Annotated in this window: 70 protein-coding genes and 2 pseudogenes; 43 read left to right on the top strand and 29 right to left on the bottom strand. The window is 67.6% G+C overall.

Features of this window, described 5'->3' with window-relative positions; all coding sequences use genetic code 11:
• Positions 1-133: 133 nt before the first annotated feature.
• The 7 genes from AC07XP_RS16050 to AC07XP_RS16020 all read right to left on the bottom strand — a co-directional run bounded on the left by AC07XP_RS16050 (position 134) and on the right by AC07XP_RS16020 (position 10213).
• Entirely contained in the window at positions 134-1531 is a 1398-nt protein-coding gene (locus AC07XP_RS16050) for an NCS2 family permease (protein WP_062477503.1), read from the bottom strand.
• A gap of 76 nt (positions 1532-1607) precedes the next feature.
• Positions 1608-2603 (bottom strand): LysR family transcriptional regulator, encoded by a 996-nt coding sequence (locus AC07XP_RS16045; RefSeq protein ID WP_495265229.1) that lies wholly within the window; start codon positions 2601-2603, stop codon positions 1608-1610.
• Positions 2604-2697: 94 nt separating this feature from the next.
• The gene (gene xdhB / locus AC07XP_RS16040) at positions 2698-5157 is read right to left on the bottom strand and encodes a xanthine dehydrogenase molybdopterin binding subunit (RefSeq protein ID WP_495265228.1); all 2460 of its coding nucleotides are present in this window, start codon (positions 5155-5157) and stop codon (positions 2698-2700) included.
• A 2-nt stretch (positions 5158-5159) separates the two neighbouring features.
• On the bottom strand, positions 5160-6773 hold the full coding sequence (gene xdhA, locus AC07XP_RS16035) for a xanthine dehydrogenase small subunit (protein WP_495265227.1): 1614 nt from the start codon (positions 6771-6773) through the stop codon (positions 5160-5162).
• A 186-nt stretch (positions 6774-6959) separates the two neighbouring features.
• Entirely contained in the window at positions 6960-7757 is a 798-nt protein-coding gene (locus AC07XP_RS16030) for a TSUP family transporter (protein WP_495265226.1), read from the bottom strand.
• A 141-nt stretch (positions 7758-7898) separates the two neighbouring features.
• On the bottom strand, positions 7899-9152 hold the full coding sequence (locus AC07XP_RS16025) for an NRAMP family divalent metal transporter (protein ID WP_495265225.1): 1254 nt from the start codon (positions 9150-9152) through the stop codon (positions 7899-7901).
• Positions 9153-9298: 146 nt separating this feature from the next.
• Positions 9299-10213, bottom strand: a complete 915-nt coding sequence (locus tag AC07XP_RS16020; protein ID WP_495265224.1) for a LysR family transcriptional regulator — start codon at positions 10211-10213, stop codon at positions 9299-9301.
• Between the two features lie 87 nt (positions 10214-10300).
• Between AC07XP_RS16020 and AC07XP_RS16015 the strand changes: the two genes are divergently transcribed.
• Genes AC07XP_RS16015 through AC07XP_RS16000 form a run of 4 tightly spaced genes read left to right on the top strand, consistent with a single transcriptional unit; the run spans position 10301 to position 15568 of the window.
• Positions 10301-12460, top strand: coding sequence for a thiamine pyrophosphate-dependent enzyme (locus AC07XP_RS16015; RefSeq protein ID WP_495265223.1), 2160 nt, complete (start codon positions 10301-10303; stop codon positions 12458-12460).
• Between the two features lie 14 nt (positions 12461-12474).
• Positions 12475-14097 (top strand): indolepyruvate oxidoreductase subunit beta family protein, encoded by a 1623-nt coding sequence (locus tag AC07XP_RS16010; protein ID WP_495265222.1) that lies wholly within the window; start codon positions 12475-12477, stop codon positions 14095-14097.
• A gap of 14 nt (positions 14098-14111) precedes the next feature.
• Positions 14112-15101, top strand: coding sequence for a Bug family tripartite tricarboxylate transporter substrate binding protein (locus tag AC07XP_RS16005; protein WP_369631867.1), 990 nt, complete (start codon positions 14112-14114; stop codon positions 15099-15101).
• 20 nt (positions 15102-15121) lie between these two features.
• Positions 15122-15568: an acyl-CoA thioesterase gene (locus tag AC07XP_RS16000; protein WP_495265221.1), complete on the top strand. Its 447-nt coding sequence runs from the start codon at positions 15122-15124 to the stop codon at positions 15566-15568.
• Positions 15569-15583: 15 nt separating this feature from the next.
• Here AC07XP_RS16000 and AC07XP_RS15995 read toward each other — a convergent pair whose 3' ends face one another.
• Positions 15584-16060: a low molecular weight protein-tyrosine-phosphatase gene (locus AC07XP_RS15995; RefSeq protein WP_495265220.1), complete on the bottom strand. Its 477-nt coding sequence runs from the start codon at positions 16058-16060 to the stop codon at positions 15584-15586.
• Between the two features lie 201 nt (positions 16061-16261).
• Between AC07XP_RS15995 and AC07XP_RS15990 the strand changes: the two genes are divergently transcribed.
• The 5 genes from AC07XP_RS15990 to AC07XP_RS15970 all read left to right on the top strand — a co-directional run bounded on the left by AC07XP_RS15990 (position 16262) and on the right by AC07XP_RS15970 (position 21602).
• The gene (locus AC07XP_RS15990) at positions 16262-16540 is read left to right on the top strand and encodes a hypothetical protein (protein ID WP_235926727.1); all 279 of its coding nucleotides are present in this window, start codon (positions 16262-16264) and stop codon (positions 16538-16540) included.
• 289 nt (positions 16541-16829) lie between these two features.
• Positions 16830-17045, top strand: coding sequence for a hypothetical protein (locus tag AC07XP_RS15985; RefSeq protein WP_495265219.1), 216 nt, complete (start codon positions 16830-16832; stop codon positions 17043-17045).
• Between the two features lie 218 nt (positions 17046-17263).
• Positions 17264-18007 (top strand): PA4824 family protein, encoded by a 744-nt coding sequence (locus tag AC07XP_RS15980; protein WP_495265218.1) that lies wholly within the window; start codon positions 17264-17266, stop codon positions 18005-18007.
• A 24-nt stretch (positions 18008-18031) separates the two neighbouring features.
• The gene (gene mgtA / locus AC07XP_RS15975) at positions 18032-20797 is read left to right on the top strand and encodes a magnesium-translocating P-type ATPase (protein WP_495265217.1); all 2766 of its coding nucleotides are present in this window, start codon (positions 18032-18034) and stop codon (positions 20795-20797) included.
• An 88-nt stretch (positions 20798-20885) separates the two neighbouring features.
• Positions 20886-21602, top strand: coding sequence for an MgtC/SapB family protein (locus AC07XP_RS15970; protein WP_062480849.1), 717 nt, complete (start codon positions 20886-20888; stop codon positions 21600-21602).
• On the opposite strand, the gene AC07XP_RS15965 is transcribed toward AC07XP_RS15970, so the two are convergent.
• The 4 genes from AC07XP_RS15965 to xdhC form a co-directional block, all read right to left on the bottom strand.
• On the bottom strand, positions 21603-23045 hold the full coding sequence (locus AC07XP_RS15965; RefSeq protein WP_095946746.1) for an NAD-dependent succinate-semialdehyde dehydrogenase: 1443 nt from the start codon (positions 23043-23045) through the stop codon (positions 21603-21605).
• A 175-nt stretch (positions 23046-23220) separates the two neighbouring features.
• A complete protein-coding gene (locus AC07XP_RS15960; RefSeq protein WP_495265216.1) occupies positions 23221-24567 on the bottom strand; it encodes a glycerate kinase type-2 family protein in 1347 nt (448 codons plus the stop codon).
• A 69-nt stretch (positions 24568-24636) separates the two neighbouring features.
• Positions 24637-25848 (bottom strand): urate hydroxylase PuuD, encoded by a 1212-nt coding sequence (locus AC07XP_RS15955; RefSeq protein ID WP_495265215.1) that lies wholly within the window; start codon positions 25846-25848, stop codon positions 24637-24639.
• 216 nt (positions 25849-26064) lie between these two features.
• Positions 26065-26871 (bottom strand): xanthine dehydrogenase accessory protein XdhC, encoded by an 807-nt coding sequence (gene xdhC / locus AC07XP_RS15950; RefSeq protein WP_492685985.1) that lies wholly within the window; start codon positions 26869-26871, stop codon positions 26065-26067.
• A gap of 53 nt (positions 26872-26924) precedes the next feature.
• Here xdhC and AC07XP_RS15945 point away from each other — a divergent pair, with 53 nt between their 5' ends.
• On the top strand, positions 26925-27428 hold the full coding sequence (locus tag AC07XP_RS15945) for a hypothetical protein (RefSeq protein ID WP_062480839.1): 504 nt from the start codon (positions 26925-26927) through the stop codon (positions 27426-27428).
• A gap of 119 nt (positions 27429-27547) precedes the next feature.
• Here the strand turns inward: AC07XP_RS15945 and uraH are convergent, their stop codons facing one another.
• On the bottom strand, positions 27548-27898 hold the full coding sequence (gene uraH / locus AC07XP_RS15940) for a hydroxyisourate hydrolase (protein WP_070061690.1): 351 nt from the start codon (positions 27896-27898) through the stop codon (positions 27548-27550).
• 95 nt (positions 27899-27993) lie between these two features.
• Here uraH and AC07XP_RS15935 point away from each other — a divergent pair, with 95 nt between their 5' ends.
• From AC07XP_RS15935 to AC07XP_RS15885, 11 genes are all read left to right on the top strand, one after another.
• Positions 27994-28668 (top strand): GntR family transcriptional regulator, encoded by a 675-nt coding sequence (locus tag AC07XP_RS15935; protein WP_056574067.1) that lies wholly within the window; start codon positions 27994-27996, stop codon positions 28666-28668.
• Positions 28669-28676: 8 nt separating this feature from the next.
• Entirely contained in the window at positions 28677-29639 is a 963-nt protein-coding gene (puuE, locus tag AC07XP_RS15930) for an allantoinase PuuE (RefSeq protein WP_062480836.1), read from the top strand.
• Positions 29636-31423, top strand: a complete 1788-nt coding sequence (uraD, locus tag AC07XP_RS15925) for a 2-oxo-4-hydroxy-4-carboxy-5-ureidoimidazoline decarboxylase (protein WP_495265214.1) — start codon at positions 29636-29638, stop codon at positions 31421-31423. The genes puuE and uraD overlap by 4 nt, the downstream gene beginning before the upstream one ends.
• Positions 31424-31446: 23 nt before the next feature.
• Positions 31447-32673 (top strand): M20 family metallopeptidase, encoded by a 1227-nt coding sequence (locus tag AC07XP_RS15920; RefSeq protein WP_095744180.1) that lies wholly within the window; start codon positions 31447-31449, stop codon positions 32671-32673.
• A gap of 185 nt (positions 32674-32858) precedes the next feature.
• Positions 32859-34562, top strand: coding sequence for a CehA/McbA family metallohydrolase domain-containing protein (locus AC07XP_RS15915; protein ID WP_495265213.1), 1704 nt, complete (start codon positions 32859-32861; stop codon positions 34560-34562).
• A gap of 187 nt (positions 34563-34749) precedes the next feature.
• Positions 34750-35847 carry a hypothetical protein gene (locus AC07XP_RS15910; RefSeq protein ID WP_495265212.1) on the top strand — a complete coding sequence of 366 codons (1098 nt, stop codon included), beginning with the start codon at positions 34750-34752 and terminating at the stop codon, positions 35845-35847.
• On the top strand, positions 35840-36688 hold the full coding sequence (locus tag AC07XP_RS15905) for a nucleotidyl transferase AbiEii/AbiGii toxin family protein (RefSeq protein WP_495265211.1): 849 nt from the start codon (positions 35840-35842) through the stop codon (positions 36686-36688). The genes AC07XP_RS15910 and AC07XP_RS15905 overlap by 8 nt, the downstream gene beginning before the upstream one ends.
• A gap of 506 nt (positions 36689-37194) precedes the next feature.
• A complete protein-coding gene (locus tag AC07XP_RS15900) occupies positions 37195-38688 on the top strand; it encodes an NCS1 family nucleobase:cation symporter-1 (RefSeq protein WP_354348131.1) in 1494 nt (497 codons plus the stop codon).
• Between the two features lie 27 nt (positions 38689-38715).
• Positions 38716-39453: an aspartate/glutamate racemase family protein gene (locus AC07XP_RS15895; protein ID WP_495265210.1), complete on the top strand. Its 738-nt coding sequence runs from the start codon at positions 38716-38718 to the stop codon at positions 39451-39453.
• Between the two features lie 14 nt (positions 39454-39467).
• Positions 39468-40229, top strand: coding sequence for a GntR family transcriptional regulator (locus AC07XP_RS15890; RefSeq protein ID WP_095744177.1), 762 nt, complete (start codon positions 39468-39470; stop codon positions 40227-40229).
• A gap of 222 nt (positions 40230-40451) precedes the next feature.
• Positions 40452-41942: a nucleobase:cation symporter-2 family protein gene (locus AC07XP_RS15885; RefSeq protein WP_492734328.1), complete on the top strand. Its 1491-nt coding sequence runs from the start codon at positions 40452-40454 to the stop codon at positions 41940-41942.
• A 270-nt stretch (positions 41943-42212) separates the two neighbouring features.
• On the opposite strand, the gene AC07XP_RS15880 is transcribed toward AC07XP_RS15885, so the two are convergent.
• Positions 42213-43070: an aldo/keto reductase gene (locus AC07XP_RS15880; RefSeq protein WP_495265209.1), complete on the bottom strand. Its 858-nt coding sequence runs from the start codon at positions 43068-43070 to the stop codon at positions 42213-42215.
• 273 nt (positions 43071-43343) lie between these two features.
• Between AC07XP_RS15880 and AC07XP_RS15875 the strand changes: the two genes are divergently transcribed.
• The 9 genes and pseudogenes from AC07XP_RS15875 (at position 43344) to AC07XP_RS15835 (ending at position 53635) form a co-directional block, all read left to right on the top strand.
• Entirely contained in the window at positions 43344-44435 is a 1092-nt protein-coding gene (locus AC07XP_RS15875) for a tartrate dehydrogenase (protein WP_070061680.1), read from the top strand.
• A gap of 197 nt (positions 44436-44632) precedes the next feature.
• A complete protein-coding gene (locus AC07XP_RS15870) occupies positions 44633-45583 on the top strand; it encodes an ABC transporter permease (protein ID WP_495265208.1) in 951 nt (316 codons plus the stop codon).
• On the top strand, positions 45580-46464 hold the full coding sequence (locus AC07XP_RS15865; protein ID WP_070061678.1) for an ABC transporter permease: 885 nt from the start codon (positions 45580-45582) through the stop codon (positions 46462-46464). Before AC07XP_RS15870 ends, AC07XP_RS15865 begins: the two co-directional genes overlap by 4 nt.
• A 6-nt stretch (positions 46465-46470) precedes the next feature.
• On the top strand, positions 46471-47463 hold the full coding sequence (locus tag AC07XP_RS15860; RefSeq protein WP_070061677.1) for an ABC transporter ATP-binding protein: 993 nt from the start codon (positions 46471-46473) through the stop codon (positions 47461-47463).
• 8 nt (positions 47464-47471) lie between these two features.
• Positions 47472-48287, top strand: coding sequence for an ATP-binding cassette domain-containing protein (locus AC07XP_RS15855; protein WP_495265207.1), 816 nt, complete (start codon positions 47472-47474; stop codon positions 48285-48287).
• A gap of 52 nt (positions 48288-48339) precedes the next feature.
• Positions 48340-49833: an ABC transporter substrate-binding protein gene (locus AC07XP_RS15850; protein WP_495265206.1), complete on the top strand. Its 1494-nt coding sequence runs from the start codon at positions 48340-48342 to the stop codon at positions 49831-49833.
• Between the two features lie 7 nt (positions 49834-49840).
• A pseudogene (locus tag AC07XP_RS15845) lies at positions 49841-51254 on the top strand (amidase).
• Positions 51255-51285: 31 nt separating this feature from the next.
• The gene (locus AC07XP_RS15840; RefSeq protein ID WP_495265205.1) at positions 51286-52734 is read left to right on the top strand and encodes an aldehyde dehydrogenase family protein; all 1449 of its coding nucleotides are present in this window, start codon (positions 51286-51288) and stop codon (positions 52732-52734) included.
• Between the two features lie 4 nt (positions 52735-52738).
• The gene (locus AC07XP_RS15835; protein WP_495265204.1) at positions 52739-53635 is read left to right on the top strand and encodes an NAD(P)-dependent oxidoreductase; all 897 of its coding nucleotides are present in this window, start codon (positions 52739-52741) and stop codon (positions 53633-53635) included.
• Between the two features lie 183 nt (positions 53636-53818).
• On the opposite strand, the gene pyrF is transcribed toward AC07XP_RS15835, so the two are convergent.
• Genes pyrF through AC07XP_RS15820 form a run of 3 tightly spaced genes read right to left on the bottom strand, consistent with a single transcriptional unit; the run spans position 53819 to position 55477 of the window.
• Positions 53819-54529: an orotidine-5'-phosphate decarboxylase gene (pyrF, locus tag AC07XP_RS15830; protein WP_495265203.1), complete on the bottom strand. Its 711-nt coding sequence runs from the start codon at positions 54527-54529 to the stop codon at positions 53819-53821.
• Positions 54530-54570: 41 nt separating this feature from the next.
• Positions 54571-54897 (bottom strand): EthD family reductase, encoded by a 327-nt coding sequence (locus AC07XP_RS15825; protein ID WP_139702726.1) that lies wholly within the window; start codon positions 54895-54897, stop codon positions 54571-54573.
• A 37-nt stretch (positions 54898-54934) separates the two neighbouring features.
• A complete protein-coding gene (locus tag AC07XP_RS15820) occupies positions 54935-55477 on the bottom strand; it encodes a carboxymuconolactone decarboxylase family protein (protein WP_495265202.1) in 543 nt (180 codons plus the stop codon).
• 58 nt (positions 55478-55535) lie between these two features.
• Here AC07XP_RS15820 and AC07XP_RS15815 point away from each other — a divergent pair, with 58 nt between their 5' ends.
• The 3 genes from AC07XP_RS15815 to AC07XP_RS15805 all read left to right on the top strand — a co-directional run bounded on the left by AC07XP_RS15815 (position 55536) and on the right by AC07XP_RS15805 (position 58720).
• Entirely contained in the window at positions 55536-55859 is a 324-nt protein-coding gene (locus tag AC07XP_RS15815; protein WP_070061672.1) for a winged helix-turn-helix transcriptional regulator, read from the top strand.
• A gap of 140 nt (positions 55860-55999) precedes the next feature.
• A complete protein-coding gene (locus AC07XP_RS15810; protein WP_487850056.1) occupies positions 56000-56446 on the top strand; it encodes a hypothetical protein in 447 nt (148 codons plus the stop codon).
• Between the two features lie 144 nt (positions 56447-56590).
• Complete coding sequence (locus AC07XP_RS15805; protein ID WP_495265201.1) at positions 56591-58720, top strand: tripartite tricarboxylate transporter substrate-binding protein; 2130 nt, start codon at positions 56591-56593, stop codon at positions 58718-58720.
• Positions 58721-58747: 27 nt separating this feature from the next.
• On the opposite strand, the gene AC07XP_RS15800 is transcribed toward AC07XP_RS15805, so the two are convergent.
• The 4 genes from AC07XP_RS15800 to AC07XP_RS15785 all read right to left on the bottom strand — a co-directional run bounded on the left by AC07XP_RS15800 (position 58748) and on the right by AC07XP_RS15785 (position 67705).
• A complete protein-coding gene (locus tag AC07XP_RS15800; RefSeq protein ID WP_062479336.1) occupies positions 58748-59143 on the bottom strand; it encodes a hypothetical protein in 396 nt (131 codons plus the stop codon).
• Positions 59144-59601: 458 nt separating this feature from the next.
• A complete protein-coding gene (locus AC07XP_RS15795) occupies positions 59602-65229 on the bottom strand; it encodes an alkaline phosphatase D family protein (RefSeq protein ID WP_495265200.1) in 5628 nt (1875 codons plus the stop codon).
• A 29-nt stretch (positions 65230-65258) separates the two neighbouring features.
• Positions 65259-67019: a hybrid sensor histidine kinase/response regulator gene (locus AC07XP_RS15790; RefSeq protein WP_495265230.1), complete on the bottom strand. Its 1761-nt coding sequence runs from the start codon at positions 67017-67019 to the stop codon at positions 65259-65261.
• Between the two features lie 2 nt (positions 67020-67021).
• The gene (locus AC07XP_RS15785; protein WP_070061668.1) at positions 67022-67705 is read right to left on the bottom strand and encodes a response regulator; all 684 of its coding nucleotides are present in this window, start codon (positions 67703-67705) and stop codon (positions 67022-67024) included.
• Positions 67706-67913: 208 nt separating this feature from the next.
• On the opposite strand from AC07XP_RS15785, the gene AC07XP_RS15780 reads away from it, so the two are divergent.
• Together AC07XP_RS15780 and AC07XP_RS15775 are read left to right on the top strand one after the other, a co-directional pair.
• Positions 67914-69617: a phospholipase D-like domain-containing protein gene (locus tag AC07XP_RS15780; RefSeq protein ID WP_495265199.1), complete on the top strand. Its 1704-nt coding sequence runs from the start codon at positions 67914-67916 to the stop codon at positions 69615-69617.
• A 168-nt stretch (positions 69618-69785) separates the two neighbouring features.
• Positions 69786-70166, top strand: a complete 381-nt coding sequence (locus tag AC07XP_RS15775; RefSeq protein ID WP_495265198.1) for a cupin domain-containing protein — start codon at positions 69786-69788, stop codon at positions 70164-70166.
• A 129-nt stretch (positions 70167-70295) separates the two neighbouring features.
• On the opposite strand, the gene AC07XP_RS15770 is transcribed toward AC07XP_RS15775, so the two are convergent.
• The gene (locus tag AC07XP_RS15770) at positions 70296-70529 is read right to left on the bottom strand and encodes an ATP-binding protein (protein WP_082818010.1); all 234 of its coding nucleotides are present in this window, start codon (positions 70527-70529) and stop codon (positions 70296-70298) included.
• 112 nt (positions 70530-70641) lie between these two features.
• Here AC07XP_RS15770 and AC07XP_RS15765 point away from each other — a divergent pair, with 112 nt between their 5' ends.
• From AC07XP_RS15765 to AC07XP_RS15750, 4 genes are all read left to right on the top strand, one after another.
• On the top strand, positions 70642-70956 hold the full coding sequence (locus AC07XP_RS15765; RefSeq protein WP_495265197.1) for a hypothetical protein: 315 nt from the start codon (positions 70642-70644) through the stop codon (positions 70954-70956).
• Between the two features lie 92 nt (positions 70957-71048).
• Positions 71049-71768, top strand: a complete 720-nt coding sequence (locus tag AC07XP_RS15760; RefSeq protein ID WP_495265196.1) for a hypothetical protein — start codon at positions 71049-71051, stop codon at positions 71766-71768.
• Between the two features lie 121 nt (positions 71769-71889).
• Positions 71890-72300 carry a DUF6896 domain-containing protein gene (locus AC07XP_RS15755; protein WP_495265195.1) on the top strand — a complete coding sequence of 137 codons (411 nt, stop codon included), beginning with the start codon at positions 71890-71892 and terminating at the stop codon, positions 72298-72300.
• Positions 72301-72501: 201 nt separating this feature from the next.
• Positions 72502-72918 carry a hypothetical protein gene (locus AC07XP_RS15750; protein WP_495265194.1) on the top strand — a complete coding sequence of 139 codons (417 nt, stop codon included), beginning with the start codon at positions 72502-72504 and terminating at the stop codon, positions 72916-72918.
• Between the two features lie 146 nt (positions 72919-73064).
• On the opposite strand, the gene AC07XP_RS15745 is transcribed toward AC07XP_RS15750, so the two are convergent.
• From AC07XP_RS15745 to AC07XP_RS15735, 3 genes are all read right to left on the bottom strand, one after another.
• Entirely contained in the window at positions 73065-73235 is a 171-nt protein-coding gene (locus AC07XP_RS15745; RefSeq protein ID WP_495265193.1) for a hypothetical protein, read from the bottom strand.
• Positions 73236-73554: 319 nt separating this feature from the next.
• Positions 73555-74007 (bottom strand): hypothetical protein, encoded by a 453-nt coding sequence (locus AC07XP_RS15740; RefSeq protein ID WP_495265192.1) that lies wholly within the window; start codon positions 74005-74007, stop codon positions 73555-73557.
• Positions 74004-74897 carry a LysR family transcriptional regulator gene (locus tag AC07XP_RS15735; protein WP_495265191.1) on the bottom strand — a complete coding sequence of 298 codons (894 nt, stop codon included), beginning with the start codon at positions 74895-74897 and terminating at the stop codon, positions 74004-74006. Before AC07XP_RS15735 ends, AC07XP_RS15740 begins: the two co-directional genes overlap by 4 nt.
• A 394-nt stretch (positions 74898-75291) precedes the next feature.
• Here AC07XP_RS15735 and AC07XP_RS15730 point away from each other — a divergent pair, with 394 nt between their 5' ends.
• The 3 genes and pseudogenes from AC07XP_RS15730 to AC07XP_RS15720 all read left to right on the top strand — a co-directional run bounded on the left by AC07XP_RS15730 (position 75292) and on the right by AC07XP_RS15720 (position 77888).
• Positions 75292-77181: a hypothetical protein gene (locus AC07XP_RS15730; protein WP_495265190.1), complete on the top strand. Its 1890-nt coding sequence runs from the start codon at positions 75292-75294 to the stop codon at positions 77179-77181.
• A 21-nt stretch (positions 77182-77202) separates the two neighbouring features.
• A pseudogene (locus tag AC07XP_RS15725) lies at positions 77203-77316 on the top strand (transposase); the annotation flags it as partial.
• Between the two features lie 206 nt (positions 77317-77522).
• On the top strand, positions 77523-77888 hold the full coding sequence (locus AC07XP_RS15720; RefSeq protein WP_495265189.1) for a hypothetical protein: 366 nt from the start codon (positions 77523-77525) through the stop codon (positions 77886-77888).
• Between the two features lie 163 nt (positions 77889-78051).
• Here the strand turns inward: AC07XP_RS15720 and AC07XP_RS15715 are convergent, their stop codons facing one another.
• The 4 genes from AC07XP_RS15715 to AC07XP_RS15700 all read right to left on the bottom strand — a co-directional run bounded on the left by AC07XP_RS15715 (position 78052) and on the right by AC07XP_RS15700 (position 81564).
• Positions 78052-79638, bottom strand: coding sequence for a glycosyltransferase (locus AC07XP_RS15715; protein ID WP_495265188.1), 1587 nt, complete (start codon positions 79636-79638; stop codon positions 78052-78054).
• Between the two features lie 59 nt (positions 79639-79697).
• Positions 79698-79952, bottom strand: a complete 255-nt coding sequence (locus tag AC07XP_RS15710) for a hypothetical protein (protein ID WP_495265187.1) — start codon at positions 79950-79952, stop codon at positions 79698-79700.
• A complete protein-coding gene (locus AC07XP_RS15705; protein ID WP_495265186.1) occupies positions 79936-80214 on the bottom strand; it encodes a hypothetical protein in 279 nt (92 codons plus the stop codon). The genes AC07XP_RS15710 and AC07XP_RS15705 overlap by 17 nt, the downstream gene beginning before the upstream one ends.
• Positions 80215-80676: 462 nt before the next feature.
• On the bottom strand, positions 80677-81564 hold the full coding sequence (locus AC07XP_RS15700; protein WP_062472076.1) for a LysR family transcriptional regulator: 888 nt from the start codon (positions 81562-81564) through the stop codon (positions 80677-80679).
• A 263-nt stretch (positions 81565-81827) separates the two neighbouring features.
• On the opposite strand from AC07XP_RS15700, the gene AC07XP_RS15695 reads away from it, so the two are divergent.
• Positions 81828-84027 (top strand): indolepyruvate ferredoxin oxidoreductase family protein (locus tag AC07XP_RS15695; protein ID WP_495265185.1); only part of this gene is annotated, 2200 nt, incomplete at its 3' end.

The raw sequence follows: 84027 nt of genomic DNA, 5'->3' as shown, positions 1-84027 counted from the left end.
CGCTTGCAAGGCAGAAGCCTTGCTGCGCGCGGGCGCCTTGCATCCAGCCCCTTTGCCGGCCAACGCGGCACCAAAACACAGTGTTTACAGGCCCGGGCGTCCCCGCGACCATCGGCGCCCGACGGCGCGTCCTTCAGTGTCCGCCGATGTAGGCGAACTTGAACAGGAAGATCGCCGCGATCACCCACACCATCGCATGCACTTCCCGTGCCCGGCCGGTGCACAGCTTGAGCACGGCGTAGGTGATGAAGCCGAAGGCCAGGCCGTTGGCGATCGAGTAGGTGAAGGGCATGGCCAGCGCCGTGACGGCGGCCGGGATCACCTCGGTGGTGTCTTCCCAGTCGAGCTCGACCAGGTCGCGCAGCATCAGGCAGCCCACGAACAGCAGTGCCGGTGCGGTGGCGTAGGCCGGCACCGAGCCCGCCAGCGGCGAGATCATCAGGCAGGCCAGGAACAGCACCGCCACCACCACGGCCGTGAGACCGGTGCGGCCACCGGCTTGCACGCCGGCCGCGCTTTCCACATACGCCGTGGTGCTCGAGGTGCCCAGCAGCGAGCCCGCGAAGATCGCGCCGCTGTCGGCCAGCAGCGCCTTGTTCATGCGCTCCATCTTGCCCGGCACCAGCAGGCCGGCGCGCTTGGCCACGCCCATCAGCGTGCCGGTGGCGTCGAACATCTCGACCAGGAAGAACACCAGCACCACGTTCAGGATGCCGCCCTTGAGCGCGCTCAGGATGTCCAGTTGCATGAAGGTGGGCGCGATGGACGGCGGTGCGTCGAACACGCCGTGGAACTTGTTGCCGCCGAAGAAGAACGACAGCACCGTCACCGTGAGGATGCCGATCAGGATCGCGCCGCGCACCTTGAGCCGGTCGAGCGCCACGATCATGAGGAAGCCGATGGTCGCCAGGATCACGGGCGCCGAGTGCAGGTCGCCCAGCGTGACGAAGGTGGCCGGCGAAGCCGCGACCACGCCCGCGCTCTTGAGCGCGATGAGCGCCAGGAACATGCCGATGCCCACGGTAATCGCCGTTCGCAAGGACTGCGGTATGCCCGCGATGAACAGCTCCCGCAACCCGGTGACCGTCACGATCAGGAACAGACAGCCCGAGATGAACACCGCGCCCAGCGCGGTCTGCCACGTGTAGCCCATGCCGAGCACGACCACGTAGGCGAAATAGGCGTTCAGGCCCATGCCCGGCGCCATGGCGATCGGGTAGTTGGCGTACAGGCCCATGATCAGCGTGCCGATGGCCGCGATCAGGCAGGTGGCGACGAAGACCGCGCCCTTGGGCATGCCCGCGTCCCCGAGGATCGAGGGGTTCACGAAGATGATGTAGGCCATCGTCAGGAAGGTGGTCAGCCCTGCGATGACTTCGGTGCGCACGGTGGTGTTGTGCTCGGTCAGCTTGAAAAAGCGTTCCAGCAGACCGGCGTTGGCCGGTGCGGTGGCCGCACGCAACGGCGCCGCCTCGGTGGCCCCGGCGGCCCGGGGAGTGGTGGCCTTGGGCACCTCTTCATACCTGTTCATTTCGCTTGTCTCCAGCTGTTGTATGTGGCGGTTCGTTCATCGTTGCCTCGGTCGCGACGCCGGCGCGACGGAGGGCTCAGGGAGGATCGGAAAGCGGCTCAGCCGGCAGGGCTCGGGCAGTGACGGCAGGCGCGGCATCGAAGCCGGGCCGCAGCGACGCCGCCACGCCCTTGATGCATTCGCGCAGCCAGCGCGCGGAACTCGACGAATGGGTACGTTCGTGCCAGAGCTGGTAGTACATGAGGCGCGGCAGCGCGGCCGGGCACTCGAGAATCTTCACGGGCAGCCGTGCGGCAAAGCGCTCGCAGTACTGGCGCCCGGTGGTGAGCACGAGCAGGCTCGAGGCCACCATGTCCGGGATGAGGCTGAAGTGCGCGCAGCGCGCCGTGATGTTGCGCTGCCGGCCCAGCTCGTCGAGCATCTGGTCGATGATGCCGCGCCCGCCCGGGTGCATGGGCGTGGGCGCGATGTGCTCGGCCGCCAGCCAGGTTTCCAGGTCCCAGCCGCGGCGCACCGCCGGATGGTCCTGGTTGACCAGCGACACCACCTCGTCGCCGAAGAGGCGCGCCATGTGCAGGTCTTCCGGCGGCTTGAGCCAGTTGCCGATCACCAGGTCGACCTGCCCGAGCGCGAGGTGCCCGTGGTAGTCCGAATCGGGCGAGAGCGCATGGATCTCGATCTGGCACAGCGGCGCCTCGCGCTTGACCTGCGCCACCAGCATCGGCAGGAACAGCGGGTCCATGTAGTCGCTGGCCGCGATGCGGAAGGTCGTGGCCGCCGACTGCGGCTCGAAACCCCGCGCATCCGAGAACAGCATCTCGGCCGCTCGCAGGATGCTGGCCGCGGGCTCGATCATGCGCAGCCCCGCGTCGGTGGGCACCATGCCCGAGCCCGAACGCACCAGCAGCGGGTCGCCCGACAGCTCGCGCAGGCGCTTCAGCGCGGCCGAGACGGCCGGCTGGTACATGCCCAGGCGGATGGCGGCGCGCGAGACGCTGCGGTCGGTCAGCACGGTATGAAGCACCCGAATCAGATGAAGGTCGATCTTGTCGAAAAGCGCCTGGTCTCTCATGGCTGTTCACACCTTTCTTGTCTGTGCGAACAGTTATACAGCGCAGCATTTGGAGAACGGAAGGACGCTCGGACCGTGCGAGCACGGCCGGTGCTCATTCGCCAGAGGCTGCCTGCACCGCGGTCAGGGCGCGGAGGATGGATTCGCTCGTGGCCGGCGCCTTCAGCGGCGGATCGACCCGGTGCCCGCCCGCGGCCGACACGGCATCGCGGATCGCGAAGAACACCGAGAACGGCAGCAACAGCGGCGGTTCGCCCACGGCCTTGCTGCGGTGAATCGAGTCTTCGAAGTTCTGGCCCTCGAACAGGCGCACGTTGAACACCGGCGGGCAGTCGTTGGCCGTCGGGATCTTGTAGGTGCTCGGCGCGTGCGTGGTGAGCTTGCCGCTTTGCGGATGCCACACCAGCTCCTCGGTGGTGAGCCAGCCCATGCCCTGGATGAAGGCGCCCTCGACCTGGCCGATGTCCACGGCCGGGTTCAGCGACTTGCCCGCGTCGTGCAGGATGTCGGCGCGCAGCAGCTTCCATTCGCCGGTGAGCGTGTCGACCACCACTTCGCTCACCGCCGCGCCGTAGGCGTAGTAGTAGAACGGGCGGCCCTGCATCTTGTCCTTGTCCCAGCTCAGGCCGGGCGTGGCGTAGAAGCCGTCGGACCACAGCTGCTTGCGGTCGAGATACGCCTCGCCCACCACGGTGCTGAAGGCCAGCGTGCGGCCGTTCACCTCGACCTGGTCGTTGGCAAAGCGCACGTCGGCAGCGTTGCCGCCATGGCGCTCGGCGGCGCAGGCGGCCAGGCGTTCGCGGATCTGGCGGGCGGCGTCCTGCGCGGCCTTGCCGTTCAGGTCGGCACCGGTCGAGGCGGCCGTGGCCGAGGTGTTGGCCACCTTGGTCGTGTCGGTCGCGGTGACGCGCACGCGCTCGAAGCTCACGCCCAGCTCGTGCGCCACCACCTGCGCCACCTTGGTGTTCAGGCCCTGGCCCATCTCAGTGCCGCCATGGTTCACGAGGATCGAGCCGTCGGTGTACACATGCACCAGCGCGCCGGCCTGGTTGAAGTGCTTCACGTTGAACGAGATGCCGAACTTCAGCGGCGCCAGCGCCAGGCCGCGCTTGAGCACCGGGCTCTTGGCGTTGAAGGCGGCGATCTCTTCGCGGCGCAGGCGGTAGTCGCTGGTTTCTTCCAGCTCGGCCACGAGTTCGTGGACGATGTTGTCGGTCACGGTCTGGCGGTAGGGCGTGACGTTGTTCTCGCCCTTGCCGTAGAAGTTGACGCGCCGCACGTCGAGCGGGTCGCGCTTCAGTTCGCGCGCCACCGAGTCCATGATGTTCTCGATGGCGATGGCGCCCTGCGGGCCGCCGAAGCCGCGGAACGCGGTGTTGCTCTGCGTGTTGGTCTTGCCCGAGAAGCCGTGCATGCTCACGTTGGGCAGCCAGTAGGCGTTATCGAAGTGGCACAGCGCGCGCGTCATCACCGGGCCCGACAGGTCGGCCGAATGGCCGGCGCGCGACACCATCGTGATCTCGGCGCCGAGGATGCGGCCCTCGTCGTCGTAGCCCACCTCGTACTCGTACCAGAAGCAGTGGCGACGGCCGGTGATCATGAAGTCGTCGTCGCGGTCCAGCCGCAGCTTCACGGGGCGCTGCAGCTGGCGCGCCGCAATGGCCGCCACGCAGGCGAACAGCGCCGACTGCGATTCCTTGCCACCGAAGCCGCCGCCCATGCGTCGGCATTCCACATGCACTTCGTTCGAGGACAGGTGCAGCGCGTGCGCCACCAGGTGCTGCATCTCGCTCGGGTGCTGCGTCGAGCAGTGGATGTGCAGCGTGCCGCCCTCTTTCGGGATGGCGTAGCTGATCTGGCCTTCGAGGTAGAACTGCTCCTGCCCGCCGACGTCGAGCGTGGCGGTGTGGCGGTGCGGTGCCTTCGCGATGGCGGCGCGCACGGCGGCCTCGTCGCCTTCGTTGGCGGCCCCGCCGCTGCGCACGATGTGCATCGGCGGCACCACGTACTGGCCGCGCGCATGCGCGTCCTGCGGCGTGAGCACGGGCGGCTGCGCCTCGATGGTCAGCGCGTCCTTGGCCTTGGCGGCGGCGCGGCGCGCGGCATCGCGCGTTTCGGCGATCACGGCGAACACGGGCTGGCCGAGGTAGCGGATCTCGCCGCCGTCGTTCACGGGCAGCAGGATCGGGTCGTCGTGAATGATCGAGCCGCAGTCGTTGGTGCCGGGAATGTCGTCGGCGGTGAGCACCGTGACCACGCCGGGCATGGCGCGGATGGCGTCGAGCGACAGCGCCGTCACGCGGCCGTTGGCGACCGGCGACAGGCCCAGCGCGCAGTGCAGCGTGCCGGCGAGTTCGGGAATGTCGTCGATGTAGGTCGCCTCGCCGGCCACGTGCAGGTGCGCCGACTCGTGCGGGCGGCTGATGCCCACGCGCATGCCGCGGCCGTGGGCCAGCGCTTCGGCGCCCACGTCGATGCGGGCGGCGGTGTTCTTCAGGTAGTCGGCAAAGGCCTCGGCGGGCTGCAGCAGGCGGGCGTCGATGGGTTTGTTCATGGTCAGAGTCCTTCCGCCGCAACCTTGGCAACGACATGGGGCATCACGCTCCAGACGCTGGTTTCTTCGATGGACAGCGCGTCCTGCGTGCGGGTTTCGAGCCACAGGCGCTGGATCAGGTTCTGCGCCACCTGCAGGCGGTAGTCGGCCGAGGCCCGCATGTCGGAGAGCGGCTTGAAGTCTTGCGCCAGCGCCAGCTTGGCGGTGGCCACGCTGGCCTGCGTCCAGGGCTTGCCCACGAGCGCGGCTTCGGCGTTGGCGGCGCGCTTGACGGTGGCGGCCATGCCGCCGAAGGCCAGGCGCACGGCCTTCACCGTGTCGCTGCCGGCTTCCAATTCGATGGCGAAGCCCGCGCACAGCGCCGAGATGTCGCAGTCGAAGCGCTTGCTGATCTTGTAGGCGCGCACCTGGCGGCGCATGGCGGCCAGCGGCACGGCCAGGCCCTGCACGAACTCGCCGGGCTGCAGCTCGTTCTTCATGTAGTCGAGGTAGAACGCGGGCAGCGGCATGCGGCGCACGACGTCGCCGCGGCGCAGTTCGATCTCGGCATCCAGCGACATCAGCACCGGCGGCGAGTCGCCGATGGGCGAGCCGTTGGCGACGTTGCCGCCCATGGTGCCCGCGTGGCGGATCGGCGGCGAGGCAAAGCGCAGCCACACGTCGGCCAGGCTGGGTACGCGCTCGACCAGCGCGCCGAAGGCGGCTTCGAGCGAGGCGCCGGCGCCGATGTAGAGCTCGTCGGCGCGCTCTTCGACCGTCTTCATCTCGGCCACGTCGCCGACATAGATGATGTCGCCGAGGTCGCGGAACTGCTTGTTGACCCACAGGCCGACGTCGGTCGAGCCGGCCAGCAGCTGGGCGCGCGGCTTCTGCACGCGCAGCGCGGCGAGCTGTGCGATGGTCTTGGGGGCGTGGAAGTGGTCGATGCGGGCGCCGAGCGGGGCCGCGTAGTCCAGGCCGTCGTTCTTCAGCGCGGTGAGCGCGGCCACCACGGGGGCAGTGTCCAGGCGCACGGCCGGCAGATCGAACATGCGCTGGCCGGCGTCGAGGATCGGGCGGTAGCCGGTGCAGCGGCACAGGTTGCCCGACAGGTCGTCGGCCAGCTGCTGGCGCGTGGGCTGCGTGCCCTCGGCCTGGTGGTGTTCGTAGGTGGCCCACAGCGACATCACGAAGCCCGGCGTGCAGAAGCCGCACTGCGAGCCGTGGCAGTCGACCATGGCCTGCTGCACAGGGTGCAGCGGGTGAACGGCGTGCTTGGCCGGGGCTTCGGCCTTGGGCTTGCACTGCGACGCGCACTGGCCCTTGAGGTCTTCGACCGTGAACAGCGCCTTGCCGTGCAGCGTGGGCAAAAACTGGATGCAGGCGTTGACGGTCTGCAACTGCAGGCCGTCGACTGCGCCGGGCGCGTGGGCGTCGGTGGCCAGCTCGCCGATGACGACGGTGCAGGCGCCGCAGTCGCCTTCGTTGCAGCCTTCCTTGGTGCCGGTGCAGCGCGCGTCCTCGCGCAGCCAGTCGAGCACCGAGCGGGTCGGATGGACCCCGCTGACGTCGACGATCTTTCCGCGATGGAAGAAGCGGATCGGTTGAATCGGATTGCTGCTGCTCTCGGTGCTCATGCTTTTTCAGGCTCGTGGGCGGCCCGTCGTGGGCCAGTCATGGACGTTAGCGGCTTGCGTGGGGTCTTGCATACGGGCACGCCCATAACGCGTATGTGAGGGTCGGTATGCCACGTCCGGGGAAACCCTTGGATTGACGTTGCAATTCCCGGGCCACGCCGGAAACCGAGGGTTTTCAGCCGTTTTTCAGCCGTGTGCGATGGCGGTCCAGGCGGTGGCAAGCAGCGTCACGCCGGCCACGAAAAGCAGCCCGGCGACCAGCCATTGCAAGGTGCGCGGTTGCAGCTTGTTGGGCAGGCGATGGTGCAGCCGCGTCGCGGCGTAGACCACGGGCATGGCGCAGCCGGCCAGCAGCGCCGAGTGCCACGAGAAGTGGCCCGTGGGCACCACGATGACGAGCCGCACGAGCGAGTTGAAGGCGAACATCAGCAGCAGCGCGCGGCGCACGAGTTCGCGGTCCAGCGGCTGGCGGTACATGTGGAAGACGATGGGCGGGCCGGAGGCGGAAAACAGCCCGCCCAGCACGCCCGAGAGCCCGCCGATGAGGGCGAAGCTGGTGCGGCCCGACACGGCCGGCAGCGGCTTGCCCTGCAGCATCAGCAGCACGGCGCAGATCAGAATCGACACGCCCAGCAGGCCCCGCAGCCACGACACGGCGCTGCCGCTGAGCCACACGAGCAGCATGAGCCCGACGATCACGCCGACGGTGCTGCCGTTGAGCGCGGGCTTCATCAGCTGCCAGGGCACGGGGCCGGGGCGCGCGCGGAAGTAGGTCCAGGCGTTGATGAGGCTCAGCACGGTCGCGGCATTGGCCGCGTCGTTCACGCTGGCGATGTCGAACACCGACACGAGGCCCAGCAGGATGAGGCTGAACGCAAAGCCCGTGAGGTTCTGCGCGTAGGTGGCCAAGCCCACGCAGGCCATGAAGATGAGCACCGGGACGGCGCCGGAAAGCACCGCCTGCACCGCGGACGCCGTCAGCACGCGCGACGGCGCGCGAGGCGGTGGAAGAAGGCGTGGGAGGGGAAGGAAGAAACGGACATGCGGGGGGACATCAGGGCAACGGAAACGCCGCGGGGCGGCCACCCGAGAATACCGCGCCCGCCGAGCCCTTGGCGACGGCGCTCAGTGCACCATGTCCCAGCCCATCATCAGCGCGGCGAAGCCCATCAGCGCGGTGCCGCCCCAGCCGAGCCAGCGGATTCGCCGCCCGGAGGTGAACGCCCCCATCACCTTCTCGCGGGTCACCAGGACCATCATGGCCGCCATGATCGGCACCGCCACCACGCCGTTGATGACCGCGCTCCAGTACAGCGCCTTCATGGGGTCGACGGGCGTGAAGTCGAGCCCCGTGCCCACCAGGGTGGCCACGGCGATGATGGCGTAGAACTCCTTGGCCTCGCGCCAGTGCCGCTCGAGCCCCTCTTCCCAGCCGAAGGCCTCGGCCACCGCGTAGGCCGCCGACGAGGCCAGCACCGGCACGGCCAGCAGCCCGGTGGCGACGATGCCGCCGGCGAACAGCCAGAACGCGAAGTCGCCGGCCAGCGGGCGCAGCGCCTCGGCGGCCTGCGCCGCGGAGGTCACGTCGTGCACGCCGCCCGCGTACAGCACGGCGGCCCCGACCACCATCACGAAGAACGCGATGAGGTTGGAGAAGGTCATGCCCATCCAGGTGTCGATGCGCACGCGCCGCAGGTCGTGGCGCACCTGCTTGTCGGTGCCGCGCCGCCCGCCCTTCAGGCGCCGTTCCTCGACTTCCTGCGAGGCCTGCCAGAAGAACAGGTAGGGCGAGATGGTGGTGCCCAGCAGCGCCACGAGCATCATCCAGTAGTCGCCGCGCCACTGCAGCTTCGGCACGACGAGGTCGTGCAGCACCTGCACCCACGGCACCTGCACCACGAACACGGCCGCCACGTAGGCGAACAGGGTGAGCGTGAGCCACTTGAGGATGTGGGCCAGCTTGCGGTACGGCACGAACACCTGCAGCAGCACGGTGACCACGCCGAAGATCAGCGAGTGGAAGTGCGCGCCGCCGCCCACCACCAGCTGCAGGGCCTCGCCCATGGCGGCGATGTCGGCCGCGATGTTGATGGTGTTGGCCACCACCAGCAGCGCCACCAGCGTGACGAGGAAACCGCGCGGCATGTGCTCGCGCAGATTGGCCGCGACGCCCTTGCCGGTGACGCGGCCGATGCGGGCCGACACGAGCTGGATGGCCACCATGAACGGCAGCGACAGGAACACGGTCCACAGCAGGCCGGTGCCGAACTGGGCCCCGGCCTGGGTGTAGGTGGCGATGCCCGACGGGTCGTCGTCGGCCGCGCCGGTGACGACGCCGGGGCCGACGTGACGCAGGAAGGAGGGGATGCGTTTCTTCATGGGGTTCTGCTGGCTTGGGGGCGCTGCGGCTCGGGGCGCATGCACAGGACACCGGGGCACGCTGCCAGTCAACCGACGCTCTGGCAATGAGCCCGTCGATGGTTGCACGCCCAACCTGACCACCACATGAATCGGACGCCGCCGCTTCAGGCCTTTTCCGAGAACAACGCCACGATCACCTGCCGCAACCACCGGTTGCCCGGGTCGGCCTCGAAGCGCTTGCTCCAGTGCAGCGACACGGTGAAGTCGCGCAGCGGAAACGGCGGCTCGACGATGGCGTAGCCGCCCTCGGCCGCGAAGCCGCGCGCGATGTTGCGCGGCATCACCACCGCCAGGTCGGTGGCGCGCACGATGGCCGGCAGCACCATGAAGTGCTCGGTCGTCAGGCGCAGGCGGTCTTCGAGGTTCAGCAGCTGCAGGATGCGCAGCGTGTCGGCGTGGGTGCGCACGGCCACGTAGTCGAGCTCGTGCAGCGCGGCGAGCAGCGTCTGGCCGCTGCGCCGGCGCTTCACGAAGGGGTGGTCGTGGCGCAGCAGCACGATGTAGCGGTCTTTCAGCAGCTGCGTGCGCTGGGTGTCCTCCACGTGCGGCAAAAAGCCGAAGGCGAAGTCGACCCTGCCGCTGTCCAGCGCGGTGGCGATCTCGCCCGGCGCGAGCGGCATGGTCTCCACGCGCACGCCCGGCGCCAGCTCGCGCAGCCGCGCCATCAGCGCGGGCAGGAAGCGGCCCTCGCCGATGTCGCTCATGTGGATGCGAAAGAGCTTGCGCGAGGCGGCGGGGTCGAAGCGCTCGGGCTCGGCCAGCGCCTGCTGCAGCATGGCCAGCGCCGACTGCACGGGCACCGCCAGCCGCTCGGCGCGCGGCGTGGGCGCCACGCCGCCGAGGCTGCGCGTGAACAGCGCGTCGCCCAGGAGCAGGCGCAGCCGCGTGAGGCCGTGGCTGGCCGCCGGCTGCGTGAGGCCCAGCGCCTCGGCGGCGCGGCTCACGTTGCGGGTGCGGTAGACGGCGTCGAACAGCCGCAGCAGGTTGAGGTCGACCGAATCAATATGCACGCCATTCATATTCGATAGCTGGCTCATTGCATTGAAGTATGACGCAGGCCCGCCCACACTCCCGCGTTCTCCCCACGACAAGAAGCACGAGACACGATGGAAGTTTCATTCAGCAAGGAAGTGGAAATGCTGCGCCTGGGCGCGGGCGACACCTTCCACGGCGAGGGCATCCTCGCGATCACCAAGGGCCTGCTGCAGTCGGGCGTGGCCTACGTCGGCGGCTACCAGGGCGCGCCGGTGTCGCACCTGCTGGACGTGATGGTGCAAGGCAAGGCCTACATGGACGAGCTGGGCGTGCACGTCGAGGCCTGCTCCAACGAGGCCTCGGCGGCGGCGATGCTCGGCGCCTCCATCCACTACCCGCTGCGCGGCGCCGTCACCTGGAAGTCGATCGTCGGCACCAACGTGGCGGCCGATGCGCTGTCCAACCTGTCGTCGCCGGGCGTGACGGGCGGCGTGCTGATCGTGGTGGGCGAGGACTACGGCGAAGGCGCCAGCGTGATCCAGGAGCGCACGCACGCCTACGCGCTCAAGTCGAGCATGTGCCTGCTCGATCCGCGGCCCGACCTGGGCGTGATGGTGCGCATGGTCGAGCAGGGCTTCCAGCTGTCGGAGGCCTCGAGCATGCCCTGCCTGATGGAGCTGCGCATCCGCACCTGCCACGTGCGCGGCAGCTTCGACTGCAAGGACAACATCGCGCCCGCCGTGTCCACGCGCGCGCTGATGGACGAGCCCGCGGGCTTCGACTACATGCGCCTGGCGCACCCGCCCGTCACCTTCCGCCACGAAAAACTCAAGGGCGACGAGCGCATGCCGGCCGCGCGCCGCCACATCGTGGCGAACGGCCTCAACGAGCTGATGCCCGGCCGGCGCCACCCCGACCTGGGCATCGTGGTGCAGGGCGGCCTGTACAACGCGCTGATCCGCAGCCTGCAGCAGCAGGGCCTGGCCGATGCCTTCGGCGACACCGACATCCCGATCCTGGTGCTCAACGTGACCTATCCGCTGGTGCCCGAGCAGGTGGCCGACTTCTGCGTGGGCAAGCGTGCGGTGCTGGTGGTGGAAGAAGGCCAGCCCGAGTACATCGAGCAGGACATCGCCACGCTGCTGCGCCGGCGCGACATCCAGACCCCTCTGCACGGCAAGGACCTGCTGCCGCCGGCCGGCGAGTACGGCGTGGAAGTGCTGTCGGGGGGCCTCGCGGCCTTTGCCGAGCGCTACCTGGGCGCGAGCGAAGCCGCCACGTCGGCGCAGGCCTGGCTGGCCGGCAACCGCGAACGCCGCGAGGCGGTGGCGCGCCGGCTCGATGCGCCGCTGCCCAACCGCCCACCGAGCTTCTGCGTGGGCTGCCCCGAGCGGCCGGTGTTCTCGGCGCTCAAGCTCGCGCAGCAGGAGACGGGGCCGGTGCACATCGCGGCCGACATCGGCTGCCACGCCTTCGGCACCTTCGAGCCGTTTTCGATGGGCCACTCGATCCTCGGCTACGGCATGAGCCTGGCCAGCCGCGCCGGCGTGGCGCCGATGATGAACCGGCGCACGCTGTCGATCATGGGCGACGGCGGCTTCTGGCACAACGGCCTGCTCACCGGCGTGCAGAGCGCGCTCTTCAACGACGACGACGCGGTGCTGCTGATCTTCAAGAACGGCTACACCTCGGCCACCGGCACGCAGGACATCATCTCCACGCCCGACGACGAGATCAAGGAACGCGCCGTCGACAAGCAGCAGAGCCTGGTCGACAAGAACCAGACCATCGAGGCCACGCTGAAGGGCCTGGGCGTGCAGTGGATGCGCACCGTGACCACCTACGACGTGGAGCGCATGCGCAAGACGCTCACCGAGGCGCTCACGAGCGACTTCAACGGCCTGAAGGTGGTGATCGCCGAGGGCGAGTGCCAGCTGGAGCGGCAGCGCCGCATCAAGCCGTGGATCGCCGGCCTGCTGAAAAAAGGCAAGCGCGTGGTGCGCGTGAAGTACGGCGTCGACGAGGACGTGTGCAACGGCGACCACGCCTGCATCCGCCTGTCGGGCTGCCCCACGCTCACGCTCAAGGACAACCCCGATCCGCTGAAGGTCGACCCGGTGGCCGTGGTCATCGACGGCTGCGTGGGCTGCGGCCTGTGCGGCGCCAACGCGCACGCGGCCACGCTGTGCCCGAGCTTCTACCGCGCCGAGGTGGTGCAGAACCCGAAATGGCACGAACGCCTGCTGCACGGCCTGCGCAGCGCGATCGTCGGCGCCCTGCGCCCGGCATGAAAGAGAACCGAGACATGGAACAGAACCGTCCCACCACCCTGCTCGTGTGCGCCCTCGGCGGCGAAGGCGGCGGCGTGCTCACCGAATGGCTGGTCGACGCCGCGCGGCACGCGGGCTACGCGGCGCAGAGCACGTCGATCCCCGGCGTGGCGCAGCGCACCGGCGCCACCACCTACTACCTCGAAGTGTTCCCGGTGCCGATGGCGCAGCTGGGCGGCCGGCGCCCGGTGTTCAGCCTGGGCCCGGTGCCGGGCGCGCTCGACGCGATCGTCTCGTCGGAGCTGCTGGAGACCACGCGCCAGATCGGCAACGGCATGAGCGCGCCGCTGCGCACGCTGGTCATCAGCTCGTCGGCGCGCGTGCTCACCACGGCCGAGCGCATGGTTCCCGGCGACGGCCGCGCCGACGCGCAGCGACTGCTCGACGTGGTCAAGGCCTTCAGCCGCGAGCACCACGTGCTCGACATGGGCGCCATGGCGCGCGAGGCCGGCACGGTGGTCAGCGCCGTGATGCTGGGCGCGATCGCGGGCAGCGGCCTCTTCCCGTTCCCGCGCGAGGCCTACGAGCGCGCGGTGCGCGGCGGCGACGAAGCCGCGCCCGACAAGCTCGGCAAGATGGCCGCCGCCAGCCTGCGCGGCTTTGCCGCCGCCTTCGAGGCCGTGCGCGCGCCGCGCGCCCAGGCCGCCTTCGTGCAGGGCGTGCTGGCCGGCGACGACACGCGCGACGCACCCCCGCCGCCGCAGGCCCTGCCCGACGAGGTGGCGCGCCGCTTTCCGCCCGCCGTGCACGACATGCTCACGCTGGGCCATGCGCGGGTGCGCGACTACCAGGACAGCGCCTACGCCGCGCTGTACGCCGATCGTCTCGCGCGGGTGCTCGAGGCCGAGCGCGCCGCCGACCCGTCGGGCGCGCAGGGCTTCGCGGTCACGCGCGAAATGGCGCGCTGGCTGGCGCTGTGGATGGCCTTCGACGACATCGTGCGCGTCGCCGCGCTGAAGGGCCGTGCCAGCCGCGCGCAGCGCGTGCGTCAGGAAGTGCGCGCGGGCGACGACGACCTCGTGAAGGTCTTCGACCACTTCAAGCCCGGCGCGCCCGAGTTCGCAGCGCTGCTGCCGCCGTCGCTCGCGCGCCGCGTGACCGCCTGGGACCGCGCCCGCCAGTCGCGCGGACTTGCGCCGTGGGCCTTGCCGCTGCAGGTGGGCAGCCATTCGGTACTCGGCATGGCCTCGCTGCGGCTGCTGGCCTCGCTCACCTGGCTGCGCCGGCGCGGCAGCCGCTTTGCCGAAGAGCAGGCGCTGATCGAGCGCTGGCTCGCCGCCGTCGAAACCGGCACGCGCGCGCACTGGGCGCTGGGCCGCGAGCTGGCGCTGTGCGGCCGGCTCATCAAGGGCTACGGCAGCACCAACGAACGCGGCAAGCACAACCTGCTGCACGTGATCGACGAGCTCGCGGGCCGCGCCACGCTGCAGCCCGCCGCGCGCGCCGAGGCGATCGCCGCGGCCCGCGAGGCCGCGCTCGCGGACGAAGGCGGCAAGGCGCTCGATGCCGCGCTCACGCGCCACGGCGCCGCGCCGCGCCCGGTGCAGGCGCAACCCATCCGCTGGATGAAGCGGCCCAAGACAACGACCACGATCTGAGGAGACAAAGAACCATGAACCCATCCACCCCCGCTTCATCGCGCCGCCTGCTGCTGGCGCTCGCCCTGGCCAGCACCGCCCTGTGCGCGCCCGCCGTGCATGCCGACACCTGGCCGTCCAAGCCCATCAAGGTGATCGTCAACTTCCCGGCCGGCGGCGCGGCCGACCAGCTCGCGCGCGCTGTCTCGCAGCCGCTGCAGGAGGCGCTGAAGCAGCCCGTGGTGATCGAGAACCGCGGCGGCGCCAACGGCAACGTCGGCGGCGAGGCCGTGGCGCGTGCGGCGGCCGACGGCTACACGCTGCTCATGAGCTCGGGCGGCATGGTGTCGGTGAACCCGCACCTGTATGCGCGCATGAGCTTCGACCCCGCGAAGGACCTGGTGCCCGTGGCCGCGGCCGCGCGCGTGCTGGTGTTCCTGGTCACGCGCCCCTCGCTGCCGCCGACCGACGTGAAGTCGTTCATGGCCTACCTCAAGGCCAACCCCGGCAAGCTCTCGTACGGCTCGCCGGGCAACGGCAGCTCGCCGCACCTGGCGGGCGAGATGTTCAAGAGCCAGGCCGGTCTGTTCGCGCTGCACGTGCCCTACCGCGGCGCCGCGCCCGCGCTGCAAGATTTGCTGGCCGGCCAGATCGACTACGCCTTCGACCCCGGCATTGCCCTGAACCAGGTGCGCGCCGGCAAGCTCAAGCTGCTGGCCGTGGGCAGCCCGCACCGCTCCTCGCAGTTCCCCGACGTGCCCACGCTCGACGAGGCCGGCCTGCGCGGCTTCGACGCCGACACGGTGTTCGGCTTCTACGCACCGGCCGGCACGCCGCCCGAGGTGGTGGCGCAGCTCAACACGCAGGTCAACCGCGCGCTCGCGCTGCCGGCGGTGAAGGAGCGCATCGCGGCCATCGGCGGCGAGCCGGCACCGGGCACGCCGGCCGACTTCCAACGCCGTGCGGCGGCAGACTCGCAGCGCTTCGGCGCACTCATCCGCGAGCGCGGCATCAAGGCCGACTGAGCAGCCGGGACAATCGACGGATGAGCAGCACTCCCTCTCCCACCGACGCTTCCGGCAAGGAAGTCGTCTACACCGCACGCGTCGAGTTCGGCGACTGCGACCCGGCCGGCATCGTCTGGTTTCCCAATTTCTTCCGCTGGATCGACGCGGCCTCGCGCCACTTCTTCGCCGAGTGCGGCGTGCCGCGCTGGGAAGACACCGCCCGGACGCTCGGCGTGATCGGCACGCCGCTGGTCGACACGCACACGCGCTTCGTCAAGGCGGCCAGCTACGGCGACACGCTGCAGATCGCGGTGCGCATCACCGAATGGCGCGACAAGAGCTTCGTGCAGACCTACCGCGTGACGCGCGGTGACGACCTGATCCTCGAATGCGAAGAGGTGCGGATCTTTGCCGCGAAGCGCGAAGGCGGCGGCATCCGCGCGGTGCTGATTCCGCCGACGATCCGCGCGCTCTGCACGGGCTGAACAAGGCCCCCAGGTTCAGGCCGCGTCGCGACGCAGCTGCGCGAGCAGGCCTTCCACGCCGAGGTCGATCAGGTCGAAGGCCTCGATGAAGGCCTGGTGGCCGCCGTACCACGGGTCGGGCACGTCGCCGCCGATGGCATCGGCGAACTCCGAGAGCAGGCGCACCTTGCGCGCCGCATCGCCGGGCGCACGTCGGCGCAATGCGGCGCAGTGCTGCTGCGTCATGCCGATGAGCCAGTCGAAGCGCTCGAAGTCGGCCGCATGCACCTGGCGTGCGCGGTGCGCGGGCATCGCGATGCCGCGCCGCAGTGCCTCGGCCACCGAGCGTGGATCGGGCGGATTGCCGCGCTCCTCGTCGGAGATGGCGGCGCTGTCGACCTCCACCGCGAAGCCCGCGCGCTGCGCCTTGTGGAGCAGCAGTGCGTGCGCGGTCGGCGAACGGCAGATGTTGCCTGTGCAGATGAACAGGATGGCGGGGGTGCTTGGGTTCATGCGCGTCGACTATAGGCACAGAGGGCAGGCATTCGGCATAGGCCACCCTACCCCTGACATCCCCCGGTCGGGGGATGCCACGAGGGAGCGAGGGCGAATCGCACCCCCTCTCTCCAATGGACAGCTCCCATATCTTCGGTATCGCCTGACACAACTCCTTGCGCTTCACTACGGCCCATGGTCAGTGCAAAGGAGGTCACGATGCCCCGACCCAGTCTTCACAGCGCGAGCATCACGCTGAAACTTCCCTTCGACATGAGCGCCGCGCAAGAGGTCGAGGCCCTGCGCGCCGCTGGCATTCCGGTGGACGACCTGGGCAATGCCATCTCGGGCTTCCTGTTCGTGCGCTTCAGCAACGGCTGGCGCAGCGACTCGAACATCTTCCGCTGGTTTCCGGCCCCTATCGAACGCAGCGCGAACGAGGCCCGGCTCCACGCCACGCAGCCCCGACGCAGCCTGTTGCTTCATGCCAAGGGTTGACGCTGCCAATGATGCGGTGCAACAATCCGGAAATCATCATTTCGGAGCCCCGTGCGTGGACAGTGCCAGTTGGATCAGTGACAAGACGCGTGCCTCGGCAGGCGTGACACCCCCGGCCCTCTAGCGCAGGCAGCTCCCGCGCTTGCGGCCGCCGTGTCCGCAGCGCGAACCCCTTGCCCCTCGGGCAAGCGGCTCCCCCTACCGATTCCCGTTGTTCTTCGTCGCTGACTTTGTCAGTCAGCTTGCGTGCGTCCGTGCGCGAGGCCCTTCAGCGTGAAGGAGCCTTGTCATGCGCCAGTTTCAGATTCGTCCGTTGCATCCGCAGGTGCGACCGTCGCACGGTCGTCCGTCGGCGCACGCCGGTGCGCCTGTGCGCGTGAGCCCGGCCCCGCACGTCGACGACGAGCAGGCCCTGGACCGCGCCGCCGCGCTGTGGACCACGCGCCGCATCCGCAGCTTCTTCCTGCTGCTCGACCCGTCCGGCCACGGCACCACGCGCCGCTGAAGCCCGCCCCTGCCACCCCACAGAACAGGAGGCCCTCATGGACCCGGACCCTTGCTTGCGCCGCTGTGCGCCGCCTTCACTGCCCGATCGATCCCCCATTCACCTCGCAGCCTGCCGCGCTGCGGAGGAGCGCCGCCGGCTGACTGCTGAGTAATTAAGCAAGTCGTCACGGGCGTTTCCTTCCTTCGCGGCGCGCCGCACCCGAAGGAGAAACCCCCATGACCCGCGAACGCCTGCGGCGTGTCGTGCGGACGGCCACGGCCGCCCGTTCCAACGCCCGCCCTCTTACCTTCCGCCGCCGCGCGCCAAGCCGCGCCTGGCTCGCCACGCTCTGCGGCCTGGCCGCCACGCAGACCCACGCCGCCGGCGGACACCATTCGGTGGACGACGCCGCCATCCTCGATCCGGGCCAGTGCCAGATCGAGACCTGGGGCGGCCAGCGCCTCGTGCACCTCGGTCCGGCTTGCCGCGTCGGCCCTGTCGAGCTGGGCCTGAACCTCGAACGCGAGCGCGGTGCCGACGGTCGCACGCTGCGCGCCGGCCCGCAGATCAAGTGGGCCTTCGCGCTCACCGACACGCTGAGCACCGGCGTGCTGGCCTCGGCCTCGTGGCAACGCAGCACAGGCGACCGCGCCTCGTTGCGCCTGGCCGACAGCAGCGTGGTGATCCCCGTCACCTGGCAGTTCGACGACGCCTGGCGCGCCCACCTGAACCTGGGCCGCGACTTCCATCGTGCGCAGCCGAGCACCAGCCACTCGGGCGCGGCGCTCGAATGGGCCGCCCTGCCCGCGCTGTCGCTCGTGGCCGAGCGCTTCCGCGAAGGCGGACGCAATGCCTGGCGCGCCGGCCTGCGCTGGGCGGCCACGCCGTCCGTCAACGTCGATCTCAGCCATGCCCGCGACCTGCGCCACGACGGCCGGCGCGGCTGGACGCTGGGTCTCACCTGGGCGTTCGCCCGCTGAGCGCCCTCACACAGGAGAAAAAAAATGAAGAACGTCCTGAAGTCCTTTTTCGAAAGCTTCCTGCGCAGCCGGCACATGCGGCATCACTTCGAGCGCTGGCAGACGCTGCTGAGCGCCAAGCCCAGCAGCCTCGGCTCGGCCGCGATGCCGGCCGAGATCGCCAAGGCGCTGGCCGCCGCCTCGCACACCGACGCGGGCGAGGTGCTGGTGCGCCTGAACAGCTCGTCGCAAGGCCTGACCGAGGCGCACGCACTGGCGCTGCGCAAGCGGCTGGGCAGCAACGAGGTGCGCCACGAACAGCCGCTGCCGTGGTGGAACCACCTGTGGCAGTGCTACCGCAACCCCTTCAACCTGCTGCTGACCGTGCTCGCGCTGGTCTCCTACATCACCGAGGACACGAAGGCCACGGTGGTGATCGGCAGCATGGTGCTGCTGTCGACCGTGCTGCGCTTCCTGCAGGAGTCGCGCTCCAACAAGGCCGCCGACCGGCTCAAGGCGATGGTCAGCAACACCTCGACGGTGCTGCGTCCCGCGCCCGGCGAGAAGGCCGGCCGCGCCGGCGACGACGGCTTCGACCTCGCGCACGCCGGCACGCAACGCATCGAAGTGCCGATGCGCGACCTCGTGCCCGGCGACGTGATCGCGCTGTCGGCCGGCGACATGATCCCGGCCGACGCGCGCCTGCTCTCGGCGAAAGACCTGTTCATCAGCCAGTCGGCGCTCACCGGCGAATCGATGCCGGTGGAGAAGTTCGCAGCCACCGCCGCCGACCACCAGGCCGGCGTGCTGGAGCGCGACAACCTGCTCTTCATGGGCACGAACGTGATCAGCGGCACCGCCACCGCGGTGATCGTGCACACCGGCGAGCGCACCTTCTTCGGCGCGCTGGCCCAGCGCGTGAGCGCGACCGACCGCGGCACCACCGCCTTCCAGGCCGGCATCAACCGCGTGAGCTGGCTGCTGATCCGCTTCATGCTGGTGATGGCGCCGCTGGTGCTGGTGATCAACGGCGTGACCAAGGGCGACTGGTGGGAGGCGGCGCTGTTCGCGCTGTCGATCGCGGTCGGCCTCACGCCCGAAATGCTGCCGATGATCGTGACGGCCACGCTGGCCAAGGGCGCGGTCGTGATGTCGCGCCGCAAGGTGATCGTGAAGCGGCTCGAAGCCATCCACAACTTCGGCGCGATGGACGTGCTGTGCACCGACAAGACCGGCACGCTGACGCAGGACCGCATCGTGCTCGAACGCCACACCAACGCCTGGGGCGAAGACTCCGACCACGTGCTGCAGCAGGCGTATCTCAACAGCTTTCACCAGACGGGGCTGAAGAACCTGCTCGACAAGGCCGTGCTCAGCCACGCCGAGGTGCAGCTGGACACGCAGCTGCAGACCGGCTGGCGCAAGGTCGACGAAGTGCCCTTCGACTTCTCGCGCCGCCGCATGTCGGTGGTGGTGGCGCACGGCGAGGACGAGCACCTGCTGATCTGCAAGGGCGCGCTCGAAGAAATCCTGTCGGTGTGCACTGCGGTCGAACGCGGCGCCGAAGTGCTCGCGCTCGACGCCGACGTGATGGCGCGCATCCACCGCGTGGCCTCGGAGCTCAATGCCCAGGGCCTGCGCGTGGTAGCGGTGGCCAGCCGCACGCTGCACGCTGACGCGCGCAAGCCGGCCTACAGCGTGGCCGACGAAGCGGGGCTCACGCTGCTGGGCTACGTGGCCTTTCTCGATCCGCCGAAGGAATCGACTGCGCCCGCGCTGCTGGCGCTGGCCGCGCACGGCGTGGCGGTGAAGGTGCTGACCGGCGACAACGAACTGGTCACGCGCAAGGTCTGCGGCGACGTCGGCATCGACGCCGGGCGCATGGTGCTGGGCCACGAGGTCGAGCGCATGAACGAGGCCGAGCTGCGGCAGGTGGTGGAAATGCGCCAGGTGTTCGCCAAGCTCACGCCCGCGCACAAGGAACGCATCGTGCAGGCGCTGCATGCCAACGGCCACGTGGTCGGTTTCATGGGCGACGGCATCAACGACGCGCCCGCGCTGCGCGCCGCCGACATCGGCATCTCGGTGGACGGCGCGGTGGACGTGGCCAAGGAATCGGCCGACATCATCCTGCTCGAGAAGAGCCTGATGGTGCTGGAGCAAGGCGTGGTCGAAGGCCGCCGCACCTTCGCCAACATGCTCAAGTACATCAAGATCACGGCCAGCTCGAACTTCGGCAACGTTTTCTCGGTGCTGGTGGCCAGTGCCTTCCTGCCCTTCCTGCCGATGCTGCCGCTGCACCTACTGGTGCAGAACCTGCTGTACGACGTGTCGCAGATCGCGATTCCGTTCGACAACGTGGACGAAGAGTTCCTGAAGACGCCGCAGCGCTGGAACCCGGCCGACCTGGGCCGCTTCATGATGTTCTTCGGGCCGCTGAGCTCGGTGTTCGACATCCTGACCTACACCGTGATGTGGTTCGTGTTCGCAGCCAACTCGGTGGAGCACCAGACGCTGTTCCAGTCGGGCTGGTTCATCGAGGGCCTGCTGTCGCAGACGCTGATCGTGCACCTGATCCGCACCCGCAAGATCCCGTTCCTGCAAAGCCGCGCGGCCTGGCCGCTGCTGGCCATGGGCGCGGCGATCGCGGCCGTGGGCATCTGGCTGCCGATGGGACCGCTGGCGCACTACTTCAAGCTGCAGGCGCTGCCGCTCGCGTACTTCCCGTGGCTGGTGCTGATGCTGGTCGGCTACGCGACGCTGACGCAGGCCGTGAAGGGCTGGTACGCGCGCAAGTACGGCTGGCAGTAAGACAAGAACCACCCGGCGGACGCAGGGTCGCGGCTGTCACACAAGGCCGCTACCCTGCTTCGCACACAGAGGATCAGGAGGATCACTCATGGAAGCCATTCGCCACATCAACCTGCCTTCGCTGCTGGACACGCTGGTCAGCGTGGGCGCGGCCTTTCTGCTGGGCTCGCTGATCGGCTTCGAGCGCCAGGTGCGCCAGCGCACCGCGGGGCTGCGCACCAACACACTGGTGGCCGTGGGCGCCGCCGTGTTCGTCGACATGGCAGCCCGCCTGGGCGGCCCCGACGGCGCGGTGCGCGTGGTCGCCTACGTGGTCTCGGGCATCGGTTTTCTCGGTGCCGGCGCGATCATGAAGGAAGGCGCCAACATCACGGGCCTGAACACGGCCGCCACGCTGTGGGGGTCGGCCGCGGTGGGCGCCTGCGCGGGCGCCGACCTGCTGGGCGAGGCGCTGATCGCCGCGCTCTTCGTGCTCGCGAGCAACACGCTGCTGCGGCCGGTGGTGAACCGCATCAACCGCCGTCCGGTGCACGAGGAATCGAGCGAGGCGACCTACACGGTGCGCGTGATCTGTTCGCGCGCGGCGCGGCCCGAGGTGATGGACCAGCTGCTGGTGCAGCTGGAAGCCGCGAACTACCCGGTGCGCGACATCGACCAGCACGCCTTCGGGCAGGCCGACACGGAGATTGCGGCGACGCTGTACGCCACCGCGGTCGAGCCCGAAGAGCTCGACCAGGTGATCGCGGAGCTGGAAACCCTGGAGGGTGTCCAGCAGGCGTTCTGGAACGCCTCCGCCGAAGACTAGTTAAACGCCGAGGATCGAAACGGCCTTGGTGTTCAGGTACGCCTCGATCGCCTCGGGCCCACCTTCCGAACCGTAGCCCGAATCCTTCACGCCGCCGAACGGCATTTCCGGCGAGGGCGTGGCGGGCTGGTTGATCCACAGCATGCCCAGCTCGAGCTTCTGGCTCAGCAGGTGCGCGCTCTTGATCGACTTGGTGAAGGCGTAGCCGGCCAGGCCGAACGGCAGGCGGTTGGCTTCGGTGATGGCTTCTTCGAGCGTGTCGAAGCCGCGGATGGCGGCGATGGGGCCGAAGGGTTCGTTGTTGAACACGTCGGCGTCCAGCGGCACGTCGGTGATGACGGTGGGCGCGAAGAAGTTGCCGGTGTCGCCGACGCGTTCGCCGCCGGTTGCGACCGTGGCGCCCTTCTTGCGCGCGTCTTCCAGCACATGGGCCATGGCCGTGAGGCGGCGCGCGTTGGCCAGCGGGCCGAGGTTGGTGCCTTCGACCAGGCCGTCGCCGAGCTTGAGGCCTTCGGCGTGCTTGACCAGCAGGCTCGCGAACTCATGGCGCAGGCTGTTGTGCACCAGGAAGCGGGTCGGCGAGATGCAGACCTGGCCCGCGTTGCGGAACTTGGCGGCACCGGCGGCCTTGACGGCCAGCGCCACGTCGGCGTCTTCGGCCACGATCACCGGGGCGTGGCCGCCCAGTTCCATCGTGACGCGCTTCATGTGCGAACCAGCCAGCGCGGCCAGCTGCTTGCCGACCGGGGTCGAGCCGGTGAAGGTGACCTTGCGGATGATCGGGTGCGCGATGAGGTAGCTCGAGATCTCGCCCGGGTTGCCGAACACCAGGCCCACCACGCCGCCCGGAATGCCGGCGTCGACGAAAGCCTTGAGCAGCGCGGCCGGCGAGGCCGGGGTTTCCTCGGGCGCCTTCACCAGGAAGGAGCAGCCGGTGGCGAGTGCGGCGCCGAGCTTGCGCACGATCTGGTTGACGGGGAAGTTCCACGGCGTGAAGGCCGCGACCGGGCCGACCGGCTCCTTGATGACCAGCTGCTGCGCGGCCAGGTTGCGCGAGGGCACGATGCGGCCGTACACGCGGCGGCCTTCGTCGGCGAACCACTCGATGATGTCGGCGGCGGCCATCATTTCGACCTTGGCCTCGCCCAGCGGCTTGCCTTGTTCCTGCGTCAGCAGCTTGGCGATGTCCAGGGCGCGTTCGCGGATCAGGCCGGCGGCGCGGCGCATCACGGCGGCGCGCTCGTTGGCGGGCGTGTCGCGCCAGGCTTCGAAGCCGCGCTGGGCGGCGGCCAGGGCGCGGTCGAGGTCGACGATGCTGGCGTGCGCCACCTTGCCGATGGCCTTGCCGGTGGCGGGGTTCAGCACGTCGAGCGTCTTGCCGTCGGCGGCGTCGACCCATTGGCCGTCGATCAGCAGGCGGGTGTCGGTGTAGGTGGCGGTCATGGCGAACTCTTTCCTTCGAGGACTGGATGGTGAAAACGAAACGGGAAATCGGGCGCGCGGCGCGGCACCCCGTGGGGGTGCGCATGCGACAACGGCGGCCAAGTGCCGCCGGGGCCGTAGATTAACCTGAGTTCACAAAGCTTGCCGGCGGCCCCCGCCAGGGGCCGGGGCGCGCCTACAGCACGAGGATCGCGCGGAAGTCGTTGACGTTGGTGTTCGTCGGACCGGTCACGAACAGGTCGCCGATGGCATCGAAATAGCCGTAGGCGTCGTTGCGGTCGAGGTGGTCGGGCAGCTTTTTGCCCTGCGCCGTGGCGCGCGCCAGGGTGTCGGGCGTGACGAAGGCGCCGGCGTTGTCTTCCACGCCGTCGATGCCGTCGGTGTCGGCGGCCAGCGCCCACACCTGCGGCTGGCCCATGAGCGCGCCGGCCAGGCCCAGGCAGAACTCGCCGGCCCGCCCGCCACGGCCCTTGACCTGGCCGGGCTGGCGCGGACGGATGGTGACCGTGGTTTCGCCGCCCGACAGGATGACGCAGGGCCGGGCGAAGGGCTCGCCGCGCAGGGCCACGGCGCGGGCGAGCGCCGCATGCACCTTGCCCACTTCGCGCGATTCGCCTTCCATTTCGTCGCTCAGCACGTGCACGCCGATGCCGGCGGCGCGCGCGGCCGCAGCGGCGGCTTCGAGCGACTGCTGCGGCGTGGCGATCAGGTGGGTGCTGTGGCCGGCGAACACGACGTCGTCGGGCTTGGGGGTTTCGAGCGCGCCGCTTTCGAGCTGCGCGCGCACGGGCGCCGGCACCTCGATGCCGTAGCGGTCGAGGATGGCCAGCGCGTCGGCGCAGGTGGTGGCGTCGGGCACGGTGGGGCCGCTGGCGATCACGGCCGGGTCGTCGCCGGGCACGTCGCTGATGGTGAGCGTGACCACGCGCGCCGGCGCGCAGGCCGCCGCGAGCCGGCCGCCCTTGATGCGCGACAGGTGCTTGCGCACGCAGTTCATCTCGCCGATGTGGGCGCCGCTGTCGAGCAGCTGCTTGTTGATGCGCTGCTTGTCGGCCAGCGTGAGGCCTTCGGCCGGCAGCACCAGCAGCGACGAGCCGCCGCCGGAGATGAGGCACAGCACGAGGTCGTCGGCCGTGAGGCCCTGCGTGAGCGCCAGGATGCGCTCGGCCGCCTGCTGGCCGGCCGCGTCGGGCACGGGGTGCGCGGCCTCGACGATCTCGATGCGCTGCGGCACGCCTTCGGGGCGCGGCGGGATGTGGTCATAGCGCGTGACGACCAGGCCCGACAGCGGGGCATCGGCCGGCCACAGCGCTTCGAGCGCCTGCACCATCGAGCCGCCGGCCTTGCCGGCGCCCAGCACCACGGTGCGGCCCTTGGGCGGTTTCGGCAGATGGGCGCCCAGCGTGGACAGCGGCAGTGCGCGGTCCACCGCCACGCGGTACAGGTGTTCGAGGAAGGCGCGCGGGGCTTCGCGCGGATCGGGCGTAGCGGCAGTTGCAGAGGGCGAGGTCGATGCGGTCATGGCTTGCGTGTTGTCTCCATTCGGCGATTGTGCGACGACCGGTGGCCCGCCCTCGCAGGCCACGGTCCTCTAGTTCGTCTTGGCGCCGGCCTGGAACCAGCGGCTGATCAACGCCCGCTCTTCGTCGGTGATGTTGGTCGCGTTGTTCATCGGCATGATCTTGGTCACCACGACCTGCTGGTAGATCGCCTGCGCATGCGCCGTCACCTGGTCGGGCGTGTCGACGCGCACGTTCTTCATCTGCACGGCCGCGCCGTGGCACATGAAGCAGCGCTGCTCGAGCACCTTCTGCACGTCCTGGTAGGCCACGGCGGGCACGGCCTGGGCGGCGGTGGCCGCGACGGGGGCGGCCGGCTCGGGCTTCATCCACACGATGGTCAGGCCCAGCACCGCGATGCCGACCATGGCGTAGGGCAGCGGGTTGCCCGCGTTGCCCAGCTTGAAGCGGTGGCGCACCACGAAGAACTGCCGGATGGCCGCGCCGCCGAGCATGATCAGCAGCAGCACGATCCAGTTGTACTTGTGCGTGTAGGTGAAGCTGTAGTGGTTGCTCAGCATCGCGAACAGCACCGGCAGCGTGAAGTAGGTGTTGTGCACGCTGCGCTGCTTGCCGCGCTGGCCATGCACCGGATCGACCGGCCGGCCTTCGCGCAGCGCCTTCACGTTCTTGCGCTGGCCCGGGATGATCCAGAAGAACACGTTGCCGCTCATGGTGGTGGCCATCATGGCGCCCACCAGCAAGAAGGCCGCGCGGCCCGCGAACCACTGGCAGGCCAGCCAGGTCGCGAAGACGATGAAGACCGCGATCAGCACGCCCACGATGGTGTCGCCGTTCTTGCGGCGTCCGAAGATCTGGCAGATGCCGTCGTAGACCATCCAGAACACGACGAAGAAGGCCAGCGCCACGGCAATGGCGGCGCCTGGTTGCCAGTCCATCTTGCTCTTGTCGATGAGGTACGTGCTCGCGTTCCACAGGTACGACATCGTGAAGAGCGCAAAGCCCGTGAGCCAGGTCGAATAGCTCTCCCAGTACGACCAGTGCAGATGGTCGGGCAGCTTCTTGGGCGCCAGCGCGTACTTCTGGCTGTTGTAGAAGCCGCCGCCGTGCACGGCCCATTGCTCGCCGCCCACGCCCTTGTCGAGCGATTCCTGGTCCTGCGGCTTCTCGAGGCTGTTGTCCAGCATCACGAAGTAGAAGGAGGCGCCGATCCAGGCGATGGCGGTGATGACGTGGACCCAGCGCAGCAGCAGGTTGGCCCAGTCGAGGTAGTAGCTTTCCATATAGCGCTCTCTCAACCCTGTTGGCGCGTGGGGGCGCCAAGGAGGGGTTTCAGCCTGCTCACCACCGCGGGCGCTGTAAGCAGAGAAAGTGCCGCGAACGCAGGTCCGTTGAAATGGACCTCGCTCCGCTGCGGCTTGTTGTGGACCGAAAGTGTATACAGTTTTGGCACGAGGCGGGATGCTATTTGCGGCGTCGCCGCCAAGGGAAAACCCTGTTCAGCCCAGCGATTGCAACAACTGTGCCGCCACGGCGACCGCGATCACCTCGGGTTCCTTGCCCGTGATGCCGGGCACGCCGATCGGGCAGGTGACGCGTGCCAGCTCGTCGGCCGTGAAGCCGCGCGCCTCCAGCCGGTGGCGGAAGGTGGCCCATTTGGTCTTGCTGCCGATGAGGCCGATGTAGGGCAGGTCGTTGCGCGCGCGCAGGCGCTTCAGGCAGGCGATGACGATGTCCAGGTCTTCGGCGTGGCTGAAGCTCATGATCAGCACGCGGCTGCCGGGCGCGAGCGCGGCCACCGCGTCCTGCACGGGCTCGGAGTGCTCGGTGTCGATCTGCGCGGGCAGCGCGTCGGGGAACACGCCGTCGCGGCTGTCGATCCAGCGCACCGAGAACGGCAGCACGGCCAGCAGGCGCGCCAGCGCGGCGCCCACGTGGCCGCCGCCGAACAGCGCCACGGGTTCGAGCTGCGCGACCAGTTCTTTTTGCAGCGCGGGCGCGTCGGCCGCGCCGATGCGCCGGTAGGTCAGGAACATCACGCCGCCGCAGCACTGCCCCAGGCTCGGGCCCAGCGGGTAGCGCTGCACGCCGTCGAGGCTGCGGGTGCCGGCCAGGATCTCGCGCGCTTCCTGCGTGGCCTGGAACTCGAGCTGCCCGCCGCCGATGGTGGCCGTGAGCCCGTCGGCCCACACTGCCATCCAGGTGCCGGCCTCGCGCGGGGCCGAGCCCTGCGTCGACTCGACGCGCACCAGCACCGCGTCTTCGGTGCGAAGACGCGCCAGCAATTGATCGACCGCACCGTTCATTGCCGAAACCTTCGGTTGCCTGCGCCTTGAAGACTCACGGTATAACCCCGGCGATGATGACGAACCGCCAGCTTACGCCGCGCCGCCTCGCCTGGGCCGCCACTGTTCTTTCCGCCTTGTGGCTCGCCGGCTGCGGCTCGACGGGCTCGGTGCCCGGCCAGCTGAGCGGCGCCAGCAGCGCACAGGGCAGCGGCCCCGCGCCGCGTGCCTCCAGCGCGACCACCGCGCGCGAGTACCGCCGCGACGCGGCACGCCACATCTACAACGCCAACGCCTCGCGCATCTACAAGGGCCAGATGCCGCCCCTGCTGTACGCGGTCGGCACCCTGCAGGTGAACCTGGACACCGGCGGCAAGGTGGTCTCGATGCACTGGCTGCGCGCGCCCAAGCACGCGCCCGAGGTGATCGCCGAGATCGAGCGCGCCGTGCTGCAGGCCGCGCCCTTCCCGCCCGCCCAACGCCTGGGCGCAGTCACGTGGACCGACACCTGGCTGTGGGACAAGAGCGGACGCTTCCAGCTCGACACGCTGACTGAGGGCCAACAGCAAGGCGACTGAGAACGCGGCCGGAGGAATTTGCGAGAGGGCCGCCGCGCACGGCCGCCCGAAGCGGCCGGCCCGCCCCCGGTAGGGGGTTGGCGAAGCGACACGAAGTGCGCGAAGCCTGGGGGCGAGCATCAAGACCCGCGGTACGTGGAGTAGCTCCACGGGCTCACGAGCAAGGGCACGTGGTAGTGCTGATCGGTGTGCGCCACGCCGAAGTCCAGCGCCACCTTGTTCAGGAAGTTCGGCTCCGGCAGCGTCACGCCGCGCGCCTTGAAGTAACCCGCCACGTCGAACACCAGCCGATAGGTGCCGACCTTGATCGAGTTGTTGTCGTAGAGCGGACCGTCGCTGCGGCCGTCCGAATTCAGCGTGAAGCGCTTCACCAGCGTCGCGGCGTCGCCGTCGGTGGTGTAGAGCGCCACCTCCATGCCGGCCGCGGGGCCGCCGTGCATCGTGTCCAGTACGTGAGTGCTCAAGCCCATGGGGCGCTCCTTCAAAGGGTGTCGGATCGGTGAGATCGGGGTGCGGGAAATTCCGGTGGACAAAAGTGTATACAGTTACCGGCTTTGGGTCTATCATGAAAAACATGGAGTCCTCCACCACCCGTTCGATCGTCGATGCCCTCACGAAGGCCATCGTCGAGCACCGCCTTCAGCCCGGCACCAAGCTCGCCGAGCAGAAGCTGGCCGATCACTTCGGCGTGTCGCGCACCTTGGTGCGCCAGGCGCTGTTCCAGCTCTCGCAGAACAAGCTGATCCGGCTCGAGCCGGCGCGCGGCGCCTTCGTGGCCGCGCCCGCCGTCGACGAGGCCAAGCAGGTGTTCGCCGTGCGCCGCATGCTCGAGGCCGAGATGACCCGCGCCTTCGTGCGCAGCGTCACGCCCGCCAAGATCAAGGCGCTCAAGGAACACGTGGCGCTCGAGAAATCGGCCGTCGGCGGCGAAGACGTGTCGGGCCGCACCGAGCTCTTGGGCGACTTCCACGTGCGCATGGCCGAGCTCATGGGCAACCAGGTGCTGGCGCAAATATTGGGCGAGCTGATCTCGCGCTGCGCCCTCATCACGCTCATGTACCAGAGCACCAGCGCCGCCGAGCACTCCAACGACGAGCACGCCGACATCGTGAAGGCGCTGGCCGCGCGCGACGAGGAACTCGCCGTGCGCCTCATGACCGAGCACCTGGAACACGTCGAGGCCAACCTCACCTTCGACCGCAAGGTCCCGACCAACGACATTTCCCTCGCGCTGTCCTGATCCACACCATGACCGTCTACGACACCACCCTGCCCTACCCGCGCGACCTGATCGGCTACGGCCGCAACCCGCCCCACGCCCGCTGGCCCGGCGGCGCGCGCGTGGCGGTGCAGTTCGTCCTCAACTACGAAGAAGGCGGCGAGAACGCCACGCTGCACGGCGACGCGGGCTCCGAGCAGTTCCTTTCCGAGATGTTCAACCCGGCGAGCTTCCCCGACCGGCACATCAGCATGGAAGGCATCTACGAGTACGGCTCGCGCGCCGGCGTGTGGCGCATCCTGCGCGAGTTCGAAAAGCGCGGCCTGCCACTCACCGTGTTCGGCGTGGGCATGGCGCTGCAGCGCTACCCCGAGCTCACGGCCGCCTTCAAGGAACTCGGCCACGAGATCGCCTGCCACGGCTGGCGCTGGATCCATTACCAGAACCTCGATGAAGCCACCGAGCGCGAGCACATGCGCCTGGGCATGGAAGCGATCGAAAAGCTCACCGGCGAGCGCGCGCTCGGCTGGTACACCGGCCGCGACAGCCCGCGCACGCGCCGCCTCGTGGCCGACTACGGCGGCTTCGAGTACGACAGCGACTACTACGGCGACGACCTGCCCTTCTGGATGAAGGTGCAAAAGACCGACGGCAGCGTCGTGCCCCAGCTCATCGTGCCCTACACGCTGGACTGCAACGACATGCGCTTTGCGCTGCCGCAGGGCTACTCGCACGCCGACCCGTTCTTCCAGTACATGAAGGACACCTTCGACGCGCTGTACGCCGAAGGCGACCCGAACGGCGACGACAGCCCGAAGATGATGAGCATCGGCATGCACTGCCGCCTGCTCGGCCGCCCCGGCCGCATCACGGCGCTGCAGCGCTTCCTCGATCACATCGCCACGCACGACAAGGTCTGGGTCTGCCGCCGCGTCGACATCGCACGCCACTGGAAGCAGGCACATCCTTTCGAAGCCGGAGCCGCATCATGAGCACCCCTCTCCTCACCCTTGCCCAACTCAACGCCGCGGGGCCGGCCGCTGCCGTCGCCATGCTCGACGGCGTGTACGAACACTCGCCCTGGATCGCGCAGCGCGCGCTGGTGCAGCGCCCCTTCCGCTCGCTCGCGCATCTGAAGCACGCGCTGGTGCAGGCGCTGGCCGCGTCGTCGGCCGACGAGCAGATCGGCCTGATCCGCGCCCACCCCGAGCTCGCCGGCAAGGCCATGGTCAGCAAGACGCTCACCGCCGAGTCGACCAACGAGCAGAACAAGGCCGGCCTGACCGACTGCACGCCCGAAGAGTTCGCGCAGATCCAGAAGCTCAACGCCGACTACAACGCGAAGTTCGGCTTCCCGTTCATCCTGGCCGTGCGCGGCCCGCGCGGCACGGGCCTGGCCAAGCGCGAGATCATCGAGACCTTCGCTCGCCGGCTGCACAACCACCCGAGCTTCGAACTTGGCGAGGCGCTGCGCAACATCCACCGCATCGCCGAGATCCGCCTGAACGACAAGTTCGGCGCCGACATCACGCTCGGCAACGACGTGTGGGACTGGCAGGAACAGCTTTCGGTGCACACCGACCCCGGCTATGCCGAGAAGGGCCAGCTCACCGTCACCTACCTGACCGACGCGCACCGCGCCTGCGCCGCGAACATCTCGGGCTGGATGCGCGACTGCGGCTTCGACTCCGTGCACATCGATGCCGTGGGCAACGTGGTCGGCCGCTACGAAGGCGCCACGCCCGACGCCAAGACCCTGCTCACCGGCTCGCACTACGACACCGTGCGCAACGGCGGCAAGTACGACGGCCGCCTGGGCATCTTCGTGCCCATGGCCTGCGTGCATGAACTCAAGCGCCAGAACCGCCGCCTGCCCTTCGCCTTCGAAGTCGTCGGCTTCGCCGAAGAAGAAGGCCAGCGCTACAAGGCCACCTTCCTCGGCTCGGGCGCGCTCATCGGCCACTTCGATCAGCGCTGGCTCGACCAGAAGGACGCCGACGGCATCACCATGCGCGAGGCCATGCAGCATGCAGGCCTGAAGGAAGAAGACATTCCGAAGATCCAGCGCGACCCGGCGCGCTACCTCGGCTTCGTCGAGGTGCACATCGAACAGGGCCCCGTGCTCACCGAGCTCGACCTGCCGCTGGGCATCGTCACCTCCATCAACGGCAGCGTGCGCTATGTGGGCGAAGTCATCGGCATGGCCAGCCACGCCGGCACCACGCCCATGGACCGCCGCCGCGACGCCGCCGCCGCCGTGGCCGAACTCATCCTCTACACCGAACAGCGCGCAGCGAAAGACGGCGACTCGGTCGGCACCGTCGGCATGCTCGAAGTGCCCAGCGGCTCCATCAACGTCGTGCCCGGCCGCTGCAAGTTCAGCCTCGACCTGCGCGCGCCGAACAACGCACAGCGCGACGCACTGGCCAACGACGTGGTCGCTGCACTGAAGGACATCTGCGAACGCCGCGGCGTGCGCTACGAGCTCGAGGAAACCATGCGCGCCGCCGCCGCGCCGAGCGAACCCGCCTGGCAGCAGCGCTGGGAACAGGCCGTCGATGCGCTGGGCATTCCGCTTTTCCGCATGCCCAGCGGCGCCGGCCACGACGCGATGAAACTGCACGAGGTGATGCCGCAGGCCATGCTCTTCGTGCGCGGCATCAACTCGGGCATCAGCCACAACCCGCTCGAGTCGAGCACCAACGACGACATTCAATTGGCCGTGCAGGCGTTCCAGCTGCTGCTGGACAACCTCGCCACCGAACAAGCCCACTGACCGACCCCACAAGAACAACCACCATGACCGACTACGCCAAACTCGACGCCTGGATCGACGCCCACTTCGACGAGGAAGTGCAATTCCTGCAGCAACTGGTGCAGGTGCCCACCGACACGCCGCCCGGCAACAACGCGCCGCACGCCGAGCGTACCGCCGAGCTGCTGAAGGACTTCGGCCTCGACGCCGAGAAGCACGCCGTGCCCGCGCAAGAGGTGAAGGACTACGGCCTCGAATCGATCACCAACCTGATCGTGCGCCGCAAGTACGGCAACGGCGGACGCACCGTGGCGCTCAACGCCCACGGCGACGTGGTGCCGCCCGGTGAAGGCTGGACGCACGACCCGTACGGCGGCGAGATCGTCGATGGCAGCCTGTACGGCCGCGCCGCCGCCGTCAGCAAGAGCGACTTCGCCAGCTTCACCTTCGCGCTGCGCGCGCTCGAAGCCGTGGCCAAGCCCACCCAGGGCAGCATCGAACTGCACTTCACCTACGACGAAGAGTTTGGCGGCATCCTCGGCCCGGGCTGGCTGCTCGAGAAGGGCCTGACCAAGCCCGACCTCATGATCGCGGCCGGCTTCAGCTACGAAGTGGTCACCGCGCACAACGGCTGCCTGCAGATGGAAGTCACCGTGCACGGCAAGATGGCCCACGCCGCCGTGCCCACCACCGGCATCGACGCGCTGCAGGGCGCCACCAAGATCCTGAACGCGCTGTACGCGCAGAACACGCTCTACCAGAAGGTCACGTCGAAGGTCGAGGGCATCACGCACCCGTACCTGAACGTGGGCCGCATCGAGGGCGGCACCAACACCAACGTCGTGCCCGGCAAGGTCGTGTTCAAGCTCGACCGCCGCATGATCCCCGAAGAGAACCCGGTCGAGGTCGAAGCCAACATCCGCCAGGTGATCGCCGATGCCGCCGCCGAAAGCGCGGGCATCACGGTCGAGATCAAGCGCATGCTGCTCGCCAACTCGATGAAGCCGCTGGCCGGCAACAAGCCGCTGGTCGACGCGATCCAGAAGCACGGCGGCGAGCTGTTCGGCGAACCCATCAAGGCCATGGGCACGCCGCTGTACACCGACGTGCGCCTGTACGTCGAAGCCGGCATTCCCGGCGTGATCTACGGCGCCGGCCCGCGCACCGTGCTCGAGTCGCACGCCAAGCGCAGCGACGAGCGCGTGGTGCTCGAAGACCTGCGCCGCGCGACCAAGGTGGTGGCGCGCACGCTGAGCGACCTGCTGGCCTGAGCGCCCTGAACTGCGACTGAAAGCGCATGCCTTCGGGCGTGAACTTTCATTGCAGTTTCATCGAAGCGTCACGACAGGATTTCAGACTCCGGGGTTCTCCGGCGGATGCGCTTTCACGCCATCCGCCTCATTGAAATCCCGAAGCGACGGCCAGCCATGCGCTGGCCGTTGCTGCTTGTGTCGCCATGAAAATCCTGCCTCCCGCACCCCGCTTTCGCACCACGCTTTTCTCTTCCCTCGCGCTCGGCGCGGCCCTGCTGACCGCGTGCGGCGGCGGCTCCGGCGGCGGTGCGCCGTTCGCCGGCCTGCCCATCGCGCCGCCGGCCCCCGCACCGGCGCCCTCGCCCGCCACACCGCCGCCGGCCGCGCCGGCCGCGCCGGCCGGCCGCTGGACCGTGGGCGACCTGCATGTCCACACCATCCAGTCGGAGGACACGCAGCAGATTTCCACGCTCGACCAGGTGCTCGCCAAGGCCTTCGACAGCTTCGGCCTCGACTGGGTCGCGCTCTCGGACCACCTGCGCATGTCTTCCTATGACAACGACGGCCGCAAGCTCGACCCGGCGATCCCGTTCTCGCGAGGCATGGCCCTCTATCAGGTGCCGCGCATCAAGGCGCTGCAGGCCGGCGGCAAGTACGCCGACAAGACGATCTTCGCGTCCTTCGAATGGGACATGGCCACGCACGACCACGGCAACGTCGGCATCCTGACCGACAGCCCGATGTCCGACGCGGCGCTCAAGGCCGTGAGCCAGTTCGAATACCTGTTCACCAACCGCGACCCCGCGCTGTTCCCGGCCGCCGACGTGGCCGCGTGGAACGCCAAGGACGCACGCGCCTTCACCACGCACGAAGACGTGCTCAAGGCCATCGCGTGGCTCAAGAAGAACTACCCCGACTCCAGCTACCTGCAGATCAACCACCCCTCGCGCAGCCCCGGCAAATACACGGCCACCCAGCTGCGCGAGATGAACGACGCCGCGCCCGACATCGTGTTCTCGCTCGAGGGCATGGTCGGCAACCAGATGGAGCCCGACCGCGGCGGCTACGAGAGCGCCTACACGCCGGCCAACCTGCCCTCGCGCACCTACGGCGGCGTCGACTACCTCGTCGCCAAACTCGGTGGCACCTGGGACGCCCTGCTGTCCGAAGGCCGCCACATCTGGAACACGGCCGATTCCGACTACCACTTCACCACCTCCAAGGGCCTGTACAGCAGCGGCTACGCGCCCGGCGAGTACGCCAGGAACCACCTCTGGGGCGACATCAAGGACCCGAAGTCGCTGCTCACCGCGATGCGCTCGGGCAAGCTCTTCGCGGTCAACGGCAGCCTCATCAACGCGCTCGACTTCAAGGTGCAAAGCGCCAAGGGCGCGGGCGAGATGGGCACCGAAGTGAGTGCCAAGCCCGGCGAAGACCTGAAGATCACCATTCGCTTCAAGAGCCCCGAGCGCAACAACTTCGAGTACCAGCTCGGCAGCGGCGTGTACGCCAACGTGAAGCCGGTGGTCGACCACATCGACCTCATCGCCGGCGACGTCACCGGCCGCGAACTCCCGGGCACTCCCGGCTACGCGCGCGACACCAACCCGACGACCCGCGTGGTCAAGCGCTTCACCCGCGCCGACTGGACGCTCGACACCGAAGGCTACTTCGCGGTGACCTACACCGTGAAGGCCGGCAACAACCAGTACTTCCGCCTGCGCGGCACCAACCTGGGCACCGACGTGCCGAACGAAACCGCGGGCGGCGAGCCGCTGTTCGATGCACGCACGCCCACGCCGGCCGGCGACGACCCGGTCACACGCTTCAATGCGATCAATGCGCGCAACTACAACGACCTGTGGTTCTATTCGAATCCGGTGTTCGTGAAGGTGGCGGGGCAGTAAGCCGCGCGCCCTCACCCCCCGGCCTCCAAGGCGCCATGTCCCTCGCGGGGCATGGCGCTTTTTCTTTGTCCACCCAGTTACAGCTGTATGCAAACACAGCAAGTCAAGGGAATTTACCAGTTGGTACAACACCTCAGTAGCCGAAAAATATTTACTAGAATCGCCAGATTCACCAAACGGTAAATTCATGGCTACGTCCGAACCGGACTTGGAAAGTGCTTTTCACACCCTTCGACTCAAGCTCGAAGCGATCCCGCACATCACCAGCATCGAAGTCAGCGACGAAATTGAAAGGGGCCGAGGTCTACCTGGCGCGACATTCGAAGTTACTTCGACCGAAGGCACGCAGCGGATCGACATTGAAGCCAAGAGTTCAGGGGAGCCTCGATTCGTCCGCGAGGCTTCTTTTTTCCTCGCCGATCGTGGCCGTGCCTACCCAGGAAGTTATGGCGTTGTGGTCGCCCCGTACATCTCTCCTGAGTCAAGGGCCATCCTTCGATCACAAGGGCAAGGGTGGATGGACCTTGCGGGAAATTGCTTTCTCAGCTTCGCCGGCATTCACATCGAGATCGAAAAAACCGACGTCAACCCATTCGGCACGCGTCGAAAACAGAAGTCAGTCTTTAGCCCAAAGTCGAGCCGCATTCTGAAGGTACTCCTCGCCGAACGCAGACCGCTTCGAGGCAACGAAATTGCGAGCCGTGCCCACGTCAGCACGGCCCAGGTCAGCAAGATCAGAGAGGTGTTGATTGATCGTGAATGGGCAACTTCCGACCCATCAGGCCTGAGGGTGGTGAAGCCCATCGAACTGCTTCAAGCATGGCGGGAGGAGCGGCAAGCACCTGACCTGCTGGCGCAGGGTTACACGATCTACCACGGTGCTGCGCTGGATACTCATATTCAGACCCTCTTCATGAAATCCAAGACGACACCGTTCAATACGTTGTTGCTGGCCGGCCACTCCGTTGCACGCCGGATCGCCCCATATGCGCGGGTTCCTGGGGAGTTCTTCTACGCTGACCGTCACAGTCTCGAACTCCTTGAGGACTTCCTCCGCCTTGAGCCCAGTGACATGGGCGCGAACGTATTCGTGTATGAGCCGGAGGACGACATGATGCAACTCGACAGCATTGCGATCTCACCGGATCCCGTCCGCGGGACGGGCCTCATTCAAACCTATCTCGATCTCTCCGCCATGGGAGACCGCGATCGCGAGGCAGCAGATCACCTCTTCAGTGAGAAGCTTGCGCGTGCACTGGGCACAGGAATCAACCGGCATGACTGAAATGCATGCCTATGACGATCGCAGCACCCATGCGGTTTACTCTGTACTCGTCGAATTGGGACAAGTTCTGGGGGCCTACACCGATCGATTCGTTGTCGTAGGTGGCTCTGTGCCATGGCTGCTGCTACCAAGAGCAGAGCCAAGACACATCGGGACGATTGATGTAGATCTCAGCCTCGACCATGAGGCGCTCGGCGATGGCGAGTATGTCAACTTGGTCGGCCTGCTCGAGCTTGCGGGCTATAAACGCGACCTCAATTTGATGAGGCCATTCCAAATGGTGCGTTCTGTTGACATCGATCAAGGTCCACCAGTCAACGTAATCGTCGATTTTCTGATGCCGCGCAAGGCAAAGCTCGTGAAGAACGACCCGCCGTTGCTTGCAGGCTTTGCTGTTCAACGCGCTGACGGCGCTGATGTGGCGAACGCACATTTCGTCAAGCGTGAGTTCAGTGGCTACATGCCAGACGGGCGACACAACACAGTCCAGCTGCGCATCGCAAGCATCCCTGCTCTGCTGGTGATGAAGGGCTATGCGCTCGTCGGCCGAGACAAGCCGAAGGATGCATACGACATTTATTACGTCATCAGGCACTACGAGGACGGCCTCGACTCCCTAGCAGATGCATGCCGCCCCCTGTTGACGAACATAGTGGCACGCAATGCCTACGCGAACATCGCGGCAAAATTCTCGGGAGTTGACGCTTACGGGCCCCAGACGGTGCGCAAGTTCCTTGTTGAGTCGGGTGCCACGAACGGCATGACGCCAGCCCAGATCGCGCAAGACGCATTTGGGCAAGTAAGCAATTGGCTCAAGCATCTCGGGAAACTTTGGGGTTAGATAAGCGGGCGGCGGACAAACCTGCCTTCGCGGCCCAGTTGCCGCCGGGTGTCGCCGACGCCACAGGGCTGCATCGTGGTCGGCCAGACGGACCCAATCTCGGTTGTCGGCACCTCGTCGCGGCGAGCCCGACCGCAATACTTGCACGACGCGCGCAGCGGCACCGCATGTCTCCGCTATGCGGGCGAACTGCATAGCGAACATCTCGTGCGGGGCTGTGCATCCGTTCCGCCCGTTGCACCACCTCGCACATCGCCTCATGCCGACGGCGCCAAATCCAGGCTTCAGCTCGCCCCGTCGCCAGTTTTCTTCTTGCCAAGAAAGCTAGATCGCCTCGTCCTTCAGCAGCTCGCCCCGTCACCCCCGCATCAGGGAATCTACGGATATATGATTCCCCGCATGGCCTTGATTGAGTTCAATTTTTGTATACAAATAACGCACCCATAAAGACGGCGCGAAATTTGCGTCAAAAAATCCCTCATCCCAACCAAGTACGAGGAAAGACCATGAGCACAGTCGCCAGCCATGCCCCCGCGGGGGCCAGCGAAGCCGGCATCGCGCCGCACGCGGAATCGAATGCCCTCATCAAGCCGGGCTACGACCCGCGCCTGACCAACGAGGACCTCGCCCCGCTCAAGAAGCAGACCTGGGGGCAATACAACATCTTTGCGTTCTGGATGTCCGACGTGCACAGCGTGGGCGGCTACATCACGGCCGGCAGCCTGTTCGCGCTGGGCCTGTCGAGCTGGCAGGTGCTGGTGGCGCTGCTGGTGGGCATCGTGATCGTGCAGGTCTTCTGCAACCTGGTGGCCAAGCCCAGCCAGGTGACGGGCGTGCCCTACCCCGTGGTGTGCCGCGCCTCCTTCGGCGTGCTGGGCGCCAACATCCCTGCCATCATCCGCGGGCTGATCGCGGTGGCCTGGTACGGCGTGCAGACCTACCTGGCGTCGGCCGCCTTCATGGTGCTGGCGCTGCACATGGCGCCGGGCCTGGCACCGTATGCCGACGTGGCGCAGTACGGCTTCGTCGGCCTCTCGGCCCTGGGCTGGGTGGCGTTCATGGTCATGTGGGTGCTGCAGGCCTTCGTGTTCTGGCACGGCATGGAAGCCATTCGCAAGTTCATCGACTGGGCCGGTCCGGCGGTGTACGTGGTGATGGCCGTGCTGTGCGGCTGGCTGGTGTGGAAGGCCGGCTGGAGCAACATCGACCTGAACCTGGGCGGCATCAAGTTCCAGGGCTGGGACGCGCTGCCCGTGATGCTCTCGGCCATCGCGCTGGTGGTCAGCTACTTCAGCGGCCCGATGCTGAACTTCGGCGACTTCTCGCGCTACGGCAAGAGCTTCGACGCGGTGAAGAAGGGCAACTTCTGGGGCCTGCCGGTCAACTTCGTGTTCTTCTCGCTGCTCACGGTGATCACCACGGCCGCCACGCTGCCCGTTTTTGGTGAACTGATCACCGACCCGGTGCACACCGTGGGCAAGATCGACAGCACCACGGCCGTCGTGCTGGGCGCGCTGACCTTCATGATCGCCACGATCGGCATCAACATCGTGGCCAACTTCGTGTCGCCGGCCTTCGACTTCTCGAACGTGGCGCCGCAGCACATCAGCTGGCGCACGGGCGGCATGATCGCCGCGGTGGGCTCGGTGTTTCTCACGCCCTGGAACCTTTACAACAGCCCCGAGGTCATCCACTACACGCTGGACGTGCTGGGCTCGTTCATCGGCCCGCTGTTCGGCATCCTGATTGCCGATTACTACATCGTGCGCAAGCAGCGCATCGACGTCGACGCGCTCTACACCATGAGCAAGCAGGGCAAGTACTGGTACAGCGGCGGCTACAACCCGAAGGCGATCCAGGCGCTGGTGCCGTCGGCCCTCGTGCCCATCCTGTGCGTGATGGTGCCGACGCTGCGCGGCGCCGCCAACTATGCGTGGTTCATCGGCATGGGCCTGGGCTTCGTGCTCTACGTGCTCTTGAACCGCAACAACAAGACTTGAAAAACTGACCGAAGAAGGGACCGCGCCGTGCGCATCAAGATCATCAACCCCAACACCACCTGGAGCATGACCGAGAAGATCGGTGCCTGCGCCCGCGCGGTGGCGCACGCCGGCACCGAGATCGTGGCCGTGAGCCCGGCCATGGGGCCGGTCTCCATCGAGAGCCACTACGACGAGGCGCTGGCCGTGCCGGGGTTGCTGCAGGAGATCGCGGCGGGCGAGCGCGACGGCATCGACGGCTACGTGATCGCCTGCTTCGGCGACCCGGGCCTGAAGGCGGCGCGCGAGCTGGCGCGCGGCCCGGTGGTCGGTATCGCCGAAGCGGCGATGCACCTGGCCAGCATGATCGGCAGCCGCTTCAGCGTGGTGACCACGCTGGGCCGCACCATGGGCCAGGCCTGGCACCTGGCCGAGATCTACGGCATGGAGCGCTTCTGCGCCAACGTGCGCGCCTGCGAGCTGCCGGTGCTCGAACTGGAAGAGCCGGGCTCCAACGCCCGCGAGCGCATCGTCGACGAATGCCGGCGCGCGCTCGAAGAAGACGGCTCTGATTGCATCGTGCTCGGCTGCGCCGGCATGACCGACCTGTGCGCGCACATCGAGCAGGTGCTCGGCGTGCCGGTGATCGACGGCGTGGCCGCCGGCACCAAGCTCATCGAATCGCTGGTGGCGCTGAAGCTGCGCACCAGCAAGCGCGGCGAGCTGGCAAGGCCTTTACCCAAGCCCATGATCGGCGCGCTCGAGGCCTTCACGCTCACGCGCTGAGCCACAATCGACGGATGCCCCGCGCCAGTTCCAAAACCTCCGTCCCTTCCGCCGCCCCCGTCGCCGCACCGGCCGAGAACGGCGCGGCGCCGGCCGACAAGAACAGTTCCATCGAGAGCATCGCCAACGACATCGCCACCGCGATCGTCGAGAAGCGCCTGCCGCCCGGCACCTGGCTGCGCGAAGAGGCGCTGGGCCGCGTCTACTCGGTGAGCCGCACCAAGGTGCGCGCGGCGCTCCTGATGCTGTCGAAGGACAAGCTCATCGAGATGATTCCCGACAAGGGCGCCTTCGTCTGCCAGCCCACGGTGGACGAGGCGCGCGAGGTGTTCGCCGTGCGCCGCATCCTCGAGCGCGAGGTGGTGCGCCTGTTCATCGCCAACGCCCGGCCGCGCGACTACCAGACGCTCGAGCAGCACATCAAGTTCGAACGCACCGCGCTGCGCCAGAGCACCACCATGGGCACGGTGCGCGAGAAACTGCTGGGCGACTTTCACGTGGCGCTGGCCGAAGCCACCGGCAACCACACGCTGGCCGAGATGGTGCGCGAACTCGTGGCGCGCAGCTCGCTGATCGCGATGCTTTATCACTCGTCGAACGACCCGCACTGCTCGTCCGACGAGCACTCCGACTTCCTGCGCCTGTGCCGCAAGGGCGACGTCGAAGCGGCCGTGACCTGCATGATCGAGCACCTCGAACGCATCGAGGCGAGCCTCGAACTGGGCACCGAGAAGCCCGACCGCCAGCTCGACCTGGTCAAGGCGCTGCTGGCCTGAGCCAGCATCGCTGACGCGCCCCACTCCCCCGACCTGAGCGCCGGCCGAAACGCCGGAGGCCTCGGCGCGCGCCTCTCACAGCGCTTCTTCGCCGGATTCGGGTTTACCTGAATCTGGATTGCCGCATAAATTGTATACAGTTTCGCGTACACAACTGGTGTGCGCGACGGCTCTGCGACGCGCATCACTGCTCCGTTCCCCTCGCCGCGCCAGGAGACAACGATGACGGCAGATTCCCTTTCCAGCAATGTCCATCCCGTGGACCAGCGCCTGCCTTCGGGCAAGCTCGCGGCCCTCGGCCTGCAGCACGTGCTCGTGATGTACGCAGGCGCCGTCGCGGTGCCGCTCATCGTAGGCCGCGCGCTCAAGCTCTCGCCCGACGAGGTCGCGCTGCTGATCTCGGCCGACCTGTTCTGCTGCGGCATCGCCACGCTGATCCAGGCGCTGGGCGCCACGCAGTGGTTCGGCATCAAGCTGCCCGTGATGATGGGCGTGACCTTCGCCTCGGTGGCCCCCATGGTCGCCATCGCCAACGCCAACCCGGGGCAGAACGGAGCGCAGCTGCTGTTCGGCGCCATCATCGGCGCGGGGGTGATATCGATACTGATCGCACCATTGGTGAGCCGCATGCTGCGGTTCTTCCCGCCGGTGGTGACGGGCACGATCATCGCGGTGATCGGCATCAGCCTGATGCGCGTGGGCATCAACTGGATCTTCGGCAACCCCGTGGGCCCGACGGCGCCCGCGCTGGTCGACCCGGTGTACGCCAAGTGGCTGGCCGAGGTCACCTCGCCGGGCAGCTCGATCCCCGCGGTGCCCAAGGGCTTCGCGATCATGCCCACCGTGCCCAACCCCAAGTACGCCGACCTGTCGGGCTTCGGCGTGGCCGCACTGGTGCTGGTGTCGATCCTGCTGATCGTGAAATACGCCAAGGGCTTCATCGCCAACATCTCGGTGCTGCTGGGCATCGTGATCGGTGCGGTGGTGGCCTCGATCACCGGCCTCATGACCTACGAGAAGGTCGGCAAGGCCGCCTGGGTCGACGTCGTGCTGCCCTTCCACTTCGGCATGCCGCTGTTCGACCCGATCCTGATCCTCACGATGACGCTCATCATGATCGTGGTGATGATCGAATCGACCGGCATGTTCCTCGCGCTGGGCGAAATGACCGACCGCAAGATCAGCCAGCAAGACCTGGCCAAGGGCCTGCGCACCGACGGCCTGGGCACGCTCATCGGCGGCATCTTCAACACCTTCCCGTACACCAGCTTCTCGCAGAACGTGGGCCTGGTGGCCGTCACCGGCATCAAGAGCCGTTATGTGTGCGTGGCCGGCGGCGTGATCCTGATCGTGCTGGGCTTGCTGCCGAAGATGGCCGCGCTGGTCGAGTCGCTGCCCACCGTGGTGCTCGGCGGCGCGGGCCTCGTGATGTTCGGCATGGTGGCCGCCACCGGCATCCGCATCCTGTCGGGCGTGGACTTCAAGACCAACCGCCACAACGCCATGATCGTCGCCGTGTCGATCGGCGTCGGCATGATTCCGCTCATCGCCCCCAACTTCAAGCAGTGGATGCCGCACTCGATCCACTCGCTGATCGAGTCGGGCATCCTGCTGGCGTCGATCACGGCCGTGCTGCTGAACCTGTTCCTCAACGGTGCGAAGCACGACGAAGAGGCGGTGATCGCGGCGGCCAAGCACGCCGACGCGCACTGATGGACTAGGGCCTGTTCACGCTATTTCTGGCGTCGCGTTGGCCGGCAAAGGGGTGGCTGCAAGGCGCCCGTGCGCAGCAAGGCTTCTGCCTTGCAAGCGCGGGCAACGCCGCAGACGGCCCCTTTGCCGGCCAACCCGAAGGGAAGGTCTGCCAGGGCGGGCCACTCGGCGTTGCGCTCCTTGCGTGTGCGCATGCACACGCGGCGTCACGCGCCTTGATTGGCCCCCCCTGGCAGACCTTCGCGACGCCAGAAATAGCGTGAACAGGCCCTAAATCATCGCCAACGGCGTCTTGCGCTTCGGCACCGGATAGATCCGGTCCAGCGCCGCCAGGGTCGTCGCATCGAGCTGCAGCTCGGCGGCGGCCCTGTTTTCTTTCAGGTGCGCGCTGCGCACCGCCTTCGGAATCGCCGCCACGCCCGGGCGCGCGATGACCGCGGCCAGCGCCAGTTGCGCGGCGCTCACGCCGTGTTCCGCCGCCAGCGCGCCCAGTGCCTCGTCGCCCGCCAACGCGCCCTGGTCGATCGGGCTGTAGGCCATCAGCGGCATGCCGCGTTCGCACTGCCAGGGCAGCAGGTCGAACTCGGGGCCGCGCTCGCCGAGCGACAGGTACACCTGGTTGGCCGCGCAGGCCGGGCCGGCGCCGATGACCTGCGCCAGCTCCTGCATGTCGTCGGTGTCGAAGTTGCTCACGCCCCAGTGGGTGATGCGGCCGGCCGCGACCAGTTCGTGCATCGCCTCGACCGTGTGCGCCAGCGGGTGGTTGCCACGCCAGTGCAGCAGGTACAGGTCAATGCGCTCCAGCCCCAGCCGCGCCAGGCTGCGCTCGCAGGCCTGGCCCGTGCCACGGCGGCTGGCGTTGTGCGGGTAGACCTTGCTGACGACGAAGAGCTCGTCGCGCCGCACATCGCCCGCGCGCAGCGCCTCGGCCACGGCCTGGCCGACCACGGTCTCGGCACCGCCTTCGCCGTACATCTCGGCCGTGTCGATCAGGCGGTAGCCCAGGCCGATGGCCTCGCGCACCGCGGCCACCTCAGCCGCGCGGCGGGTGGCGTCCTCGCCCATGCGCCAGGTGCCGAGACCGAGAACCGGCATCTCGCCGCCGGTGGGGAGTGGAAGTGTTCGCATGGGCACGATGGTACGCAGGCCCTTTGGGCGGGTGCCCGGGTGCGGGTTTTCCGCCCCCGGCGCCTTCTAATTTTTCGAAGATCAAGTCAGTTCGATGACCATCAATTGCTTATCTTCCGCCGTGTTCTGGCGTTTTGGCCTTCGCTTTTTGTCAATGCCTGGTGGGTGCCAACCCCCATCGCGCGCGCCCCACCCGCTCCTAGAATTTTTTGACGGCCCGGTGTCACAAGCGTCGGCGCTCTTATCGAAACGGTTCAGGAACAGGTTGAGTCAATGCAGCAGAAGCAAAAGCACAGGATTGCCGTCATTCCCGGAGACGGCATCGGCGTCGAAGTCATGCCCGAGGGCCTTCGCGTGCTCGACGCGGTCAGTCGGCGCTTCGGCATCGATTTCGCGTACGACCATTTCGACTGGGGTTCCGACCACTACGTGCGCACCGGCCTGATGATGCCGGCCGACTGGGCCGACAAGATCCAGGGCCACGACGCCATCTATTTCGGCGCCGTGGGCGACCCTGCCAAGGTGCCCGACCACATCGCCGTGTGGGGCCTGCTCATCAAGATCCGCCGCGACTTCGACCAGTACGTCAACCTGCGCCCCGTGCGCCTGATGCCCGGCGTGCCCGGACCGCTGGCGCACCGCAAGCCCGGCGACATCGACTTCCTCGTGGTGCGCGAGAACACCGAAGGCGAATACACCTCGGTGGGCGGGCGCTTGTTCGAAGGCACGCCGCGCGAAATGGCGATCCAGGAAGCCGTGTTCACCCGCGTGGGTGTCGACCGCATCATCGACTACGCGTTCCAGCTCGCCAACCGCCGCAAGCGCAAGAACCTGGTGGCCGCCACCAAGTCGAACGGCATCTCGATCACCATGCCCTACTGGGACGAGCGCCTGGCCGAGATCGCCACGCGCTACCCCGACGTGGCCACGAGCAAGTACCACATCGACATCCTGTGCGCGCACTTCGTGCAGCACCCCGACTGGTTCGACGTGGTCGTGGCCTCCAACCTGTTCGGCGACATCCTCTCCGACCTGGGCCCGGCCTGCACCGGCACCATCGGCATCGCGCCCAGCGCCAACCTGAACCCCGAACGCAAGTTCCCCTCGCTGTTCGAACCCGTGCACGGCTCGGCCCCTGACATCGCAGGCAAGGGCATCGCCAACCCCATCGGCCAGATCTGGTCGGCCGCGCTCATGCTCGACCACCTGGGCGACAACGACCCCGTGTACGCACAGGCCTCGGCGGCCGTGCTCTCGGCGATCGAGACCGTGCTCAGCGAAGGCCCGCGCACGCGCGACATGGGTGGCACCGCCAACACGGTGGACGTGGGCCGCGCGATTGCCGAGTGCATCGCTTCGGCATGACACCTCCCGACCCTCTTTTTCGCAGGAAGCGAAACGCGCTGCGCACACCCGCAGCGTGCCCCCGTGCTCAGGGCACTGGGTGCTTCCCGCAGCGAAATCAAGGAGGAGGCCGCAGGCCGGGGGACATTCGCGGAGGGAAGTACCCGGTGGCCTGTGCACGCGCCCCGAACCGCAACGCCAACCGGAGCCACTGAACCATGGGACTCTTCCTGCTCAAGCGCACCCTGACTCTGTTGGGCACCCTGATCGGCGCCTCGGTCATCGTGTTCCTGGTGCTCGAAATTCTCCCCGGCAACGCCGCGCAGATGCTCATGGGCCCCGACGCCTCGCCCGACGCCGTCGCTGCCCTGGCCACCAAGCTCGGCCTCGATCAGCCCGCGTGGACCCGCTACTGGCACTGGATCGGCGGCATGCTCACCGGCAACCTCGGTGACAGCTATGCCTACAGCTCGCCCGTCATCGACCTGATCCTGGAGCGCCTGGCGCTCACCGTGCCGCTGGCCGTGATGGCCATGGCCCTGACCGTCGTCATCGCCCTGCTCGTGGGTGTGACGGCTGCCGCACGCCACAACAAGCTCGGCGACGTCGGCCTCATGGGCATGGCCCAGGTCGGTATCGCCATCCCCAATTTCTGGTTCGCGATCCTGCTGATCCTCGTGTTCTCGGTGCAGCTGCAGTGGTTCTCCGCGGGCGGCTTCGAGGGCTGGGGTGAAGGCATCTTCGCGGGATTGAAATCGCTGCTGCTGCCGGCCTTGTCGCTGGCTGTGGTGCAAGCGGCCATCCTCGCGCGCATCACGCGCTCGGCCGTGCTCGAGGTGATGCGTGAAGACTTCGTTCGCACCGCGCGCGCCAAGGGCGTGTCGCAGCGCATGGTGCTGTGGACCCACGTGCTGCGCAACGCGATGATCCCCGTGATCACCGTCATGGGCATGCAGTTCTCCGAACTGCTGGCCGGCACCATCGTGGTGGAGAACGTGTTCTACCTGCCGGGCCTGGGCCGGCTGATCTTCCAGGCCATCAGCAACCGCGACCTGATCGTGGTGCGCAACTGCGTGATGCTGCTCGCGGCCATGGTGGTCATCGTGAACTTCGTGGTCGATGTGCTGTACGCCGTGATCGACCCGCGCATCAAGGCGAGCGACATATGAGCGCCATCCTCTCCCCTTCCGTGCCCGCTTCCGGCGCGCCCCTCGCGCCCGGCTTCTGGCGCCGTGCGGTCAAGCACCGCAGCTTCGTCATCGGCGGCGTGTTCGCGCTGCTGCTTTTGCTGGCGGCTCTGATCTCCTTCGTCTGGACGCCCTGGTCGCCCTACGCGATGGACATGGCGAACAAGATGCAGGGGCCTTCGGCCACGCACTGGCTCGGCACCGATGCCTTCGGGCGCGACGTGGCCTCGCTGCTGCTGGTGGGCGCGCGCGCCTCCATCCTCGTCGGTGTGATCGCCGTGGGCATCGGCCTCGTGGTCGGCACAGCGCTGGGCTTGCTCGCTGCTGCGAGACGCGGCTGGGTCGAAGAGGCGGTGATGCGCCTGTCGGACTTCACGCTCGCCTTCCCCGCCATCCTCTCGGCCATCATGATGACGGCCGTGTTCGGCGCCGGCATCGTCAACGCGATCATCGCCATCGGTATATACAACATCCCGACCTTCGCACGCATCACGCGCGCCTCGGCCAACGCCATCTGGTCGCGCGAATACGTAGCCGCGGCACGCGCCTGCGGCAAGGGAAGCTTCGCGATCACGATGCAGCACGTGCTGCCGAACATCTCGGCCGTGCTCATCGTGCAGATCACCATCCGCTTCGCCATCGCGATCCTGGCCGAAGCTGCGCTCTCCTACCTCGGCCTCGGCACGCAGCCGCCCCAGCCTTCATGGGGCCGCATGCTCAGCGAAGCCCAGACCCTCATGTTCCAGCAGCCGCTGCTGGCCGTCTTCCCGGGCATGGCCATCGCCTTCGCGGTGCTCGGCCTCAACCTGCTGGGCGACGGTCTGCGCGACCTGCTCGATCCGCGCCTGGCCCGCGCAAGGTAGACCGCCATGCCCCTTCTCGAAGTCAACGACCTCCACATCGGCCTGCAGACCCAGCGCGGCCCGGCTGAAGCCGTGCGCGGCATTTCCTTCTCGCTGGAGCGCGGCGAAACGCTGGGCATCGTGGGCGAGTCGGGCTGCGGCAAGTCGATCACCGTCATGTCGCTCATGGGCCTGCTGCCCTCCACCGCCAAGGTCACGGGCAGCATCAAGCTCGACGGCCAGGAACTCGTCGGCCTGCCCGAAAAGCAGATGTGCCAGCTGCGCGGCAACCGCATCGGCATGATCTTCCAGGAGCCGATGACGGCGCTGAACCCGGTGCACACCATCGCGCGCCAGGTCGGCGAGCCGCTGATGCTGCACCGCGGCCTCACCAAGGCGCAGGCGCGCAAGGAAGCGCTCGACCTGCTCGACCGCGTCGGCATTCCCGACGCCGCCTCGCGCCTCGACGCCTACCCGCACCAGTTCTCCGGCGGGCAGCGCCAGCGCATCGGCATCGCGATGGCGCTGGCCTGCGGCCCCGACCTGCTGATCGCCGACGAGCCCACCACCGCGCTCGACGTGACGATCCAGAAGCAGGTGCTCGACCTGATCCAGGGCCTGGTCGCCGAAATGGGCATGGCGCTCATCCTCATCTCGCACGACCTCGGCGTGATTGCCAGCAGCGTGCAGCGCATGCTCGTGATGTACGGCGGCAGCGCGGTGGAAAGCGGCCCGACCGAAACGGTCTTTGCCGACCGCGCCCACCCTTACACGCGCGGCCTGTTCGCCGCGCGCCCCGCGCTCGGCGCCGTGCGCGCGGGCCGGCTGCCCACCATCCGCGGCAGCGTGCCCGAGCTGGTCGACATTCCGCGCGGCTGCGGCTTCGCGGGCCGCTGCGACTTCACGACCGACGCCTGCCACACCACGAAACCGCCGGTGGCCCGCCAACCCAACGGCCATGCGGTGAGCTGCCTGCACCTCGACGCCGTCGCCGCGCACGCCACGCTGGCCGCCGCATGAGCACCCCGATGACTTCGACGTCTTCCTCTTCGACCCCGCTGCTGCAGGTGACCGACCTCGTGCGGCACTACGCCCTGCCGCGCGAAAAGCTCTTCGGCCCGCCGCCGACCGTAAAAGCGCTCAACGGCGTGAGCTTCGAGGTGCAGGCCGGCAAGAGCGTGGGCATCGTCGGCGAATCGGGTTCGGGCAAGTCGACCATCGCGCGCCTCGTGATGGCGCTGGACACGCCGACCTCGGGCAGCGTCGCGCTCGAAGGCCGCAACCTGCACGCGCTCTCGAAGGCCGAGCTGCGCACCGCGCGGCGCGACTTCCAGATGGTCTTTCAAGACCCGTACGGCTCGCTCGACCCGCGCCAGACCGTCGCGCGCATCGTCGCCGAGCCGCTCGAAGCGCTGGCTGAAACGCGCCGCGCCGAGCAGCGCGAACGCGCCGCCGAAGCCCTCGCCGCCGTCGGCCTGCGAACCACCGACCTCGACAAGTACCCGCACGAGTTCTCCGGCGGCCAACGCCAGCGCATCGCGATCGCACGCGCGCTCATCACGCGCCCCAAGCTCATCGTCGCCGACGAACCCGTGAGCGCACTCGACGTCTCGGTGCAGGCCCAGGTGCTCAACCTCATGCAGGACCTGCAGCAGCAGTTCGGCATCAGCTACCTGCTCATCAGCCACGACCTCGCCGTGGTCAACCACCTGTGCGACGAGGTGTGCGTGGTGTTCAAGGGCCAGATCGTGGAACGCGGCCAGCCCGCCGAACTTTTTGCCCACGCGCAACACCCATATACACGCACCTTGCTGTCGGCCGTGCTGCACTCGCCATCGCGGTAGGCCCGAACGGGTCGAACCGGCAGCCCCTTTTTTCTTCCAGGAGAACCCCCGAATGTTGAAGCGACGCACCCTCATGGGCACCGCCATCGCCGCCGCGATCCCCGGCGCCTTCCCGCTGTTCGCGCAGGCCCAGACCGGCAAGAACATGCTGACCATCGGCATGCCGCTGGAACCGCCGGGCCTGGACCCGACCACCGCCGCCGCCTCGGCCATTGCCGAGATCGCGCACTACAACATCTTCGAGACGCTGACCAAGATCAACGCCGACGGCAGCGTCACACCGCTCCTGGCCGAGAGCTGGACCGTGTCGCCCGACCTCAAGACCCACACCTTCAAGCTGCGCAAGGGCGTGAAGTTCGAGAACGGCGAGGCCTTCGACGCCGCCGCCGTCAAGTTCAGCTTCGAGCGCGCGGCCGGCGAGAAGAGCACCAACAAGGACAAGCGCTTCTTCAGCGAGATCAGCCTGAAGACGCCCGACGCCGACACGGTGGTCATCACCACCGTGCAGCCCAACCCCGACCTGCTCTTCATGCTGGGCCAGGCCACCGCCTGCATCGTCGAGCCCAAGAGCGCCGACACCAACGCCACCAAGCCCGTGGGCACCGGCCCCTACAAGCTCGACAGCTGGCAGCGCGGCTCGGCCTGTTCGCTCGTGAAGTCACCGACGTACCGCAACCCGGCGCTGGCCAAGGTCAACAAGTTCGTCTTCAAGTTCATGTCCGACTCGGCCGCGCAGACCGCGGCGCTGATGGCCGGCGACATCGACATCTTCCCGCGCGCCGGCACGCGCAGCGTGGGCCAGTTCCGCGCCAACCCGCGCTTCCGCGTGCTCGAAGTGGGCACGCGCAGCAAGGTGATCCTGGCGATCAACAACAAGCGCAAGCCGCTGGACGACGTGCGCGTGCGCCGCGCCATCCTGGCCGCGGTGGACCGCAACGTGGTGATCCAGGGCGCGGCCGACGGCTTCGGCAAGGCCATCGGCAGCCACTACCCGATCGGTGCGCCGGGCTATGTCGACACCACCGGCATCAACCCCTTCGACATCGCCAAGGCGAAGAAGCTGCTGGCCGATGCGGGCGTGAAGACGCCGCTGGAACTGCGCATGACGCTGCCGCCGCCTTCGTACGCACGCCAGGGCGGCGAGGTGATCGCGGCCCAGCTCGCGGCCATCGGCATCAACGTGAAGATCCAGAACGTCGAATGGGCCCAGTGGCTCAGCGGCACCTTCGGCGGCGGGCACGACTTCGACCTGAGCATCGTCGCGCACGTGGAGCCCTTCGACCTCGTGAAGTACACCGAGCCCGACTACTACTGGGGCTACGACTCGAAGAAGTTCCGCGACCTGTACGCCTCGGTGCAGAGCGAGCCCGACGAGAAGAAGCGCAACGCGCTGCTCGGCGAGGCGCAGAAGATGCTCGCCAACGATGCCGTCAACGGCTTCCTGTTCCAGGCCGTGTTCCCCACGGTCGCGCGCAAGGAAGTGAAGGGCCTGTGGCCGAACATGCCGATCGTCGCGAACGACCTGGCTGCCATCTCGTGGGGTTGATGCGGCGATGACGAAGCCTCTTTACGCCCTGGGCGTGCGGGAACTGCACGCCGCCTATGCCGCCAAGGAACTCTCGCCGGTCGAGGTGACGCGCGCGGTCAACGAACGCATCGCGGCCTGCGAGCCGCAGCTGCGAGCCGCAGCTGCGCGCCACCTGGCTGTTCCGCCCCGAAGCCGCGCTCGAACAGGCGCGCGCTTCCGAGGCGCGCTGGCTCGCCGGCACGCCGCGCGGCACGCTCGACGGCGTGCCTGTGACCATCAAGGAAAACCTCGCGACCGAGGGCGACCCGATGCCGCTGGGCACCGCCGCCTACGAGCTCGTGCCGATGACCTACGACTCGCCCCCCGCCGCGCGCCTGAAGGCCGACGGCACGGTGATGGTGGCCAAGACCACGATGCCCGACCTGGGCATGCTGTCGTCGGGCCTGTCGAGCTTTCACGACCTCTCGCGCAACCCGTGGGACACCTCGCGCACGCCGGGCGGTTCCAGCGCGGGCGCCGGCGCGGCGGCCGCCGCAGGCTACGGCCCGCTGCACGTGGGCACCGACATCGGCGGCTCGCTGCGCCTGCCGGCCAGCTGGTGCGGCATCTTCACGCTCAAGCCCAGCTTCGGCCGCATTCCGCTGAGCTCGCCCTACATGGGCCGCTGCGCCGGCCCGATGACGCGCACCGTGGCCGACGCGGCGCTGATGATGGCCTCGGTCGCGCAACCCGACGACCGCGACTATTCCGAGTTGCCTGCACCGGGCATCGACTGGAACGCCTTCGAGGTCGATCCGTCGTTCCTCAAGGGCAAGCGCGTCGCGCTGCACATGGACGCCGGCTGCGGCCTGCCGCTCGATCCGCAGATCGCGCAGGCCGTGCGCGATGCCGCCAAACGCATCGAGGCCGCTGGCGCTCACGTCGAGGAAATCCCGGCCTTCATGACGCCGCAGATGCTGCAGGGCATGGACCACTTCTGGCGCATGCGCTCGTGCCTCGACATGCAGGCGATGAGCGCAGAACAGCGCGCGAAGATCCTGCCGTACATCCGCGAATGGGCCGAGAGCGCGGCCGATTTCTCGGGCGCGCACGTCTTCGACGGCTACAGCCAGTTCGTCGCCACGCGCGCGGCCACGGTGGCCGCCACCAAGGCCTACGACTTCGTGATCTCGCCGGTGTCGCCCAACATGCCCGCGCCCGCGGACCATGCCTCGCCCACCAACGACCCGATGCGGCCGCTGGAACACATCGGCTTCACGGTGCCCTACAACATGTCGGAGCAGCCTGCTGCGTCGGTCAACTGCGGCTACTCGGCCGAAGGCCTGCCCATCGGCCTGCAGGTGGCCGGCCGCCGCTTCGACGACCTGGGCGTGCTGCAGTTCAGCCGCGCCTTCGAACAGATTCGCGACGCCCAGAAGCCCTGGCCGGAACCGATCTGACCTGATCCGCCACACGGAGACACACCTTCCCATGAACGCCACCCACTACATCGACGGCCGCCGCGTGGCGTCCGAAGGCAACGCCACCATCGACGTGATCGACCCGAGCGACGGCCAGAAATTCGGCGCCATCGCACGCGGCACCGCCGCCGACATCGACGCCGCCGTGCGCGCCGCGCGCCAGGCCATGGGCGAGCACTTCGACGGCCCCTGGGGCGCCACCACCGCGCTCGAGCGCGGCCGGCTGCTCGCCAAGCTCGGCGCCGCCGTGATGCAGCACCACGAAGAGCTGGCCCAGCTCGAGGCGCGCGACACCGGCAAGGCACTGCGCGTGGCACGCAACGACGCGACCGCGCTGGCGCGCTACTTCGAGTACTACGCCGGCGCCTGCGACAAGCTGCACGGCGACACCCTGCCCTACGAGCGCGGCTACACCGTGCTCACCGTGCGCATTCCGCACGGCGTGACGGGCCACATCATTCCCTGGAACTACCCGATGCAGATCGCGGGCCGCAGCGTGGGCGCCTCGCTCGCCGCGGGCAACGCCTGCGTGGTCAAGCCGGCGGAAGACGCGAGCCTGTCGCTGCTGCGCCTGGCCGAGATCGCGACCGAGGTCGGCTTTCCGGCCGGTGCGCTCAACGTGGTCACGGGCTACGGCAAGGAAGCCGGCGCCGCGCTGTGCGCGCACCGGGGCATCGACCACATCTCGTTCACCGGCTCGACCATGACCGGCCGCAGCGTGGGCCTGGCCGCGGCCGAGCGCCACTGCCCAGTGACGCTGGAGCTGGGCGGCAAGTCGCCGCAGATCGTGTTCGCCGACGCCGACCTCGACGCGGCCGAGCCCGTGCTGCTCAACGCCATCATCCAGAACGCCGGCCAGACCTGCTCGGCGGGCAGCCGCGTGCTGGTCGAGCAGTCGATCTATGAAGAGGTCGTGCAGCGCCTCGCGAAGCGCTTCACGGCCGTGCGCGCGGGCACGCCCGCCGAAGACCTGGACATGGGCCCGCTGATCAACGAGAAGCAGTTCCGCCAGGTGCGCGACATGGTCGCGACCGCCGAGGCCAGCGGCATGAAGGTGGCGGCGCGCGGCACCGTGTCGCCGCAGGCGCCGTCCACCGGCTACTACCAGGAGGCCGTGCTGTTCCGCGACGTGCCGCATGACAGCGACCTGGCCCAGCGCGAGGTCTTCGGCCCGGTGCTGGCCGTGATGCCGTTTGCCGACGAGGCCGAGGCGGTGCGCCTGGCCAACGGCACCGACTTCGGCCTGGTGGCCGGCGTGTGGACGCGCGATGGCGGGCGCCAGCTGCGCATGGCGCACAAGCTGCATTGCGGCCAGGTGTTCGTGAACAATTACGGGGCGGCGGGTGGTGTAGAACTGCCTTTCGGCGGCGTGAAATCGAGCGGCTTCGGCCGCGAGAAGGGCTTCGAGGCCCTGCTCGGCTTCACGACCCTCAAGACCATCGCCATCAAGCACGGATGAATTCATGACCACCACTGAACAGCAACCACAAACCTCGCGCAAAGTCGGCCTCGTCGGCGTCGGCCTCATGGGCCACGGCATCGCCAGCAACATCGTCAAGCACGGCCACCAGCTCACCGTGCTGGAGCATGCGGGCAACCAGCCGATCGACGACCTGCTGAAGGCCGGCGCCACGTCGGCCAAAGACGTGGCCACGCTGGCCGCGCAGGTCGATGTACTGATCCTGTGCGTGACCGGCACGCCGCAGGTCGAGGCCGTGATGCTCGGCGACAACGGTGCGCTGAGCACGCTGCGCCCCGGCACCGTGGTGATCGACTGCTCCACCGCCGTGCCCGCCTCCACCGCCAAGGTCGCGCAGGCCGTGCTCGCCAAGGGCGGCCGCTTCCTCGACACGCCCATGACCCGCACCGCCAAGGAAGCCGCCGAAGGCCGCCTGAACCTGCTGGTGGGCGGCGACGCCGAAGTGCTGGCCTCGTGCCTGCCGCTGCTGCGCTGCTTTGCCGAGAACGTCACGCACGTCGGCGATGTGGGCGCGGGCCATGCGATGAAGCTGCTGCACAACTTCGTGTCGCTGGGCACCGTGGCACTGCTGTGCGAGGCCGCGGCCTGCGCGCAGCGCGCCGGCGTGAAGCCCGAGGTGTTCGTGGACGTGCTCGCCAAGGGCGGCGGCAACGGCGTGGCGCTGGAACGCCTCAAGCCCAAGCTGCTGACGGGCAGCACCGATTCGCTGAAGTTCTCGATGGCGAATGCGAAGAAGGACCTGGGGTATTACAACGACATGGCGGAGCAGTCTTCTTCGAGCCATGGCATTGCGCAGGCTGTGGATGCCTTGCTGGCGCACGGGGTCGAGGTCTTCGGGCCGGATCGCATGGTCCTGGATCTGGTCGAAGCGCTGCGCTGAAACTCTTCGGGGCGCGTGCGCAGGCCACCGGGTACTTCGCTGCGCGAATGTCCCCCCGGCCTGCGGCCTCCTCCTTGATTTCGCTGCGGGAAGCACCCGGTGTCCTGCGCACGATGAGCGTGGCTGTGGTGCTGGCCGTTCAGGCGCTGCGGCGAAGTGCCAGCCCCAACCCGCCTGACCGCTTCAGTGTTGTTGGATGGCGGTAGCCAGTTCTGCGCGCACGGCGGCGAACACGGCTGCAGGATCAGGGGCACGCGATATCGGGCGGCCGATGACCACGTGCGTCGCGCCAGCCCCGATGGCCTGCGAGGGCGTCGCAGCCCGCGCGTGGTCATTCTTTTCATCGCCTGGGAGCTGCGCGCCTGGCGTCACGATCAGGGCATCGGGCGGCAGGATCTCGCGAAGCAGCCTCACCTCCAATGGCGACGCAACAACGCCATGGCAACCGGCCGCGGCGGCCAGACGGCCCAGTCGTGCGACTTGCTCTGGAACCGTCGAGGCGACGCCCACCTCTTCCAAGTCCTGGTCACTCATGCTGGTGATGACCGTGAGCGCAAGCACCTTCAGTTGAGGGAACGGGCTCGCGGCCTGGACGGCCGAGCGAAGCACGGCGGAACCGCCTGAGGCGTGCACCGTCACCATCGACGCACCCAGATGTCCGGCTGCGGTGACCGCGCCCGCCACCGAACTGGGAATTTCCAGCAGCTTGAGGTCGAGGAAGACACGCTTCCCGGCATCAACGAGCTCGCGGACGACCGAAGGTCCCGCCGCGGTCAGCAGCTGCAGGCCGACCTTGTAGTGCGTGGTCGCTGCGCCCAGTTGCTTCACGAGGTCCGCCGCCAATGCGGCGGCAGGGAAGTCGAGCGAAACGATGATGCGGCTGTCCGTATTCATTGGCTTGTCCTCCATGCCGACGCCCCGCGCTCGGAGGGAACTCAGGCCTCCGAACGCTCCACGACCACCTCGCTGATCTGCACCACGGGTTGAATGTCCGTGTAATTGCCGATGTCGCCCCGGATCTCCTCCTGGTGCTGGGCAGAGGCCGCCCGGTAAGCGTCGACAGAGGTGCAGACGAAGTCGCACTTGGCGATGTACGCAGGGTCAGTGCCCACACCACGCCCCGAGATGCCCTTGTCCACCATGTAGTACAGGCACGCAGCGCCGAGCAGTCGTTTCATCATGGGCATGTGCCGCTCGCGGTAGTACGCGTGATCGAACCGCGCGCCTGCGGCGTAGGGGTACATGACACTGACCTTGATCATCGAGATTTCTCCTGGGGTTGCACGCTGGTTGATCGCCTCAAGCGGGGAATCGCGCGCCCGACGCTTCCAGAGGCAGGCGCAGCCCGTTCGTGAGGTAGCTGACGGTGCGATAGAAGCCGGCCAGCATCAGCAGTTCGATGATGGCTTCTTCGCTGAAGTACGTTCGCAACGCGTCCCACAGGCCATCGTCGATGTCGGCGTGCGCGTGCAAGGAGTCGCACAGGCGCAGAAGCACCTGGTCCTCGGCCGACCAGCAGGCGTCGTTCGCCGAAGCCGTGACACTCGCCTGAACCTGCTCTGGCGTCAGGCCGGCGAGCCTCGAGAAGACCGTGACGTGGACGCCCCATTCGTATTCGGATTTGCACAATGCCGTGGTGCGATGAATCACGATCTCGCGCTGTCGGATGCTCAAGTGGCCTTTGTCCAGCAACCCGCCGGCAAAGAATTTCTGAAACAGACGAGGGTCGCGTGCCAAGGTCGTGAACAGCCGCAAGGGGGGCTGTCCCTTCATCACCCTGTCGAGTGACCCGGAAATGTCTTCACCAAATGGCGGCGTTGCTGGCTCGATGCGTGCGGGCATGCAGACTCCTGATTCAAGGGCCACGCCATCGTAGGTCCGTTGCTGTATAAAGTAAAGCATGACGACACCTCGCATCGGCCACCCAGTTCGCGGTTCCACCACCGGCCGTCCCCTCATGGTCGCGCTGGACCTGCTGGGCCGGCGCACGGCGCTGCGCGTGCTCTGGGAACTTCGGGAGGGCTCGCTGACCTTCAGGGCCCTGCAGGACGCGTGCGAGACGAACACCCGATTGCTCAACACGCGGCTCACCGAACTGAGGGAAGTCGACCTCGTCGAACATGCCGAGGGTGGCTATCGACTGACGGACGAAGGACGGCGGCTTTCGAAGGCGCTGAAGCCGTTGTCAGCCTGGGCGGACCAGTGGGGGCGCGGAAAGCGATGAGAAGCGGAGCATTCGCGGCGAATGGCTCCGCCTATGATCAGAAACGTTTTTGTGGAGGAGCCCGTGACCGGCATGTTCGCGCTGCCCAGCCTGTCTCGCAGATCGTGCGGGACACATCGCGTCAGTGCCTTGGAAAACCTATGAGAAAAATCTTTCCTCTTTGCACCCTCGTGTTGCTTTCCGCCCTCTCGGGTCAGGCCCTCGCAGGTGCCAATACGGCGCGACTGAACTGCACCGGAAGTCACGCGGGGCAGGCACTCACCTTGGTGGGCGATGTTCCCGCCTCCATCGTGGAGGTCGATCTGAAGCTCTCCTATGGCGGGCAAACCATGCGCCTGGTTTCACCTCAGGCGGAAACCTCCGAGTCCACCGATTTCCGCCATGGCGTCTTCAGGTTGGAAGCTGCGCTGTCCGGTTCGAACAAGCTCCAGCTTCAAGCCAAGCCCAAGAGCATCAAGTACAAAGGCAGCATGGGTGCCGGCAAACTCAACGCCAGCTTTGGCGCCATCCTCAAGAATGCGCCTGAGCCCTTTCAATCCGCGCTGAAAGGGGCCGAGCTCACTTGCATCTATGCATACGAAGTTTGAGCGAGGGCCCACAAATCGTTCAAGCAGGCAAACAGCCGCCGCGCGTTCAACCGCGAGCGCCTCGGCGAACCGCGATGCCTGCGATGGAATGGCATCCATCTGCGGCCACGACCCGAGGCTGAACCCTTGTTTCTTGGTCGTCCGATGAAGCGGCTGCGTCTCTTTGCCGCCCTGCTGTGGCTCGGCATCGCTCTCGGTCCGGCCCACGCAGCGCCGCCGACCTACCAGGCGCTGTACGCCAACCCGGAACGCGCGTTGCCGATGCAGCCGACCTGGCAACTGCAGCCGGTGGATGCACAGGCGCCACCGTGGGAAGACATCTTCACCTTCACCATCGGCATCGCCCCCAACCTGATCGAACGGGCGCGTTGGCTGAGCCTGAATCCGGGCAAGCACAGCGAGCGCGCCCCCGCGTTGTTCGACGCCCTCGACGGGCGCGTGCTTTTCCTTTCGCCGACGGCGCGCAGCTTCTGCGATGGACGCTGGCAGGTCGTGCGGCAGGAATACATCTCCGTCAATCCCGCACTGCAGCCGCTGCACCGGGTGTGGCTGGTGGAGCGAAAGCCCGGCGGCGGACTGCGGACCACCACGGCCAACGGGCGCATCGATGCGCAAGGCCAGTGGGCCGTTCCGCCCGTGAGTTGCGATGGCAAGGACACGATCTCCACCGACTCCCCTGCGGCCCTCTCCTACCTGATGCCCGATGGATCCAGGCCCGTGCCCTCCGAGCTGCAGGTGGACACGGTGTTCGCACAGCCTGGCCTGCGCGATGCACGGGGACAGTGGCGCCCCCCCGCCCCGCCGCGGGACATCACCACTGCACGGTGGATGGACTACAAGCGGCAGATGGTGACGCCTGGCTCCACCGGCTCGGGCCTGATCGACGCGCGCGGACGCATGGTGATTCCGTTCATCTTCGGCGAGCGGCCCGACGCCACAGCCCAGCGGCGCATCCAGCTGTGCACCGCCACCGGGCTGGATCTGCAGCGCAACGCCGGCACGCCGCAGGTGTGTCGCTGGCAACGACTGCATGGCAGCAGCAATGCCGGCGCCGCGCTGCGGCCGGTCAAGGACGCGGCCACCGGCCGATGGGGCTACCAGAACGCGCGGGGCCAATGGGCGATCGCGCCGCAGTTCGAATCGGCGCGCCGGTTCCGTCATGGCTACGCCGTCGTCTCGGGCGCGTTCCCAGAGGACTGGCGGCCGCCCGGGTGGCAGGACGAACGGCCGATCATCCGGCAGTTCCACCGCGTGGGCCGTCATTGGGTGGTCGACGCCCTGGTGCGCAACGCGTCCACGGGCGGTGCGTGGGAATTACGCTATGGCCTGATGAACGATGCAGGGCAATGGCTTGCCGCCGTGCCGCAGCCCCCGCTTCACGTCACCGTGCTGGTTCCGCCCGGTGGCCGCAGCGGCCACTATGCCGAGATGCTGGCCAGCCACTTGCCCACCCTGCTGGGACGCAGCGTGCAGGTCGATCACGTGCCGACAGCCACCGAGGCCGACTATCGCCGGCTGATGACGGAGGGCGGCAACGAGAAGGTCCTGCTCGCGGCACTGCGGCTGCCGCGCGGAGGCATCGAGGGCGTGCACCAGGCCGCGCCGATCGATGCGCTGATGCATTCCCTTCGCCCCGTCACGCTGCTGGCATCGGAGCCTCTGGTGCTGGCCATCGACAGCACGAAGGCCGACACGCTGGGCATTCACAGCACGGACGACCTGCTGGCCTACGCACGGGCCCACCCGGGCAACCTGCGCATCGGCACGGGCGACGACGGCTGGACGGGCCACCTCGCCTTCGGCCAGTTCCGCGCAGCGAGCGGCGTCGACGTGCAGCGCGTGGTCTTCAAGGGCATGTACCCCGACTCGGACGTCATTACCAAGGAGCACGCGGTGGACCTGCTGTTCGCGCCCGTGAACGGCGTGGCGGTCGCCGTGCGGCGCGGCCAGTTGCGTGTGCTGGGCACCACCGCCGACCCGGCGCACCCGCAAAGCTTCGAAGGTATGCCGTGGCCGACGCTGGCGTCGAGCGCGCCCTTGAGCGGCTACACGACCTACGACCACTTCAGCCTCTGGGCACCCGCGAATTCGGAGGCCGCGTCCAATCGCACCCTGCAGGAAGCCGTGGCCCAGGTGCTTGCCACGCCCGAGGTGCGCAAGCAGCTGCAAGACCTTCGCGTGGTCGGCGGCGGCGGCTCGCCCGAGAGCCTGCTGGCGCTGGAAGACGAAGAGCGCGAGCGCTGGATGCGTGCGCTTTCATCACCGGCGCGTTGAGGGCGTTGAGGGCACTGTCCCGCACCATCACTCGAACCGTATCTCGGCCACGGTCGGCGCGTTCGGCTCCCTGGTCCTGGCATTCGCAATGGCGCCGTCTTTTTCGTTCCTGAACCAGTAGCGGCACCCGGTTCGGGAAATCATCGTCACGCACATCGAGCCGTCGGCGTTGAGAACCCATTTGCCCGACGCCTTGCCCGGTCCGCTCTGGTTGACGAAGTCGACGCGGCCATCCGTATAGAACTGCCAGCGCGAGACCATGCCGGTCGACAGATTGCTCGAGACGATGGGTTTGCCGATCAAGGTGCTCTCGACCTCGGCTTTGCTCAGGAACACGCGGCCATGGATGGGTGCAGGCTCCTCGGAGATGGCCGGCACGACGGCGATGCACAGCAGCGCGCGGATGGCGTAACGGGTGAACATGACATGCCCCTCTGACGTCGCGCAGTCAGCATGCGTTCAGCCGAGCGCGTGCGTCCAAGCGCCTGGTTGGCCTGTCGGTAACGCCCGATGGCGTTACATGGCATTAACTAAAAAGCGCTACTTTTCTGCGCGCCAGATCCAGCCGGCGTACGCGAACGAGGCCTGCTTCTTCCTGCGCGCCACGGCCACGCCGGGAGGCGGTGGCCCGAGGTCGAGACGAGGAAGGCGGCGTTCTTTTTCTGCGACAACACGGCTTGTGCTCCGATGGCCCCTCGGCAAGGTGGCCGAAGGGCGTTGTGGGTGGCCTACGCAAACTCCGTGGCAACGGCGCCGGCGACGGCGGAAGAGCACTGTGAAGGCAACTGTGCAGTGGCTTGTATGGCACTGTGTCGTGCGTACGGTGCCTGTAAACGGCCTGTCGATTTCACGGGCCCGTTTCTTCTGCCTGCCGCCGTGAATCACAGGCGCTGCTTGCGTGCGAAGCGCGCCGGCCCCTGCACCGTCCAGCCACCACCGGCCGGATCGAGCTCGCGAAGGCATTGCGTGAGCCCGTCGTCCAGGTCGAGGGTGACGCCGATCCGCCAATGCCCGGTGGCGCCGCGTTCCACCTGCAGCACGGCGAAGCCGTTGCCGGTGCCCACGGCCGCCGTGACCATGGTGGCGCCGAAGGCACCCGGCACGGCGCCGAGTTCGACCTGGCCGTCGAGCCAGAACGCGTCGGGCCGCGCATTGACAAAGGTCCAGGGTGCATACAGGCCCGAGGACACGACCGAGATCACCTCCACCGGCCCACCCGCCGCCTGCAGCCAGAGGCTCGACACGCTCGACATGTGGCGGTCGCCCGACAGCACCACCACGTGGCGCGCGGTGGTGTCGCGCAGCAGTTCGAGCAGCGCGCGCTGCGAGGCCGGGTAGCCGCTCCAGTCGTCCATCCCCAGGCGTTGGGCCGGGTCGCCGAAGACGGCCGCGCGCGGCATCGGGAACAGCGCCACCGGCGACACGATGAACTTGGGCAGTTCGGCGGGCGCTGCCTCGAGCCACTTCTTCAGGTCGCCCATGCCGGCCTCGGCACGGATCGCCGCCTGGTCCAGCGGCGTGGCTTGCGCGTCCGTGCGCAGCGCCCGCCGCTGCCGCGTGCTGCGCGTGTCGAGCATGTAGAACGGAAAACCGGCCGGCGCCATGCGGTAGTCGAAGGGACGCGGGTCGCGCTGCGGGCCGATGCCCCGCACCAGCTTGTGCTGCTGCGCGACGTAGCCGTCGAGCGCGGCGCGCACGGCCGGCGTTCCACAGGGGTCGGGGCCCGGCTCCCAGTCGTCCATCACCTCGTGATCGTCGAGCAGCGGACAGGTCGGCAGCGAGGCCATCACCTGGCGCAGCGCCTCCAGCCTGAAGGTGAGCGCATAGGCCTGGCCGACGTCGTCGCCGCCGGCCGGAACGAAGAGCCCGGCGGTCTGGTCGACATACACCTGGTCGCCGGCCAGCACCAGCAGCTGCGGCTTGTGCGGCGGCGCGAGCACCTCGAGCCGCTGCGCGAGCCGCCGGTACGACGCCTGCGCGGGCACCCGGTCGACCAGGCCCGGCACGTACTGGCAACTGGCGAGCGCGAAGCACAGCGAGGCCTGCGCGGGCTCGCCCTCGCGCTGCACGGCGCCGGTCCATGCGGGGTCGAGACGCACCACGGCGCGCTCGCGCTGCGCGTCGGTGGCGGCGTCCAGTGTCTTCATCACCTGGTTGCGGATGGGCTCGATGGGCTCGTCCTGCGGCTGCGCGAACAGCCCGGCCGGCAGCCTCCGGCCCAGCACCTCGAGGGGGCCGCGCGCCATGGGCAGGTCGTCATGCGCCGTCAGCACCGCGAAGCCCTGATAGTCGGCGAGCCGGTCGTCGAACAGGTCGATCTCCACCGCCTCCTGCAGGAGCTTTTCGCGCGTGGTCTCCAGGCCCACCATCCATTCGAAGTCGAAGCACCAGCGCCCGTCGCGGCGCCACGCGGGCACGAAGACCACGGCGCGCGCCGACACATGCGCGGGCGGCGCGCGCAGCGCCAGCCGGCAATGCAGCCGGCCCGCGTTGTCCGCCGACCGGCTCGCAAGGCCGAGCCACGGGCCGGTCCACGGCAGGCTGGCCCGCCAGTCGGGCGGCACCGGATGGCCACGGCCGGGCTTGTTGTCGAAGGCCTCGAGGAAGCGCACGATGTGCGGGAACACGTCGATGCAGGCCTTCTCGCCGATCAGCGTGTCCTGGTGGCCGTAGTCGCCGAGCACCAGCAGCTGATGCGGGGTACCTTCGCCGAGGAACAGGTCGCTCCCGGAAGGCTTCGAAGCGTCCGATGGGTCCGGCAATTCCGGGGGCTCCCGCGGCAGGCCTTCGTCCTTGCCGAACACGCGCTTGAGCAGCCAGAAGCTCTCGTACGAGCCGCGCCAGTCGAACACTGCGTTGCGCTGCCCGTGCAGCATGAACACCGGAAAGCCGAAGCGCTGGCCGACCTGCTCGAAGCCGACCGCGTGGCCCTGCCCGCCGACATCGGTCAGCACCTCTTCGCGTGCGTAGTTGCCGACCTGGGCGAGGCCGCGCACCTTCACGAAGCCGTAGATCGAATCGAGCGCATCGAGGGTGTCCTTGCCGATGTTGTGCAGCCGCATGGTCTGGCCGAAGATGGCGTCGGCCCGATGCCGCACGGCCGCGAAGCCCGGCGCCTCGCGCAGGCGCTCGGCCTCGCCGTCGTCGTCGGGGTAGGGAAAGGTCGCCAGCAAGCCGTCGACGAGCAGGCGCTTCATGCGCGTGAGCGTGGGTCGCGTGTCGAACTCGTCGATGCCGATGAACTGCTGCAGGTAGCCCGCCACATAGCCCCGGAAGCGGTTGAAGGCCGTGGCGCGCAACAGCGGCCCCACCTGCGACAGCACCACCGCGCCGATGGACGCATGCAGCCCCGGCAGGCGCAGCATCGCCACGCTGAACATGGCGGCGCCAATGCAATGCGCCACCACGTCGACCTGGATGGGCGCCGCTTCGTCGGGCGTTGCATGCGCCGCCTGCACGGTGCGCAAGGCGTCGGGAATGTCGGTCTCGGCCACCTCATCGAACGACCAGTAGCGCCGCGGCCGGTTCGGAAAGCCGATGCTGGTGCGCAGGTCGAGCACCCAGACCTCGCGCCCGGCCGCGAGCAGGCTGTGCACCAGGTTGCCGGGGATGCTCCTGTGCGCGAAGGTGGAACCGCTCGCGCCATAGCCGTGGATCAGCATCACGGGCCGCGTCCCCGCGCGGCGCACCGGCGGGTGGTAGCGCGACAGCAGCCGCGGCGGCGCGCTGCCCGGGCCCGCTGCGGCGACGAGCTCGACCGGCTCGGGCCGCACGCCGTACACCTCGCCCGGCAGGCGCTCCCAGTCGTGCTGCGGCGAGTCGGGCGGCGGCACGAAGTGCAGCAGGTGAATGTGCAGCACGATGCGCAGCACCCACAGCGCCAGCTCGGCCAGGTCGGCCAGCTGGTTGGGCATGTCCTGCTGGTGCTCGACGCGCAGCAGGGGTTGCAGCGTCTCGACGAAGTAGGAAGGGTCCAGCACCAGACGGCCCAGAGGCTTCGGCGCATCGGGGCCGAGCAGTTGCAGTTCGCCTTCGCTCAGCTGCCGCCACGGGTTGCCGCCTTCGACGAACGCGATGCGCTTGGTGAGCCGCAGCCGATCGCCCTCCTTCAGCGGCGCGCCGTGCGCGATGCGCGCCACCGTCCAGTCGTAGTCGATGAGGCGCACCTGCCCCAGGTGCGAGCACAGCGCCAGCAGGTCGGCCATCGCGGGGCCCTCGAAGACGGCATCGTCCTCATCGATCGCGGCGCCGGCCGATGCGGCGCGCGCGTCCAGCAGGCTTTGCACCAGCGCCAGCAGCTTCTTGCGTGCCAACCCGTGGCTGCGCAGGATGCGTTCGATGCTGTCGCTCTTCTCGCGCACCAGCATCGATGCGGTGCCGGTGCAATGCGCGACGGGCGCGTCGTCGCCCTTGCCGAAGCGCAGGACTACCACCGGCTGGGACAGCACGCGCGGCGTCGCGCGCAGGCTCGGCACGTCGAACGGCTCGAATTCGACTTCGGCGCTCAGCGCGAAGGCCTGGCCGTCGATGTGCACGCGGCCCGTCATGCGCTCGCGCAGCGAGACGCGCGTGGGCGCGGGCGCGCGGGGACGGGTCAGGTCGCGGCGCAACGGGCGCTGCGACGGCGGCGGCTGTGGCGAACCGGCCAGCGCCAGGCCCCAGTCCTCGGCCAGCACGGGCACCGCGCGCTCGGCCAATGCAGCGATGGTGAGCGAGGGGTTGATGCCGAGCGACACCGGCACGATCGAGCCATCAAGCACCGCCAGGCCCGGCAGCAACGACGGCACAGCAGAAGCACCCGCAGCGCCGTCGTAGACGCGGCCCCAGCTGTCGACCACGCCGCGCTCGCACCGGTCGGCCATGCGGCAACCGCCCAGCGGGTGCACGGTCAGCACCGAGCCCACGTCCTCCAGCTGGCCGACCAGGTCGGCGAGGCTGCCGAACGGCGGTATCGGTTTCCACAGCGGGTTGGCCAGCACGCGCCCGCCGAGTCCGCCCACGCCATCGTGGGCCGCATGCAGTGCGCGCATCTGCGCCTCGAACACGGGCAGCGCGGCCACCTTCGGCCACGCCACGCGCACCTGCGCGTCGGCCAGCACGGCGCCCTCGCCGCCATGACCGACGAAGCCGATCTGGCCGGCAGCCCCGTCGTCGCCCATCATTCCGTAGACCGGCGTGCGGCGCAGCATGTCGTCGTCCACGGCCAGCGGATCGCGCCCTTCGTCCGGCGCGTGCAAGTCGAGGTCCATGTGCGCGAGCGCCTGCAGCGCGTCGGTGGTGGTCACCACCTCGGCCAGCAGGCGGCGCAGCGGCGAGGGAATGGCGAACTCCTCGATCACCAGCGGGCGCTCGCCCTGCGTCGCGCAGGTGCGCAGCAACCCGGTGATGGTCGGCCCGATGCTGCGCTGTGCCGGCGCCTCGCCTTCGGGCGCGCTGGACAGCGCTTCGTCGTTCTGCGCCGCCGCCACCGCGATCATGTCGCCGTTGGCCGAGAAGCCGCGGCCCACCGCCAGCGAGACGGGCAGGCCTGCGCCCCTGGAACGCAGCAGCAGCTCGGTGGAGCCCAGCGTGCCGGCGGCCACCACCACCCGCCGCGCGCGCACCACGTAGGGCCGGACGTTGTCGGTGCGTGCCTTGCGCCGGTCGGTGAAGAAGAACTCGACCGCATAGCCGCCCCCTCCCGGCAGGGCCGCGATGCGGTGCGCGGTGCCGCCGGTGAACAGGCGCGCGCCCCGTGCATGGGCCAGCGCCAGGTAGTTGGTGTCCAGCGATTTCTTGGCGCGGTGGTTGCAGCCGCTCACGCAGTCGCCGCAGCGCAGGCAGCGGTGCATCGCCACCTGGGCCGGCGTGCGCGTGCCGTCGGCGAAAGCGATCGCGACATGGGCCTTCCCGCTCGCCGCATGCAGCCGCGCGCCGGCCTTCAGCAGGGAGTCGAGCTTCGACACGCTCTCGGGGATCTGCTCCGGCGCCAGCATGGCCTCGGCCTTGCTGTAGCCCTGCGCGAGCGCGGCAAGGTCGAGGCCCCCGGGCCAGGCGCCGCCCTCGAAGGCATCGGGCGTGGCGCGCTCCATCACCGCCGCATTGATGAGCGACCCACCGCCCAGCCCGTTGCCGAGCAGCGCGTTCACCTCGCCGCCCAGGCGCAGATCGAACAGCCCCGAGGCGTTGCCGCGCGCAGGCTTGCCGTCCTGCATGCTGAAGCGCACATGCCCCGGCAGCTCGGCGAAGGTGGCCGGGAATTCGCCCGGCAGGTATTCGCTGCCGCGCTCCAGCACATAGACCTTGATCGGCACGGCGCCCGGTGCGATGCCGGGCGCCGCGTCCAGCGACAGCGCGCCCGCCAGCCGTGCCGCCGCCACCGCGCCGCCGTAGCCGCTGCCGATGACCAGCACATCGCAGTGCAGCGCGTCGGGCGGCGCCGCGGCGATCTCGCGCACCAGCACCTCGGCGCCCTGCGAGAGCAGGCGGTCGCCGGGATCATCCTCATCGTCGCGGCCACCGTCGTTCATGTTCGGCTCCTCGCAGGATGGTCGCGGATTCAGGAATGCTCGATGGCTGCGGCCAGCGCGCGGCCGAGCGTCTGGTCGTCGACAGGTTTGCGCAGCAGCGGCAGCGCCTGACGCCGCGCCGCCTCGACCACCGCCGGGTCGGTGTCGGCCGTGACCATGACGATGGGCAGCGCCAGCTGTGCGGAGCGCTGCGCGCGCAGGCGCTCGACAGCATCGAAGCCCGAGACGCCGCCGCCGAGCCGGCAGTCGAGCACCACCGCGTCGGGCTCGTCGACCTGCGCCAGCGCCTGGTCGAGCGTGGCGGCGGACAGCACGCGGCAGCCCATCGCGCCCAGCGCGTTGAGGTAGGCGCCGCGCACCATCGGGTCGTCCTCCAGCACCAGCACGCAGCGCCCGGCCAGGCTCCACGGTGCACCGGTGCCGTCGCCCTCGCAGCCGTCGGCGCCGACGGGCGCGGCGCGCGGCAGCCGCAGGCGAAAGCAGGCGCCCGCGCCGAGGCGGGACTCGAGCTCGACCGGCACGCCCAGCAGCTCGGCCATCCGCCGCACGATGCCCAGGCCCAGGCCATGTCCCGCGGCAGGCGTGGTGCCGGAGCCCGACGCCTGGAGTTGCACCAGGTCCTCGAACACGAGCCGGTGGTTCTCGGGGGCGATGCCGGGGCCGCTGTCCTGCACGGTCAGCTCGACCTCGGCGTCCGATGCGTCCTGCGTGCGGACCCGCACCTCGACCTGCCCGCCCGCGGGCGAGAACTTGATCGCGTTGTCCACGAGGTTGGCCAGCATGCGGCGCAGCAGGTCGGGGTCGGTGCGCACCGCCAGGCCGGGCGGGCAGGCGGTGTGCAGCGCGACCCGGCGCGCCGCCGCCGCGGCGCCGAAGCTGGCCATCACGGCGGTCAGCAGCCGGTCGATCTGCACGCGCTGCGGCTGGGCCACCACCACGCCGGCATCGAGTTTCGAGACGTCGAGCAGCGCATCGAGCATGGCGCGCAGTTGCTCCAGGCTGCTGTCGACCACCTCGACGATCGCGCGCGCATCGGGCGCCATCGCCACGTGGCGCAGCGCCCCCACGTTGAGCGCCATCGCCTGCAGCGGCTGGCGCAGGTCGTGGCTGGCGCCGGCCAGGAAGCGGCTCTTGTCGTTGTTGGCGCGCACCGCCTGGTCGCGCGCGATGGCCAGCTGCGCGCGCTCGAACTCCAGCGAGGTGGCCAGCGCCTGGTTCTCGGCGCGGATGCCGAACGACTCCTCGAAGGTCTGCAGGTTGCGCCGGGCAAAGCGCGTCTGCACGCCGAAGAACATCAGCACCAGCGCGGCCACGCCCCCGCCGAGCCAGCCGCCGGCCGCCAGCCACATGGCGGCCGTGGGCACGAAGAGCAGCCCCGCGTAGGCCAGGAAGGCGGGCATCACGGTCGCGCTGGTCGACACGGCGCCCGCGCCCCAGGACACCAGGATCATCGTGAGGACCGCATCCAGCGTCGGGTCGAGCCGGGCCATGAACAGTGCCGCGGAGCCGTTGCAGGCGCCGATCAGCACGTTCCAGCGCACGGTGGCTCGCAGCCGCGCGGCGATGGGGCGGGCGCGGTCGGCGGCCATGCGCGCGAGCGCGGCGGCGCGCCACTCGCGGCTGGCGATCACTGCCGCGAACCAGCCGAGCACCCAGGGCGTCGGCACGTCGCGCCAGACGATGGCCGCGACGACGACGGCGGTGAGCAGGATCTGCCAGCGCAACCCCACGGCCTGCTCGGCGACCACCTGCAGGCGCCGTTCGTCCAGATCGTCCAGCGCGGCCGGCATGCTCACGCAGCCTCGAGCGCCCATGCCGCCTGCGCGTCGAAGACGCGGCACATGGCATCGGTGCGGTTGCGCGCGCCGAGCGCCCGGTAGACCATCGACAGGTGCACCTTCACGGTGCCCTCGGCAATCAGCAGCTGGCGCGCGATCAGCTTGACCGGCATGCCCCGCATCGCCAGCGCCAGCACCTCGCGCTGGCGCGGCGACAGTTCGACGCGCAGGAACCCGGCGAGGTCCTCGCGCGGCAGCTCGTCGGGGTCGCGCGCGCGGGTCACGTCGTCGGCCAGCACGAACTCGGCCGGCAGGTAGATCTTGTGGCGCAGCACCACGCGCAGGGCCGCCTCCATGTCCTCGAGCCGGTACGACTTGGGAATGAAGCCGGCCGCGCCGGCCTCGATGACCTCGCGCACGCGCTGCGGCGAGCTTTCCGCCGACTGCATGCACACGGGCGTGGCCTCGAAATGCGCCTTCACGGCCTTGAGCGCCGCCAACCCGGACAGTTGGGGCAGGTGGTAGTCGAGCAGCAGCAGGTCGATGCCGGCGGGGTCGCGCTGGCAGGCCTGTTCGGCGTCGCGCACGGCGTCGAAATGGAAGGGACGGCCGGGTTCGATCTCGGCGGCCATGCGCTCCAGCAGGAGGCGCGTGCCGTTCCAGACGATCTCGTGGTCATCGACCAGCAGAACCTTCATACAGGCCTCTCGTCTACGGTGACCCTCCCCGTCCTGAATGCAGATTAGCGCAAAGCCCCCCAAGAAGCGAGCGTGCGCACCTACACCAAAGGCCTAGTCGGATGGCCACGCCGGGGACTAGGCGCTGCGCGCAATGGTTGCGGCGCGCGCCGCGCGGAAAACTGGCTGCATCGATCGCCACTTCGCATCCGATGCACCGAGGTCCGCCATGAACACCCCCCCATCTCTTGCCGCGCTGCGTGCCGCATGGGAGCCCCTTGCGTGCCGCTTGTGCATCCTGGCGCTGCAGCATGCGGCGCTCGCCCGCTGGCTGTGCGCCGCGGCCATGCTCGCCGTCTCGCTGCTCGCGGGCTGCGCTGCATTGCCCAACGAGGTACCCCGTGTCGCGTCGCACGCGCGCACCGACCTCGGGGACAGCCCCCTGGCGCGCATCGCCGCCGCGTCGCTGCCGGCTGCGGACAGCGCGATGTCCGATGCATCCGGCGTGCGCCTGCTGCCGGGCGGCGACCAGGCCTTCGACGCACGCATCGCACTCGCGCAGGCCGCACGGCACACCGTCGACGTGCAGTACTACGTGGTGGCCCCTGACAGCGCGGGGCGGCAGTTCCTGCGCGAGCTGCGCGACGCGGCGCAGCGCGGCGTGCGCGTGCGCCTGCTGGTCGACGACCTGTACACGGGCGGAGACGACGAGATGCTGGCCGGGCTGGCTGCGCACGCCAACGTCGAGGTGCGCGTCTTCAACCCACTGCCGGTGCGCAGCGGCGGCCTGCGCACGCGCGTGCTGCTGTCGCTGCACGAGATCGGCCGCGTGAACCGGCGCATGCACAACAAGCTCTTCATTGCCGACAACAGCTTCGCCATCACCGGCGGACGCAACATCGCCGACGAGTACTTCGGGCGCAGCAAGCCGGCGAACTTCATCGACATGGACGCGCTGGTGGCCGGGCCGGCGGTGCGCGCGCTGTCGGCGAGCTTCGACGCCTTCTGGAACGGACCGCTGTCGTACCCCTTCGAAGCCATCGCGGCCGACAGCGCCCCCGCAGCGGCTCCTGCGCGCGAACGCTTCGCTGCGCTGGTGCGCGACCTCGCGCGCTTCATGCCGCCTGCCGACGAACCCGATGCGCTGGGACGCGGCCCGGTCGGCGCGCAGCTGGCGCAGGGGCGCGTCGCGCTGGTGCCTGCGCAGGTGCGCGTGGTTGCGGACGCGGCGGAGCCAGGCCGCTTCGCTGATGATGCCGGCGGCAACGTCGATGAAGCCGCTGAGCCCCAAGGCCGCGAGGGTGCGGTCATGGTCGCGAACCTCGAGCTGTTCCGGACCGCGCGCTCGGAGGTGCTCGTCGTCTCGCCCTACTTCGTGCCCATGCCCCGCATGATCGAGGCGCTGCGCCATGCGAGCCGCGAGGGCGCGCGCGTGTCGCTGATGACCAATTCGCTCGCCACCACCGATGAGCCGCTGGTGCACTATGGCTACGCGCGCTACCGCAGCGCCCTCTTGCAGATGGGCGCCATGCTGTATGAGCTGATGCCGGCCAGCGAACCGCATCCCGCCTGGAGCGACACCGAAAGCGGCCGCGGCTCGCTCGGGCGCCTGCACGCCAAGCTCGCGGTGGTCGACCGGCGCTGGTTCTACGTGGGGTCGATGAACATGGACCGGCGCTCTGCGCACTGCAACACCGAACTGGGCCTGATCGTCGACAGCCCTGCGCTGGCCGGCGAGCTGGCCGACCTGATCCAGCGCGTGCGCATGCCCGCGAGCTTCACCGTGAGCGAGGTACCTCTGCGAGGCGGCTTGCAATGGAGCTTCCTGCGCGACGGACGCCGCTGGGTGCTTAACCGGGAGCCCGAATCGAACTGGGCCCAGCGACTGCGCTGGTCCGTGCTGTCGCTGGTTGTGGACGAAGATTTTCTGTAACCCGGCTTACGCAAACTGCCACATGACGCTCATCGAAAGAGCGGCACTTGCGTGCAAGAAATAGATCACTGCACGCGTGGCCCAGGACTACCATTCCATCGTTCACGTGCGGTTCGGCACGAGACTGCCGCGGACTGTTTGCTCACTCGTGTCGCAAGGAGAGTCGCGATGGCAAGTCCGATGAACGTCAACAAGCTTCAGACGAAATCCCATGACGAACCGGATGAGGTTCGGGAGCCTGAGAAGACCCGGGTTGAAGTGGTCCGCCTCGAGGGCTACACGCTCGGACGCTTCAAGTTCGAGCCCGGGTGGCGCTGGTCGAAGTGCATCAAGCCGGTCGTGGGCACGGACAGTTGCCAGGTGGCTCACGTCGGGTACGCGGTCTCCGGCCGGGTCACCGTGCAAATGAATGACGGCTCGCAGACCGTCATCGAGGAAGGCATGTCGTACACCATTCCGCCGGGCCACGACGCATGGGTCGAAGGCAACGCGCCGTTCGTCGGCCTGGAGATGATGAGCGCAGAGGAACTCGCAAAGCCCCAAAGCTGAGTCGAGGTGAGAGGCCTCGGGAAGAGACTTCTTCGGGATGGTCGAACGGGGCGTGGCACCCGCGACCGTCCGGCTCACGCGCCCGGGTCTGCGGATTGCCTGGGCGGCGAGCCGGACGCCGGGGGAGTTTCAGCCCTTTCGCATGGTGATCGCATGAAAAGGGCAAGTCACTGCGCAATCGCTGCAGCCCGTGCACCGATCCGCGTCCTGAAGCGTCGACAACTTCTTCCATTGCTCGACTTCGAGACTGAGAAGGTGAAGGTCGCACGCGGCGACGCACCAGCCGCAGCCCGTGCAACGCGCGGCGTCGACAACGGGCAGCCAACCGGGTCGGTGCGGGCGGCGAGGCTGATGTACGTCCATCTGTGATTCCAACGAGCCGTATCGGTCCGGAAGGTAGCATGCTGCTGGCTCCAGTCGGCCAGGAGCCGACATTGCCAATCGACCTCCAATTGCCTTCACCCCTAAGCCAAAAATGACACCTGACGACGTTCCCGAAGAGGCAAAACCTCCAGGTCTGCGGGCCGCTGCGGTGCCGGAGGGAGCACGGCCCTACCTTGCCTTGGCGCAGCGCTTTGGCATCGGGGACGACGGCTACCGCTCCGAGGTCGTCGAAAATCTTTCTGAAGATGACCAGAACGCCTTGCTCGGCTACCGGCACCAGTACCCTGACGCTGTTGATGCTTGGCTGTGCGGCGAAGAATCGAAGTCCTCAAGCCCGTCTCCCGAGTACGTTGCCTTCACCTGTCTGTACTTGGCCGCCGACTACGCCGCGGCCATCTACCGGTAGCGGCCATGACCGGACATTCATTGTGGTGTGATGATTTTTCGGCATCGTCAAGATAGCGGTATCGGCAGTGTTGTAGGAACCAGGGAGGGGAAATGGCCGTCCATGAATGCACGATGTATCCCGACGATCAAATGTGGGAGGTGATCTATGACGCAATAGATGAGGGGCGGTCGCCGCTTTGGCCGGAGATGACACTTCACCTTAAACCGCAGGACACCACCTTGGCGGGCTGGCAATTGCTATTGGAGCTTGTCGATGAAGCTGTGCTCGATCGGCGAACAGTCTTCGCACCGAAGAAGGAATTAGGTCCTGAGCTTTGGAGCCAAGTGCTCACGTTGCCGCCTTCCATCGCTGGGCTAAAGCACGTCGAAAAACTCGACCTATACGGAAGCAGCCTTCTTCGGATTCCGCCGGAGATTGGTGAGATGGAGAGTCTCACGCAATTCGTCCCCTATACCTCATACGGGCTTCACTGGTTGCCGTATGAAATCACCAAATGCAGAGCCCTACGGTCGAGCACGGTGAGCACCAGAGCGCTATATGGCAACTACAAATATCGGCCGCCCTTTCCGTCGCTAGCGCGAATAGTCCCGGAACTTGTTCCAACCCGTTGCAGTGTGTGCGGCGGGCCCATCGATCTGGCTAGCGCAGAGCAAGTGTGGATCTCACTAGGGGTAGCGGCCGACGTGCTGCCGCTGCTCGTCAATGCCTGTTCGATCGGGTGCGTGGAGAACCTTCCTCCAGCCGCCATGGGCTACGTTCAAGGGCCGCACAAGGGAGGTCTCTCTGTACGACAACCTGTGCCGGATTGAATGCAGCCGCGGTCAAGCGTTCGCGAATGGCGAGTTTGAATCGACGATAACCAGCCTTTCGCCGCATTCGGCAGAACTCGGCCAGAACCGGTCGGCCAGCACCATCCTCTAATACCTCCAGATGCACACCCAAATGGATTCGCGCCTTCGTCGCCTCATCGTGGACTTCCTGGCTGCGGTAGGAGCAGCCGTGAATCTCCTCAAGGAGGGAGGCATTGCGATGCCCGAAAGCAATGTTGCCTGGGCTTGCAATGGCCTTCCGCACAGCGGCGTCCTTCCGGGCGGCGTACCGTACATTAAGCACGGATATGGCATCGGCGTTGAGCTTGAGGCGGGATTGGTGGATTTCGATTTCGGCCAGAACGGCGAGACAGATGGCTTCGACTTTTGGCGGCTTGCTCGCTTTGCAGGTGAGCGCCTGGGCCAGTACACATTTACCTCGAAAGAGGAACTTCGCGAGTGTTTTCAGCTTGCGGTGGACAGTGGTGCATTCGAATCCTCAACGTACATGCTTCACTACCTGCGAAAGTAGCGGCCGCACTCCTGACCGCCTCTTTGTCTAACATTTGCGGGAAACGAAAGTCTTCGGGCTCGCTGTCGCCGGTCCAAGAGAGGCAGAATGCGGCCAGAAGCAGCCGCTCGGTGTCGAAGCAGAATTCGCCCCAAAGGAGCCGCTCGCCGCCGCCGGCTTTCAGACCCCACAGATTCCACCAACTGCTCCGACTTGTGCAATATGGATTCGATTGACAACGCTCTCTTCAGAACGGCGTTCCGCGCGGCGCTCGGGGAAGAAGGGTATCGTCGATTCGTGGCGGCTGGAACAGTGCCGCGGCTTCGATATTGGCAGGAAGTCGCACTCCAGAAATTCTTCGTGCGGCATCCCGAGCACCAGATGGCCGTGACACAAATCGCAGACGCATTGAGGGTCTGCGAGCTGCATGATGATTTGCTGCAGCCCGAAGTCGTCGAGGTGATCGATGGGTGTATCGACTACAGCCAGACATACCTCAACGCGAGGCGGGCCACATTTCCGCATGCGGCTGCTGACCCAGTGTCGACGGAGGGCCGCAAGGATATGCCTTCGCGTATGAGCGTTTGGTACTGCACTGTATGCCGCGCCGCGCGCTCCGCCTGGATGAACGAGAACTGACGGCCAATACCGGAAGTTCGTCACGCCTCTCCAGTTTTCCTCCGGCGATGCCCCGCTTGCGCTTCCGCCTTGACTACAGTCGGCCACGACCAGTCATTGACAACACGCAGCCGAAAGATGGCCAAGAGTTCTACGCAGGCTCAAAGCTAGACGCAGCTCTTCACTTCATCGAGGGTGCGGTTGCGCTCGGCCTGGTCTCCGGGGCCGCTCTGGCTGCCATCGTTGGGCAATTGATTCTGGGAGGCATACTTGCCACGCTGGCAATCGGGATGTTCTTGCGCTTCAAACGTGGGCGGATGCGTGAGTAAACTGCTCATGGGAACGAATGTCTGATTGTGGGCCGACTATTGCCGGTCGCGCTGGGGTCGCGATGAGGCCAAAAATCGGACATCGCATCGAACGGCTACGGACGCCAGCCAAGGCTTTCAACTAGGAACTAGGCGTATCACTCGTTGGATAGATGCAGTTGCAGAACACCTGCCCCTCTAGATAGCTATCCGGTCCGAACTCCCAGCCGTTTTCGAGCTTTTGATATGGATAGAACAACACGGCCACATGGCCAGGGTTTCGACCTGAGTCACAAACGCCGTCTTCCCCTGATATTCCACTTGGCTGACGACCGCTGTTGCTGCTACATCACCCGTGCGCTACATGGCCAGTGACAGCGCCGAGAACTGTGGCGAACTCCAGATCCTGGAGTCCTTCAGCGAGCAGAAGGTGCTCTCTGGAACCACAACTCATCAGCATCCGCCAATCGCATGCGAAGGTCAGTCCGCGATCACTGAAACGAACCACGTTCTTCTCGATATCTGTCAATGCCTGGAGAGTGCCTTGCAGGCAGCGGCCCCTCAGTGCGCGATATCGTGACGTCCTTGGTGTAGCCCGGCAATGAACAGAGGGGATTTGCTTGCAAGCCATGCTGCCTTCGACTGAACCCATGAGTAACTGCTCCGTATCGCGTCGCTGCCGCGCGCCCCGATGTCCAAGGTTGGCGGCCGTGTCGATCGCGGAAGGGATGATGCCTTCGGGAAGCCCCGGGGGAGCATCAGCACCTTCGACGTTTGCGCCACCCACAACGATGCCGTTCACCCGCTGAGCATCCGCGCCGCGCCCTTGACCAGGGCGTTGTGCAACTCCTGCGTCACGCGCGACGCAGTCAGTACCACCAGCGGCACCATGATCCGCTCCCGCAGCGGCCTGGGCTGTACGCCCGCGTAGCGATGCAACGCAAAGGGCGCAGGCAGGCAGGTGCAGCCACGGCCGGCGCCGATCTGGGCGAAGACATGCAACGGATCGGGTGCTGGCGCCTCGGCCTTCGGCCGAAAGCCATGCGCCGTGTACTCGCGCGTGAACTCGTCGTACATGCGTGTGTTGACGCTGCGACTGAAGCGGAAGAATGGCGGCAGGGACTGCAGGTCCCGCACTGCAATGCGCCGCTGGCGCGCGAGATCCGACGCCGCAGGAACGAAGGCCATGAGGGGGACCTCATCGACCAGGTCGCCACGCAGGCGGTACATCGACGCCGGCCAGAGCACGATGGCGGCATCCAGCTCGTTGCGCCGCAGGGCCGAGGCTGCGGCAATCGTCGTTGTCGTTTGTACGTCGATCCCGCTCGCATGCCCCGATTCCACCAAGCTCCGTTCCATTGCGGACAGTCGGTTCAAGTGAACCCAGTTCAGAACGCCCAGGCGAAGACGCGGCAGCTTGTTTGCGGACTGGGCCACATGCTCGAGCGTCGCATCGAAACTGTGCATCAGCTCCGCGAAGCTGTGCATGGCCAGCTCTCCGGCGCTGGTCAGCCGCACGCCGTGCGTATTGCGCTCGAGCAGTTGCAGACCCAGTTCAGCCTCCAGCTCTGCGATCTGCCGCGACAGGGGCGGCTGCGTGATGGCCAGCCGCTCGGCGGCGCGCCTGAAGTTGCGCTCCTCGGCAACGGCGAGGAAGTAGCGGATCTGGCGAACGGTGACTGGTCTGGTCATCCAAAAAAGGTATCACAAAAAACGCAATTCCCAGTGCGGCCAGCGCTGCCTACAGTCGCGGCCGCAACAAACCGTTGCTGGCCGCGTCGCCTGGGAATGGGCGCCGGCATTGCCTTTTTTGCACCTGACGATGACAACCAAGAAAAGCCCTCTTCCTTCGATATCCGCCTCCCTCTCTTCCCTAGCTCCTTCCCGTGGTCGCCGGAATTTCCTCGGTCGCGCATCCACGGCCGCGCTGTGGCTCGGTGCTCCTTCGCTGCTTGTCGCCTGCGGCGGCGGAGGGGGAGGAGGCAGCGGCCCGCTTGCGGTAGGCGGTGGAGAAGGCCCCCGGACGGACGGAGGGCTTGCGCCCGCAAGCCGCTTCGCCAGCATCCGGGCCGTGGAAGCTGCATGCTTGGATCTCGAATCGCGCAAACTCGAGCCGATCGCCTACCTGACCGAATTGACGGGGATCATGGCGAAGGATCCGAACTATGTGGAGACAGGCTTTGACGAACGCTCACTGACGGCCTGGGGCACCTTCGCCGATGGCCGCGTGCACATGGTGTCGCACAACTTCAAGCCCACCGGCACTTCGACGCCGACCGCCGCGATCGCCGATACGGGCCAAGCACAAAAGGCGGCGGGGTTGGCAGCCGCCAAGCCGCCGGAACTGCCCGGCGAGCGCAAGGCACGTCTGATGCATTCCTTCTTTACGCCTTTCGACGGCCAGGCAGCTATCGCAGAAATGTCCGGCTGGCTCAGCGCGCATGACTACGCGCTGCAACCAGGCGTCGAGGGTGACGCGCACATTACGACCCTGCGCCAAATCAAAGGGGACGGCTTCTTCTACATCAACACCCATGGCGGCGTGAAGCACACGCGCCATCAGGATACGGGCTCACCGCAGATGTACTCCATCCAGTCGTCCACGCTGATCGACCCCGCCCTGGAGGCACAGCCCGATTTCCAGGCCGATCTCGCCGCCTTCCGGCTGACCTACTTCACGGCCTACAACGGCCTCGCCACCGTGGACAGCAAGGGCGAGGAGATCATGCTCAAGGACACGCGCTACGGCATCACCGCGGCCTTCGTCGACACCTATTGGGAGTTCGCGCAGGACAGCGTCGTCGTCATCAACGCCTGCAACAGCGCCAACAGCGCCGACAACGACCGGGTGATCGACTTTCTCGTCGCCTGCCACCGTAAGAACGCGGGCCTCTACCTGGGCTGGACGGAGATCTGCTCGCCGCCGGCCGCCTTTGACATACCGAAGTACTGTGTTGACCGGATGCTGGGCGCCAACCTCTTCAAGCCGCACACGCCGAAGCAACGCGCCTTCACGGGCGAAGAAGTGATCGCCCATATGCAGCGCAAGAATCTCAACCACGACACCGGCAACGGCACCAAGACCGGCGCCTACTTCATCGCCAAGCCCAATCCGCGCAGCGCGGTGAGTCACATTCTCTCGCCGTCGATTCACCATGTCGAGGTCGATGAACTGAACGACCAGCTCAACCTCATCGGCGCTTTCGGTCGCAGGCAGGGCAAGGTCTTCGTCGACGGATCGGAGCGCCAGGTGGTGCGCTGGGAGCATGAGCTCGTCGTCTGCGACCTGCCGCGCGTGGGCGCGGGCTCGCGCGGACCGGTGTGGGTGGAACTGGGTGCGGATCGCAGCAACCGGCGCACCGTCAGCCAGTGGGACATCCGCATCGACACGCACTGGTTCAAGCAAAACTACCCGGGCCTCGCGGTCGACGGGCCGATACGCACGCGCTGGCGAGCCGACGTAGGGCCGGTGCGCGACACCTGTGGCGAGGATGTGAAGCGGCCCGTGCGCTACGCGATCGGCACCTATGACTCCACCATGGAGCTGGCGGCAGGCGGCGCCTTCCACGTGCCGCCGGACTGCACGATCACCTGGAGCGGACAAGCCAGCTTCGCCTCGCAGGTGAAGCTGATGCGGGAGCCCGGCGCCGGCGACCGCGTGATCTTCACCTACCTGCGGATCGACCCCGAGTCGAAGCTCGGCGCCATGGGCCTGGCGATGGGCGCGAGCACCGGGCCGTTCGTGGAGCACGGTTGCCGCTCCACCGATACCTTCGCTTCGGCGCTGGGCCTCTTGGATGGTCCGCAGGATTTTGAGGTCACGGGCGCAGCCGCGACGATCCCTCTGCCCGCCAAGAACATTGTGCTCGGCAACGATCTTTCCATCCTCGGCGACGGCCACCTGGACGACAGCCTGCGGCTGCAATGGAGCACCGCGCCGATCGAGTCGCCGCCTGCGGATGCCGAACTGATCTGAGTCTCAGCGACACCCAAACGCTACCAATCCGGTGAGATGGACAACCCCGGTCACATCTCTCGAGCTGGCGATGCTGATGTGCGTTCGGCGCTCTATGTGGCAGCGCATTCACTGCTCACGCGCAACGCCCAGTAGTCGTCGTTGAAAGCCTGGGGAATACGGCTTGCAAAGACAAGAGGTCATCGACGCTCGGTGACCAGCTTGGCCGCCTCGAGCTTGAACTCGCGGCTGAATGTCCTTCTTCTCTCCATGAACCACCTCCGGTTTCATCTTCCACCTTAACAAGGTGTCTTTGAAACCGGCAGCAGGAGCTTCTAACGCGTGGCGCAGCCTGCATTCCGGTGCTCACGGCAATCCTGGACGACAGCGCCACCAATGCTTTCGGTGTTGCCTACGGCCGCCTTGGCTTTCCGCGACAGTGTGCTCAGGAAATGGCTGTTCGCCTCGGACCGAAGGCCAAACCACTGGAGCGTTTGCTGACTACGGACGCGTCGAATGGCCACACGACGGCAGTGAGGGCTTTAGCTGCGCTCGGATCGCTGGAGGTTGCATCGGTCAAAGCTCTTGTGGAGAACATGACCAGCGCGGACTTTGAGCTGGCTGAAGAGTCAGCTCTCGCGCTCGTTAAGACAGGACATGCAGGCGTTGCAAAAGAAGTAGCAACAACGAGACGCTTGCAAGGCCTCATCGCGAAGTGGTCCCTGTAGTTGGCGGGAATGCCCGCTTCGGGGCGATCCGACTGGCAGCTTTGGGCCCACAAGAGACACTCCAGCATCTCCAAAGCAGGCACTCATCAGCGCGGTTCAAGCCCGCTGCTTGACAGCATCATGAGTCGATCGCATCAAGACTTGATTGCTGCGCCTCGACTGCTCAGAGACTCGCGTCTGTGAGTGTGTTCGCTTCACGATGACGTGCGATCTCACGGACATCGGCCCACCATTTTGACCATCGCTGCGCCACCTTGTCCGCAGTGAAGCGCTCCGCGGACGTCAAGGCGCCGAAGCGAAGGTCATACGCTTTCTCGGGGTCCTCCAGCAGCGCGACGATCGCATCGGCCATCGCGTCGACGTGCCCGGGGGGAATCAGGATGCCGGCATTCCTGCCTTCCAGCAAATCCTTCGGGCCGTACTTCACGGAAAAGGCGACCAACGGACGTGCGTGGGCCAGGCATTCCAACCCGAACAGCGAGAACCCCTCCTCGTTGGACGCCATCACGCCGAGACTCGACTCCTTGAAGAGGGTTGCAACATCATTTGCATAGCCGTGGATGTGGATGCTCCCCGCCAGACCGGAGGCGTCGACGCGGGCCTGGAGCGTCGCTTGCAAAGGGCCCACGCCGTGGGTGTGCAACTGTGCGTCCGGAACCCTTTTGAGGACGCGCTCGAACACCTGGAAAAGCAGTTCATGCTGCTTCTCCGGCGTGTAGCGCGCCAGATAGATCACCCGCTTCTCCTGCAAGGAAGCAGATTCGACGATCTCGGGCACACCAGGCAACGCGTGCGGGATCACTTTCAGCTTCGTCGCCGACATGCCGGTCTCGAGCAAGTCCCGATGTTGCTCCTCCGTGGCAACGATCAGGCTGTCGCAGGAGTCCGCATCTTCGAACAGGTGCCGATAGCTGGTTTTCAGTTGCCCATTGGGAAGCCGATGGGTGCTGTGCAAGAAGGCGCTCACAGTGTGGCGAAACCGGCGGCTCGCCGTACTTTGCCGGAGCTTGCGATACATCTTGTTCTTGTCCACGAGGAAGTGCCAAGTGACGTCTTCCTCCAGATTGGCGGCCATCATTGCGCAGACAAAATCGCTCTCGGTCGCGTGGGTGACCGCAGTGCCCTGCGCATCGCGCAACTCGATGGCCTGAAGATCCGCGCCGCTTCGGCCCGACTTGAACGTCTTTCGCATCAAGATCTGACCGTTCGCCAGCCCGAACTCTTCACATCCGACCTGTGTCGAATCCCAGGCTGCGGGGTGGCTGACCTTTCGCAGCGAAGGCTTGGCAGCGCTGGCAGAAGATGAACTGCCTGGTGAACGTGATGGCCGTGATGAAGCGAGCGGGGTCAACAAGCCCTGAGAACTCATGTCCACCAGCCATTCGTAGACATTGAGCACCTTCGTCTCCGCGGGCAACATCCCTTTGCCCTTCAAGCTCGCTTCGTTCTCACGCAGGCGAGGAGAGAAATTGCTGGTCAGTATCCACGGCGTGATGCCGAGCTGGCCGTGGAAGAGATGGGCGCGGCGGATACCTGCGACCTCAATGCCGTTGCCGATCTGACGCAAGTTTTCCTGCAGGAACAACACGCGCTCTGTCGGGGAGGACTTCTGACTTCCTGCAGCCCCATCTGCAGGGGGCGTCGATGTCTTGAGTGTGGGCCGGACCTGCTGGAACAGATCGTCCCCTTGAGTTTTTCCTTGCTTGCCTGTGGATGCAGTTGGAGCGACCGAAATATCGACATATTTCATCTCTGCAGCGCTTTCTTCTTCGTTGGCAAGGCGCCGAAGATAGCTGACCAGAACCTGACTTACAACAGAATTAGGAATGGGCCATGGCTTTGGGTAATGACAAAGTACTGAATTTGAAGCCGGCCGATCTGGCATTTCCACGCAGAGTTCTGCTGCCAGTGCGCCCATGAACGGCTGCGACTGCATGCCGCATGCAACTTTGAAAACGCAAGCGGATGCTGGCTGGTGAGTGGAACGACACGCGTCCAGTCGAACTTGATGACGCCCGACTCGCAGGGAATCTCGACGGTGTTGAGGTCAGCGTCGATGGCCATCTTCAAGCGCTCCGCACCGCGCCTTCTCACTCGCCTGAAACAACTCCCCCGCCTTGCGCGCCAGTTCCGCCGCAAGCCAAAGCAGGTTGTCCAATTGCCGGGGGCCTTCGCCGCTGCCCCAGTCGATGTCTTCCCCGTGGCAGACCCACAGCAGGGCTTCGAGTTGGGCGAGTGTGTTTTCGAGGAGGTTCGCCGGGTCTTCGTGGGCGCTTCCGGCGGGGGATACCGGCGTGCGAGGCCGGGCTATAGTCTTGGTAGCCATTTTTGTGCGTTCCTTCCAAGGTGATTGCACGTCTTTGGTTAGACGGTCGGGGTGCTCGTAACACCCCGGCCGTCGCCTTTTGATACCTCGCATTTGCATCGCTGCTTTCGCATCGACAACCTGCCGCGAGGCAAGCAGCCTTTCAACATTTCAACGGCTGTGTATGTAGCGCCTTCCGAGCCCCCTTGTTGGGGTTTTGAGTGACAGGGGCAGCTACTTTAGAGAAGAGCGCAGCGCAGTGGCGCTTTCGTGCGGCACGAAGTCCCGACGAGCGCCAACAAATGCAGCTTCCGCAATGCGCCGCACGCGGGCCTTACGAGCGCCGTGCCAATCGGCAGCAGCGCTGAACACGCTCACGTCGATGGGGTGCCTTGCGCAGCGAAATCAAGGAGGAGGCCGAAGGCCGGGGGACATTCGCGGAGCAAGGTGCCCCGTCGGCGTGAGCGTCGCCCTGAACGACTTTTACGGCATGCCCCGCGCCAGCAGATGATCCACCAACCGACGCTGCGGAAAGCTCAACGCCTCCTGCCGCGTACACAGGTACATCCGGCGTGACGCCCACGCATCGGTGAGGTTGATGAAGCGCAGCTTCATCTCCTTGCGGTAAGTCACCGCCGCCCCCTCGGGCAGGATGCCCACGCCCATCCCCGCTTCGATCATCCGGCACACGGCCTCGAAGCTCTTCACGCGCACACGCAGGCGCAGCACCTTGCGCGCGCTCATCGCGGCGTCTTCCATGGTGCGGGAGATGGCCGAGTCGTCTTCGAGCCCCACGAAGTCGAAGTCGAGCAGTTCTTCGAACGACACCTCGCGCCCGCGCCACGGATGCTTCTGGCGCACGATGGCCACGAGCCGGTCGGTGCGGTACGGAATGAAATGCAGCGCCGGGTCGACCGCCTCGCTGGTGATCACGCCCACGTCGGCCTGGCGGTCGCGAATCGCCTGCACGATGTAGACGCTGCGGTGCTCTTCCACGCTCACGCGGATCTCGGGGTAGCGCAGCCGAAAGCTCGCCACGTCGTCGGGCAGGAACTGGCCCATCGCCGACGCGTTGGCATGCAGCCGCACGCGGCCGGTGGCGCCCTGCGCGTAGTCGGACAGGTCGGCGCGCATGCGGTCCACGTCGCGCAGGATCTGGCGCGCATGCATGGCCAGCGACTCGCCCGCGCCCGTGGGCGTGACGCCCTTCGAGGTGCGGTTGAGCAGCCCCACGCCGAGCTGGCTCTCGAGGATGGCCAGGCGCCGGCTCGCGGCCGACAGCACCATGTGGCTCTCGGCGGCCGCCTTGGACAGGCTGCCGTGCTCAATGGCGCGCAGGAACAGCGCCAGCGAATCCAGGTCGGGTCTCATCGGGTCCTCGGTCGATCGGGCGGACATTGTCGGGCCTGCGCGGTTGTGGGCGCATGGCCGAAGGCCTTTCGGCGAATCGACGACCACGGCGATGGTTCTTCCGGAATGCGGGTTTCCCCGTCGAAACGAAGAAGCACTTTCGGGCCGGGGTGCGAAAGAATCGTCGCTGTCTCGGCGGCAACCCCGGCGAGGCGTTTCGCGGGCCGGCCCTCTACCGGGGCCACGCCCGCATTCCACGAGTCCTACCCGGAGTCTTTTCTCTCATGGCAACCCACGAACTCGCCAGCGTTGCGCTGGACGACAAATACACGGCCACCGAAGGCCGGATCTACCTCAGCGGCATCCAGGCGCTGGTGCGCCTCATGCTCGTGCAGAAATGGCGCGACCAGCAGGCCGGCCTGAACACCGCGGGCTTTGTCTCGGGCTACCGCGGCTCGCCGCTCGGCGGCCTGGACGAGGCGCTGTGGAAAGCCCAGCCGCAGCTCGAAGCCAACGCCGTCAAGTTCCTGCCCGGCGTGAACGAAGAGCTGGCCGCCACCGCCGTGTGGGGCACGCAGCAGGTGCACCTGACCGGCGAGAGCGCGGTCGATGGCGTGTTCGCCATGTGGTACGGCAAGGCGCCCGGCGTGGACCGCTGCGGCGACGTGTTCAAGCACATGAGCCACGCGGGCACGTCGCCCAAGGGCGGCATCCTGCTTGTGGCGGGCGACGACCACGGCGCGTCGTCGTCCACCCTGCCCAATCAGAGCGATCACCTGTTCGCCGCCTCGATGATCCCGATGCTCTATCCGCAGAGCGTGGAGGAGTACATCGAGCTGGGCCTGCACGGCTTTGCGATGTCGCGCTTTGCCGGCCTGCCGGTCGGCTTCAAGGCGCTGGCCGACACGGTGGAGTCGTCGGGCTCGATTGCCGCCGGCGCACTCGACGTGCACACGCGCCTGCCGAAGGACTTCGCGTTCCCGCCCGGCGGCGTGCATGCGCGCCTGTCGACCGACACGCTCGGCGTGCAGGCACGCAAGCAGGAAGCGCTGATGCAGGACTACAAGATCTACGCCGCCATCGCCTACGCGCGCGAGAACCGCCTGAACCGCGTGACCATCGATTCGCCGCAGGCGCGGCTGGGCATCGTGGCCTCGGGCAAGTCGTACCGCGACGTGCTCGAAGCGCTCGAAGAACTCGGCATCGACGCCGACGAGGCCGCGCGCATCGGCATCCGGCTGTTCAAGGTGTCGATGCCCTGGCCGCTGGAGCCCGACTCGATCCGCGAGTTTGCCGACGGGCTCGAAGAAATCCTGGTGGTCGAAGAGAAGCGCCAGATCGTCGAGTACCAGCTCAAGGAGCACCTGTACAACTGGCGCGAGAACGTGCGCCCGCGCGTGATCGGCAAGTTCGACGAACAGGGCGAATGGGGCGCGCACCCGCGCGGCCAGTGGCTGCTGCCGGCCACGGCCGACTTCTCGGTGGCGCAGATCGCGCGCGTCATCGCGGGGCGCGTGGCACGCTTTCACACCAGCGACCGCATCCGCATGCGGCTGGCGATCCTCGACGCGAAAGACGTGGTGCTCGGCAAGGCCGTGGCCACGCCCTCGCGCCCGGCCTGGTACTGCGCGGGCTGCCCGCACAACACCTCGACCAAGGTGCCCGAAGGCAGCCTGGCGCTCGCGGGCATCGGCTGCCACGTGATGGCCACCGCCATCTACCCCGAGCACAACCGCACCACCACGCACATGGGCGGCGAAGGCGCGCCGTGGCTGGGGCAGGCCTGGTTCTCCAAGCGCAAGCACGTGTTCGCGAACCTGGGCGATGGCACCTACTACCACTCGGGTTCGCTCGCGATTCGCGCGGCCGTGGCGGCGGGCGTGAACATCACCTACAAGATCCTCTACAACGACGCGGTCGCGATGACGGGCGGCCAGCCGGTCGACGGGCCGATCACCGTGCCGCGCATCGCGCACCAGGTGGCGGCCGAAGGCGTGAAGCGCATCGCGCTGGTGGCCGAAGACCCGACGCGCTGGGCCGACCGCAGCCTGCTGCCGCCCGACCGCGACGGCCTCTTTGCGCTGAGCGTGCACCACCGCGACGACATGGACGCGGTGCAGCGCGAGCTGCGCGGCTTCGAGGGCGTGTCGGTGCTGATCTACGACCAGGTGTGCGCGGCCGAGAAGCGCCGCCGCCGCAAGAAGGGCGAGTTCCCGCCCGCCGCGCGGCGCGTGTTCATCAACGACGCGGTGTGCGAAGGCTGCGGCGACTGTGGCGAGCAGTCGAACTGCACCGCCCTGCTGCCCAAGCCAACCGACCTCGGCCTGAAGCGCAGCGTGGACCAGAGCGCGTGCAACGCCGACGAGTCGTGCATCAAGGGCTTCTGCCCGAGCTTCGTGACGGTCGAGGGCGTGAAGCCGCGCAAGCACGCCCCCGTGGCCGTGAAGGCCGCCGAGGAGCCCGCCCTGCCCGCCCCGGCGCCGC

Source organism: Variovorax sp. GW531-E2 (assembly GCF_059423125.1).
This window is presented reverse-complemented; position numbering and strand designations above follow the sequence as displayed.

What these genes read in the sequence shown, in the direction of transcription:
- AC07XP_RS15945 (WP_062480839.1), top strand. Translation starts at nt 26,925, where the DNA reads ATGATGACGAACCGCCAGCTTACGCCGCGCCGCCTCGCCTGGGCCGCC.
- AC07XP_RS15780 (WP_495265199.1), top strand. Translation starts at nt 67,914, where the DNA reads ATGAACACCCCCCCATCTCTTGCCGCGCTGCGTGCCGCATGGGAGCCC.
- AC07XP_RS15815 (WP_070061672.1), top strand. Translation starts at nt 55,536, where the DNA reads ATGACGACACCTCGCATCGGCCACCCAGTTCGCGGTTCCACCACCGGC.
- AC07XP_RS15935 (WP_056574067.1), top strand. Translation starts at nt 27,994, where the DNA reads ATGAAAAACATGGAGTCCTCCACCACCCGTTCGATCGTCGATGCCCTC.
- AC07XP_RS15850 (WP_495265206.1), top strand. Translation starts at nt 48,340, where the DNA reads ATGTTGAAGCGACGCACCCTCATGGGCACCGCCATCGCCGCCGCGATC.
- AC07XP_RS15920 (WP_095744180.1), top strand. Translation starts at nt 31,447, where the DNA reads ATGACCGACTACGCCAAACTCGACGCCTGGATCGACGCCCACTTCGAC.
- AC07XP_RS15900 (WP_354348131.1), top strand. Translation starts at nt 37,195, where the DNA reads ATGAGCACAGTCGCCAGCCATGCCCCCGCGGGGGCCAGCGAAGCCGGC.
- AC07XP_RS15760 (WP_495265196.1), top strand. Translation starts at nt 71,049, where the DNA reads ATGGCCGTCCATGAATGCACGATGTATCCCGACGATCAAATGTGGGAG.
- AC07XP_RS15715 (WP_495265188.1), bottom strand. Translation starts at nt 79,638, where the DNA reads ATGAAATATGTCGATATTTCGGTCGCTCCAACTGCATCCACAGGCAAG.
- AC07XP_RS16025 (WP_495265225.1), bottom strand. Translation starts at nt 9,152, where the DNA reads ATGAAGAAACGCATCCCCTCCTTCCTGCGTCACGTCGGCCCCGGCGTC.
- AC07XP_RS15820 (WP_495265202.1), bottom strand. Translation starts at nt 55,477, where the DNA reads ATGCCCGCACGCATCGAGCCAGCAACGCCGCCATTTGGTGAAGACATT.
- AC07XP_RS15965 (WP_095946746.1), bottom strand. Translation starts at nt 23,045, where the DNA reads ATGACCGCCACCTACACCGACACCCGCCTGCTGATCGACGGCCAATGG.
- AC07XP_RS15985 (WP_495265219.1), top strand. Translation starts at nt 16,830, where the DNA reads ATGCGCCAGTTTCAGATTCGTCCGTTGCATCCGCAGGTGCGACCGTCG.
- AC07XP_RS15905 (WP_495265211.1), top strand. Translation starts at nt 35,840, where the DNA reads ATGACTGAAATGCATGCCTATGACGATCGCAGCACCCATGCGGTTTAC.
- AC07XP_RS15915 (WP_495265213.1), top strand. Translation starts at nt 32,859, where the DNA reads ATGAAAATCCTGCCTCCCGCACCCCGCTTTCGCACCACGCTTTTCTCT.
- AC07XP_RS15735 (WP_495265191.1), bottom strand. Translation starts at nt 74,897, where the DNA reads ATGACCAGACCAGTCACCGTTCGCCAGATCCGCTACTTCCTCGCCGTT.
- AC07XP_RS15825 (WP_139702726.1), bottom strand. Translation starts at nt 54,897, where the DNA reads ATGATCAAGGTCAGTGTCATGTACCCCTACGCCGCAGGCGCGCGGTTC.
- uraD (WP_495265214.1), top strand. Translation starts at nt 29,636, where the DNA reads ATGAGCACCCCTCTCCTCACCCTTGCCCAACTCAACGCCGCGGGGCCG.
- AC07XP_RS15960 (WP_495265216.1), bottom strand. Translation starts at nt 24,567, where the DNA reads ATGACCGCATCGACCTCGCCCTCTGCAACTGCCGCTACGCCCGATCCG.
- uraH (WP_070061690.1), bottom strand. Translation starts at nt 27,898, where the DNA reads ATGGGCTTGAGCACTCACGTACTGGACACGATGCACGGCGGCCCCGCG.
- AC07XP_RS16005 (WP_369631867.1), top strand. Translation starts at nt 14,112, where the DNA reads ATGAACCCATCCACCCCCGCTTCATCGCGCCGCCTGCTGCTGGCGCTC.
- AC07XP_RS15995 (WP_495265220.1), bottom strand. Translation starts at nt 16,060, where the DNA reads ATGAACCCAAGCACCCCCGCCATCCTGTTCATCTGCACAGGCAACATC.
- AC07XP_RS16020 (WP_495265224.1), bottom strand. Translation starts at nt 10,213, where the DNA reads ATGAATGGCGTGCATATTGATTCGGTCGACCTCAACCTGCTGCGGCTG.
- AC07XP_RS15775 (WP_495265198.1), top strand. Translation starts at nt 69,786, where the DNA reads ATGGCAAGTCCGATGAACGTCAACAAGCTTCAGACGAAATCCCATGAC.
- AC07XP_RS15810 (WP_487850056.1), top strand. Translation starts at nt 56,000, where the DNA reads ATGAGAAAAATCTTTCCTCTTTGCACCCTCGTGTTGCTTTCCGCCCTC.
- AC07XP_RS15885 (WP_492734328.1), top strand. Translation starts at nt 40,452, where the DNA reads ATGACGGCAGATTCCCTTTCCAGCAATGTCCATCCCGTGGACCAGCGC.
- AC07XP_RS15870 (WP_495265208.1), top strand. Translation starts at nt 44,633, where the DNA reads ATGGGACTCTTCCTGCTCAAGCGCACCCTGACTCTGTTGGGCACCCTG.
- AC07XP_RS15875 (WP_070061680.1), top strand. Translation starts at nt 43,344, where the DNA reads ATGCAGCAGAAGCAAAAGCACAGGATTGCCGTCATTCCCGGAGACGGC.
- AC07XP_RS15705 (WP_495265186.1), bottom strand. Translation starts at nt 80,214, where the DNA reads ATGGCTACCAAGACTATAGCCCGGCCTCGCACGCCGGTATCCCCCGCC.
- AC07XP_RS15860 (WP_070061677.1), top strand. Translation starts at nt 46,471, where the DNA reads ATGCCCCTTCTCGAAGTCAACGACCTCCACATCGGCCTGCAGACCCAG.
- AC07XP_RS15855 (WP_495265207.1), top strand. Translation starts at nt 47,472, where the DNA reads ATGACTTCGACGTCTTCCTCTTCGACCCCGCTGCTGCAGGTGACCGAC.
- AC07XP_RS15880 (WP_495265209.1), bottom strand. Translation starts at nt 43,070, where the DNA reads ATGCGAACACTTCCACTCCCCACCGGCGGCGAGATGCCGGTTCTCGGT.
- AC07XP_RS15750 (WP_495265194.1), top strand. Translation starts at nt 72,502, where the DNA reads ATGGATTCGATTGACAACGCTCTCTTCAGAACGGCGTTCCGCGCGGCG.
- pyrF (WP_495265203.1), bottom strand. Translation starts at nt 54,529, where the DNA reads ATGAATACGGACAGCCGCATCATCGTTTCGCTCGACTTCCCTGCCGCC.
- AC07XP_RS16015 (WP_495265223.1), top strand. Translation starts at nt 10,301, where the DNA reads ATGGAAGTTTCATTCAGCAAGGAAGTGGAAATGCTGCGCCTGGGCGCG.
- AC07XP_RS15800 (WP_062479336.1), bottom strand. Translation starts at nt 59,143, where the DNA reads ATGTTCACCCGTTACGCCATCCGCGCGCTGCTGTGCATCGCCGTCGTG.
- AC07XP_RS15700 (WP_062472076.1), bottom strand. Translation starts at nt 81,564, where the DNA reads ATGAGACCCGACCTGGATTCGCTGGCGCTGTTCCTGCGCGCCATTGAG.
- AC07XP_RS16010 (WP_495265222.1), top strand. Translation starts at nt 12,475, where the DNA reads ATGGAACAGAACCGTCCCACCACCCTGCTCGTGTGCGCCCTCGGCGGC.
- AC07XP_RS15710 (WP_495265187.1), bottom strand. Translation starts at nt 79,952, where the DNA reads ATGGCCATCGACGCTGACCTCAACACCGTCGAGATTCCCTGCGAGTCG.
- puuE (WP_062480836.1), top strand. Translation starts at nt 28,677, where the DNA reads ATGACCGTCTACGACACCACCCTGCCCTACCCGCGCGACCTGATCGGC.
- AC07XP_RS15805 (WP_495265201.1), top strand. Translation starts at nt 56,591, where the DNA reads ATGAAGCGGCTGCGTCTCTTTGCCGCCCTGCTGTGGCTCGGCATCGCT.
- AC07XP_RS15755 (WP_495265195.1), top strand. Translation starts at nt 71,890, where the DNA reads ATGCACACCCAAATGGATTCGCGCCTTCGTCGCCTCATCGTGGACTTC.
- AC07XP_RS15955 (WP_495265215.1), bottom strand. Translation starts at nt 25,848, where the DNA reads ATGGAAAGCTACTACCTCGACTGGGCCAACCTGCTGCTGCGCTGGGTC.
- xdhC (WP_492685985.1), bottom strand. Translation starts at nt 26,871, where the DNA reads ATGAACGGTGCGGTCGATCAATTGCTGGCGCGTCTTCGCACCGAAGAC.
- AC07XP_RS15785 (WP_070061668.1), bottom strand. Translation starts at nt 67,705, where the DNA reads ATGAAGGTTCTGCTGGTCGATGACCACGAGATCGTCTGGAACGGCACG.
- mgtA (WP_495265217.1), top strand. Translation starts at nt 18,032, where the DNA reads ATGAAGAACGTCCTGAAGTCCTTTTTCGAAAGCTTCCTGCGCAGCCGG.
- AC07XP_RS15890 (WP_095744177.1), top strand. Translation starts at nt 39,468, where the DNA reads ATGCCCCGCGCCAGTTCCAAAACCTCCGTCCCTTCCGCCGCCCCCGTC.
- AC07XP_RS15790 (WP_495265230.1), bottom strand. Translation starts at nt 67,019, where the DNA reads ATGCCGGCCGCGCTGGACGATCTGGACGAACGGCGCCTGCAGGTGGTC.
- AC07XP_RS16000 (WP_495265221.1), top strand. Translation starts at nt 15,122, where the DNA reads ATGAGCAGCACTCCCTCTCCCACCGACGCTTCCGGCAAGGAAGTCGTC.
- AC07XP_RS15980 (WP_495265218.1), top strand. Translation starts at nt 17,264, where the DNA reads ATGACCCGCGAACGCCTGCGGCGTGTCGTGCGGACGGCCACGGCCGCC.
- AC07XP_RS16050 (WP_062477503.1), bottom strand. Translation starts at nt 1,531, where the DNA reads ATGAACAGGTATGAAGAGGTGCCCAAGGCCACCACTCCCCGGGCCGCC.
- AC07XP_RS15840 (WP_495265205.1), top strand. Translation starts at nt 51,286, where the DNA reads ATGAACGCCACCCACTACATCGACGGCCGCCGCGTGGCGTCCGAAGGC.
- AC07XP_RS16045 (WP_495265229.1), bottom strand. Translation starts at nt 2,603, where the DNA reads ATGAGAGACCAGGCGCTTTTCGACAAGATCGACCTTCATCTGATTCGG.
- AC07XP_RS15770 (WP_082818010.1), bottom strand. Translation starts at nt 70,529, where the DNA reads ATGGACGTACATCAGCCTCGCCGCCCGCACCGACCCGGTTGGCTGCCC.
- AC07XP_RS15745 (WP_495265193.1), bottom strand. Translation starts at nt 73,235, where the DNA reads ATGAGCAGTTTACTCACGCATCCGCCCACGTTTGAAGCGCAAGAACAT.
- AC07XP_RS15865 (WP_070061678.1), top strand. Translation starts at nt 45,580, where the DNA reads ATGAGCGCCATCCTCTCCCCTTCCGTGCCCGCTTCCGGCGCGCCCCTC.
- xdhA (WP_495265227.1), bottom strand. Translation starts at nt 6,773, where the DNA reads ATGAGCACCGAGAGCAGCAGCAATCCGATTCAACCGATCCGCTTCTTC.
- AC07XP_RS15835 (WP_495265204.1), top strand. Translation starts at nt 52,739, where the DNA reads ATGACCACCACTGAACAGCAACCACAAACCTCGCGCAAAGTCGGCCTC.
- AC07XP_RS15990 (WP_235926727.1), top strand. Translation starts at nt 16,262, where the DNA reads ATGCCCCGACCCAGTCTTCACAGCGCGAGCATCACGCTGAAACTTCCC.
- AC07XP_RS15795 (WP_495265200.1), bottom strand. Translation starts at nt 65,229, where the DNA reads ATGAACGACGGTGGCCGCGACGATGAGGATGATCCCGGCGACCGCCTG.
- AC07XP_RS15765 (WP_495265197.1), top strand. Translation starts at nt 70,642, where the DNA reads ATGACACCTGACGACGTTCCCGAAGAGGCAAAACCTCCAGGTCTGCGG.
- xdhB (WP_495265228.1), bottom strand. Translation starts at nt 5,157, where the DNA reads ATGAACAAACCCATCGACGCCCGCCTGCTGCAGCCCGCCGAGGCCTTT.
- AC07XP_RS15910 (WP_495265212.1), top strand. Translation starts at nt 34,750, where the DNA reads ATGGCTACGTCCGAACCGGACTTGGAAAGTGCTTTTCACACCCTTCGA.
- AC07XP_RS15970 (WP_062480849.1), top strand. Translation starts at nt 20,886, where the DNA reads ATGGAAGCCATTCGCCACATCAACCTGCCTTCGCTGCTGGACACGCTG.